This is a genomic window from Thermoclostridium caenicola (genome assembly GCF_900142095.1).
Classification (GTDB): Bacteria; Bacillota; Clostridia; order DSM-8532; family DSM-8532; genus Thermoclostridium_A; species Thermoclostridium_A caenicola.
Window position 1 is genome coordinate 1 of record NZ_FQZP01000008.1, and the last position, 87,194, is coordinate 87,194.

Genomic DNA, 87,194 nt, shown 5'->3' on the forward strand with positions numbered 1-87,194 from the left:
CATCCTCCTCGGTTTGGTATTTGTTTAGCAACTATATTTTACCGAGGTATGAGCTTTGGCTCAACTCCTTTTTACACCATTATATAGACTTAATCAATTTTGCGATAAGGCACATTACAGTATAGACACTTTTTTTGTTAAAAGTGAATCCAGTCCAATCATGCTATTGATGGGTAAATTAAGGGAAACCGATAAAAGCAAGCTTATGGATGTCATTAATAGAATTCGGATCAGGGAAAAGTATTATGCAATCAGCAAAAGGTGTGAAGGCTAATGATTATCGATACCGAATTGATAGAGAACTACTCTCAAAAGCGTTTTGATTTTAAAAGTGATTCGTTAGACAAAAATGATATTTTAAGAATAAAAAGTCTTGCTGAGGAGAAGCGAGCGGAGTACGGTATCGGGCCTATTGGCAGAGATATCTTTCGCTATATTCGAGAGAAAGAACCAAACATCTTTTTTGAGAAGGAACCATTCGATAATAAGGATTTAGATGCAGTACTTTTTCTTCCTGATCCTAATAAAAACAATGCCTATATTATATTGAACTCAAACCAACCTTTATTTAATCAAATTTTTGCTACTGCTCACGAGTATTATCATTATATTGAGGATTTAGAAACAGTAAAGCAGAATCCAAAGGTTTGCTCAATGTCTAGCTTGGGAGATAAGAGTGAACAGAAAGCAAGCAGATTTGCCGCAGAGTTTTTATTACCTGAGCAAGCTCTGAAAAAAGTAATAACCCGATATCTTTCCATTATGAATTTGGATAGCTTGGAACAGGATATCGCACATATTGCCGCTATTTGCTATGCGCTTACTATCCGCTACTGTATGCCTGTTAAAGCTATATTATTCAGACTTTGTGAAGAAGGATACATTAAGGATGAAGCCAGTTTAATTTCTAATTATGAGTTTGTTAAAAATTTGATGCGTGAAATAAAAACACAGTATTCCAGAGAATTGGAGGAATTGCTTAGCAATGAAAACCCATATATAGAAGAAGTCACGTACAAGTTAATACCAAAAGCATATAACTCTGGATTTGTTTCATTAGAACAAGTTATTGAGGATGCTGAAGCCTTAAAATTAAACATAGAGGATATAATGGAAACTCTTGACATTGAAACGGATATAGAAGATGATGAAGATATAAATGATGATATTCGTGAAAACTTGTTGAAAAAAATAAGAGAGATGGAACAATAGATGAATTTGCTTAATAATATTAAGTCAAACCCTATTGTTTTAGATGCGTGTATACTCATGGCTGGAGTGGTTAGCAGAATGATGACACCAATTACTGCTTTGAGAACATGAAATTATCGTATCTCGTTCCCATGCTTGAATATTTATCTAACATTAAAATTCATGAATATGTATTTGAGGAACTAGATGAAGAACGCAAAAACCTGATTAGCATATATATAGAGAAAAACGTAGAAATTGTTAGTGAAGACAATTTATACGGAAAAGATCCGCTTTATACTACGATATTCAATAAAATTGCAACACATGAGCTTTTTTAATTACCACCGGAGTGACAGAAAGAATCGAGGAGAAATCTTTTCACTTTCTTTTGCTGCCTTCCATAAATTGCCTTATTTTTCAACACGAGATGGGATAGCTGTTCAGGTGATGCATGAGATACCGGAACTTCATAATATTAAGCCGGTGGGCTTTGAATATATGTTGGCTATAGGTTATTTATTTAACAAAAACTGTGGGAAAGAGTTAAATAGAAGACTAAAATCACTTTACAAAGTGTATTGTGCACCGGCCATTAAAAAGGGACTAATACCCACTACATTTCTTGAGTTTTTAGTTAGTATCGGTAGTTAGTTAGGGGTTTTAAAATGGCTTGGAAATGCTATCTTATGGGCCTGATTGGACTCCTGCTCCTCTGATATGCTTACGCCTTATTAACTAGTCAGGTTGCAGCAAAGCAGCGTTTTTGCAACCTCCGGCGAAGCCTTATGCTTTCCTTCCCCGAAGGTCCAGCCGAACCCGTCGCCCTTGTATCTGGGAAAGACATGCAGGTGGTAATGTCCCACGTCGTTGAACAGCCCGCCGTTTTGCATGATGCTGTAACCCTCGGGGGAATAGCGTTCTTTCAATATCCTGACGATTCTCTTTGCCAGCAGCATGATGGCTGCCAGGGTTTCATCGGGGATTTCGTCGGCATCCAGGTAGTGCCTGTTGGGGACGATCAGGACATGGCCCTCATGGATGGGGTCATAGTCCAAAAAACAGGTCACCAGCTCATCCCTGTAAATGATATTTGCATCGGCTTCTCCGTTTGCTATTTGGCAGAATATGCAGCTCACCATGGTTCCTCCCCGACTAGCCTCTCTTTTCATAAAAATATACCCGTTTCCGCATGGAAGGAACAAGGCTGAATAACGGTGCAACATACTCCTGCCCCACGCGTTTCTTTACCTTTATCTTTAAAACAGGACAGGTTTAACCCAGCCTGCTCTCCACGATTTCCACGAACCTGGCCGAGGAAGGGGAGAGGGGAACGCTCTTCAAGGTGCAAAAGCCGATGGCGCGCTCCGGGATGGCCTCCTCAAGCTCGACCTTCCACAAAAGGCCCTTTTGCAGATAATCCTGTGAGAACTCTTCGATGACGCAGGCAATGCCGAAATTAAAACGGGCAAATTCCAGCAAAAGATCATGGGAACCCAGCTCGATTTCGGGCCGGAGCTTGATTCCCCTGGACAGCATGAACCGCTCCACGTATTGTCTGGAGTTGGATTTGGTCTCCAGTAGAATAAGGGGAAGCTCCACGAGCTGCTCAAAACGGCGGATCCTGCAACAGGCCTCCCGGTATTTTTCCCCGCAGACAAAAATATCATGGATGGTGCCGCAAACGCGGACCGAAAGGGACGGATCCCGGATAGGGAGGTTGCAGATGGCCAGATCCACTTCCCCTGCCTTTACCATGGCGCAAAGTTCGGGGGTTGTCCGGTTGATGACCCGCAGCTTGATATTGGGGTAGTTTCTGTGGAACTCCTCCAGGTGGGGAAGCAGAAAGTATTTGGACACCGTATCGCCCACACCGATCTTGAGCTCGCCCGACTCCAGGCCGCAGGACTCGGCAACCTTGGCCTCGCCCATCCGTACCAGGTTCATGGCAGAACTGATGTATTCATAGAGCAGTTTTCCTTCATTGGTCAGGGACACACCCCTGGGCGTCCGGATGAAAAGCCGGGTACCCAGCTCCTTTTCAAGGTTCATGATGGCCAGGCTTACAGCCGGCTGGGTCATGAACAGTGCCTTTGCGGCACCTGAAAAACTCCTGCACCGGGCTACCTCGGCGAAAACTCTGTATAAATCAAGCTTTCCAATCATATAAACACACCTTATGATTCCTATTAATGCTATCTATTTTACTTATAACATGAGAAACTATATAATACAAATGCCCAATTAATTGGTCCGGAGGAGAAGAGATATGGAGAGACTAGTTGGAACAGTTGTGCGCGGCCTGAGGACGCCCATCATCAACCGGGGAGACGATCTGGCTCAAATCGTCGTCGATACGGTTATCGGGGCATCGGAAGCGGAAGGGTTTGCCATCCAGGACCGCGATATCATCGGCATCACCGAGTCGGTTGTGGCGCGGGCCCAGGGCAATTATGCCTCTATCGATGCCATCGCGAAAGATATCGGTAAGAAATTCGGAAGAGGCACTCTTGGCGTGATCTTTCCTATTCTGAGCAGGAACCGCTTTGCGGTTTGCCTTCGCGGCATCGCCAAAGGTGTGGATAAGGTTGTGCTCATGCTCTCCTATCCGGCCGACGAGGTGGGTAACCACCTGGTGGACGAGGATCTCCTCGATGAAAAAGGCGTGAATCCGTGGAGCGACGTGCTCACCGAGAAGGAATTCCGCGAGCTCTTCGGGTATTACAAACACCCCTTTACCGGGATGGACTACATCGAATACTATAAGTCCATTGTTACCGAATGCGGTGCCCAGTGCGAGGTACTGTTTGCCAACAATCCCACGGCGATTCTGAAATATACCAAAAACGTCCTGGCTTGCGATATCCATACCCGCAAGCGGACCAAAAGGATCCTGAAAGCCGCCGGTGCGGAACGGGTATATGGGCTGGAAGACATCCTGTCGGAGCCTGTTGACGGCAGCGGCTACAATGAGCAATACGGGCTTCTGGGCTCCAACAAGGCCACCGAAGAGAGCGTCAAGCTGTTCCCGCGCGACTGCCAGGCGTTTGTTGAGAGAATTCAGGCCATCCTCAGGGAAAGGACCGGCAAAACCGTCGAGGTCATGGTTTACGGGGACGGAGCCTTCAAGGATCCGGTGGGCAAGATCTGGGAACTGGCCGATCCGGTCGTATCCCCCGGCTATACCAAGGGGCTGGAGGGAACCCCCAACGAGGTCAAGCTCAAGTACCTGGCAGACAATGAATTTGCCGGGCTGAAGGGTGAGGAGCAGAAAAAGGCCATCGAAGCGTATATCAAAAACAAGCAGGCCAACCTGGTAGGCGCCATGGCCGCTCAGGGCACCACTCCGAGAAGGCTGACCGATCTCATCGGCTCCCTGTGCGATCTCACCTCGGGAAGCGGCGACAAGGGAACGCCCGTCATTTATATCCAGGGCTACTTCGACAACTACACCAAATAAGCGCGTTGAAAAGCAATGCCCCGGCCGATGACATACCGGTCGGGGCTTATTTTATTCTGTCGGTGAAAACCGGCTTTTTGCAGAGACTTTCGTGCTGCACAGGAAGAAGCCTGCTTTTAGCCCTTCACCCGGGCATAAGCCAGAAGCACGCTGTTTGCAAGATGACGCCGGAAAATCAGGAACAGGGTAACGGGAACCATCAGGAGGATTGATACGACAACAACGAGAACCATGCTGATAAGGTTCAACTTCAGTGTGTTTACAAGGGCCACTCTAAAGTCCCTGTTCCCGAAGAGCGCGGAGAAATTGGCGAATACCGAGCTTTCTCCGTTCCAGGTGAAGTTTGCTTCCAGGGAATATACATCCGAAAAAGCGAGCATCACACCGTTGACCAGGGGAATTCCCATGAAGATGAGCAGCAAAAGCAGCATCAGGCCGCCGCCGGTCCTGACGGCAGTGGACCTTTCACGGTTATACATGGCCATGCACCTCATTGGCTCGTTCTGCCATCATTCTACTACATCATGAAAAGCAAGTAAATCATGTCAATCCGGCCCTGAAAGTGTGTTTGTCTGGCAGGGATCCGCACAGGTGGAGATGTTATCTGAAAAAAACAGGCCATTTGTCTTAAAAAATTTCATTCGGTTGGTGTGGAAACCTGATTTTGGATTGATACGGGAATTAATATTTGGTTAAATAAATAATAATCGTGTTATACATTTATGGGTTGAAAACAGGAGATCACTATGCCATACAAGGTAAAACGGGCTAGCCGCCTATTGAACAAAATCCTGAAAAAAACCCTGGGTCCATACCTGGTCAGGCGTTACCGCATTGAGTACATTGAGGAAAACATGCAGGGCCTTAAGCCACCCTTTGTGGTCATCGCCAACCACACCAACAACTGGGACCCGTTCATCATCTCCTACAAGATCAGCGAACCGATCCATTTCGTAACGTCGGTTGAACAGTTCAGGAGCCGGTTTATGCGCTTTTTGCTGGGGCTTGCGGGCTGCATCCCCAAAACCAAGGCCATGAGCGATGCCACCACGGTCAAGGGCCTTTTCCAGGTCAGGAACAGGGGAGATGTGGTGGGCGTTTTCCCTGAAGGGATGCGCTGTTGGGATGGCAGGACCGTCGAAATCCTGTATCCTACGGCCAAGGTACTGAAGAGTATGGGCGTGCCGGTTGTCTTTTTCAGGGTGAACGGTGCCTACCTGACCCATCCCCGCTGGGCCATAAAGTCCAGGAAAGGCAAGATCCAGGTAAGGTACGGCATCCTGTTCACGGCCGAGCAACTGAAAACCCTTTCGGTGGATGAGATCTACGAAAGGATGTGCGCGGCGCTTAAGACCGACGAGTACCGCTGGCAGGAGGAGCATATGATCCCCTTTGTGGGGCCGCGCCTGGCCGAAGCCCTGGAACGGGTTCTGTTCCTCTGCCCCAAATGCATGGCAATCGGCAGGCTTTTTTCAAAGGACGACACCCTGACCTGCCTGGCCTGCGGCGATACCGTGCGCTACAACCCCTATGGGTATTTTGAAAAGGACGGCGGTCAGCCACTGTTCAAATCTGTTCTGGAATGGAACCAGTGGCAGCTGAAAAAGCTGGAGGACATGGTCCGGGACAGGATGACAAATCCCCGGGAGCCCATTTTCGAGGACCAGGATGCCGCTCTCCTCAGAGGTGGTCGGTTTGAGGCCATCAGAAAAGAGAAAAAGGGAACTCTTCGCCTTTATGTGGACCACCTGGAATTCATCGGGCAGGATAATCAAAAATCAAGTTTTGATCTGTCCCGCATGAACGGGGTCAGCACCCATCTGACGGACTGGTTCGATTTTTACCATGAAGGGCATTTCCACAGGGTTGCCTTTAAGGATCACCATACATCCGCCAACAAGTATACCGAGGCTTACGAAGTGATTAAAAGACTGGTGCCCGGAAAAGGCCACCCAAAGGAGGAATGATTTTGAATACAGGACAAATCTGGGACTATATCTTGGATGTGTCGATGCTGTCCATCCTTTTGCTGGCTGCAACGCTGATGAAGCGTAAGGTGGCTTTTTTCAGGAAAAATCCCATTCCCGTACCCGTCATTGCGGGATTCCTGGGGTTGGTGCTTGGCAAGGACGTCCTGGGAATCATGGTTTTCAGCGGCGTACGGCTAGAAAACCTGGTATACCACCTGATGAATATCGGGTTCATCGCCCTGTCCCTCAAGGCCTCGCAGAAGGTCAAGAACAAGGAATATGTGCATTCGGGCATGTTTATCGTCAGCACCTATGTGGTGCAGGGACTTTTGGGCTTTGCCCTGTCGCTCCTGTTTTTCTATACCGTGTTCCCCAAGACCTTCCCGCTTTCGGGGCTGCTTCTTCCTTTGGGATTCGGTCAGGGGCCCGGACAGGCCTATTCCATGGGACACCAATGGGAGGCGCTGGGTTTTGCCCATGGCGGGAACCTGGGCCTGACAGTTGCAGCCATCGGCTATATCTGGGCCTGCGCGGGCGGTGTGGCCCTCATCGCCTGGCTGAAAAAGAAAAAGCGGCTGAAGACCTATGATGAAATCTATGGAGAGCCCCTGGACAGGCCCAATATCTATGATGAGGAAAAACCGGTGGAACTTCCCCTGAAGGAGTCCATCGACGGCCTCTCCCTCCAGATGATCCTTATCGGCGCCGTGTACCTGGTGACCTATCTGACCCTGAAAGGCCTGGAATCTGTGCTGACCGGCACGGGTGATTTCGGGAGAACCCTGGCACAGCTGCTTTGGGGCTTCAGCTTCATCATAGGTGCCGTATACGGCATGCTGGCCAGAAGAATCCTGGATTTCTGCCACCAGCGTAAATGGATGAAGCACAGCTACACCTGCAATTACCTTCTGGAACGTGTTTCAGGCGTTTCTTTCGACTTTATGATCACGGCTGCCATAGCGGCAGTTTCCATCTATATGCTCAAAGATCACCTGTTGCCCATCCTGATCATCACCACTGCGGGAGGGCTTGTGACCATCCTGTTCATCATGAAACTGGCTCAGCGCATCTACAAGACCGATACCCTGGAGAATGCGCTGGCCATGTACGGCATGCTCACCGGTACCATATCCACCGGCATTGCCCTGCTGCGCGAGGTTGATCCGCATTTTAAGACCCAGGCCGCCAGGAACCTTGTGTATGGGAGCGGAACCGGCCTGGCCTTCGGCGCGCCGCTGATGTTCCTTCTCAACATTCCCATCATGGGCTATGCCAACAAACAGCCCATCCTTTATCTTGTGACCCTCGTGGCTTTCGTGATTTATTTTGCCGTGCTGGTGTTTGCCATGCTGATGGGCACAAGGGATAAAAAGGGCACACAGGACGGTGTCTCATGACTTTCGGGCTTAACGCAAATACCATGGAACGGTCTCCCCGATGGGAGGCCAATTTGCTGACAACTCTATTGTGTCCGTTCCTTCAGCTTCATCAGGCTCAACAGGGTCAGGCCTCCCACGATGAGGGCTGCTCCCACGGCCTGAAGCCATGTCAGATCTTCCGACAGGACGATCCGTCCGGTGATGATGGTTATCACCGGGATGAGATTCAAAGCAGCCGAGGGCAGCACGGGTCCCAGTGCCTGGATGCTGTAAAGAAAAAAGACATAGGCCAGAGCCGAGCAAAACACACCCAGAAAAACCAGGTGGAGCAGCGCCGTCACAGAAGGTACCTTCCAGGCCGACACCTCGGGCACCGTGAACGGCACAAAGAGCGGGATGCTCAAAAGGGTTTGTACCGTGGTCAGCTTCAGGCTGCTATAACGTTCGCCCAGCCCGTTGCTGAGGAAGGTGTAAATGATCCATGACGCCATGGCGCCCAGGATCAGGAGGTTACCCAGGAAAGTGCTCCCTGAAAGGTCAATGGTTCCGTTCTCGGAGATGATGCAGTAGACGCCTGCCAGGGAGGCCAGGATGCATCCGAGGGCCGCCTTGCTGATGGGCTTCCGGGTAATGATGCTTTCGATGATCAGGGTAAAGACCGGAATGGCCGCAACCAACATGGAAGCGTTGGATGCGGTGGTCATGGTCAGGCCGGTGTTTTCAAACACGAAATAGAGGACGATCCCGAAGAAAGAGGCAAGCGCAAACAGCTTCAAATCGCCCTTCTCCAGCCTGAAACCCTCTTTTCGTATCCCCATGCACAAAAGCAGCGGCACAAGGGCCACAAATTGTCTGAAAAAGGCTATGGAGACGGGAGGAATCTCTTCCGCAAGAATCACCTTGGTGGATACAAAGGAAATCCCCCATACGAACACAGCCAGAAACAGGAAAAGCAGACCCAGGACTCTTCTTTTCATAACAGCTCCTCAACCCGGGATCATGGTTCCGGGTTTTTATCCAGCGTTTTTCCAGACAAGTATAGCACATTTGCGGCATGGGGGAACGATTCAATTTATGTAATTTTTCAATAGAAACCCGTCAGCGAAGCTGTCTTTCCACCTCCATCAGGGTGCTTTTCAGGGCATCAAGTGTTACGGTCAGGTCCTCAGCGTTGGGAAGATAGAACAGGATATCGTTGCCGGAGAATCTGATCTGGGCTGATGATCCGCCCGGTTCACGGGAAAGCCAGGTCCTCCTGAACAACCTGCTCCAGAACCGGGGCGGCTCGCTGTCCAGCTCCGCACGCAGGCAGAGCTTCATTCCTCCATGGGTTTCTTCATACCCCTTTATGGAGACGTGATTGATCTTCATGTCCGCCATCTCACCCCGATAAGTTTCTGATGCCGGCTTTATAAGGCACGGCACAGTTCAAATATTATGATGGATGGCAGTTCTTCATGACTTCATTGCTCCACGGATGGATTTCTGAACTTGCTGGTATCAGGCCTCAGAACAATGGTTGCGAGGGGTGGTATTTTTAAGACGATGGACCAGGATTTCCCATGCCAGGGAACGGGCTCGGCCTTCATGGGGCGGTCATTGACCACATGGCTCCCGCCGTATTGCTCCAGGTCCGAGTTGAACACCTCGGTGTAAACCGTGTCGAGGGGAGCGCCTATACGGTAGTTATCATGAGCGGCCGGCGTGAAATTGCAGACAAACACCAGCATATCCCGCCAGTCCTTGCCCTTCCTGATGAATGAGACGATGCTGTGTTCGGTGTCGGAGCAGTCGATCCATTCAAACCCGTCGTAATGGCTGTCGATCTGATAAAGCGCCGGCTCGTTCAGGTAGAAATGGTTGAGGTCGGCCACATAGTCGTGAAGCTTTTCGTGCATGGGATAGCCCAAAAGGTGCCAGTCCAGGCTCTCTTTGTATTTCCATTCGATGAACTGGCCGAATTCGCCGCCCATGAAGAGCAGCTTCTTGCCGGGATGGCCCATGAAATAGCCGAGGGCTCCGCGAAGGCCCGCGAATTTCTGCCAGTAGTCGCCCGGCATCTTGTCCAGCAGGGACTTCTTGCCGTGGACCACCTCGTCATGGGACAGGACCAGGATGAAGTTCTCGGACCAGGCGTACATGAGGGAGAAGGTGATCAGGTTCTGGTGGTATTTGCGGTAGACCGAATCCATGCTCACATACCGCAGGAAATCGTTCATCCAGCCCATGTTCCACTTGTGGGAAAAGCCCAGCCCGCCTTCATGAACGGGAGCGGTGACCTTGGGCCAGGCCGTGGATTCCTCGGCGATCATCATGACGTTGGGGTAATACCGGTAAACGGTGGTGTTCAGCTGCCTGAGGAATTCCACCGCCTCCAGGTTCTCTCGTCCGCCGTATTCATTGGGGATCCATTCCCCCGGCTTGCGGCAGTAATCCAGGTAGAGCATGGAGGCCACGGCGTCCACCCTCAGCCCGTCCACATGGTATTTGTCAAACCAGAACAGGGCGTTGGCCACAAGGAAATTCCTGACCTCGTGGCGACCATAGTTGAAGACATGGGTGCCCCATTCCAGGTGCTCGCCCTTGCGCTTGTCCTCGTGCTCGTAAAGGGCCGTCCCGTCGAACCGGGCCAGGCCGTGCCCGTCCTTGGGAAAATGGGCCGGCACCCAGTCCAGGATGACGCCCAGGCCGTTTTCGTGGCATTTGTCAACGAAATACTTGAAATCCGCCGGCGTGCCGTAGCGGGATGTTACCGCGTAATAGCCCGTCACCTGGTAGCCCCAGGAACCGTCGTAGGGATGCTCCATGACGGGAAGCAGTTCCAGGTGGGTATAACCCATCTTCTTGGCATAGGGTATCAGTCGCTCGGCCAGCTGCCGGTAGGACAGCGGTCTGAAGCCGGTTTCCGAATCGGGATCCGGATCAGGCTCCTGCTGCCAGGAACCCAGGTGTACCTCGTAGATGTTCACCGGCTTGTCGTAAACGGGCTCTTTTGCGCGCTTTGCCAGCCACTCCTCGTCGTGCCACTGGTAATCGTCCATGTCATAAACCCTGGATGCGGTCTGGGGAGGTTTTTCCGCATAAAAGGCGAAGGGATCGGCCTTGATATAGAGTTCCCCCGATGGGGTTTTTATCTCGTACTTATAGAGGTCGCCCGGCGCGAGCCCGGGGATGAACAGTTCCCAAACACCCGAGCTTCCCAGCATGCGCATCTGATGAATCCTTCCGTCCCACTGGTTGAAGCTGCCCACCACGCTGACCCTCTGGGCTGAAGGGGCCCATACAGCAAAGGAAGCCCCCTTCACACCGTTTACCTCGCGCAGGTGGCATCCCAGCTTTTCATAGATGCGATGGTGATTTCCCTGGTTGAAGAGGTACGTGTCGTAGTCTGACACCGTGGGAAGAAAGGCGTAAGGATCATATACGGTGTAGGAGGCACCGTCGGTTGTGGTGTGCACCAGCTGGTAGGCAAATAAATCGGGAGCTTCGATGACCGCTTCAAAAAAGCCCCTCTCATCTGTTTTTTCCATGGGATAACAACGGCCGCTATGTACATCCCTGACCGTAACCTTTTGGGAATGGGGGTTGAAAACCCGAACGACGACCGCGCCGTCCAGGGAATGCATGCCGAGGACCGCATGGGGATTTTTGTTCAGGCCTTGAATGGTTAATTCTATGAGACTGGCGGTTTCCGAACGCATAGGGCAATGTACCTCCATAAAGGACAAGTTGGATCTTACCGATCCATATTATTGTATTTTCCCCATTTAAACAACATCTATTGCATTCAAACAAAATATGATAAGCTATATACGGAGAATGGAAAATCGTCCCATTACCAGCCGGGTAAAGGAGATGATTAAAAGACTATGTACAGCAATGAGCCGATCAGGTACTACAAGAACAGAAGGACCAGGCCGGATCCCATCGTCCGGTGGCTGCAATTTTCGAGTATCATGGTCTGGTTTACTTTCCTGTTCAACGTCATTTTCATCCTGAATGCCAGACCGGTTCAGCAAGGGTTATTTGAGCGCTTTTTCAATGTTTCGGTACGGACCTACTGGGATGCGCAATCCTTACTGACAGCCCTGATTATTTCCCTGGTTCAGTTCCTGATAAGCATTGTTTCCATTTATCTCAACACCAAGCGCATGAAGCGCAAATATGATATCCGGTACATATCCCATCACGTTTCCGCAGGTCTGTCCCTGTTGATCATCATCATTCTCGCCGTTGTCCTCACCAGCTGGAACGCATAAAAAAACCCGGACCGGGCCTGGTTCAAAAGCCCTGTCCGGGTTTGATTATCGGTGGTATCGCATGGAGAACCGGTACAGGATGACCGCAGCTTCAGCCCGTGTGGCCGGCTGGCTCAGGTTCAGCGTGTAACCGTCTTGTGCGGGCATGATGCCGTATCCGGCAAGGGATGAGATGATCAGCTTCAGGTCTTCCGGTACCAGATGGCCATCCGTGAACTTGTCGAGATAGCCGACGTTGATGGTATACAGGGTCTGTCCCCTGGCCGTCAGGAACCTGTTCAGGAAGACTGCCATCTCGGCTTTTGTGACCGTGCTGAGCGGTCTCACATAACCGTTCTGGTCAGGAACGACAATACCCATTTTCACGGCTGTCATCATATAGGGATAATACCAATGGTTCGGCGCCGCATCCTTAAACGAAAACAGGAATTCGGACTCCGGCACAATGCCATAGGCTTTGAGAAGCAGGGTGATGAACTCTGCCCGGGTGATGTTGACTCCGGGATGGAACAGCCCGTCAGGGTTCCGGGCAATGACGCCTGATGCAGCCAGGGCGTTGACGGCATCCATGCACCAGGGGAATGCGTCCAGATCTTTGAAGGCCACTTTCTGCGGTATGGAAACCTGAATGGACTGTTTGGCGGATTCACCCCTGAGATTATAGGCGCATACCTCATAGCTGACCGTCGCCCCGGAAATGGCTGTGGTATCGGTAAAGCTTGTGGCATCCTTGCCGGTTGTACCGATCAGCGTCCGCTTTTGCTCATGAACCCTGTAAATCCGAAAGCCGTCCTCGGTCTTGCTGTTGTCATTCCAGGAGAGCAACACCTGGCTGTGGCCCATGGAAACGACCCGCAGTCCTGTCGGAGCATCCGGAGCGTACCCGGGAAGATGGTATACCGGACCGTAAACGATATTGCCCTTGTTTTCGGAGCGAACCCTGAAGTCATACTCTTTCCCGGGAGTCGGTAAGAAATAAACCAGCAGAGTGCTTCCTTTCTGGCCGAAGGTATAATCCATCCAGGGTTCGTTGATACCGTCTCGTATTTCAAGCGTATAAGTAACACCTTCGGGAGCCGGATCATCGCTGCCTATCAGCATATAGCTATCCAGGGGGAGGAAAAGTAGCTCGCCGGGCAGGAGCGGTTCGGCGTTATTCACCGGGTCGGTGACTGCAAAGCGGGAATAAACGCTCTCTCCGCGAACGGCACGGACGCGGTAGCGATAGATCTTGTTGGCATGGGCTGAGTAATCGGTCCAGTCGGTGGTATTCCTGGGGACCGTAGCGATCAGCTCCCAGGTCTTTCCGTCTTCCTTTCGCCATATCTCAAAACCCGACTCCACATCGAAAGGATACTCCCATATAAGGGAAATCCTTCCATGGGCGGCGGGCAAAGCCACAAGCTGTGACGGAGACGGTATGGTTTCAGTCTTGACGGTTATCACCCCGGAGTAGGCCAGAGATGACCCGGAGGATTTCTTGCGGATTAAAAGGCGGTAGGTATATTCCTCTCCCGGTTCGAGGCCGGTGTCATCGTCGTCACCGGAATCGATGTAGTAGTCGGCGGAAACCGAAGAGAATATGGTTTCGAATTCGCCGAAGCTGTTCAGTCTCTGGACATCCACCGTATAATCTTCAATTGGTTCCCGATCCCATTCCAGCCGGATCCTTGTTCCACTGATGGCAAAGCCGGTGAGGGACGTTTCAGAGGGGATGGTTGTTCGCCTGCTGATGCCGCTGGGCGAGGGTATGTAACGGGAATATGTGCCGTCGGGATACCTGGTGCGTATCCTGTAATGATAGACGGTATCGGGAGCCAGATCGTGATCCCTGTACTCCTGCTGATAGAAGGGCGCAGAGTAGATCTCCTTCCAGCCGCCGGCATCGCCGTCTTTCCGCTCTATGACTGTTTCGTACTGGAAACTGTCCGGAACCTTCAGATCGGGATAGCTCCATTCCAGGTTGATCTGGGTGCTGTATGACCCGGAGATGATGAGTTCGCTCGGATGAAGGTAGACCACCTCAACTTCATGGGTGTACGGGCTGGTATTATCCTTCAGATCATACCGGCGGGCGCGGTATTTATAGATATGGCCATTCTGAAGGTTAATGTCCTTGTAGCTGCTTTTTCCGGGATCCAGGGTGGCGATGACCTGGAATCTTTCCGAATCCCTGCTTCGTTCAATCTGGATGTACTGACCGTTTTTAGGCGCTTCCACATTGATCAGGACATAGGTTGATTCCAATTTGACGGAAAAGCCTTCCGGTGCAGGAAGGCTGTTGGCTGCAAAGGATATGGCCTGTAAAGCCGGCACCATGATCATCATTATCAAAAGGAAAACCAATCCGAACCTTTTCAAGACTATGCACTCCCGGTCTATTGTGTTATGCGGACAAAAGGGCATTTACCCAATGGATATATCGGCAAAAAAAGAGCCGGCGGTTAAGCCGGCAAGTAAAGGGGGTCAAAATGTATTGTGAGGTCATTTTCAAGTATGGGCAGGATTTGCACAATTTATACATGGATTCAGAAAAATCACGGCAACCTTGCCCGTGTTTTTCCCGAAACCGTCACCGGCCTGATTTGTGCCTGCTTTCCGGTATTCCCCATGGCGGTTTTCCTTGTTTGTTGCCCCCCGCTGCGGTATAATCAATGTGAATCCTTTAGCCTTACGGCGGAAAACCGATCACAGATTTTCCAGCCGGCGCAGGCGGCCAGGCCGCCCTGTTTGAGGGTTTGCCTGTATTTGAAAAGAAATGAAGGTTTGCTATGGATAAAGAAATTTGGCTCAGGCCCAAAAGGGTCAGCAATATCGGCGGAGAAGCCCTGATGGAAGGGGTCATGATGCGCGGCAAAAGCACCATGGCGTCCACCGTCAGGAAGGGCAATGGCGAGCTGGTAACCACCATTAAGCCCTATGTCCCCATCACCAAACGGCATAGGATCCTTGGCCTTCCTATCATCCGGGGAGCAATCAGCATGATCGAATCCATGGTTGTGGGCATTGGCGCCCTGATGGAATCAGCCGAGTATATCGAGTTCGAGGAAGCAGAGAGCAAGTTTGACAAGTGGATTGAAAAGAAGTTCGGCGATAAGTCCATGACCATCATCAAGTTTACCTCCGTCCTCTTTGCGCTGGTGATGGGCATTGGCCTTTTTATGCTCCTGCCCAATCTCGTTGCCGATCTCATCCCCTTTGACAAGGAAACGGCTTCAGGCGCTTTCCTGGCCAATATTATAGAGGGCGGTATCCGGATCGGGATATTTCTGCTCTATGTGTGGCTGGTTTCCAAAAGCAGGGATATGCGTCGCGTGTTCCAGTACCACGGCGCCGAGCATAAAACCATTTATGCCTATGAGAACATGGAGGAGCTGACGGTGGAGAATGTGAGAAAGCACACCCGGCTCCATCCCAGGTGCGGTACCACCTTTATTTTTGTGGTGGTGCTCATCAGTATCCTGATATTCGCGCTGACGGGCTGGCACAGCAAGCTGATCAACATGGTCATCCGGCTTGCCCTTCTGCCCGTTATCGCCGGAGTGTCCTATGAACTGTTCAAGCTGGCTGCCAGGTCAAACAGCAAGCTGGTGAAGCTTATCAGCGTTCCCGGCCTGCTCCTGCAGAAAATCACCACCCAGGAACCCGACGACAGCATGCTGGAGGTGGCCATTGCTTCCCTCAAGGCCGTGCTGGAAGCCGAGGAAGGGGAGGGCACAGAGAATGACAGTCTCAAGGCTGCTCAATGAAGCAGTCCAAAGGCTTAAAAAGGCGCAGATAGAAGACCCTGCCCTGGAAGCGGGTCTTCTTTTGTCATGGGCTTTGAAAAGGCCCAGGGCCTATATCTATGCCCATCCTGAGATGCAAGTGGATCCGGTAGAAGTCCGGCGAATCATGGAACTGGTGGAAAGGCGTAGCCTGGGTGAGCCGTTCCAGTACATCACCGGTGAATGCGAATTCATGTCGCTTACCTTCAAGGTCAATCCAAGCGTCCTGATTCCCAGGAGCGACACCGAGCTTCTGGCCGAAGCGGCGCTCTTTTCCCTGGGATGCCAGACACCTTTTGTCAGTCACGCCCTGTTTCGCGTGCCAAAACAGGGCGTAAGGCGGGTTCTGGATGTGGGGACGGGTTCGGGCTGCCTTGCGGTGACCATAGCCCGCTATGCCCGGGATGTTCGGGTGGATGCCCTGGATATTTCGGAAAAAGCTCTGGAAACCGCCAGGCAGAATGCGGAGCTCAATGGTGTTTCTTCGTTGATACACTTCATACGCGCCGATTTCCTCAAAGATGCCGGTTTTGCGGAGCAGCCCTACGACCTGATCGTGTCCAATCCGCCCTACATTTCCCGGGAAGACAGAACAGGCCTTATGGCTTCGGTGGAAAAATTTGAGCCGGAGCTGGCCCTGTTTGCGGATGACGGGGGCCTTAGCTTCTACAGGAGACTGGCCCACCTGTCCTCCGGGCTGCTTGCAGAGAACGGGGTCATCCTCGTGGAATGCGGCTTTAACCAGTCGCAGAGCGTGGCGGACATCTTCAAGGAGCGGGGGATGGAGATCCTGGTCTTGAAGGATCTGGCCGGAATCGGGCGCGTGGTTGCCGCTCGGTGCCGTGTATAAGGTGTAAAATTTTGCCCATACTCTATAACAGGAAAAAGAACGAAGAAATGGAGAGATAGAGTATGGCTGAACACATCCTGTCAGGTTCAGGAGCCGAGGTGCTGGGTTCCCTGAGCCAGGCTGTCAAAAAGCGCACAGGCCTGTTTGGAAGGACCTATGAGGATCCTGCCCTGGCCGAGCTTTACGAGACCATCCGCGAAGCCTGGCTGGAATGGCAGAATGCCCTTCTCAATTTTGAAGATGCCGACTGCAAGGAAATGGTGGACTATTACACCTATCGTATCAAGGCATCCCAAATCCGGTACGAATACCTGCTCAGAAAAGCGAAAGCGCTGCAGGCCCTTCAAGCTCAATGAATTTTTCCGGGCCATCCTGTATATAAATTAATGACGGCTGACACCAGGGTTCAACTTTTGGCATAAGTCTCAAACAAACCAAAGAAAACGGCTATTCCTGAACGATGGGACATCCATTCCGCGGGATAACCGTTTCTGTTTTTTGGAAGGGTGTTTGGTGTGGAAAGAGGACTGATAGTGCTTGCCTGGGTTGCGGGCGTCCTCATCGTTCTGGCCTTGGGTAAGGCGCTTATCCTGCCCATGAAGGTTGTATTCAGACTTCTCATCAACTGTCTTCTGGGAGGTCTTGTCATTTTGCTGATCAACCTCCTGGGGCAGCCCTTTGGCTTTTTTATCCCGCTCAATATTATTTCAGCCCTGGTTGCAGGGATTCTGGGCCTTCCTGGAATTATCCTGATGGTCATTCTCAAGTATCTGCTATAGCCGGCGCAGGATTTATCTGCATCTTTCGCCAGAAAGAGGGCTAATTCATATATTGTTTGTACAGCACATATAATGTTTTGCAGACCTGGAAGCAGCTCGGGGTTGCAAATAAGATTGGGACGTGATGACAAGATGCTGGAATCCAAAGAGCTAATCGAAAGCGCATATGGCCTCAGCATTTCCGCCATCAAATCCTGCCGGGCGGGATACATCCTGGAAACCGATACGGGACGGAAATACCTGAGACCATGCCAGTGCTCCGAGAACCGCATTCTTTATGTGCACGATGCGAAGCAATACCTTTACAGCCACGGGTTTACCAACCTGGATACATATTGCCTGACGGTGGACGGGCGCCCATATGCTGTTCTTGATGGACAACTGTATCTTCTCACCCCTTTTATAGACGGCCATGAGTGCGAGTTTGGGGATGACGGTGACTCAGTCCGGGCAGCCTATGCCTTATCGGCCATGCATAAAGCCGGCAAGGGCTTTCGCCATAAAAGCGACAGCTACGATTATACCCCCAATGATTTGGGCAAGATACGGGAAAGCCTGACCAAGCGTTATGAGGAGATTCTTCGGATGAGGCGCAAGGCTGAGCGGGAGAGGGGCGCCTTTGATTATCTCTACCTGGATTGCGTAGACAGATTCATCGACCTGGCCGAGGAAAGCCTGGAACTGCTCAGGGGGCCGGAATACGAGCGCCTTATCCGGAAGACGGCCGAAGAGGGCGGCATCTGCCACCATGACTATTCCTACCAGAACATCATCATCAAGGGGCAAACCACCACCATCACCGGATTCGAGTCCTGCGGCCAGGAAATACGGATTTACGACCTGGTCAATCTGATCCGGCGGAAAATGCGCAAGTGCAACTGGGATCCGTCCAAGGCTTCCATGCTGTTGGAGGCCTACTGTGAACTGGAGCCCTTAAGCAGGGACGAGATCGTGGTCATGAAGGCCATGCTCCTGTTCCCGCAGAAATTCTGGCGCGTGGCCAACCGTTATTATAACAGCAGGAGGAGCTGGGCCCAGAGGAATTTCTCAGGCATGCTGGAAGAGGTGATCGCCGAGTACGACCACCATGTGCGCTTCATGAAGCAGTATGATTCGCTGTTTTAGCCCCATTCGGTCAAATATGGGTGACAGCGCGGGAATAGCCCATTGTGTACGTCATTGCGAGAAAGGTCCGCCCTACCTGTCATTGCGAGGAGCAAAGCGACGAAGCAATCTCTGTGGCTTGCGCAGCCGCTTCCGGGTTAGGAGATTGCCGCGCACCGTCTGCGCGGTACTCGCAATGACAGTTTAGCAGTCAACATAAAAAAGAACGGCCGTAAGGCCGTTTCCCAATATCCAGCTTCCAACCTCCATTGTCACGAACGACTTCTAGAACAATCCGGTTATCCTTCCCTCGTTATCGATATCCATATGATTTGCGGCGGGATCCTTGGGAAGACCCGGCATGGTCATGATATCCCCCGTCAGGGCTACAATGAAACCGGCGCCGGCGGAGAGCCGCACCTCATTCACCGTAATGGTGAAGCCGCTCGGCGCTCCAAGCAGGGCGGGGTTGTCGGATAAGGAGAATTGGGTCTTTGCCATGCAGATGGGAAGCTTGCCCATCCCCATCTCCTCAATGGTCTTGATATCCTTCAGGGCACGGCTGCTGTATGCCACACCCCCTGCACCGTAAATCTCCGTGCAGATCCGTTCAATCTTGTCCTTCACAGGCAGATTCACATCATACACGGGCTTAAAGTCCGACTCTTCCCGGTCGATGAGATCGCACAGCTTCCGGGCAAGTTCAAGCCCGCCTTCTCCGCCTCTTGCAAACACATCGGCCACAGCCGACTCCACGCCCCAGCTCCGGCATTTTTCGCGGATCAGTTCAATCTCCTGCGGGGTATCGGTGGGGAAGCGATTGATGGCGACGATCACCGGAACGCCAAATTTTCTGATATTGTCCACATGCCGCTTGAGGTTGGGGATACCTGCCTCAAGGGCGGCCAGGTTTTCACATGCCAGCTGGTCTTTTTTGACGCCGCCATTGTATTTCAGTGCCTTGACGCTGGCCACGAGCACGGCGGCGGATGGTTTCAGGCCGCCGTAACGGCACTTGATATCGAAGAACTTCTCCGCGCCCAGATCGGCGCCGAAGCCTGCCTCGGTGATGGCATAATCGCCCAGCTTGAGAGCGGTCCTGGTGGCGATGAGGCTGTTGCAGCCGTGGGCGATATTGGCAAAGGGACCACCATGCATGAGGCAGGGCGTATTCTCAAGGGTCTGGACCAAATTGGGCTTGATGGCATCCTTCAGAAGCACTGCCATGGCGCCGTCCACCTTCAGGTCACCGGCCGTAACGGGCTCTCCTGCCATGTTATAGCCGATAATGATGCGCCCGAGCCGCCTTTTCAGATCGGTCAGATTCTCAGCCAGGCACAGGATGGCCATGACCTCGGATGCCACGCTGATGATGAAGCCGTCTTCCCTCGGGAATCCGTTGGCCTTGCCGCCAAGTCCCACTGTGATATGCCTCAGGGCCCGGTCGTTCATGTCCATGGCACGTTTCCAGAGAATCCGCCTGCAATCGATGCCAAGGGCATTACCATGGTGAATATGGTTATCAATGGCCGCCGCAAGCAGGTTGTTGGCAGCCGTAACGGCATGGAGATCGCCGGTAAAATGCAGGTTGATGTCTTCCATGGGTACCACCTGGGCGTATCCTCCGCCCGCGGCGCCTCCCTTGACCCCCATCACGGGCCCAAGGGAAGGTTCACGGAGGGCGATGACCGCCTTCTTGCCCAGCCTGCCCATGGCCTGGCCCAGGCCGACTGTAACGGTTGTTTTTCCCTCGCCGGCAGGGGTGGGGTTGATGGCCGTTACCAGCACCAGCTTTCCGTCAGGCCTGTCTTTGAGATGTTCCAGCAATCCGTCCCTGATCTTGGCCTTGTAATCACCGTAAAGCTGCAACCATTCACGGCCTATGCCCAGTTTCCCGGCGATTTCCTCTATGGGCAGCATTTTTGCGTTTTGTGCGATTTCTATATCTGTCAGCATAAATCCTCCTGTTTGTACATCCTTGAGACAGACACTGAACAGTCCATCCACCATTTTACCCCTGCCGGAGCCGATATACAACACGAATTTCCTCAATCAGGAAGACAGGTCTGTAAATATTTCCTGCCTGCAAGTCAGGTTGCCAGGCGCATAATTCCATTGCTTGCGGGGAACTATAACTAAAAAAATGTGTCAAAATGCGTATTTCCCACAATCGGCATGAGGTAGAAATGAAGTGCAGGAAGGCGAAATAAGCGCAAAAAGCGAGTTTATTTCAAAAACTGTATCTTGACAGGCTTTCGGATCAGTATGTATAATATCTGTTTCATTGACACCTCATGACAAATTGTGATATAATTCTGGAAGCAAATATGAGGTGATGGGTATGGATAAAAACAGTATATCTCGGATCAGAAAAGAGCTGGAGGGATGCGTCGGAAAGCGGATCCAGCTTAAGGCCAACAAAGGACGAAAGAAAACATTCGTAAGAGAAGGCATCATCGAAAACGCATATCCCAGTATCTTCACCGTGAAATTCGAAAATGACTACCATTCAGTTCGCAAGGCTTCCTACAGTTATACCGACATACTTACCCATACTGTTGAAATCAAGCTTTTGCCATCATCCTACGACAACGTAGCTTTATAGTCTGGTATCATTTTCATCGGTACATACCAAATGAGCTGTTTCGCATGTGAAACAGCTTTTTTGTTGCCATTTTGCAGATCTCCCGCATATCGCCTTCCGGTGGCAAAAAAGCCGGCCGCATAAAAGAATTCCGTTTTTTCCCTGCCAGAAACTTTCCGCCTTGAGAAAATAATTGACGCGCATTTGCCGGATGCCTGTCATACATCTTCCGGCGGCGGCATATCCTTAGGAAGAAGGGCATGGGTATAAGAGGAGGTCTGTGAAGGCAGATGGAATTGATAAAAAAACCAGTACGCACATACAGGACTGTCGAAATAAGGGAGGCCGAAGAGCTGTTTGAAAACAGCATCATCGTTCCGGACAGCAAGCCGGACGTGAAAACGCTTCTTTTGGCTGATGCCGAATGCTTCGTAGGCGGGGTGGAGAAGTCGGGCAGGATGCTGGAAGTAAGCGGTGAGATCAAGTATCGGATACTCTATGTGGCCGACACACCGGATAACCGCCTGGAATCCATCGTTGTCAAGTTCCCCTGGTCGGTATCCTGCCAGAAGCCCAAGACCGAGGCAGAAACCGGTGTTGTGGCCGGCTGCAGATGCCAGCACACCGAAGCCAATGCGGTCAACGGGCGCAAAATTGTCGCCCGGTCTGTGGCATCCCTGGTCTGCAGGTTCTTTGAGATCACCAACAGCGAGCTGAGCAGGGAGATCGAAGGGGATAACGTTTTTGTAAAAAGCATGCCCGTCAACGTGGTATCCCTCAAGGACAATACGGATACGGTCACCAGGGTCAGCCAGACGCTTGCCCTCCCCCATGGCAGTCCGGCCATCGGCGAGATACTGTATGCCAGGGTGAACCTGGGGAATCCCGAGGTGAGCTATAAGGAAAACGAAGCCTGCGTGGAATGCAAGGGCATCCTGAACCTGCTGTACAGGAGCGATATGGCCGAAGATACCGTGGAGTCGGTGGTGCTGGAATTCCCGGTGAAGGTAAACACAGGGCTTGATCCGGGGGATGAGAACATCGTTCTGGCATCCACAGCCCTTAAGAACTGGGAAGTCGCGCCCGAAGAGGACTCGGACGGCATCTTTACCCAGGTGTCCGTCTCGCTGGAGGTGGAGGTCAACGCCCAGGCCATCCGGCATGAGGAGCAGTCGGTGGTGGACGACGCCTACTCCCTTGATGCGGTTCTCAATCTTAACAAGGTACCCCTGGACATTGTGACCGACGAACGGGAGATTATGGACAATTACGATGCCAATGCCCATATCCGCCTTGAATCGGGCACCGGCAGCCTGGATGAGGTCTATATGGTCACGGCGGGAAAGAAGAGCGTGCTGGCTAATGTAGCCGATGGACGCATCAATGTCCAGGGCAATGTGGGCGTAGATGTGGTCTATCTGGCCGACAGAAAATCCAAAGACATCCGCAGCCAGAACGTGGAAATCCCCTTCAACCGAACACTTCCGCTTCCTGACGGCGGCAACTGGCAGGTGGTTGAATCGGATTGCTATATCGAGGATTCAAACTTTGAGATCATCAGCAGCGATTCGGTGGATGTCACCGTGAAGGTCCTTCTCAAGCTGAGGCTCTGCAAGCGCGACAGCTGTGAATGTATCGAATCCATCGAGGAGGTCAGGAAGGAGGCGCCCACCAGGAAAGCTCCCGTCATGCTGTATTTCGCCCAGCCCGGAGACACCCTGTGGAGCATCGCCAAGCGCTACAGGATACCCCTGGATAACCTGGCCAGGGATAACAATATGAACCCGAACGAGGCGCCGGAGGTCGGCAGAAAGATGTTCATCATGGCCGTGTGAACGACCGGCAGAATGGGTAGCCCAATGTATTTTTTCGTGGTCCATGTGTCCGGATCCAAGGGTTCGGACACATTCTGTTTTTTCGGCCGTTAATCCCGGAATCGCTTTCAGTTTCTGCCTATCAGTGGATAAACCATTTCTGTCCACACAGAATTTTGTTGCCCGCGTTATGTTTTTTGTATATAATATACGGTAACATATTTGAGGAATCCAGTCAGAAACTGCATCTGCAGGGTTCCGTCCGTATCCGGCTCGGGCTGCCATTGGGAGCGAGGCGTTAATGGCGCTGCGGATCGAGGGGTGCATATGAAAGAGGTTACGGTAGAAACACCCGCAAAAATCAACCTTTCGCTGGATGTTACCGGAAAGCGGCAAGACGGGTATCACAACCTGGAAATGATCATGCAGTCCATTTCCCTCGCCGACAGGGTTACTGTCGAGAAGCGCGGGAGCGGCCTGTCCATTCAATGTGAATTTCCCTATGTGCCCAACGATTCCAGGAATATAGCGTGGAAAGCGGCGGAAGCCTTTCTGGCCGCGTGCGGTGGAAAAGGCGGAGTCCGGATTGTATTGGAGAAGAAAATCCCGGTTGCCGCCGGACTGGCCGGGGGCAGCACCAACGCGGCGGGTGTCCTCAAGGCCATGAACAGACTCTTCGGGAAGCCATTCGGCCAGGAGCAACTGGCGCGCATTGCCCGCAGAATCGGGGCGGACGTTCCTTTCTGCCTGCAAGGCGGGACAGCGCTGGCCAGGGGGATTGGCGACGAGCTGACCTACCTTCCCGATTTTTCCGGGGTCCGCGTCGTGGTAGTGAAGCCGCCTTTTCCGGTTTCAACGCCCTGGGTGTACAAAAATCTTAACCTCCATGCGCTGGGGGAAAGGCCTGACACACCTGCACTTATTGCAGCCATTGAAAGACGGGATGTTCGGGCACTGGCCCGGGGAATGCGCAATGTGCTTGAAAGCGTGACCGCGAAGGCTCACAGCGAGATTGGCAGGATTATGGAAACATTTCTGGCTCTTGGCGCCCTGGGAAGCCGAATGAGCGGTAGCGGCTCTGCCGTGTTCGGACTGTTTGATGATGACGCGCTGGCGGAAAAAGCCTTCATGCGGTTCCGTGAAACATACAAGGATGTTTTTTACACTGAAACCATTGGAAGAGAGGTCGAGTAGCATGGTTAAGGTACCCAAGCTCAAATTGGACAGCTATCAACCTTTGCGTGACGTGATATTTGAGACCCTGAGAAAAGCGATTATCAGCGGGGATATCAAGCCGGGAGAGAGGCTGATGGAGGTTTCCCTGGCCGAACAGATGGGCGTCAGCCGTACCCCCGTGCGGGAGGCCATCCGGAGGCTGGAAGCCGAAGGCCTTGTCACCATGGTGCCGAGGAAAGGTACCCATGTTTCCGAACTCTCCTCGAAGGATATCATTGATGTGCTGGAAGTGAGAGGGGCCCTTGACAAGCTGGCTACAAGCCTTGCCGCAAAAAGGGTGCAGCCCCAGCAGATCCGTGCCCTTGAATCCATCCATAAGCAGTTTATATCCTGCGTCGAGAAGGGCAACATGGAGGGCGCAATCCGCAAGGATATCGAATTCCATGATGCGATTTATGCCGCTTCCGGAAATTCGCGTCTGATCGGCGTTTTATCCTCCCTTAAGGAGCATGTCTACCGGTTCCGTGTGATCTATCTGAGGGATTTGAATATCGCAGAGCATGTGGAACAGGAACACCAGCAGATACTGGAAGCCCTCAGGGAAGGCAATGCCGAGCGGGCTGCAGAGCTTTCCGAAAATCATATCCGAAACCAGATGGATGCCATTGTGGAAGCGCTGAACCAGAAAAAGCTCTGAGGTGGAAACGGTGCAGTCAAGCAAGCTGTCAAGAGGTATATACGCGTTCCTGGCCGTCGGTGTGACGGGCATATTTCTGCTCATCGGAGCCTTTGCGGTTAAAACCTATGCCGACATCTTCACAACCGGCAGGCTGTTCTTTCTCGCCGTTTCGCTTGTGCTGACTGCAGCCGTTCTCTTTGCGGGAAGCAGGCTTGACTGGGGAAACAGGCTGTCTTTCCGCGCTTTCGCCTTGCTGACCGCCATCCTGACCCTGGCTCCCCGGCTTTTTTGGGTCTATGCTGTAGGGACGGTACCTTTTTCCGATTTTCTCCATCTGCATAATTACGGGGTTGCCGTCGCACAGGGCGATTTTACGAATTATGTGGATTTTTACGCCTGCTTTCCTTTCAAGTTTGGATTCGGATTTCTGGTGGGCGGTCTCTATGCGCTGTTTGGCCCCCATTTCCTTGTGGTTGAACTCTTCAACGTGCTTTTATCCCTTGTTCAAGTCCTGTTGGTTTATCGCATTGCCTGGGAAATCAGGCCGGAATCGGCGCGTCCGGCGGCCCTGTTCTATGCCCTTTGGCCGGCGCAGATCATGTACTGCACGGTGGTTGCGGCGGAGAACAGCTTTCTTGTGCCCTTCCTTGCGGCAATCTATGTCCTGATTCGCTTTTTCAAATACCATACCCAAAGCAGCAGGGGATATGCCCTGCTGGTTCTGGCCGGTACCCTGACGGCCATTGCCCAGGCCCTGCGCCCCATGGCCATGGTTCTCGTTCCCGCGGCTGCCGTGTGCATCCTGTTTTTTATCACATACCACAAGTCCATGGGCAGGAACCTTGCCAGAAAGGCGCTCTGCATCCTGCTGGTTTCCCTGTCCTATTTCGTGGTGCTGAAATTCATCAGCCTTCCCATTAAGGAGCTTTCAGGCATCGATATCACCCGGTCGGGCACGGGCTACAATTTTCTGGTGGGCACCAATTACGAGGCCAACGGCATGTTCAACCAGGAGGATTTCAGCATCATCGCCAAATACGATTTCGATTTCGACAGGGTCCACAGCGAGGCCGGAAAGCTGGCCATGCAAAGGATAAAGGAGGACCCGGTACGTTTTCTGAAGCTGGCGGTGAAAAAGGTCCACTTCCAGTGGGGCAAGGAGAACTACGGGTATTACTGGAGCATCATCTCGGCTGGCAGCGGCACCGGTCCGGAAGGGTTCATCAAGGACCATCCCAGGGCTTTCTATGCCGTATCCCAGCTTCATTACCTGATGATCCTCCTGCTCGCGGTTTCAGGATGCTATGCCGCATACAGGAGAAAAATTCTGGCGCCCGCCCTGCTTTGGCTCGTCATCGGGGCCATGTTCCTGGCCTACAGCTTCCTGGAGGTTCAGCCCAGGTACCATATGCCGGCGGTACCGCTGTTCATCATTCTGGCCGGCCTCGGAGCGGCTGAAATAAAAGGGATGCTAACCAAGGAAAAGTAGGGTAAACTGTTTGGGAAAGATCATTTTCCCGGAGGAAGATATGACGGACAGAAAAAAGATGAAGCCTGCCCTGTGTGCTGTTTTGATCGGCATATTCCTGCTGGCCCTCGTTCTGAGGGGCATGGCCTTTCTGCGCTTTAAAGACAACATGAGCCTTTCAGGGGACGCCAGGAACTATTGGCTCATGTCCCATCAGCTTGCCGATACCGGCATCTATGGGTACTGGTATGACGGAAACCCCTACGGCGGATCCCCAGGGGTCTCCAATGCCCGGGTTATGCCGGGATATCCGCTCTTTTTGACCCTGGTTTATAAGGTGGTGGGCGACCCCTGGCGCCAGATCACGGCGGTTCGCCTGATCCAGGCATTCCTTGGGAGCCTGAGCGCCCTGTTGGCTTTCGCCGCTGTCCGGCGGATTTTCGGAAAGGATCTGCCTGCGGTTCTTACCGCTTTGCTTGTGGCCGTCTATCCTACCTATGTCCTGTCCTGTACCCTGCTTCTGACCGAGGGTCTTGGACTTTTCACCATGTTGCTTTATTTCTATGCAGCGGCTCTGGCCTTCGATACCGGTAACAAGTACCTGCACCTTCTGGCGGGCATGGCCTTCGGTCTGCATATCCTGGTACGGCCCACGCTGCTGCCCCTATTTATCGTCCCGTTCATTTACCTGCTTATCAGCGGCAGGAAAAAAAGCGGACCGATCGGTTTCAGGAATCCCGGCAGGGCGATTGGGATGTATACCACAGGAGAGATCGGAAAGCTGTTTTTCCTGCAGCTGGCCGGGCTGGTGGTGGTCATGGCCCCCTGGTGGATTCGGAACCTGGTCACCCTGGGGTCGCTCATCATTACGGCCAAGGGCGACGGCAACGCTTTGCTGGCCGGCACCTACCCCTACTGGCAGGACTATTTCCAGGATATCCCCGAGAGCATCAAGGGCGTCAATGATGCCCAGAGGGAGTGGGCCATCCGGCGGATCATCAACGGGCTGAAAACCGAGCCCTGGCTCTATATCAAATGGTTTACCTGGGGCAAGACCCAGCACACTTTCGGAACGCCCTACCTGGTCAATCTGGTTCCGGAGATAAAAAAGGTCCATGAATGGCTCCACAACCAGATTCTCTGGTTTGGAATCGGCGGTATGCTCCTGCATTCTGTGAGGCAGCTCAAAGGGTTTTACCTGTATTTGTACGGCCTGATCATCCTGGGACTTCAGCTTCTGTTCATCCCCGATCCGCGTTATGCGTACCAGCTGATGTTCTTCCTCATGGTTGGCGCGGCATTCCTGGTGGATCAGATCCTGGAACTGGCCAGGGCCTTGCTTGGCCTGAATAAGTCCGGCTGGACGCGATAACATACCCGAACCTGTCATTGCGAGCACCGTGCAGGCGGTGCGCGGCAATCTCACTAAACCCACGAAGCCACACCCCATCATGTCATTGCGAGTCACGCGAAACGAGGCGCGGCAATCTCATAATCCCGCATGACACACCCATAACGTCATTGGGAGCGGAGTGAAACGGAGCGTGGCAATCTCACATCACACGCGCCAGAAATTGCAATTCTCTTGTCAAAATCAATAGTAAAAACAGATGCCATATGGTAACCTAATACTATGGAGCAAATGGAGAAATACAACCTGAAAACACTTGTCATCATTCCTGCCTACAAGGAAGCAAAGAACCTGCCCAGGCTGTTCCGGGAGCTGAAGGAAGTCCCGCTGGATTTCGATATCGTGGTCATCAATGACTGTTCGCCCGACGATACCGAAGCGGTCTGCCGCCACCACGGCATTCCGGTGGTATCGCTCCCCGTCAACCTGGGCATTGGCGGCGCGGTGCAGACAGGATACAAATATGCCCTGGAACATGGCTATGACATAGCGGTGCAAATGGACGGGGACGGCCAGCATGATCCCCGGTTTCTCAAGCTGGTTTTATCCCGCATCTATGAAGGCTATCATATGAGCATAGGTTCCCGGTTTATCGAGGGCAAAGGCTACCAGTCCTCCCTCACAAGGCGTGCGGGGATCAAGTTCTTTTCCTGGCTGATAAAACTCCTTACAGGCCAGTATATATCCGATCCCACTTCGGGATTCCGGGCCTGCAGCCGTGAGCTGATCCGGCTCTTTGCCGGAAGCTATCCCAAGGACTACCCGGAGCCCGAGACCATTGTGACCGCCTTGCGCAATAAATACCGTATAGCCGAAGTGCCCGTGATCATGCGGCCGAGGCAGTCGGGGGAATCGTCCATTACCAAAAACCTGGCTGCCTATTACATGATCAAGGTCACCCTGGCCGTTATCATGGCGGCCATAGCCAGAAAGAACGAGGATGGTGCCAAATGAATGGAATGGGTGAAATGAGCAGTGTCCTGAGGATCATTCTGATAATCGGGTCCCTGATCTTCTTTGTCTTTATCATGAATATGGTCAGGACCAAGAAGCTGGAGCTCAAGTATGCGCTCACATGGATTCTCACCAGCTTCAGCTTTGTGCTCTTGTCCATTTTCCCCGAGATCCTGTTCTTTATCGCGGCGCTGATGCATATTGAGCTGCCGGTCAACGCCCTCTATCTCTGCGTGATCTCCCTGCTCCTGCTGATCGTGTTTACCCTTTCGGTGGCCGTGTCCCGGCAGGCCCTGCGGATCAAAACTTTGGTCCAGGAGATCGGGCTTATCAAGGAAACCCTGGAGCGGATGAAGAAGGAAGGCTGAAGAAAGGAAAGGCCTACCTTACTGTCATTCCGAGCACCACTCAAACAGTGCGCGGCAATCTCCTTATATATACATTATTATATTATATACTTATCCAATGCCCCCGTATGCCCGCAACCCTTGCCGCATCGTGTTTGTATACACCATCCTTTATGACAAAACACATGTGGGTTTACAGCCTGCCGCAGGTTGTGATATGATACTGTGTAGCCTGCAGTTGACGCCTTATTGGTCATGCAGGCAGCAATGCCGCATGTAAGCGGCAAATCCTTGCTCTGCACATGGGATGCAGGGCCAATAGTCCAGAAGGAGGTGACAGTAGCATGAGAAAGTATGAATGCATCTACGTCATTTCTCCTACCCTCGAGGAAGAACAGGTCAAGGCTCTTATCCAGAAGTTCAATGACCTGGTTGCCCAGAACGGTGAACTCGAGAGCACGGAGGAATGGGGCAAGAAGAAGTTTGCCTATGAAGTTCAGAAACACAAGGAAGGTTACTATGTGCTCATGAACTTCTCGGCCAATCCGGACTTTCCGGCAGAACTTGAGCGTAACTTCAAGATTACCGAAGGCGTACTCAAGTATTTGGTAGTCTTAAGGAAGTAATCCTTCCCGGAGGCTGCTGAAAGGCTCCGGGGCAATTGCCCCGTGTCAGGCAGGCCGGCCAGCCCGATGGCAAGCTGCGCCGGACCAATAATCACCCCAATCAGGTGGAACAGGTGGTGTTACGATGAACAAGGTTATTCTCATGGGAAGGCTTGTGGCAGATCCGGAAACGCGCTACACGCAGAACAACATCCCTGTGTGCCGGTTCAGGCTGGCTGTCAACCGTCCTTTCAGACAGCAGGAGGGTCAGCAGACGGCCGATTTCTTCGACATTGTGGCCTGGAGAAGTACCGCCGATTTTGTGAACAGGTATTTCAAGAAGGGCATGCAGGTACTGGTAGAGGGTACCCTGAGGAACAACAACTGGCAGGATCAACAGGGAAACAGGCATTTCCGGACTGAAATCCATTGCGAAAACGTTTATTTTGCGGACAGCAAGCGCGACCGCGAAAGCGCGCCTTCTTACCCTGTTCCGGGACCCGTGTCGCAGGACACTGGTAATTTCCCGCAGCCTGAGAGTGGGGATGGTTATTACCCGTTCAGCGGGGATGACGAGGATCTTCCCTTCTGAACAGTATTATCCGTCATAATGTACACGCATTACTGCCTTCTATCGTGGAAAAATGATAGAAGGTTTTTTTTACGATTTTCTGGTATAATGCGTATGGCGAATGAAGCCGTACATACCTAAATGCAACTGGAGGCAGAGTCATTGAAAATAGGGGACCTGAATCTTTCCGGCAATATCTTTCTGGCGCCCATGGCGGGCGTGACCGACCTTCCTTTCCGCCTGCTGTGCAAGGAAAAAGGGGCATCACTGGTCTATACCGAAATGATCAGCGCCAAGGCCATGCACTACAACGACAGGAAGACCCTTGAGCTGGCCCGGACCCACCCGGATGAGAAGCCCATCGGTGTCCAGATCTTCGGTCATGAACCTGAAATCATGGCTGAGGCGGCGGCCTATTTCTCAAACCTGCCCGATTTTGCGCTGATCGATATCAACATGGGCTGTCCGGCACCCAAAATCGTCAGGAACGGAGAGGGTTCGGCCCTGATGTGCAAACCCGAACTGGTCAGACAAATCGTTCGCCAGGTGGTGAAGGCTTCCCGGAAGCCCGTCACGGTAAAGATCCGCAAGGGATGGGACGATGCTTCCGCCAATGCTGTGGAAATTGCGGCCATCTGCGAGGAGGAAGGAGCGGCCGCCGTTACGGTCCATGGCAGAACCCGCGCTCAGCAATATTCAGGAACAGCCGATCTGGATAGTATTCGCCAGGTTAAACAGGCTGTGTCCATTCCCGTGATAGGCAACGGGGACATCCGGTCCGCCGAAGACGCGGTCCGCATGTTTGAGGTGACAGGATGCGACGCAATCATGGTGGGCAGGGGAGCTCTGGGGAATCCATGGATTTTTGAGCATATCCAATCCTACCTGAGGAACGGGACCTATAACCCAAACGTGTCGACCCGGGAAAAGCTCCGGATCATCCTGAGGCATTATGAGCTCATGGAAGCATACAAGGGAGAACGGATGGCCATGCTGGAAATGAGAAAGCATGTGGCCTGGTATCTCCATGGCCTACCGGGTTCATCAAAGGTGAAAACGGAGATCTTTAAAACCTGCGATATCAGCCATGCCAAGGAAATCATCCGGGAATATTTGACTTCGGAATAGGGGTTTTTTCTTGTGAAACATGCAATATGGCCCTGATAAGGTCTCGGCATGCAGGCTGCCGCAGGGAAAATACTGCAGGCGACCGTTCCGATATGTTTTATTATGGTATAATGTTAAGCAAAAATGATACGAGGGTATTCCATGGCTAATAAGAAAAAGCGGACAGAAAAAAAGACATCGGTTATAGACCTTTTACCCTACATTTTTATTGTGGCGGTTGTTCCCCTTATCGTTTACCTGCATATAGACGACCTGGATCCGGCTGAGGATGCCATCTGGAAGACCAGGGATTTCTATCCCGACCTCCTTTCCTATTGCAAGAGCCTATGGTTCAGGATTGCGTCAGCCTTCGGGCTGTGCCTTTTTGCTTTCCGAATCATCCAGGGGCGTGTACAGCTAAAGCAAAGGCTCAGCCTGTATGTACCCGCTGCCGTCTATATCATTTTCATTATCTTATCTACCGTAACTTCAAAGTACGCATCCATCGCCCTGTCCGGGTTCGTGGCCAGGTATGAGGGGATGCTTGTCCTGGTGTTCTATATCATCAACATGCTCATCCTCTTCAATGTGATCCGTGAGGAATGGCAGATTCAGTTCCTACTGAAATCCCTGCTGGTCTCCGCATGCGTGATATCCCTCATCGGTCTTACGCAGTTTGCTGGTCGGGATTTCTTCCAAACAGGCCTCGGGAAATCCCTGATTCTGCCGGCCGAATTTGTTGAAAGCGAGCTGAGCTTCAATTTCGGCACCATGGTCTATGGCACGCTGTCCAACCCGAACTATATGGGAAGCTATGTGGCGCTGGTATTTCCCATTGCCGTCATGATTGTCCTTATGTCAGAAAAAGTGGCATTAAGAAGTGGGGCGGCTGTCTTGTCCGTCCTGCTTTTGGTCAACCTGGTGGGGAGCGGTTCCGATGCAGGCCTTGTCGGATTGGGCGCAGGCGCCATTATTGCTGCCGTATATTTTCTCAGGAAATATCGGAAATATCTGTTCCGGAACAAGATCATCGTTATCCTGTCGGTTGCGATCGTTCTTGCGGCAGGCGGCTTTCTGACCAGGGAGATGGTCTCCAGGTTCGAAGCCGAAAGCGCCCAGACCTATTACCTGGAGGACATCACGTTCAATAAGGGAAGTGCCAGGATAATCAGCTCAACAGAGACACTGGAGATCCGGTTTACGGAGGAGCAGCTGACTTTCTACGATGCAGAGGGCAATAACCTGCATGTGAATGTAAAGGAAGGAGAAACGGGCATAAATATTACTTTCAAGGAATCAGCATATCAATGCTATCGCTTGAAGGTGACAGAAGATGTTCTCGAGATCCGGAATGGGGACGTTGGATTCTTTATCAGGCTGGATGGGGGAAGTTTGCGACTGGTGGGCATTAACGAAGATGAGACAAACCGGATTGTGAAGCCTGAGGCCATTGATGTAAAAGGCTATGAAAAGGTCGGTTCCGCGAGGGCGTATATATGGTCCAGGACAATACCGCTGCTAAAGAACACTGCTCTGGCAGGTTACGGGCCGGACACCTTCGCGATCGTGTTCCCGCAGAACGACTATATCGGCAAAATTAATGCCTATAATACGCCGCTCATGATTGTGGACAAACCCCACAACATGTACCTCCAGATTGCCATCAATACCGGCATCCTGTCCCTCGTTGCCTTCCTGGCTATTATAGTTGTTTATCTTGTCACGGGCATAAAAGCTTGCTTCCTGAATCATGCAGCTGGAAGGATATCCCAGTATGGTGCAGGTATCTTTATCGGCATATGCGCCTACCTGGTTGCAGGGTTCTTCAACGACAGCTCCATTGCGGTCGCGCCTGTCTTCTGGGTGCTGCTGGGCATTGGATTTGCCTGCAACATCATGGCAGCCAGTGATATGGACGGGCATAGAAAGTCGGCTGTATCCCATGAGCAACGTCAGTAGTCTTGAAAAAGTAAAATGCGTGTTAAGGGGAATCAAACGCCGCAGGAGATGAAAGAGGCTGGTCTGATATGACCGTGCAAGGGTTGGAAATATTGGTTATAGAATGGAATATGTAATATAATAAATCAGGACTAAATCATCAAAGCATAAAAATGCATTAGCTCAGCGCTTTAGCGGCAGGATTTTTATGCCGATATTCACATAGCATAAAATAATATGCATAACATTTTACAGTGAGCCAAACACGAGAAGGCCTTACGGATACTGTTTGGAACCCGAGGATTCATGACCCGCACATTAATGTATTATTACGAAGCAAAGGCTAAATTACAATTTGTTTACACTCTTACTGGTATTGTTGACCCGTTTTTTTGGCGGTGATATAATTCAAATGAATTCATGATAAGTCGCAAGACTTGTCTGAATCAATAAAAAAACAAAGTCGGATTACAGAACGGAGGCAGGCGTAATCCGGCTTTGTAAAAAGAAAGCCTGCTTCCAAAAAAACAAAAGGGAGGATTTTCATCATGAGAAACCTTAAGAAGATTCTCGCAGTGATTACCGTCATTGCAATGCTTGCATCCATGATGGTAGTTCCTGCACTTGCTGAGGGTTTCAAGTATGAGAACGAGGCTAAAGTTCTCAACGACTTGGGACTCATGGCAGGTTATGGCCTTGGCGATGAAGTGAACAGAGCCCAGGGTATCGTCTTCGCTCTTAAGGCAGCTGGTAAGGCGGCTGAGGTAGAAGCCATGACCGACGAAGAAGCTGCCCAGATTCTCGACGAACTGGTTGTTGACAAGGACCAGGTTCCCGCTTGGGCAGTGAAGTGGGTAGCATACGCTGTTAAGAACGGCTTCACCTCCGGTGTTGACGCTTCCGTTGCTCCGAAGGTTAAGTTTGCTCCCCTGCAGTCCATGACCGCAGCCGAACTCCTTGTATGGCTCATGAACATCGGTATGGGCTACAAGGTAGGTACAGATGTATCTGTATCCGAGGCTGTTAACGCCGGCATCATCACTCTGAGCCAGGCTATGGAGTTTGGTCCGAAGACCGCTCTCATCCGTGATGATGTAGCTGGTATTCTCTTTGGCGCTGCTAAGAATGGCGTAAACGCTGATGGCAAGAAGTTCATCGAGTCCCTCATCGAAGCTGGCTTTGTTTCTGAAGAGGCCGCTATCGCAGCTGGTCTTATTGAACCCAAGCCTGCTAAGCTCGAGGTTGTTGGTGTATCCGCTACCAACCTGAAGCAGCTGGTTGTTGAGTTCAACATGCCTATCAAGAAGGCTGGTGACAAGGACAACTATTCCATCGAGACTGAGGATGCTCAGGCTAAGATCGACGAGGAGACCAACTTCGAACTTCAGGATGACAAGAAGACTGTTGTCATCACTCTGACCAATGCTGCAGCCCAGCAGGAAGTTATCGATCTCAAGATCAAGGGCATTGAGTCTGAGAGCGGTCTGAAGCTTGATGAAACCGTTATTAAGGACATTGAGCTGAAGGATACCACCATTCCTCAGGCTATATCCGCTGAAGTAGTTGGTAAGTACACCATTAAGGTGAAGTTCAGCGAACCGATCGGTGAACCGCCTGCAGATGGCAAGGATGTTGACGATTTCTTCAGCGTTGATGATGGCGAGTACCTGATCGAGAAGATCGAGAAGTTCAACAATGATACCGAGCTCAACGTAACCCTGTACTCTGCTCTTGAAGAGGGTACCGTTACTATCGAGGCTAAGCCTGCAATCAAGGACTACGCCGGATTCGGTATCACCAAGAAGACCTTCACTCTCGATGTGGTTAAGGATGAAACCGCTCCTGTAGTAGTAGGCTACAAGGATGCCAAGCCCACCGAGGTTACCCTTATCTTTGATGAAGACATCGTTCTTCTCGAGGAACCCACCACCGAGGAAGAAGTTGACGGCAAGACCGTTATGACCTATAAGGGTATGGAATTCCTCGAAAACTTCTATCACACCAACAAGAACAACACGGCTTATGATCTGAAGGCCAGCGGAAAAGAACTGACCATCAAGTTCGAAGATGATTACAAGCTGCCTGAAGGTCGTGCATACATCTACATTGAGAAGGAAGTCCTGCAGGATCTGTGGGAAAACAAGAACGCCAAGATCTCTTACGTCGTAGAGGTAACCCTTGACACTGAGCCTCCTGTCATTGAGAAGATCGAGCAGGACGGCGAAAGCGCTATCAAGGTGACATTCAGCGAAGATCTCGACGCTGATACTGCCGAAAATGTAGAAAACTACACCATCCTCAAGGACGGTAAGGAAGTAGAGGATATTATCTCCGGCGCTTCCCTGATTGAGAGCAAGGTCGTTAAGATCACATTCAATGATGATCTTTCCGGCGACTACACCCTCGTAGCACAGAAGGTTGAGGACAAAGCCGGTAACGCAATGTCCAAGACAACCGTTGCCTTCACCATGAAGGATACCACTGCTCCTGTGGTTAAGGGTGCTAAGCTCTACTATGCAGACAATGCTAAGAAGCAGACGCTCAAGGTAACCTTCAGCGAAGCTATGGCAGTCAGCGGTGCATACTCTGTGCTTGATCTTGAAAAGTATGCTCTCTCATTCGGTAGCGAGAAGATCTTCCTTGACGACTGGAAGAATGCTTCCATCAAGGCGGTTGACAACAACAAGGCCGTGGAAATCAAGCTGCCGTATGATAATGCGGAAGCTGTAGAAGATGGTAAGCAGTTCGCACTTGATGTAGTAGGCTTGACCCTTGAAATCGCCAGGGTTGCTGACGCTGCCGGCAATAAGATGAAGGAATTCAAATTTGACGTTCTTTCAATCGATGAGGCTGGTAACGTATCGATTGACAAGGTTGAACTGACAGCAGAAGATACTGTTGTTGTCACCTTCAAGGATAAGCTGACCACGTTCAAGACCACCGACTTCTACAGAAAGAGCGGCAGCACGATTGAATCTGCGCTGAAGGATACTTCCGGTGATGCCATCGAGATTGCAAGGATCAGGCATTCTGTGAATAAGGACGGTAACAGTGAGGTAACGCTTGTTCTCGATGAAGGTTTCAAGACCACTGTAATGGCAGGCGGTGACTGGAAGTTCCGGATCCTCGTTAATGAGGAGGGTGAGGCTGAGTCCGCAAATGTCTACGGTGAAACCATCGAGATAGAAGAAAAGGACGTTGAGGATAAGGCTGCTCCTGTTGTCAAGGAAGTTTACTTCGTTGACCTCGACGATAGCAGTCTCGCCGATAGCCATACCTACAAGGGTAAGGACATGATCCTGGTTGTCTTCTCCGAAGCTATCGATGACTCTACAGTTCGTGGCGATAATAAGGTAAGCGGATTCAGCGTTTCCGGTAACAAGGCCGAGCTGAGCGAAGCCTACCTGCTGGACGAGGGAATCATCGTGACGGTTGGCACAGAGGACAAGACAATTGCTGCTAATACCGCAGTTGTTCTCATCGGTAAGAACTTCAACAAGTACGTTGATGTATCTTACAACGACTCCTTTGGTATGGCTGACGCCGCCTCCAATAAGGTGAAGTCCTTCGACAGGAAAGACACATTGAAGGTTGCTGACACAGATTATACACCCTGGTAATTAGCGGCACAGACTTTCGATGTGCTGAGACGGAGAGAGGTTGGTTGAAAACCAACCTCTCTTCTTTTAACAAAGTAAGGCTGTCAAAATGCTAAGTAGGAGGAATGGTATTGAGGAAAGTAATTACAGTAATTTTTTTAGTAGTCATTCTTCTTGTGATCGGTGCATGCACAGGTAAACTGGAAGGCAAAATTGAATTGTATGCCTGGTACAATGAAGATACGGGAGAATTGCTGACACCCATTGAGTATGTAAAAACAGGTCAAATCGCGTACGTTTTTTTTGATTACGGAAAGCCAATGAATTACGACAGCATCACCATGTCAGTTTTCAGAAACAGCGGAAACGGAAGGTCTAGCTACTATGATGATTTTATGATCATAGATCCGAATACCTCGAAGGTCATTTTTTCAATGGAGATTAATGAAGCTGCGGAATACGAGATCGTAATTTACTTTGAAGATCCTGATAATCCAATAGCAAAGAAAAAGTTGTATGTATTTGACTGAAAGTTTCGGTAATCGTGTGAATAATGCGATATAAAGAAGCAATTTTATTTGCCTTGACTAAATGATGACTGATATTTTACAAAGATATTAAGAATTCGGTATATGCCTTGAAGGTTGATTTCCGTTGGCTTATCATTAATATACAAGCTGGTTGTATTATCCACTCGGAGCACACGTTATCCGGCTCACAGTTAATGACATCTCAGAAGTATAATCCAAAAGAAAAATCCTGGAGGGGGATATCACGATGAAAAAACTAAAGAAGATCTTTGCTTTGGTTGCCGTCATTACCATGCTTGCATCCATGATGGCCGCTCCGGTGTTTGCCGAGAGCTACAAGTACGAGAAGGAAGCGGTCATACTCAATCAGCTTGGGCTTATGGCAGGCTATGGTCTTGGCGATCAGGTCAACAGGGTGCAGGGTATTATCTTTGCCCTCAAGGCAGCTGGTAAAGCAGACGAAGTGGAAGCCATGACCGACGTTGAAGCTGCCTATATTGTTTCGCAATACGTAGTGGACGCAGCCCAGGTTCCCGACTGGGGCAGAAAATGGGTGGCATATGCTGTGAAGTATGGCTATACCTCCGGTGTCGATGCTTCCGTTGCACCGAAAGTAAAATTTGCGCCAATGCAGAAGATGGCCGCATCAGAATTCCTGGTATGGCTTATGAACATCGGTATGGGCTATAAAGTCGGTACAAATAACTCAGTATCCGAGTCCAGAAATGCCGGTATCATTTCACTGGGCCAGGAAATCGATTTAAGAGTGAAGGACGCGCTCATCCGTGACGATATTGCCGGTATCCTCTATGGCGCCTGCAAGAACGGTGTATGCGCAGATGGCAGGACCTTTATACAGTCCTTGATTGATGCAGGCTTTATCACGGAAGTGGCTGCCATAGCTGCCGGATTTATTGAACCAGAAGCCGAACCGGAACCCGAGCCGGAGCCTGATGAGCTTGAAGTTGTCGAAGTAAGCACAACTAACCTGAAGCAGTTGTTTGTCGAGTTTAATCTGTCTCTCAAGGACGCAGGAGACGAGAGCAACTATATTATTGAGACCGATGATGCTCAGGCCGTTATTGACGAAGATTCAAACTTCGAACTCTCGGAAGACAAGAAGACTGTAATTATTACATTGACTGAAGCTGCTGCACAACAGGAAGTCATCGATCTTACCATCAGGGATATAGAGGCTGAAAATGGCTTGATGCTTGATGAAACCACCATCGAAGACATTGAGTTGAAGGATACGACTCTTCCTAAGGCTGTATCTGCATCAGTTGTAGGCCAATACACCATTAAGGTTGTCTTCAGTGAACCGATCATGATTCCCGAAGAGGGAGACGATCCGGATCTTTATTTTACAGTTGACAACGGTGATTACCTCATTGAAAAGATTGAAAAGGTCAACAACGATACAGAGCTCAATATTACCCTTTTCTCAGGTCTTGAGGAAGGGACCGTAAAGGTTGAGGCTAAACCAGCAATTAAGGACTATGCCGGTTTTGGTATCACAAAGAAGACCTTCGATCTCAAAGTGAAGGAAGACAAGGATGGCCCCGTTGTGGTAAGCTATAAAAATGCAAAACCCACGGAAGTGACTCTCATCTTCAACGAAGACATTGAACTTGTCGAAAAAGCCGATTTAGATGATGAGTATTCGGACGATTACCTGGAGATGTTCTATCACACCAACAGGAACAATCCTGCCTCCAGCCTGAAAGTAAGCGGCAAAGAGCTTACGATTGACTTTACGGACAGCAAACTTCCTCCTGGCCAGGCATACATTTATATTGCTGAAGATGCGGTGCAGGACCTGTGGGGTAACACGAACAAAAAAATCTCTTACGTTGTGGAAGTGTCCAAAGACAATGATCCGGTTACGTTATTAAAAGTTGAGCAAGAGGATGAAAGCACTATTATACTGACTTTCAATAAGGTGCTTGATGAAGCTACGGCTGAAGATATTGATAACTACACGATCCTTGACAAGAACGGCAAGACAGATAAGGACATCATAGACGACGCTGTACTTGGAAAGGATGGCAAGACCGTTACAATTAACTTTACCGAAGAACTTTACGGTAGTTATTCCATAGTGGTTCAGAATGTGGAGGACCTTGTAGGCAATGTCATTAAAAAGACTACAAAATCCTTCACCATGAAGGACATGACAATACCTGGGGACTTCGAGGCAAGGATTTATAATCCGGGTAAGAAAGGGCAGACGCTTAAGGTCAACTTCAATGACACCATGGCTACCGACGGCAGGTACTCAGTCCTGGACCTTGAAAAATATGCAATCATTCTCGCTTCGGGGAAGACCGTTAGCCTTGACGACATGAAGGGTGTATCCATCAAGAGCGTCGACAACAACAGGGCTGTTGAAATCAGGATACCTTCTTCAGAAGATGTGGAGAAGAAAAAGAACCCTGAAAGATATGTGGATTTTTACGACTTCTCCGATACGGCCGATTACGTTAAGGGCGGCGTGTCCTACATCAGCGAGGAGCTGATCATTACCAGGGTTGCGGATGCTTCCGGTAACAAGACGGCTTCCAACCTGAACTATGTTGCCATTGCGCTGTCCGGACAGTTTGGCCTGAAGAATAGCGAGGATGCCGTTGCTTTGACTGATAAGAATACTATCACCATCACGCTGAATGACAAGATTACAACATATAAGTCCGGAGATTTTGAAGACGCGGTTTACTACTATAATGAAAAGACCGGAAAAGATGTTCCTGTGCGTGTCACCAGGCCCAGGCATACGATCAACTCAGACGGCCTCAGCGTGATAACTCTCACCCTGAGCGGTTGGAACAGCACAGAGGTATCCTTTGACGGCAAGACCCTCATGGTGGAAGTCACCGGCGCCTCTTCAAAGAACGCCTACGGTGAAGCCGTCAAGATTCCTGAGACCGAGGTTGTTGACAGGGCTGCGCCGGAGGTTGTCGGCGTCTACTATGACGAAGACAGGAACGGTGAAGGATACATTATTGTGGAGTTCTCCGAGGAGCTGGATCCCAAGACCTACGCGCCCAACAGCAAGAACGGTTTCTCCGTTTCCGGCGGAAGCGCCAAACTGGAGAGTGTTGAACTGGATGGCAAATACATCTATCTGTATGGCGAGAACCTGAAGAGGACCACAGATGTATCCTACAACTCGGTATTTGGCCTGGCAGATCGCGAGCGTAATACGGTGAAATCTTTCACCTGGACTGACACGCTGAAAGATTTCTAAAGAAAAATTAAAGCCTGATGAAGAGGTTGGCTCGGTCCAGCCTCTTCGTTTTGTAATTTCATCTATTTTATAGAAATCCATATCCTATCTCCTGATATATGGCACAACATAATTACTGTATAATTAATAACCAGACTTGATGGGATCCCCTCACTGGTTTATTATTAATATAAATAACGTTTTAAAATTTTCGTTTTCTACTATTTACAAAGGGGCGCGTTATCTTGAAGATTGCAATTGCAGGAACAGGCTATGTGGGGCTGGTAACAGGTGTTGTCTTGGCTCATTTGGGGCATGAAATAATCTGTATGGACATTGACGCAGACAAGATTGAAAAGCTCAAGAAAGGTATTTGCCCAATATTTGAGCCTGGATTGCCGGAACTGATGGCTGAAAATGCATCCAGACTGACATTTACTACGGATTATTCGGCAGCCTATTCGGATGCTGACGCCATATTCATAGCTGTAGGGACACCTGAGAAGATGGACGGTTCCGCAAATTTATCTTATGTTTTTGCTGTAGCCGGCCAAATTGCTGAATCGGCAAAGCGGGACTGCATCGTTGTGGTTAAGTCCACTGTGCCTATTGGGACTAATGATAAGGTTGAACAGTACATAAAAAAACATTTGAAGCATGATGTTAACATAGAAGTTGTCTCAAATCCTGAATTTCTGTCCCAAGGAACAGCCGTAAGGGACATGCTCCATGGCAGCCGTATTGTTGTTGGTGCGGAAAGCGAAGAAGCTCGTAAAGCAATGGCTGAGATCTATAAAGGCATGAATCAGCCTATCGTTTTCACCAACCGGCGCAGCGCCGAAATGATCAAATATGCCTCCAACGATTTTCTGGCACTAAAAATATCCTTCATTAACGAAATTGCCAATTTGTGCGAAGTGCTTGGCGCCGATGTGGAAGATGTGGCGCGAGGCATGGGCATGGATCCGCGCATCGGCGATAAATTTCTGAAGGCCGGTATAGGATATGGTGGTTCCTGTTTTCCAAAGGATACAAAAGCATTGCATTGGCTGGGTAATTACCATGACCATGAACTAAAAACCATTAAGGCGGCAATAGAAGTAAACGAAAATCAAAAATTACGGCTGATCAAAAAAGCTAGAAAATATTACGATACCTTTGAAGGATTAGCAATCGCGGTTTTAGGACTCACGTTCAAACCCGGTACCGACGACCTACGTGAGGCACCTTCTTTAACAATTGTTCCAATCCTACTGGATGATGGTGCAATCGTAAAAGCTTATGATCCATGCGGTATGGAACGGTTTAAGCAAAAGGTTAACGGAAGTATTATGTACTGCGGGACACCGGAGGAAGCATTGAAGGATGCCGATATCTGTTTTATTCTTACTGAGTGGCCCCAGATAACATCGCTAAAGCCCGAAGTGTTTTTATCCATGAAACGGCCTATAATATTGGATGGGCGCAACTGCTACAAGCTTGAGGACATGGAAGGTCATGACTTGGTTTACGAATCCATAGGAAGAAGAGTCATTCAAAAATTAAAGCCTTGATATGTTAAAATAATATATGTCAACTATTTGGAGGTACCTATGAAGAGATTTAGGGAATTTTTAAAGCGAATTTTACCACCTCCTGTAAAATCCTTCATGCGTGAAGTCAAGAATATATTAAAAGCTATTGGTGACAGTAAAAAAGAGCTTAAGACCCAGATTGAAAAGCTCACAAATGAGACTGCCTCCATCAAAGCACATTTAAAAGCACAGAATGAAGAACTGAAACGTCTGTACGTATTATTTGAATCTGTCAATCGTGATTACCTAAGGATCTTCAATGAAAGTAAAGAAGAACGTGAACAGCTGCGTAAGGAATATCAAACCGAGCGGCAACAACTATTGACAGAGTATAAGGATAGAATAGAACGCTATACTAAAATACTTGAGGACTCCGAAAAGAAGTATGCTCAAATTACAGAGTTGCTAAGCAAGTCTGAAAACGTTTTGCGTGAATCAATTTTAGACAATCGTGATTTGCTGGAAAAAGCCCATAAAACATTGGATACTAAATTAAGCGAGCAAACTAACGAGTTGAGTGTTATTAAGCAAAAAGCTGAAAAGGCGATGCGTTCTGCATCTGAGGCTGTTTGGGCAGAAGTATTCAATAGCGCGATAAAAAACTGTTCATGGCTTAAGGATGTATCGCTGTCTCCTGGTCGTTGGGCGGTTGGTTATCCCTACCTTTATGTTATGTTCAGAATACTTAATGAGTTGCGTCCTAAATCCATATTAGAGTTCGGGCTTGGACAGAGCACACGAATGATTGCACAATATGCGGCAGCAAATAAGGATGTAAAACACTATGTTGTTGAACATGATAAAAACTGGATAGAGTTTTTCGGAAATGACTGCATTTTGCCCGAAAATACTGAAATCGTAGTACTTGATTATGATTTTGTATCATACAAAGAGGCGAAAAAAGTGCGTATATATAAAGGGGCATCAATGGTTTTTCAGAATATGAAATTTGATTATATTAGTATTGATGGTCCTTTAGGCGGTGATATGGATAGTTATTCCAGAATAGATATACTTAATCTTTTACCCGATTGCTTAAAGGATAGCTTTATTATAATGCTTGATGATTATAACCGTTTAGCGGAACAGAATACGGGCAGAGAGATAGAGAGAATACTAAAGGAAAACGGGATTGCATTCAAAGCGAGTACTTATTATGGAGATAAGGATATAAGAATTTGGTGTTCACAAGATTTAGCCTTCTACTGCTCGCTATAAACCGTAAGGATTATTATTGTGTGTGGATTACATCCTTAGTAATCTGCATATTATTCAGCCCTTTTAGCTAGGAAAGGATAAACAATGGAATCATATAACTATCTGGTTGTAGGTTCAGGCTTATTTGGTGCGGTTTTTGTCCATGAAGCCACAAAGCGGGGAAAGCGTTGTCTTGTTTTGGAACGGCGCAACCATGTTGGCGGTAATATCTATACCGAAAACATTAATGGAATAAACGTCCATAAGTATGGGGCGCATATTTTCCATACCTCAAATAAGGAAGTATGGGAATATATCAATCAGTTTGCCGAGTTCAACAATTACATTAACTCTCCAATTGCTATCTATGGGGATGAAGTGTATAATTTACCTTTCAATATGAACACTTTCAGCAGAATGTGGGGTATAAAAACTCCGGCAGAGGCAAAGGCAAAGATCGCCCAGCAAGTTGCGGAGGCAGGGATAAAGGAACCCAAGAACCTGGAGGAACAGGCCATATCTCTGGTTGGCTACGATATCTATGAAAAGCTTGTAAAGGGATATACCGAGAAACAATGGGGCCGTAGTTGCCGCGATCTGCCGGCATTTATCATAAAACGCCTGCCGTTGCGATTTACTTATGATAACAACTATTTCAATGATCGGTGGCAGGGCATCCCTATTGGCGGGTACACACCTATCATCGAAAAGCTGCTTGAAGGCAGTGAAGTGATGTTGAACACGGATTATTTTACGTTTATCAAGGAAAATCCGGGTATTGCTGAGAAGACCGTTTTCACCGGTATGCTGGATGAGTTCTTTGGTTACTCACTGGGGCACCTGGAATGGCGGAGCCTGCGTTTTGAAACCGAGGAACTGGATATCGACAATTTCCAGGGCAATGCGGTTGTCAATTATACCTCCCGGGAAGTTCCTTGGACACGAATCATCGAGCATAAGCATTTTGAGTTCGGAACCCAACCTACAACGGTGATCACCAGGGAATATCCTCTGGAATGGGAACCGGGTGCTGAGCCTTATTATCCTATAAACGATGAGAAGAATGAAATCCTTGCCAATAGGTACAGGGAGCTTGCAGATAAATGTGAGAACGTCATATTCGGCGGACGGCTTGCCCATTATAAGTATTACAATATGGATCAAGTGATTGCTGCCGCGCTTGAGGCCATAAGAAAAGAATTTAACAGTTAAGCCTTTTATTGGCTAAATGATTTGCGTAGTTTTATCCATCGGTTAAATAGCTCATATTTAGCTTTAAATAAAGTATATTTTAGACCGTTATTTATCAGACTCTTCAAGAAAGCTCCTATAATACTATATTTGGCTGGTTCATCGTTTCTGCTGTTGTCTGAAACGCATTCGTTTTTCATGATTTTCAGATATTGCTCGTATTCTCCTTTATTCCAGAAATAATTTCTGTCATGCCGGGTAATACCAAGTTCCTGGAAAAACTCTGTCCTCAAACTGTCATACAGTTTTTTATAGGCAGATCCAGTTATCGTATTGAGGTTCCAGAGCGAAAAATGTAAGGCATAGTTAATATAGCTTTGCTCGATTTCCTCATAAATACCTGCTTTTTTCAGTTCCTCCCGCAATGCGAGCAAAGCGTTATAAAAACAACGCCACGACTGTTCCCGTGTTCTTGATAAGGACGATTGAAGGCTTATCCGGTGATGGGCGAGTACTTCATCCATTACCATGATTCTTTTAGCTTTCACAAGAGCAGTGAAAGCAAAAAGGAGATCGTTTGTCGTCCTTTGCGCTTGAAAAAGGAGGTTGTTCGAAATAGCAAATTCACGTCTGTATAATTTATCCCAAACCCAGCCTACAAATATATTAAAAATGTCCTTTTTTATGTCTTTATAACTAAAGATTTTTTTTCTTGGAAGAAGATCCTTTCTTATAGTATCATATTGTGGAATAAAAGTATTGGTGTCATTATCGTAAAAGTCAGAACGGAATACCACAAAATCCAAATTATAAGTTGAGCAAGCTTCATATGCCTTCTCCAGCATATTCAATTCAAAGAAGTCATCTGAATCCAAGAATGATAAGTATTCTCCCCTTGCCACTTTTAAACCTGCGTTTCTTGCGGCACCTGCCCCCGAATTCTTTTGATTGATAATAATGATCCTGGAATCTTGAACAGCGTATTCTTGCAGTATGTTTAGTGAACAATCGGTTGATTCATCATTAACGCAAATGATTTCAATATCGTTCAATGTTTGATTAATGACACTATCCAAACATTTACGCAAATAGTTTTCGACGTTATAAACAGGTATTATAACGGATACCTTTGGGCGTTTCAGCTTCATAACCATTTTACACTGTACTATTTTATGATACCAAGTTTTTCTAACACCTTATTGTATGTATATTTAAGACCATTTTTTCGTAAACTGTAAATACCTTTATGTATCATTTTGATACATTCAATAAATAAATTACGTGTACGGGTTACATTAGGACTAGATATTTGCTTCTTTAGTTCATTTTTTTCATTTTGAACTCTTTTCCAGCATATTTTGTAATGGGCAATGATCGTTTCAAGCAAAATCTTATTATCGGTAACCTCGATCTCTTTTTTTGGCAATAATAACGAGTCGAAAACATTTTTCCAAGCAGTTCCATAATCAAAACCCAGATACTTCTTTATGCTCTCTTTTGCCTCCCGTCCAAGTTCGAGCCGTAACTCATCGTTACTGAACAATCTAATGATTTGCTCGGCAGCGCCTTTAATATCACCTGGCTTTACACTAATAATTCCTTTATTGTCTTTTGTCAGCTCTAAATAAGGCATTTCATACATAACAGTTGGTAATCCATGTGCTTTGCTTTCTGCCAAGGTCATTGAAAACCCTTCATATAAGGATAGCAATAAGTGTATTGATGAAGCTTGGTAAAGTTGGCTGACATCATGTCTGAAACCACAAAACTCTATATTATTAGAGAGCTTGAGTCTTTCGCATTCTTTGTAGTATTTGTCCATCGTTTCTGGAGGATGTGTTGTTCCAACCATATACAGTTTAGCGTCAGGATAACTCTTAACGACTATCTCCATGATGCGCAAAGCATCCATTGGCTGCTTTTCATTGGCAAAGCGGCCTATCCATATAAGATTATGACTTTTTAGATCACTAATTGGTACATCATTTAGTGTTCCATCTAAAGGATTAGGGATGAAATGTACATTATTGGCAAAATAACTCCAATATGTATAATCGACTGATGATAAAGAAACAATTGCGTCACTCAATGAATAAATAATGGGCATTTGGTAAAAAGAATTTTGGAATGTTATCATCGTCGCCGAAAAAATAGAATGTGTATTTATTATAAAAGGGACACCACAACTTTTTATTGTGATCATATCCCAAAAAAGCAATGGAGACATCCAGGCATGATAAACTAAAGCATCAATTTGATATTCATTAATAAACTCATGCCATTGATTCATTCGTATTTCAAAATTATTGCGGTCAGTTTTTAAAAATGATTGTAATACAATCCTTTGAACCCCTTCGGGCAGTTGATAATCATTATTGCTAGGTTCAGTATCCGTAAAGAGGATAACCTTATAACCCATTCGAATCCATATAGGAATTAGAATGGATAATACACGCTGAACACCGCCATTTTCAATATGATGATAATATGTAGCTATTGTTTTAATATGATTACGTTTAGGGGTAAGAGTCAATGCACCATTTATTCTATCAGCAAGTATATCGCGGTCGTACCATCTTTTCTTAGCAAGTGCTGCGATAACTTTTTTGGAGCCCCAATATTTTACGAGGATATCAAATCCTTTTGAGCTCTCTCCTTTCTTCATGCGTAACAACCAATTAGATAAGCATTCATCAAATAACTTCTCATCATATTTTTGACATATTTTTTCATACTCAGCAAAACATCCCTGTCCCTCTAAAAACAATTTTATTCCTTTAGCAACATATGATTGTGTGCAATAACGTTCCAATATGTTACTATCTATCCATTCATGCCCGGTAATACCTCTTCCAAAGCAATAGTGATAAAGAGCCTTTTGCCTTGACAAACCGTAATATGAATTTGCAAAAAAAGAAATGATAAAAAAGGCATATAAATCTTGAGCCTTAGGATATTTACCTTCAGGGATATATTGGAAAGCCTTTTTGCACAATGATGCTGAATAAATTTTATTCCATAGAGTAAAACCGTATTTCTCATATAAAAAACAATATTCAAAAACATCTTTTCCTTGCAACTTTGTGGGATAAGGCAATAATAATTTTTCAAGAGACTTGATGCGATTTTCTGGAATTCCGCCGCAATTTTCTATTGTCGTGTTGAAATGTAAGATATCAACATTTACGCGCTTGATTTCTGAATAGAGTATATCACAAGTATCTGGTTCAATATAATCATCAGCATCTAGGAAAAGAATATACTCGCCACTAGATATTGAAACACCATCTTTCCTTGCTTGTGAGGCACTCTTGTTTGTGTCGTATGAAACAGTTTTAATCCGGGAGTCAACGGAAGCGTATTTCTGTATTATTTCCAATGAGTTATCTGTAGAGCAATCATCGACACAAATAATTTCGATATCCGTAAGTGTTTGGTTAACTACGCTATCCAAGCATTGCTTTAAAAACTTTTCTGCATTATGAACAGGGATAATAATAGATATTTTCGGCATTATTTCCTCAATCCTTGTAAATATTAGTAATTGATATTATACCACCCACTCATCCTATTATATAAAATATCTGATCCTAATTAAATAGTTAAAAGTACTTTTGCCTTAAAAACTCTTCATACTGTTTACACATTTCAATCGGATCTCCAAATCCCATCTGCTTTCCTTTCTCCAACCAGAGGACCTTATTGCACAATTGCCGGATCTGCTGTGTGGAATGCGAAACCAAAATGGTCGTAACGCCTCTGCCTATTATCTCCATCATTTTTTCTTCGCTCTTTTTCCGGAATGCTCCATCGCCAACAGACAGAACTTCATCCAGTATTAGAATGTCTGGATTGACCAGGCTGGCAATGCTGAAAGCAAGTCGCGATTTCATACCTGAGGACAACTGCTTGAAGGGTCTGTCCTGAAACTCCTGAAGCTCGGCAAATTCAATGATCGAATCATACATTTCATCCATAAAGCGACGTGTATAACCGAGCATGGCGCCCCTTAGGTAGGTGTTTTCTTTTACGGTCAGTTCCCCGTCAAACCCGGAGGCGAGCTCCAGCAGGGCTGCCACATTACCGTTGATTTCGACTTTTCCTTTTGTAGGATTCATGATTCCGGCTATGACTTTCAGAAGCGTGGATTTACCGGCACCGTTGCTGCCGATAATGCCAAGCAAGTCACCCTTTTCAAGGGAAAAGCTGACCCCGTCAACAGCCCAGAATTCCTTCACATGGTAGTTGTGCGAAAGCTTACGCACAATAAATTCTTTCAAGCCTATATTTTTAAAATCGCCGATGATATATCTCACTGAAACGTCTTTTAGCACAACAGTCGGTTTTGTATTATCCATTGGTTTCCCCCATCACAAGTAGTATAAGAACTTCTGGTTATGCTTCTTATACATTCTAGCTCCAATAAGTAAGACCGCAAAGGCGTATCCGAATGCCAAAAGGTGTGTTACCAGGTCTGGAATAGCATTGTTGATTACAATCGTGCGGAAATAACTGATATACACATATATAGGATTCAACAAAAAGAGTTTCTGCACAGCTGGCTCATAGGCATCTATGTTATAAAAAATGGCGGACAGGTACATGAGCATCAATGTAAAGATGCTGTACAGATACTGGATGTCCTTAAAGAACACGTAGAGCGCGGAAAGTATGGAACCAACCCCGATATTGAAAAAGACCAGGCAGACTATCGGGTATACCAGCAATAGGAATTTCCAGTGGAATGCAATGCCATCCAGCAGACAGAATCCCAGGAAAATAAGGAATGTCAGCCCGAAGTTGATGAGCGAGGATACGTTTTTGGAAAGCAGGAACAGGTATTTCGGCACATTGACTTTGGTAAAAATACCGGCATTGTCAACCAACGAGGACATCCCCTGGTTGGTAGCGTCGCTGAAGTAGGAGAAAACGAGTGTCCCGGCAAATAAGTATGTTGTATAGTGGTTTGTTGTCCTGCCAAAAAACTCGGTAAAGACTATTCTCATGACGAGCAGGGTCAGCAATGGAGACAACAAGCTCCACAAAATTCCCAATACCGTTCTCTTGTATTTTTTCTTAAAATCCCTCTTAACCAGTTCTTCAAAGAGGAATTGATGCTTCTTTAATTTCCTAAGCATGTGAATGCTCCTTACTTTCTTAATTGTTCTCGCAGTTTACGGGCAAGACTTGTTCTTCGTGAGTTCGGCGGAACGATTAAATATTTCACTTTCCTCTTGAAGTATTTCATGCTGTCCAGCATGAAATCGATCCTTTGCAGTTCCAAGGCCTTTACCTTCCCGGTATCCTTCAGCCAAGTATAGTATACACCAAACAGGCGCTCCGCCAAATACCCGTTGACCCGCGCTTCCTCGCCGGTGTAATTGGCTGCGCCTTTTCTTTTGTCATATTCGGTTAATATGGCGAACAGCCAGGAGCAATATTCATGAAACAGTTCCCGTTTCATGATATAGATATTGCACGGGTGCATCATGGTTCCGTGAATATATTTGCGATAATAAGGCGTAAACTCAGGGAAAAGATCTCCCAGAATTTCTGCTGCCAGTTGCAAATCCTCTATATGATGGTAAGCCGACTGCTTGTAATATTCAAACAGGCTTGCGCCCATATCTTCCGCAATGGGAACCAGGATGTCATAACCTCCGATCAGGTCCTGTATGTGGAATGTATCATAGCCATATTTGTCAAGAACCCTTTCATCAGGATGGTTGGCCAAAACGTACGGCCGCATTTTTTTATTTATGTTGAACGAAAGGTATCTTCTGTAATGGAAAAAACCGTAATAGTCCGCATTGTCGTTTTTCCAGGCCCAATACTGAGCTGTCAGTTCACAATAGCTTCTGTTATGATGGGAAATGTTGTCACCGGTATCATCGTAGATCATACCGGTAAACCTGTCTTTGCATAAAGCGGCTCCCACTTGTATGGGGACAAGCAACGAATGCTTCGGTACATATATCGGTTTATGGCATGCCACATAGATCTTGACTACCAATTTACCATTCCAACCTCTATGTATGTAGTATGGGTTATGACAGTATTCTAACGTCGGCAGTTACACTTGACAATGTTTTTATTTGGTTCTCTCAAAAAGCTCGGAATAAAAGTTTTCCAGCCGCTTTACCTGCACCTTGATGTCAAATTCCGGAATGTAAATACTCTGCCGTTTTTCTGAACCATGTGAGGCGAAGATTTTTTCAGCCCAAGTGTAGGCAGGTTCCTTGATGCTTAAGAATACGGTATTATGGCTTAATGCCGCCTGAGGTATAATTGTATCGGACAAAAAGCATGGCAGTCCGGAAAGCTGCGCCTCAACGGCGGAAACCGGGAAGCCCTCGAATAGGGAAGGCAGGACGAAGGCATCCATCGCCTGCAAGTATTCATTCACACGGTCGCTGACACCCGTGAATATCACCTTGTTAGTTAAACCCAGCTGTCCAATCTTTTTTTCTATAACGTGCCGCAATTCGCCATCTCCGATCAAAAGGAGCCTACTGTCGGGCATGATGGTACATATTTCCTTAAAAATGTCAATGATATAGCTGTGGTTCTTTTGCAGGCAGAAACGGCCCACATGGCCGAGGACAAACTGTTTATCGTACAGGTTCAGTTCTTTCCTGACCCTGTTTCGTACCTCTTCGGAAAAAGTATATTTGGCTGTGTCAATAGCATTGGTCAGAATGAAGGCGTTTTCAGCCCTTTTCCCGAACAGGAACCTTGCGGAGTTTTCGGAGCATGCGGCATAACAGTTTGCAACCCAGGGGATTAGGCTGTTCAGGATGTTATTCCGCAGTCTTTTTACGGTGGAATCGGCGCTTCTGTCATTATGGCTGTGAACGATGCGCACCGGAACATTGAAGCGTTTAGCCGCACCCAGGTAAAAAACGGCCGCATTGGGCAAATGGCCGTGAACGATTTTGTATTCAGGATGCTCCCTGAAAAAGCGGTTCAGATCTCCCATATACCTCGGAATGTTGGATGGTCTCAATGCAGGCATCTCATATACCTTGGAGCCATTTTTCATGAACCTGTCCCTGGCCTCCTGAGAGATAGGCTCATGGACCAGGAAATCGAAGGCAAACCTATTTTTGTCAATATGATGGTAATAGTTCATGACAACCGAATTGACGCCGTTGTTCAGGCTAAGGTTTTCAATGACATGCAATATCCTAATCATCTTCAGCATGCTTCCTTTTCATGTTTTGTCAGTCTTTTCTCAGCGATTTGTATTTTCTGATGGCATTCAGTATATAGCAGGCCATATAGTAAATAGCTTTCGGCAAGGGAAGCTTTTGGGCTCTCCTGTAAATGATCCATCGGTTTTTGCCGGCTTTGAACTTATTCGCCGAACGGCCACCGTAGGAGTAGCCTGTCAGAACCTCGTCCAGACCGCACAGGGTTTTCCCGGCTTTGGCCAGTTCAAGCCATAGCACATAATCCTCGTGCGCGTAATCCCCGCAAAATGCATGCCCATTAAGGGCAGTTGCCTTTAACATGACCGTGGAGCATCCGATGACATTCTCTTTAAGCAGTTGTTCATAGGAAATGGATTCTGGTACCCTGTAAGCCCGTTTGTCTCTTGATGGCTGCTCATGGGGGTGTGCATAGGCATATGCCGTACAGGATAGATCGCATCCCTTGCGCAACATGAAACTGACCTGCTTTTCCAGCTTGTCTTCAAACCACATGTCGTCGCTATCCAAAAAAGCTAGATACTCACCTTGAGCCATCCTGCAGCCATGGTTCCTGGATGCGGCTACGCCAAGGTTCCGGGGGTTACGCAAAAGGACAATACGGGAATCGGTTTTCATATAGAAATTGACGATGTCAACCGTATTGTCCGTCGAACCGTCGTCAATCACCAGGAGTTCAAACTCGCTGTAGGTTTGATCCAAAACCGATTGTATGGCTCTACTGATAGTATTCCCGCTGTTATATGCCGGCATGATAATCGATACCAAAGGTTCCATAGATACCCTGGAAGATTTATTCTTTGTTATCTGCGACGAAAGGTCTTCCACACTTTTCGTATTTATATTGTAGGCCAAAGTACTATATTGTACAATAATATATTATTCATATCTCCTTTATGCTGGAGGAAAAATAATGAAGCATAATCATACGTTATATCTTTCGTTTGGCGAAAACTGCCTGCCTGATAATATCTTGAAAAGACATGGCTTAAAATCATTCACCACGCCATATTCCCATGGCCGTTCCAATATTGAATACATTCTTCAGATAGAAAAAGACAGATTTAAGCATTTTTTAAACCCCAAGTGTTTACGATATGAAGAGTCATGTGGTCATAGAGTACCAAGACTTAAGATATACAATGAGATACATAATACTTACGATAAATTGCACATGAATGGTTTTGAATTCACCCACCATAATGTAATAGGCAATCATGAGCATCGGGATGCGTTGAAGCGAAGGGCAAAAAGGATGCTCAAGATACGAAACTGCCATTTGATCATTTTTTATCATCATCGGTATTGTTTATCAACTGATTTCAGTCAACTGCTAGACGATCTTAATAAATTGCGCCTGATATATTTGAAGCGTTGCCGTGCTGTTGATGTTGTATTGTTTCACCAATCCCTTATAAAGGATCCATCTGATAGGAAACTAGAGTATAGCTTTGCTGGCGGCATACATGTTTTTACCTTTTATACAACAAAGGTGTGGAGTGGGAATGACCAGGATGTTTTTTGGGCCAGGGTCGATGATGATCTAATTCAGGGGATGCTCAATATGATAACAAATGGCCAGATACATCCGACCGATATAGTCCATACATCTTTAATAAGTCAATGGCTCAGGCACATATTTAAACGCACATGAAAAACTGGTATTGCTTGAAATAATCATACTTGCATACCATAAATAGGGGATACACAACTTCCTATGTTTATAATTCCGATCAGCGTCTTGTATATATTTACTGTTCTTCAAGTTTTGTGTACTATTTTTCAACACTTTTTCATGATATAATTCTTATGAACATACCTGTACAAGCCTCCCCCGAAAGAAGGGATAATGTGGGCAAGGCTTTCAGCAAGTCCTACAAGCTGATCATCATTGTCATAGACTTAATATTGATAAATCTTTCCTACATTACGGCCTTCTTCCTAAAATTTGGCTTTGATATTCCCATGTTCAATTTGCGGCCATACCTGAATGCCATGCCGTTCATTACGCTTGCCGCCCTGATCTATTTTGACATGTTCGGAATGATCAAATTCTACCGAAAAAGCGTCAATGAAACCCTGTCGAACCTGGGGAAACTTGTCGGTCTTTTGAGCATTACCACGGTGTCCATTACATACTTCCTGCAGGGCTTCTCATTCCCCAGGACCGTACTGCTCGGCTCCGCCTTTATCATGTTCATTTACCTGTCGGTATGGCGGGTGTTCCTGGTTTGGATAAGGCAGAAGCTGATGCGTGAAACGTTCGCCATGCTTGTCGGAAGCCATGATGAGCTGAAAACCATTGGCCGCAAGATCATTTCCGACAAGGCCCAGAAGATCGCCATCAAGTATGCGGTAGATGTCACGGATGCCAATACCGCCCTGAAGAAGCTTGAAGACGTAGACGAGGTCATCCTGTGCCCCAGTGTTCCGGACGACGTCAAGGCCCTGATGATCAAGGAGTGCATCGAGCGCAAGAAGGTCGTGTTCGCAATACCCCAGCTTTTTGAGATCGCCCTTGCGAAGACGCGGACGGTCCAGTTCGAGGACATGCCCGCCTTCATTATCGACAGGTTGGGCCTTACCCCTGAGCAGCGCTTCTTCAAGAGGGCCTTTGATATTGTACTGGCTGTTATCGGCCTGATTGTCAGCGCGCCTGTTATGCTCATCAGCGCCATACTGATCAAGGTCACATCGCCCGGCCCGGTCATCTTCAGTCAGGAGCGGGTAACCATCAATAACCGCGTGTTTAAGATTTATAAATTCCGGACCATGGTGGTGGATGCGGAGAAGAAGACCGGTCCCGTCATTTCTTCACAGCATGATCCCAGGGTGACGCCTGTGGGGGCTGTACTGAGGAAGCTCAAGATCGATGAACTCCCGCAGTTGTTCAACATCTTAAAGGGGGACATGAGCTTTGTGGGGCCAAGGCCGGAACGCCCGGTGTTCGCCGACAGATTCAGCGCCGAGATTCCTGCCTACAAGTACAGGACCCTTGTGAAAGCCGGGCTTACCGGGTATGCCCAGGTATACGGCAAGTACGACACATCGGCTGAGGACAAGCTTCGGTTTGATCTGCTCTATATCAGGAGCTATTCCCTCCTGCTGGATATCAAGCTTCTGCTGACTACGGTGTTCACCTTATTCAGGGGGAAAAACAACTACCAGCGAGTCAATGGGTTGGAAGGCGTGCACGGCACCAAGAGAAAAGCGGTGTAGGCAGTCAATTGGATGACGGCTTCGGGTGTGTAGCTAAGCTTTTGAACATGATGCGAAGATACCTGAGCCGTTATTGCACGAAGGATTGCCCTCTCACGAGTATGCCTCTTTTACCCCTTCCCTTAAGCAGGTCGTTCAGCACCAGGTTGGCAATTTCAAGTTCCAGTTTATCCCTGTCCTTTTTGGGAAGGGTTTCGATTTTTCTTGCGGAGTGGTCGTCATAATTTATCTTAAGTTGTGGGTATTTTCTTACAATTTGGGCTATACCGCTGATGATGCCGCTCTCAGGAAAAAAGGAAAACTCAATAGTATAGTCGGGATCGTTTCTTTCCAGGATCCTGCCTCTGAAATTCATTGCTATTCCTCCTTATAGAGCTACTGTTGAGGTTTCGCCATAAGCCAAAAAATCTGGCAAGCGGTATCCGGTGCTACATCATTTTCCAGGTTGTGTTGTGAGATCGATAGAGGATACTGCCGTCAAATTCCTGGAGCAAACGAATCACACTGCTTCGGTTCCCTTACAGGCCCAGCGCGTACCTTGAAGGCGGATGGCCTTTCCGGCTGGGCTTGATATCGGATGTCCTGTTGCCAATCAATGTCGCGTTAGAGAAAGCAAAAGAGCCCAGGCAAATTTCTACCATGGCTCCATGATGGTTGTTGCACCACAAAACCTATGGCAACCCGACTGTCATGGCCAAAACGGCTTCAGACTCGTAGCTTTGCGACCCTGTTTTTCAACAAGTTTGCTTTTTTCATAAGATATACAGTATCTAGCTCTTGGCATAAGCCGAGATGAAATTTTAGCTGATTGTTGCCATTATGTCAATCAGTTTTAGGGAGAGAACCGGTTATGTCGGATATGTTTTTCTAATAATGCAGCTTGATGTCTAACACGTCGCATACGGTCTGCTGGGTGGGCAGAATCTGACCGTTGACGATTTCTGTTATGGAGGCCCCGGATACTTTTATGGTTAGTAGGTCCACGCCTTTTATGTCTACGTCAAAGTATTCCGGTACAATGCCTTTATAATGCGTTATCTTCTTCAGGGTTACCCCGTCCCCGATGATCTCCAGTTCACCCGTGCATTTTGTGCCTGTGCTGGCATCATCAATTCCGAAATAACCGGTTATTCTGGCATATCGCCCACCCAAGGTATAGATGCCCCAGGTGGTGCTCAGTCCGTCGTTCAGGATCGTGCTCACCGACAGGTATTCCTTGCCGGCGATCCGCATGGTTCCGGCCTTGCTATAGCTTGTTCTGGCATGCTTATCATCATACACGGTCTTGACCCATCCGCCCATCATACCATACTGATTCCAGTTTTCTGACTTCAGCGCAGGGGTCAGCTCGGATAAAAAGATGGCGTTGATCTTCTGCTCATTTCCAAAATAAAGGGTGTTCCCGTCCCTTGTCATCTTCTTGTTCATCACGACGGTCAGGTACCGGATGGGAACATAGGTGGTTCCATCGATAATCAGGGGAGGCACGGGTCTGCCGTCCGCATCCCGGGGAAATAGTTTCACCCCGTCCAGCACAATATCCACGCCACCCACAATGGCTGTGACCTGGCGGACAAATCCACTGTCTGCAAAGGCGTATAGCCCGGTAATGAGGAAACAGGCGCATAAAAAGCCCGATACAAATGATTTGATTTTCATACGCAATTCTCCTGAATATCCTAATGACCTATAACTTTTCTCTGTTCCGCAGGAGCCGGGGAGCATCAGGCCGAACGAAAACGATCAGGCCTTGCAGAACTTTCCGAAAAAGGCGCCGAAGGCCCTGGACCAATCCTGCGGATGGATACGGATTATGACGCCTACATTATATTCCATGCTGCCCATGCATTCAATGAATTGGAAATATTGCCTGAAATTTATGCCTTTTGTGGACGTTTATTTATAATTGTATTAATCAGTAAAACAACCGTTTTCCCTGACGGATTCTCTCGGCCTGCAAGGGGGTAGGAGGAAATGCTGAAAGAGAGGTTTGCCATTTTGCGTCTGAAAAAAGCAGGAGACAGCCAGGATGTGGGTTGGGCCGGTTCAAAGATCCCATGGACCTTTGTCATGCTGGACAAGCAGGATGTCCGCCAGGATCTGTTTACCGCATACTGCCGAATCAATCATCCCGCGTTCCCGCGGATTTTGGATATTAAAGAAGGGGATACCTACTATTGCGTCCTGAAGGAAAATATTCACGGAGAGAATCTGGAAGCCCGGCTTAACCGGGAGGGAAGGCTTGATCACGGGCAGGCCTCCAGAATTATCGGCGAACTTTGCAAAACCCTGGAATTTTTGCGTATGCTGAGGCCGGGAATTGTCTGCTACAGGGACATTGCCCTGTCCGATATCGTGCTGGATCACCAGGGCACGGTTAAGCTTATCAATCTGGAGAAGCTTATTCTGACAAAGGGTGATGGAGCTGATGAACCTACAGGGGATTTGCAGCAGGTCCAGAGCGTGGCGCTTTTATACTACCACCTGCTAACGGGAGTCAACCCCTGTGAAATCGAGGGCCACATACCGTCCTTTTCACAGCTCGGACTGTACCTTCCGGGCGAGCTGTTTGACCTCATCACCAAAGCGCTCAAACCGGATTCACCCATGAAAACGCTGGGCCACTTCAGAAAGGAAATAGAGAAGCTGTTTCCGCGCCGCTGCGAGGAACACGGAGACCAAAAAACACCTGCCAGGCGGCGTATAACCGGAAGGCAGGCCCTTGTCATTGCGGCCGTTACCCTGGCTGTTTCGGCGGCGGCTGTACTGGCCTTCAAGCTGTGGGTGTTTGATGCCGCCAGCAGGGCTGAAAACAACGAAATAACGAGGCTTCTTGCATACCGGGAGACCGCTGCGGCAGCTGAAGAAGCAAAGCATACCGATTTTTCCGGGGAGGAAGCAAATATCCTGAACCGGACCGAAACTATGGTAGCAGAGCCGGAACAACCGGTTCAGAATGCGGAAGAAGTATCACAAAGCACAGACGCCCATGAAGCCGGGCAAACCGCTGATAAAACTGATAGTAACTCTCTGCCCAAAGACCGGAATGCACCGGCAAAAAGGCAAAAGGTGTATTTAAGCTCGCTGGAGCCCGCATCCTTCTCCGCGGGAAGCGACAGCTTCAGGCTTGCAGACCTGGATGCGTCCGACAGGGATATCCAGGGCAACAGGTTTCAGGCGGGAATTAAGCTGGAACTCGTCGACAGCTACCTGTCAGATTATAAGGACCAATGGATGACTGTGGAGTACAACCTGGACAAGGGTTATTCCAGGTTCAGCTGCGTTTTTTCGGTCAGTCAGGCCTTTCAGCATATTGATCCCTCTCAAAAGGCCTGGCTCAACATACTGGGCGACGGAAAACTCCTCCTGTCAACCGCATCCGTCGGATCCTCTTCCGGACCGGTGCGTATTGAAGCCGATATCAGGGGAGTGAAGAAGCTGACGCTACAGCTGAATCCCGCATCCCAATTTGTTGAAAATGCAGGCTATATTATCGGGGATCCTGTGCTGGAGCCATAAAGGACGGATTTTCCTCAGGCCTGGAACTCCCGTATCCCGGCGATGAATTTCCGGAACAATACCGGATCGAACTGATCCTGCATGTCTTTCATGATCTCCACCGCTTTTTCCGGGGTGTAGCCTTTCCGGTACGGCCTGTCCGATGTCAGGGCATCGTATACGTCGCAAATATGGATGATCCTGGCCAGTAAGGGAATTTCACCGGCAACAAGCCCCGAAGGATAGCCCCCGCCGTTGTACTTTTCGTGGTGGTAGCGGACGGCTTCCAATACCGTATCGGAAAGCCCGGTATCCTTGAGCATGCGATAGCCGAACTCGGGATGCATTTTCATGGCTTCAAACTCTTTTTCGTCAAGCTTTGACGGCTTGTTCAGGATCCCGTCATCAATGTGGTACTTTCCGATGTCGTGATACAGGCCCGCATAATACACGGTGGCCTGATCCAGGCCGCATCCTGATGATTCCGCAAACCGCACCGCGAGATTGGCTACGCTGAAAGAGTGCCTGTAAGTGACCGGATCAAGTTTTTTGAGTGTGCTGATGATGCACGTATCCTGCTTCAATTCCAAAATCCTTGTTTTCTCCAATTTCTGCTGCGTTCTTGTGTGCCGGACGGCACACAATTGTTGCGCCTCCTTTCGTATTTGAAAGTATACTGTATGCAAAAATAAAAGAGCCAGGACAAACCAATGCCATGGCTCTACTACGCCCTATAAAACCTATGGCAGCCCGACTGTCATGGCCAAAACGGCTTTAGACTCGTAGCTTTGCGTCCCTGCCTTTCGGCAGGTTTGCCCTTGTACATGAGGTATACAATATTCAACTATCGACACAAATCGATGTAATTTTATCCAATCGGTTCGGAAATGTCAATACATTAATTTCAGATTTTTCTAGTTTTATGGCCTGTATTCCACAAATGGTGCTGATAATAAGAATCTGCCCCATGAATAAGTTCCGTGGCTCACCGGGACAGGTCGGCCAAATGGTATTTCACAGCCGGAGAATGGTTATACTGCAAAACAGGTGATGGGGAAAATGTTTGGAAGGATCAGGAACAAAAGCAAATCGGGGAGAAATAACAGCGAGGAAATTGTGCAAACCGGTTCTTACGGCCCGATACCGCCGTCTGCAGATGCCGTGAAAGCCAGCCTGAATGAAATTTTCTCCAACTGCTGCGATTTCATCCTGCGGGAAATCGCATGCGGAAAAAACGGGGCAATCCGGATCCTGGTGGCCTATATCGACGGCTTTGTCAGCAAGAATGAACTGAATCAGGATGTGGTCCGCCCGATCCTGGATTTTCTGGCAAACGAAGAATCTCCCGGAGGCAGTAGCATCTACAACCGGCTGACGGATTGCATTGTGGTCAACAATGATATCCATGAAGCCGCAGATATGCACCAGGCGGTGGATGGCATCATATCCGGCGAAGCCGTACTCTTTATTGACGGTGAAACCAGGGCCCTGGTGGTTGGCGTCAAGGCGCCGCAGGGACGGCAGGTGCAGGAACCGGATACCGAGACCTCCATCAGGGGTGCCAGGGAAGGTTTCGTTGAGAACCTGCTTACCAATACGGCGCTTATCCGGAAGCGGATCAAGAATCCGAACCTTAAGCTGGAGATGATGCACCTTGGCGACAGGACAAAGACAAATGTCTGTATCTGTTATATCAAAGGGCTTGCCAACGAGGCAATCGTCAGGGAGGTGCGGGAAAGGCTCAAGAAAATAAAAACCGATGCCGTGCTGGACAGCGGCATCATCGAACAGTACATTTCCGATAACCGCCTGTCCCTCTTTCCTACGGTGGGAAGCAGCGAAAAATGTGACAAGCTGGCCGGAAAGCTTCTGGAAGGGCGCGTGGCCATTTTCTGCGACGGTTCACCCCATGTCCTGACCGTTCCATACCTGTTCGTGGAATCCATACAGGCCACGGATGACTATTTTGATCATGCCTTTTTCGCAACCTTTATGCGCCTGCTGCGCGTGATAGCCCTGACGACATCGACGCTCCTTCCCGCCATGTATGTGGCGCTGGTCGTATACCATCATACGGTCATCCCTTTTAAGCTCCTGTTGACCCTTGCCGCCTCCCAGCAGGGAATCCCGTTTTCTCCTTTTGTTGAAGCCATGTTAATGATAGTGGCCTTTGAGCTTTTGCGTGAGGCGGGTGTCCGCATGCCAAAGCCCATCGGTCAGGCACTGAGCATCGTGGGCGCCATCGTGCTGGGCGAGGCTTCGGTAGCGGCGGGCATCGCCAGCAACCTGATGGTGATCGTGGTGGCCATTACGGCTGTTTGCAGCTTTATCGTGCCCCCGCTGCTCCGGGCATCCATGCTGCTGCGCTTTATGTTCCTGATTGCAGCCAACTTTCTGGGGATCCTGGGCATTGCCTTTGTGGCTGTGGCCGTCTTTGTGCATCTCTGCAAGATGAGGTCCTTTGGTGTTCCCTATATGGCGCCTTTTGCACCGCTGACGGTAAATGATTTGAAAGACGCGTTCATCGTGGTTCCCATCTGGGCCATGATAACACGGCCCAAGATCCTTCGTCAGCAGGAAAACGTAAGGGGCGCGAAGGGCTCTCAGCGCCAGGAGGTGAACATACAGCAATGACGGCAGGATGGCGAAAAAAAGCAAAAGGTATGGTTTTACTGGCTTTTCTTCTTGCATGTCTTTTGCTTTTGTCCGGGTGCTGGAATTATAAGGAGCTGACGGATATCAATGTAGTGGTGGGCGTTGGGCTGGACAGGACGGAAGAGGGCAAGGTCCTTTTGACGGTACAGGTGGCGGAACCGGGATCGATTCAGTCCACTTCCGGCCACGGGAGCGGCGGAGAGGGACCAACAAAACCTGTGTTTGTCGTATCCCACGAAGGAGAAACCATATTTGGAGCCATAAGGGAAATGCTGGCCACCGTTGACAAGAAACTGTTTTTCAGCACAGTGCAGGTGCTTATCCTCAGCGAAAGGCTTGCGCGGGAGAGCCTGGAGGAGAGCCTGGACTTCTTTCAGAGGGATCATGAAGTGGATTATCTGATGAATGTCCTTGTGGCAAAGGACGTGTCCCCTGCTGAAATCCTTGCAATGGAAAGCGATATGGATACCATCCCCGCCGTGTATATCAGTGAAACAGTGGAGAATACCTCTTATCGCGGGACGGGAAAGAAAACCATGCTGATCGATGTCATCAAGGACATGGATTGCAAAGGCAAGCAGCCGGTCATCGGACAGATCACAAAAGCGGGCGAAAACATGGTCAGGACGGAAGGTCTTGCTGTTTTTAAGGAAGGCAAGCTGGTGGGCTGGCTGGATCCCTACGAAACCAGGGGGTACCAGTTTGCCATGAACGACATCGGCAGCGCCATCGTGAATATTCCTGCGGAAGAAGGAAAAATGTCCATGGAAGTTTTCAGGTCAAAAGCGAAGATCGGTGTTGAATTTGAAGACGGGGAGCCGGCCTGCCTCATGGTCAAAGTGAGGCTTGAGGCCAATGTGGGAGGCCACGAAGGCAAAGGGAAACTGGACGCGCCTGAGAAGATATCGGCACTGGAAGAAATCCTGGAAGAAACTATCAGGAAAGAGATCGCGATGGCGCTGGAAAAAGCACAGGACGAATATTCCAGCGATATTTTCGGTTTCGGTATGGAGGTACACAAATACCACCCACAGTACTGGAAGAAGGCGCAAGATGAATGGGATCGGATTTTCAGCCGACTGCCTGCGGATATTCAGGTGGATGCAAAAATAAGGCGAACGGGTATCATCATTAATCCCGTTATTAAGGAACATTAAGGAAGCATATTGGTATGGTCATCGTTATCATTGTGGTGTTTCTCATCATCATTGCCTATGATGTGCAGGGTTTCATACGGAAAAAGGAGCGGGCAAGCGCGGTTATTATCTATCTTGTCCTGATGGGGATCAGCCTGGTTGTCAGCGTGCTCCTGGCATCAGGGAAAAGACCGTCCAGCCCGGCCCAATGGATAGAAGCGGCGCTGAAGATGGTTGGGGTTGTGAAGTGATGGAAAAAACGCAGATATCAGGCATCCAGCTGTATCTGATATTATTGGGATTTCTTTTCGGCAGTTCTGTCATATTGACTCCCGCGTTAGGGGCGGGAAGGGACGCCTGGTTGGCCATGATCCTCGCCGGAGTTGCCGGGATTTTGCTGATGTGGGTTTATACAACCATAGCCTTGCTGAACCCGTCCAAAACGCTTGTGGAGATCTTGCGGGACAAGTTGGGCAAAGTCATTGGAACCATTCTTTCGGTTCTGTACATCTGGTATTTTGTTCACCTGGCCGCTCTGGTGTTCAGAAATTTCGGCGAGTTCATCTGCACGACGACCTTACCGGAAACCCCTGTTGCTGTGGTGATGGGGCTTTTTGCACTTGTGCTGCTGTATGTGGTCAACAGCGGCATAGAGGTTCTGGGAAGGCTGAGCGAACTTTTTGTGCTCATCCTGCCTACAGTGGTTTTAATTATCAGCATCGCACTCATTACGGAACACGATTTCACCGCATTCCTTCCCGTCCTGGAAGACGGTATGGCGCCTGTTATCCAGGCGGCCTTTGTCAACCTGACCTTCCCTTTTGGGGAAGCGGTGGCGTTCCTGATGGTTTTTCCGCACCTGAACAGGATGGATAACCTCAAGAAGGTTGTGATTTCTTCGACGGCGACCTCGTCGGCACTGGCTATTTTTGTATTTGCAAGGGATTTGATTGCCCTGGGCAGCGATTTGATAGCTCGGGCCACATTCATTCCCCACCTGACATCCCTGCTGATACCGGAGTTTAATGTGGTACCCCTTGTGGATATCAACCTGCTTGTCGGCGGGGGAGTCAAGATATCGGTATGCATATACGCGGCTGCAAAGGGGTTAAGTCAGGTTACGGGGACCCATGATTACAGAAGCTTTTCGCGGGCCGTCATCACTTTTTGTGTGGTGCTTTCGGTATGGGTCTATGAAAACCTGATTGAAATGTTCGCCTGGGCCGAGAAGTTGTGGCCGTACTACTCCATTCCCTTCCAGTTTGTCATACCCCTGCTGCTGCTTTTGCTGTCCTTAAGGGGAAAAAATAAGCCTTCACAGCCAAACACGGAAAACACTGAAACAGAAAGCTGTACGTCGGATGCTTAACCTGCTGCCGTTAAAGTAATGGGCCCTAAGCGGTGGCATATGCATGCAGCTTGAGGGATTTGCGGTATACCAGGACATGGGAAGGGCAGAAGACGCTTTCAGGATGATTGGAGTTGTTGATGATGGAGAAGACACAGATATCGTGGATACAGCTGTTTCTGCTGTTGTCGGGCTTCCATATCGGAAGCACCGTGTTATTGTCTCCTTCGGCAGGGGCAGGCAGGGATGCCTGGCTGGCCATGATTCTCGGGGGGGCCGGCGGGACCCTGCTGATGTGGTCATATGCCGTCCTGTCTATGCTGAACCCGTCGAAGACCCTGGTGGAGATTTTGCGGGACAGGCTGGGAAAGATCGCCGGAACCATCCTTTCGTTTCTGTATGTATGGTATTTCATCCATCTGGCTTCCCTGGTTTTCAGGGATTTCGGCGAGTTCCTCTGCACCACCACTTATCTGGAAACGCCCATGGTCGTGGTCATCGGGCTTTTTGCGGTTGTTCTCCTTTATACGGTCAACAGCGGTATAGAAGTTTTGGGACGGCTGAGTGAACTGCTGGTACCCGTGATTCCTGTTGCCATTTCCATCATCAGCTTTTCCCTCTTCACGATAAATGATTTCACCGCAGTCCTTCCCATCCTTGAAAACGGCCTGATGCCTGTACTCAAGGGAGCTTTTGGCGCGATAACCTTCCCATACGGGGAAACGGTTGCCTTCCTGATGCTTTTTCCGCATCTGAACAGGAAGGATAAGCTGAAAAAAACAGTCGTTATATCGGCGGTATTATCGACGCTGTTGGGACTTCTTGTGTTTTTCAGGGATCTGTTCGTCATTGGAGGGGATTTGATAGGCCGCTCCACGTTTATTCCCCACCTGACTTCCCTGCTGATACCCGAGTTTAATGTGGAACCCCTCCTGGATATCAATCTTCTGATTGGCGGCGGCATCAAGATCTCGGTATGCGTATACGCAGCTGCAAAGGCATTGTGCCAGATCACGGGCGTCCAGGACTACAGGGGTTTCACCAGGGCTGTCCTCACATTTGCCGTAGTGCTTGCCATATGGGCCTATGACAGTGTGCTTGAGCTGTTCGCCTGGACGCAAAAGGTGTACGGGTTTTATGTTATTCCCTTCCAGGTGCTCATACCGCTGTTGCTGCTTCTGCTTTCCCTGATCCGTAAGGGCAAGCCGCAGGGGGAAGTACCTGACAAAGAAGGCAATAATAATGCAGAAGCTGTTAATGCATGACATTAACAGCTTCCTTGTGGCGGAGGGTTAGGGATTCGAACCCTAGATACCTTGCGGTATACTGGTTTTCGAGACCAGCTCCTTAGACCACTCGGACAACCCTCCAGGTTATGGTCTTTTTTACCTCAGGATATCATTTGATGCGATTGGGCGGCAGAAGTTCCGCCTTTAGCTTCAAACTCCGGATATGGCTTTAATAATGCCGGGTTCCCGGCAAAATTGCTTCTTTATTATAAGGCATTTGCGACGTTTCCGCAACTGGGGAAATTCTGAGATTGCTACGTCGTTTCTCTCCTCGCAATGACATAGGAGATATTGCCTGCAGGGTCTATTTAAGGTGTCATCACAAACCAAGTGAAACGGAGCGTGGTAATCTCACCGCATCCGCAAAGCCGTACCCATGGTGTAAAGTGCAGCGCGGCAATCTTCTATTCCCGCATGACATACCCTAATCTGTCATTGCGAGCACCGTTGATCGGTGCGCGGCAATCTCGCAAAAAACTACCTCCTTGCCCTGAAAAACTCCGTGAGCAATTCTCTGCACTGGCTCTCCATGATGCCTTCATAAATCTCGGGAGTATGGTTGAAGGCCCGCATGCGCAACAGATCCACAACCGACCCCACCGCTCCGGCCTTCGGATCGGAAGCGCCGAAGTAGAGCCGCCGGATGCGCGCGTTGATGATGGCGCCTGCGCACATGGGGCAGGGCTCCAGCGTCACATAAAGGTCGCAGTCGTCCAGCCGCCATCGGCCAAGGATCCGGCAGGCTTCGTTGATGGCCAGGATCTCCGCATGGGCGGTAGCGTTTCCGGTAGTCTCCCTGAGGTTATGGGTGCGGCTGATGATAAGCCTGTCCTTTACGATGACGGCACCAACCGGGACCTCGCCCTTTTCTGCGGCCTTTCTGGCCTCCTGGATGGCTATTTCCATGTAGGGGTTGATCATGGATTCCCTCCCTTTCCAACATCCAACTTCCAACAACTTACTTCCGATTTCTGAGATTGCTTCGTCGGCTATCGCCTCCTCGCAAGGACAAGAAAGATACTGCCAGCATGATCGATTCCGGGGTGTCATTGCAAAAGGAGTGAAACGGAGCGTGGCAATCTCACTGTTCCCGCAAAGCCATGGCCTTGTTGTCAATGCGAGCGGAACGGAGTGTAGCGCGGCAATCTCATCCAGCACTATTATACAGTATTTCAGGTATGCCTCATCCATCTCCTACATAAACATTAGTATGGTTAAGAAGGGGTTGCGTCTTAAAGCTGAAGACATTGTCCTCCTGATCCTTCCGCTGGCTCTTCTGCTGCTCTTCCTTATAAGGCCCAAGGCGCCGGACACTGAAAAGCATCCGGACCTGCCGGAAACCGAGCGCAGAGGGCCGGAGATCACGCTTACGGTTTACAATCCCGGCAAGAGCCTCATCACAGAGGAAAAGCTGGAGGATTACCTGGTGGGCGTAGTGGCTGCCGAAATGCCTCCGTCCTTTGAGCTGGAGGCCTTGAAAGCCCAGGCGGTGGCGGCGCGCACCTATGCTTTGGGAAGGGTGGAAGGCTACTACGGTTCCACCGAGAGCCATTTCGGGGCCGACATCTGCACCGATCCGGGCCACTGCCAGGCCTGGATCTCCAGGGAGCGCTTCCTTGAGGTATACGGCAGCGAGGAGGACTGGGATAAGATAGAGCAGGCGGTGGAGGAAACCCGGAATGTGGTTGTGACATACGGGGGTATTCTGATCAACCCGCTTTACCATTCCAACAGCGGCGGTATTACCGAGGATGCCCAGGAGGTTTGGGCCATTTCCGAGAGCGTGCCCTACCTGCAAAGCGTCACAGGTCCCGATGAGAGCAGCTATCCGGACTATGAGAAAATTCAATTATATTCCTGGGATGAAATCGTGAAGAAAGTAAAAACTAGATATCCCCAGGCCAAATTTCCGGAGAAAGTCGATATGGCGATTGAGGCCTATACCGTCAGCGGGCGCGTGGACACCATCCGGATCGGGAGTGTCTCCATTCCGGGCACCGAATTCCGGGAACTGTTCGGCCTGCGCTCCACCAATATCAGCCTGAACTTTCCATCACCTGAATCTGTTGAAATCACAACGATTGGTTACGGCCACGGCGTGGGCATGAGCCAGTGCGGGGCCGACGCGCTGGCCAGGGAAGGTTACAGCTACGAGGACATTCTGAAACACTATTATTTGGGTGTGGAAGTGGAAGAAATCATGCAATAGAGTATAAATCCATCTCCACTGGCAATAATACATGGTGGAGGTGGATACTGTGAACAACAAGGGTAGTTTTAAGAACGAGGGGTCATTTGGCAAAAGGATCGTGAGTTTTTTTAAGGAAAGCGGCTTTTATGTAGCCATTGTGGTGGGGCTTTGCGCTCTGGCCGCAGGGGCTGTTTTCTTTTCGACGAACCAGATACTTACCGAGCCGGAGCCTGACCCGCAGCAGCAAAACCTGATTGACAATGGTCAAAACGAGTTTAGTCTGCTCGATGACTTTCCTGAGATACCGGAGTTTGATGAAAGCTCCATAAACGACAGCAATGGGGCTGAATATGCCGACGACGGTCCTGATGACAGCCTGATCGCACAGGAAAACACCAATCCGGGGGCGAATGAAATAACCCTGGAAAATGAGCCGGCTGACAGCGGCGAACAGACAACGGTACAGGAGGGTTCTCCCGAACAGACCGTCGAGCAGGAAGAGGACAGCGCCCAAACCACATCGGGAGGTATCATGGAAGACGGAACGGCGCCGGTGGACAACGTGGTGTTGGCAATCGTCAAACCCAATTTCACAGTGCCTGTTGAGGGCAAGATTCAAAACGGCTATTCCATGGACAAGCTGGTTTTCTCGCCCACTTTCAATGAATGGCGTACCCACAGCGGCGTAGACATTGCAGCTCCCCGGGGTGAAGTGGTTCGCGCCATCGGCAGCGGGGTCATCCATGAGATCAAGAACGATCCCAGGTATGGATTCACCATCGTGATCGACCATAAGAATGGCTATAAGTCCCTGTATGCCAACCTGGCCAGCGACAGCACCATCACGGTAGGCAAGGAAGTCAAGATGGGGGAAGCCATCGGATCTGTGGGAGCGACTGCGATCTTTGAAAGCGCAGAGCCGACACATCTCCACTTTGAGCTGTACAAAGAGGACAAACTGGTAGACCCCGAAGCCTATATTGATTTTCCCAAATAGGGATAATGGTCTTTGACACAAACTCTGCCGGAAAGCCCGTCATGAAAGTGGCGGGTTTTTCTTTTGCTTTCATTAAAACGATATCTTCTGAATTTCTACCTGCTCAGCGAGTCTCCATACCAAACCGGCATCCGGCGCCTGTGTGCCGTCGCTCATCACACTGGCGGCGCCCATGGCCATAGCTAAGCGGATGCGGGTTTCCCAGGGCAGTTGCTTTTCCAGGCCATAAGCCATCGCAGCCACCATGGCGTCACCTGCTCCAACAGTGCTCAGGGCAGGGACTTTCAAGGCATCGGCCGTAAACACCCCGTCGGACGACATGAAAATGGCGCCGGCTGCTCCCAGGGAAATGGCAATTTCTTCAATGCCTGTCTCCAGCAGCTTTTTGCCTGCCTGGATCAGTTCCTGCTGCGTAGACAAGTCTTTCCCTGCGATCCTGGACAGTTCCGCATCGTTAGGCTTGATGAAGTTGGGTCTGGCCTCAATCCCCAACCGCATGGCCTCGCCATCACTGTCCAGGAACACCATTGCGCCAAGCGAATGAAAGCAATTCGTCCATTCGTAATACAGCGAAGCATTCGCTCCCCTCGGAAGACTTCCGGAAAGGATAACAATATCGCCGGGAGAGATCTTCGCAGCAATACGGTTTCTCAGTTCCTCCAATACAGATTCGGAAACCTCCGGTCCCGGTTCATTGATTTCGGTGGTAACACCGCTGGACGGATCAATGATTTTCATATTTGTGCGTGATTGCTCCGAAATCATCACCGGTAATGTATCGATTCCCATTTGTGCCATCAAGGCCAGCAGATGCTCTCCGGTAGATCCACCCAGGATAGCTCCCGCCGTGCTATCGGTACCAAGTTTTTTTAAGCACTTTGAAACGTTAAAGCCTTTTCCGCCGGCATCGATGCGAAAAGACTGTATGCGATTCACACTGCCGACGGAGAAACCAGGAATGACCACCGTCTTATCAATTGCGGGATTCAGCGTAACAGTAAATATCAGTTTACTCACTCCTTTTCACTTCAATAGTAACCGGTGGTCGGTTCTCTGACAAGCTGCAGTTCTTTCGTCATAATTCCATGGCCTGGAGGAAACGGCCAACGGGTTCTGTTCATCATGTACATGTACATGATATTGGCAATTTGGTATAATATAATAATAAACTTCACAGGGGTAGAGGAAAGGAAAGCAGTATGGATAAGCCGATATTGATCTATAATTCGTTGACCAGAAAAAAGGAAGAATTTGTTCCTGTTGAAGAAGGACAGGTCAAAATGTATGCCTGCGGGATAACCGTATCTGGAGATGCCCATATCGGTCACGCATACCAGGCGGTTATATTTGATGTCATCAGAAAATACCTGGAATATTGCGGATACCGTGTTACCTATGTAAGGAATTATACGGATGTGGATGATAAAATCATCAATAAGGCCAGGGAACTGAATGTTCCGGCGATGGAATATGCCAACAAGATGGTGATAAAGACAGATGAGGAACTGAAGCGCCTGGGCATTGAAAATGCTACCATTGAGCCAAGGGCCACTGAAAATATTGAGGAAATGATTGAGTTTATATCGGAACTCATCAATAAGGGATATGCCTATGCGACGGAATATGGCGATGTCTTCTTTTCGGTGAAAAAGTTCCCCCAATACGGCAAGCTTTCAAACAGGCTGGTTGAGGAAGAAATCAGCGGCGTCAGGAAAGAGGTTGAACCAGGGAAGATTGACAGTCAGGATTTTGCCCTGTGGAAAAGCGCAAAAGAGGGTGAGATTTACTGGGAATCTCCATGGGGCAAAGGACGTCCTGGTTGGCATATTGAATGCTCAGCCATGAGCATGAAATACCTGGGTGAAACCATTGACATTCATGGTGGCGGAAAAGACTTGATTTTCCCTCATCACGAGAATGAGATTGCACAATCGGAATCGCGCACAGGAAAGCCATTTGCCAGGTATTGGATTCACAATGGCCTTGTAAAGATTAATGGCCAAAAAATGAGTAAATCCCTGGGGAATGGGATTTCGCTGAAAGAGTTGCTGGATAATTATCATCCTGACATTATACGTTTTACCTTGCTGCAAAACAACTACAAATCGGATTTGAATATTGTCGATGGCATTTTTGAGACCAATGAAAAGCATATTTACGGCTTTTATAAAATACTGAATGAAATTGATCAACTGACCGATGAAGAAGCCACCGGCGACAGCCAGCAAAATGATGACGCGAAATCGCAGATAGAGAATGAATTCCGGGATGCCATGAGCAATGATTTCAATACGGCCGTTGCCATTGCCAATCTGTTCGGCTACTTCTCAAAAATGAAGCAGATGCTTGAGAAGAAAAAAGATGTTGGCAGCCTGAAGGCAATGAAACAAGCCATCATTGATAATTACAGAGTGCTGGGGATTTTGCAGCATGATCCGCAAAAAGTGATTGAGTTGATACGGGATAAATATTTGACCAAACACGGTATCACTGTAGAGGAAATTCAATCCCGCATTAACCTGAGAAGTGATTACAAGGCAAAAAAGGACTATGCCAACGCGGATGCCATCAAGGAATATTTGGCCAATAAAGGTATAGTGGTTATCGATAAAAAAGGCGTGACTGAGTGGGATATTGCCTTCTGAAATAGAAGTGGCATAAAAAAGGATTATTCCGCATACACTATTGTTTCATATGAATAAATAAGATTAAACTCGCCGGTTTTTAGCACAACGGCGAGTTTTTTTCATAGAGAATCATACATATCAGAATAAGGACAACACAATCTTTGTGTTTGCGGGTATAGCGTACTAGCCTTCCTCATATAGATAGTATCGGGACATCAAGCCGTGGTATCGGCGCTGTGCGGGAGGCAGGCGCATGAGACATTACATAGAGGAGCGCGCCTTAGAGCTTGGGAACTTCATCATTGAAAACAGGACGACTGTCCGAGCAGCTGCACAGAATTTTGGTATCAGCAAAAGCACGGTGCACAAGGATGTTACAGAGAGGCTTGCAAAGCTTGATCCATTTATGGCAAAGCAGGTGAAAAGGATACTCGACGAAAACAAAGCGGAAAGGCATATCCGCGGAGGTGAAGCAACAAGGCTCAAATATGGAAGGGAAGGCAGAAAAGTCGGTTAAACACCGACTTTTTGCATATTTTATGACGGCTCAGGCATGTCCCGCTCCCGCAAGCCGCACATGCATATCCGGCGGAGCCCTTTCGCATTCTGAGCCATCATGTTTGAACGAGGCCGTTCAAGCAGCTACTTTTTAGGGTACCTGATATCCCACATTATGAATGACCAGGCAATCCCGGCGAGCAGGAAAAGCGGAATACCAATGAGCGATGCCAACGAAAAAAGATTTGATGGGCTGCCCGCCATCTGCACATGTCAACCGCGTCTGATTATTTCCTGGAAAGCATTTGACCAATAGGTTCCAAAATGATATAATATACTCATCATATTATGTCCCTGAAACTGAATATGGTTGAAGTGCTGAATTCCTGTCTGCTTTCTTGGACAGGATACGGGGGAACCAATTCATGGGGTGAATCCGGAAATTATTTCCGGTAGGGCTAATTCCTTTCGGCCCGAATCCGTCAGCTAACCTCGGAAGCTTTGAAGGGAAGGATGGTTATTTTCTGCCTTTGAAGCGATTCTCACTAGGGTTGGTGATAATCGCTTTTTTAGTCGTGACGTTGGTTCCCCGATTCCTGCCTTCAATGCGTTTGGTTGGCAGGACGGGGTTCTTCTTTTTTCTAAAACATTCGAAAGGGGGTCGGAGATATGGGTACAGTTTATGATGTGTACCGGGAGAACAATGGCAACCGGTTTGAGGAACTGAAGCGCAGCATAGAAACGTATGAACAGGTGAAAGGTACCATAAAGACCGGCCTTGAGGACCGGGAGAAGATTGCCCGGCAGAAGGCAAGGATTATGGAAAGGCTGGGAGCCACCGAAGAGCAGTGGAAGGATTACAGATGGCAGCTTAAGAATCGTTTCACACGGGCTGAAGATATCGCCGAAATGCTTGGGCTGTCGGCGGAAGAAACAGACAGGATCAAAGCGGTAGGGGAAAGGTACCGGTTTGCAATTTCTCCATATTATCTGTCGGTCATCGATCCCGACAATCCGTCCTGCGGGGTCAGACGACAGGCCATCCCCTCCTTCGATGAGCTGAATGATCAGGGCGAGCTTGATCCTATGGATGAAGCGGGCTGGACTCCGGAAGAGCTTATCACCCGGAGATATCCTGACAGGCTTATCATCAAGGTTACCAATATCTGCGGCATGTATTGCAGGTTCTGCCAGAGAAGGAGGATGATCGGCGAGCATGATGCCCATGCGGACCGGGAACAGATCGGAAAAGCCATAGACTATGTGCGGAAGAACAAGGAGATCCGGGATGTTCTGATCACCGGCGGTGACGCTTTTATGCATGACGATGCCACCATAGAATGGATGCTGGAGGAACTCCGAAGCATCCCCCATGTGGAGATCATCCGGTTTGGGACCAGGGCACCGGTTACGCTGCCCCAGCGGATCACCGACAGTTTGGTCAACATCCTGAAAAAATACCATCCGATATACGTTAACACCCATTTCAACAATCCCAGGGAGATCACCGAGGAGTCCAAGGCAGCCTGTGAGAAGCTGGCCAACGCGGGTATCCCCCTTGGCAACCAGATGGTGCTGCTCAATGGCGTCAACAATGACAAGTATGTGGTCTGCAAGCTGAACCAGGCGCTGCTTACCATCCGTGTAAAGCCCTATTACATCTTCCATCCCAAGACGGTCAAGGGCACGTCACACTTCTGGGTGAGGGTGGAAGAAGGCCTTGAGATCATGGACTATCTGAGGGGAAGAACGTCGGGCATGGCCGTTCCCACCTATATCGTCAACGGACCCAAAGGCCTCGGCAAAACGCCCATCCTTCCTAATTATCTGTGCTATATCGGTAAAGACAAAGCGGTGTTCAGAAGCTGGCAAGGAAAAGTGTTCACCATACAGAATGAAATCCGGTAAAGGGGGAGAATTTACGATGAACGTCAAGTTCAATAAGTACAGCAAGATGATGGAGATCGAATTCCAGTTCAGGGATGTTCAGGATCCGAACCTCTTTCGCAATATTTTCCCTTACAATGAGGTCCCGAGGCTGGTTTTCAACCACAGAGTCGTGCCCATGAACATTCCTGAAAAGCTTTACATTACCGACACCACCTTCAGGGACGGGCAGCAGTCACGCTCCCCCTATACGGTTGAGGAGATCAGCAAACTGTTTGATCTTTTGCATAAGCTGGACAACGGCAGCGGCATCATCAAACAGAGCGAGTTCTTCCTGTATTCCAAGGTGGACAGGGAGGCCGTTGTCAAGTGCATGGAGAAGGGCTACGACTATCCCCAGATCACCTCATGGATAAGAGCCAAGAAGGAAGATTTCCAGCTGGTAAAGGATATGGGGATCAAGGAGACGGGTATTCTGGTTTCCTGCTCGGACTACCATATCTTCAAGAAGCTGAAGATGACCCGAAGCCAGGCCATGGAACAGTACCTGGGCATCGTTTCTGCGGCGCTGGATGCGGGCATCGTGCCCAGATGCCACCTGGAGGATATCACCCGGGCGGACTTCTACGGCTTTGTGCTGCCCTTCGTCAACCGGCTCATGGAGCTGTCCAGGCAGGCCGGGCTGCCTGTGAAGATCCGGGCCTGCGATACCCTGGGCCTGGGGGTCAGCATCCCCGGCGTGGCACTGCCCAGAAGCGTTCCGCAGATCATTTATGGTCTGGTCAACTACGGGGAAGTGCCCTCCGAGTGGCTGGAATGGCATGGCCACAATGATTTCTACCGGGCGGTGACCAACTCCACCACTGCTTGGCTCTATGGTGCGGCCAATGTCAACACCTCCCTGCTGGGCATCGGTGAGAGAACCGGAAATACCCCGCTGGAGGCCATGGTCATGGAATATGTCCAGCTCAGGGGTGATACGGGCGGCATGGATCTTCGGGTGATCACCGAGATCGCCGAATACTTCGAGAACGAGCTGAACTATGAGATTCCGCCCAGAACCCCCTTTGTAGGCCGGGCCTTCAATGCCACGCGGGCCGGCATTCATGCGGATGGCCTTCTGAAAGATGAAGAGATCTACAACATCTTTGACACCACCAAAATCCTGGGAAGACCCCCTGTGGTGGTCATCGACGCCCATTCCGGTCTTGCCGGGGTGGCGGCCTGGATCAACAGCTATTTCCACCTTAAAGGGGATATGGCCATTGACAAGAAGGATGAAAGGGTGGCCAGGATCAAGGCGTGGATAGATAAGGAATATGAGAACGGACGAACGACCGTTATCGGGGATTCCGAAATGGAGCAGCTGGCCAAGGAATATTTCCCGGAACTGCTTTCTCTCAGGCAGAGCAGGGTGGAGTAAAAATTTTAACATATTCCTTAAGCTGACACAAAAAATGTAAGAAAAAGTGGAAAAGCCGGGAAAACCGGCTTTTCGCATACCATGGGTTTTCAGATCGATGTCGGATGCCCCGGAAGCCCCGGTATTGCTGAAATTCAGACTTGTAATCATACGGCGATATTGCTAAGATTGTTATGAGTACATGTTAAGAAATGTAAGCAAAGGGGTTGTATACTTTGGGCCTTGGAATGGACATCGGAATAGATTTGGGAACCGCTTCGGTACTGATATATGTCAAGGGGAAGGGCATTGTCCTCCGTGAACCTTCGGTCGTCGCCATCGACAAGAACACTGACAAGATACTGGCAGTCGGAGAGGAAGCGCGTCGAATGCTTGGCCGGACGCCGGGCAACATTGTGGCCTGCCGCCCGCTTCGGGAAGGGGTCATATCCGACTACCACGTGACCGAAAGAATGCTGAAATACTTCTTGAACAAGGTGACAGCATCCAGTTTTTTCAGGCTCTTTAAGCCCCGCGTCATGATCTGCGTGCCTTCCGGTGTCACAGAAGTGGAAAAGCGGGCTGTGGAGGACGCCGCTGTTCAGGCTGGCGCCCGAAAGACTTATCTGATAGAGGAACCCATTGCCGCAGCCATCGGCGCCGGAATTGACATTACCAAGGCCTGCGGAAGCATGGTCGTGGACGTTGGCGGCGGTACCACCGACATAGCCGTTATTTCCCTGGGTGGTACGGTTGTCAGCACTTCCATCAAGGTTGCCGGCGACAAGTTTGATGAAGCCATTGTGCGGTACATGCGCAAGAAGCACAACATCATGATCGGTGAGCGGACCGCCGAAGATCTGAAGGTCAACATCGGAACGGTATTCCCCAGACCCCAGGAGGTCTACATGGATATCCGCGGACGGAACCTGGTCTCCGGTCTTCCCAAAACCATCACGGTGTCGTCCTCCGAATTGATGGAGGCATTGGAAGAGCCGGTGTCCAGCGTGGTTGAGGCTGTCCATTCGGTACTGGAAAGGACACCGCCCGAACTGGCAGCCGATATCAGTGATCGGGGAATTGTTATGACCGGCGGCGGAAGTCTGGTATATGGTCTGGACAAGCTGCTGGAGCATAAGACGGGCATCAAGGTCATCATTGCCGACGATGCGGTTTCGGCAGTGGCCCTGGGAACCGGTAAGGTGCTTGAAAATCTGGACCTGCTTCGTGCCAATGAAATGGCCAGAAGTTCCGGATACATCTTCTGAGCCGGGCCCGCAGAGAAGGGTATATCTCTGGATTATAGCAGGCAAATGGATCACCATAAAGAAGCGGGGCAGTTCTGAAAACAGGGTTGCCCCTTTGTTTCACCCTTGTTCTTGACATGAATGGGGGATTTTATTATGGTTTTGAACCCAAAACCGCAAGGAGTCATGCCATGAAAACAGCAGGAATCTGTGTGGGTGCATCCACTATCACCATAGCGGAGATACGAACGGACGGCAATTCGGTTGAGGTTGAAAGAACGCAGGCCATTCCCCATGAGGGGAATCCGAGAAAAATACTGTCCGAGCTATTCTGCCAGGGTTTTGCTGATCGGCCGGACAGGGTGGTGATCACGGGACGCAAGCTCAGGCACCTGGTCAACGCCACCAGCATACCGGAGCCTGAAGCCCTGGAGGAGGCTTACCGCTGGTGGTCCAAAACCACCGGGAAAAAGGCCGGCACGTTGGTAAGCGCGGGCGGAGAGACCGTCATGGTGTACAAGCTGGACGGTAACGGCCGCGTGATCGGTGTGCGCAGCGGAAACAAATGCGCTTCCGGAACGGGCGAGTTCTTTCTCCAGCAGCTTAAGCGGATGGACCTTTCGGTGGAAGAGGCCATGGCTGTAGCCGATGCCCGGAACCCGTACAAGGTCGCCGGAAGATGCAGCGTTTTCTGCAAGAGCGACTGCACCCATGCCCTGAACAAGGGAGCGCCAAAATCCCGTGTGGTATCCGGCCTTTGCAGGATGATGGCCGGGAAGATAGCGGAGCTTCTGAAAAAAGAGGACCCGGGCACGGTCCTCCTGGTGGGCGGAAGCGCCTCAAACCGCATCATGGTAAGGTTTCTGGAAGAGGACGGGTTTGATGTGGCCATCCCTGAGCACAGCCGCTGTTTTGAAGCCCTGGGCGCGGCGCTGTGGGCTCTGACCCATGAAACCAAGCCCATCCCGCAGGTCGGCAACCTGTTTGCGTCAGGGGAGCGGAACTTCCCCAAGCATCCGCCACTGAGGGATGCCCTTTCCAGGGTCAGGTTTATGGAAACAGTGCGGGACAAGGCCAGGGCCGGGGATGACTGCGTGCTGGGGCTTGATGTGGGCTCCACCACCACCAAGGCCGTCCTGGTGCGGCGAAAGGACAAGGCCATCCTGGCAGGCGTCTACCTTCGCACCAACGGTGATCCGGTGGGCGCTTCCCGGAAATGCTATGCGGAGATTGCTTCCCAGGTTGATGTTCCCGTCACCATAACCGGTCTTGGGGTTACCGGATCGGGACGGCAGATTGCCGGACTCCATGCGCTGACGCCTGCGGTGATCAATGAAATCATCGCCCATGCCCGGGCAGCGGCCCATTTCGATCCGGAAGTGGATACCCTTTTCGAGATCGGCGGCCAGGACGCCAAGTACACCTATCTGACCAACGGTGTGGCATCGGATTATGCCATGAACGAGGCCTGCTCGGCGGGCACCGGGTCCTTCCTGGAGGAGTCTGCCCTGGAATCCCTGAATATCCGGACGGAAGAGATCGGCGATCTGGCCCTGGCAGGGGATGAACCGCCGAACTTCAGCGACCAGTGCGCGGCCTTTATTGGCAGTGATATCAAGACGGCTATCCAGAGCGGCATTTCCAAGGCCGATATCGCGGCCGGGCTGGTCTATTCCATCTGCATGAACTATCTCAACCGGGTTAAGGGAAACCGCCCGGTGGGCAAAAAAGTTTTCATGCAGGGCGGTGTTTGCTACAACAAGGCCGTGCCGGTGGCCATGGCGGCCCTTACCGGTCGGGAGATCGTGGTGCCGCCGGAACCCGGGCTGATGGGCGCCTACGGTGTGGCGCTGGAAACCCTGTCCCAGCAGGAAATGGGACAAATTCCCGTCAGGAGCTTTGACTTAAAGGAACTGGCCGGGCGTGAAGTGGCCTATGAAGAACCCTTCGTTTGTGCCGGAGGCAGGGAGAAATGCGACAGGAAATGCGTCATCAACCGCATCCGGCTGAACGGTAAGGTCTATCCTTTCGGAGGGGCCTGCAACAAGTATTACAACCTGCTGAACCACCGGCCGGATGTGGATGCGGCCTCCCTGGATCTGGTGTCCCTCAGGGAAAAGCTGCTTTTTGAAACGGCCGGAAGGTTTGTGCCCGAAACGGTGAAACCCAATGGCAAGCGGGTGGGCATAAACCGATCGCTGATGACCAATACCCTCCTGCCGTTGTATGAAGGCTTTTTCAGGACCCTTGGCTATGAGGTCATCCTGCCGGATACATGCGATCCGGAAGGATGCCTGATGGAGGGAGCCGCCTTCTGCTGGCCCATGGAACAGGCCCACGGTACCCTGAAGGCGCTCCTGGAAATGAAGCCCGATGTGGTCTTTTTACCCCATATTAAGGCCTTTCCGGTTCCCGGGGGCAGCGATGTCCGGGTGGCCTGTCCCTTCGTCCAGTCGGAGCCCTATACGCTGAAGGCTGCTTTTCCGGAATTGTCGGAAGTGGAGGTTTTGTGCCCGGTCCTGGATATGACAAAGGGTTATGAGGCGGCAGAAGCCGAGTTCATGGAGATGGGGCGCAGGCTTGGACACAGCGACCGGGAAACCAGGCTGGCCTTTGAAACCGGTCTTGCGGCGCAGAAAGCCTTCCACCAGGCCTGCAGGGAAACCGGGAAAAAAGCGCTGGAAGAGATTGAAGCCTCACCGGACAGCTTTGCGGTGGTGCTGTACGGACGACCCTACAATGCCTTCTCCAGCATGGGCAATATGGGCATCCCCAGGAAGTTCGCTTCCCGGGGCTATCGCATCATTCCCCAGGACTTCCTGCCGGTGGAACCCGAAGACTCCCAGGACAACATGTACTGGGCTTCCGGGCAGTGGATACTGAAAGCCGCACGCTTCGTCAAGCGCCATGACAGGCTTTTCGGAACCTATATCACCAATTTCAGCTGCGGTCCCGATTCCTTCCTCATTGGCTATTTCAGGGATATCATGGGACATAAGCCTTCCCTCACCCTTGAGCTGGATTCCCATACCGCCGATGCCGGGGTAGATACGCGCATAGAGGCCTTCATCGACGTGGCAAAGCGCTATGACGACATGATGCGCCGCGGCATGCACATCGGTGATGAAGGGGAGCCCTTCCGGACAGCCCGGCTGGAATCGGGGGCCGGAAAAATGGAAGTAGTCCTTCCCGACGGTTCCCGGTATCCCTTAACCCATCCGAAGGTGAAGGTGCTGGTGCCATCCATGGGAGAGATCGGTGCAAGGATGCTGGCTGCCACGCTGGAATATGTGGGGGTCAGAACCGTACCCCTGCCGCCTCCCGGCGAAAAGGAGCTGGCCCTGGGCAGGTCTGTGGCTTCCTGTAAGGAATGCCTGCCTCTGCTGCTGACGGCCGGAAGCCTGATGCGGTATCTGGAAGAGGAGTGGAACGGGGAGGACATCCTGGTGAATTTCATGCCCGAAACCTCGGGTCCCTGCCGGTTCGGCCAGTACAGCGTCATGATGCAGGAGCTTGTCAGAAAGCAGAAACATGACCGGATCACCATGCTTTCCCTCACCTCCGAGAATTCCTACGCAGGATTCGGCGTGAAATTCGCCCTGCGCGCCTGGCATTCCATTGTCCTGTCCGATGTGCTGGATGATATCTACAGTGCCATCCTGGCCATCGCCGAGGATCCGGAACATGGCGCGAAGGTTTTCCGGGAAATATCCGAGATCCTGATTGACAGCATTGCCCGCGATCCGTGGAAGGTCCTGAAACGAAAGATTTGTCAGGCAGCCGAAATGCTTGCGAAGCTGCCAAGAAAATGTGAGCTCGGCGATATCCCGTCCATTGCGCTCATCGGCGAGATCTATGTCCGGCGCGACAGCTTCTCCAGGCAGCGGCTGGTGGAGCGGCTCAGCAGGCGGGGGTTCTGGGTCAGAACAGCGCCTGTCGCCGAGTGGATCCGGTATTGCGACTATATCGTCCAACACAGGCTTGTTGCCAAGTCCCAATGGGTTGATCGGATAAAGAATCGGATCACCTGCATGGTCAAGAACCCCTTTGAGGACGAGATCAGGAACATGTTTGCCCATTGCGGCTTTTACAGGGTATTTGAAAACGATGTGGAGCACCTGATAGCGGCTGCCCGGGATCTGATTTCGCCCCGGCTGACCGGTGAAGCCATTCTGACCGTTGGGGCGGCCCTGGCGGAGATCGTGGAGAGTGTGGATGGGGTGTTGGCTCTGGGGCCCTTTGGGTGCATGCCCTCCCGCATTTCGGAGGCCATGGTGACCAACAGGCTCAACACCCACAAGCGCAAGATCGCCCGTGATGCCGAACTGGTAGCCAGGGTGATGGAGGTCTGGCCGTCGCTGCCCTTCCTTTCGGTGGAGACGGACGGAAACGCCTTCCCGCAGCTCATTGAGTCGCGCCTGGAAGCCTTCCTGCTGCAGGTTTCGCGCCTGTATGAGACAAAGAAGGAGATTTGCCGCGCAAAGTAAGGACGGCAGGGGGAGCACTCTTGCTGTCATTGCGAGCGGAACGAAGTGCAGCGCGGCAATCCCATCATCCAAGGGAGCCCGTAAAGCCGGCCGCTGTGCTGCACGGCTGCAAAACAGCAACTGTTCGAATGGGGGTCGGCTGAACTCGCTTCGCTCAAACAGCAGCCGTCCTTATCCCATTCTCACAGGCTGTTTTGGCGCCTTATCGCAATGCGGCCTTGACCTTTACGGGCTCCCTCACGGCAGATGCCATTGCAGGCAGCCACTGAAGCGATTGAGATTGCCCGTCGCTTTCGTTCCTCGCTATGACATTCTGTGGCATTATTTTTCTTAAGTATTTGGTGTTAATGATTTATTTCCTAAATACCGATATATATCTCAGAACTCGAATGTTCATTTGCGTGCTCAAAAATCGGTACAAGGGAAGGTATACATATGATAAGAGGGCTGTACACATCCGGTTACGGCATGATAACGCTGAACAGGAAGATGGATGTGGTTTCCAACAATCTGGCCAATGTGAACACCAACGGCTTTAAAAAGGACGGCGTTGTGTTCGAGGAATTCTCCGAGGTTCTGGCAAAACGCCTGTACGATAATACGAACCGTCCGCTGAACATGCCCCAGGATATTGGCGAGATGGCCTTGTTCAATGATATCGCCGAGGTGTATACCGATTACACCCAGGGCTCTCTTGAAAACACCAACCTCAATACCGATTTTGCCATCAACGGTGACGATGGCGCATTCTTTACGGTCGCGGTTCCCGATGGCGAAGGCAACTACAGGGAATTCTACACCCGTGACGGGTCCTTCAAACTGGATGACCAGGGTCGGCTTGTGACCAGAAGTGGATTTGTGGTCATGGGAGAAAACGGGGCCATATTCCTTGAAGGCACCGAGTTCAATGTCAATAGCAACGGGGAAATCTACCAGAACGGCGAACTGGTTGATACCCTCAGGATCAGGAAGTTCGAGAATCCCGAAACCCTCAGGAAATTCGGCATGAACCTTCTGGCGGTGACCGACGAAACCCAGGAAGGTGCGTTCAACGGTACCGTCCTCCAGGGATTTATTGAGCGCTCCAACGTGGATGCCGTAAAAGAAATGGTGGACATGATCACCATACTGAGATCCTATGAGGCCAACCAGAAGATGATCCAGTATCAGGACGCCACATTGGACCGGGCCGTCAATGATATCGGAAGGGTTTAAGCATGACTTGTCCGGCCGGATGGCGACAGGTCAATCCGGTCCGTTGTATGTCGAAATAAAGGTCTACAGGATGTAATTATCAGGATACGGATGTCCGAGAAGGAAAGGTGAAAGATTATGATGCGATCCCTCTGGACCGCTGCAACCGGCATGAAAGCCATGCAGTTCAGCGTGGACACAATCGCCAATAACCTCGCCAATGTTTCCACAACGGCCTATAAGAAGGAGAAGCCTGAATTCGAGGATTTGCTGTATGTGACCATGCAGCAGGCCTACTCCGACGGGGAAAACACCAGGCCCGTCAATCTGCAGGTTGGCCATGGCGTGGTTGCCCGGGCTAATGTCCGCGATTTCACCATGGGAGCCATCCAGCAGACTGGGAACAAGCTGGATATGGCCATCGAGGGCGATGCCTTTTTCCTGGTCAGAGGTCCGGACGGAAATCCGTACTACACCCGCGACGGCAGCTTCAAGGTGTCCATGACCGATATGGGCAAGATGCTGGCCACCTCCAAGGGCTACCCGGTTCTGGACAGGGACGGCCTGGAGATCTACCTGGATACCGATCTTGAGAATATTATCATAGAGCCCAGCGGTGAAATTCTCTACAGGGATCCGGAGACCGGTACCAGCATGTCCACCGGCCAGTTTATCGGACTGTTCCAGTTTGAGAATGTCCAGGGCCTTGAAGCGGTGGGCGGCAATATGTACAGAACCACTTCCGCATCGGGAGAGGCCATTCCTGATGAGGAGACAGAGAATCCCAGCACCATCCGGACAGGATTCCTGGAAGCTTCCAACGTCCAGGTCGTTGAAGAGATGGTCAAGCTGATAACAGCGCAGCGGGCTTATGAACTGAATTCGAAAGCCATAACCACCTCGGACGAAATGCTGCAGGTTGCAAACAACCTGAGACGCTGATGACGGATGCCCATGATGCGGATCGGATGATGCATGATGGGTTGGCCGCTTTTTGGGGAAGTGACGTTTTTCTATGAAAATAGAGGGTTTTGCCCAGCAATACATGCAGAATGTTCAGGATACCCGTAGGGTAACCGACAGTGCGGACTTTGAAGCCGCGCTGCGAAAGGCATATAATGAAAATGACAAGCAAAAACTAAAGGAAGCCTGCATCCAGTTTGAAAGCATCATGCTCCAGACCCTCTACAAGCAGATGAAGGCCACGGTGCCCAAGGGCGGGCTTTTTGAAGAAAGCAACGCCCGGAACATCTTTCAGGATATGCTGGATGAGGAGCTGATGAGCGCCTGCAGCAAAAGGGGTGTCGGCATTGCCGATATGATGTACCGGCAGCTGAGCGCCCAGATGGACAGGACCTATGTTGCATCCGGCACATCCCGTGATGAAGCAGACCTGACCGGGGATGCAGAAAGCGAGTCTTCGATCGGAGCTGAAATGGTTGAAAAACCGATGGATTAATTTTTTCGGCCTGATGATACTGACGATTGCCGTACTTTGGCTGTCATGCCCTTTCGGAGGTTCGGACAGGGAACCTTCGGACGGGCATTTTTTATCTCCCGCTCCTTCCCCGGCCCAGTCCGGTTCGCCTGTCCCTGCACAGGAAACCCCCGACCCCGGGGAGCCTTTCCGCTACGAAAAACAGGTGCTGGAAACCCCTGACGGGCCCATGACCATGCATTGGCTGGAGGTGGACCTGAAAAACGGCCAGGTGGGCGTCAAGCCGGTCACCTCTCACAGGACGCTTTTTGGATATGAGTACCTCAGCGTCATGGCGAAGAACACCAATGCCCTTGCGGCCGTAAACGGCGGCTTTTCTCATCCCAACGGACTTCCGGGCGGAATGATCTATGCCAATAAAACCCTGAAAACACCGGCGTCAGGAAGATTCCCGGTGTTGTTCATCCTTGACGACGGAGCGTTTCTTGCCGATGCCTCGCAGCGGATCTGGCTGGAATCCGGCGGAAAAACCCTGGAACCCGTGTTTTACAACCAATATTCCACCTATGGCGGTATCTATGTCTTCACCCCCATTTACGGTTCCACCGACAGGATTGAAAAACCCCACCTTTGCGCAATCGTGCGCGAAGGCAGGATCGCTGAACTCAGATCGGCCGAAGAACCCGTAGCCATACCTTCCGACGGCCTCCTCATCAGTGCGGTGGGGGCAGAGGCCGAAAAGCGGCTCCGGGATTTTGCGGCTGTGGGCCGGGAGGTTTCGCTCAACACCCATCTGGATACAACCCCACTCCTGGAGGGAGAGTATGTGTCGGCTTATGAATGCGGCAGCTGGCTGGTCAGGGACGGGGTGAATGTCTGTCCTGATTCCGATGCCTGGGTAGGCACCCTCCTCACACGCGCGCCAAGGACCGCAGTGGGCATCAAATCCGATGGCACGCTCCTGTTTGTGGTGGTGGACGGAAGAAACAGGGAGATCAGCATCGGGGCCACCGGTCCTGAGCTGGCAGATCTCTTGATCGACAGGGATGTTGTCCAGGCGGCCATGCTGGATGGCGGGGCTTCCAGCGAGTTGATCATCGGAGATACCATTGTCAACCAGCCGTCAGCGGGCCGGGAGCGGCTGATCGCATCGTGCTTCGTGGTTTTTCGGGCGGAATGACAGTTTGTCGGATTATGGCCGCTGCGACCGTGGTAGAATGTGAAAAAACAGCACGGCGCCGTGTCGGTGAATATGGCTGTGCGGCGTTCATGCCTTCACAGGAGGTTGGGATGGGGAAACGGTTTATCTGCCTTGATATCGGCGCAAGCAAGATATTGGGCGCAGTCATGAATGAGGACAATGAAATCCTCTGCAGGGTCAAGAAGAAAACCAGTCCGGAACTGGGACGGGAGTCTGTCGACAGGAAGATCATAAAAACAGTTCATGAGCTCATGTCCGCTTGCGGCATGGGTATAAAAGACCTGAAAGCCATTGGGGCCGGCGCGCCGGGCATTATCGACACAAAGCATGCCATGGTCCGTTATGCGCCCAACCTTCCCTGGCAGAATCACGCCCTCGGCAGGATGATGGAGGAGGAGTTCCAGGCGCCCTTCGTGGTGGGCAACGATGTGAATTTGGGCGTCCTGGGGGAATGGAAGTTCGGCGTGGCAAGAGGATGTGCCAATGTGGTCGGCCTTTTTGTAGGAACGGGCATCGGCGGAGGGATCATCATCGACGGCAAGCTGTTCATCGGTTCCGGATATGCCGGTGCCGAAATCGGGCATATGATCATCAACACCGACGGGCCCTTGTGCAAATGCGGACAAACAGGTTGCCTGGAGGCCCATGCCAGCAAGGTTGCCATTACCCGGGAATTAAAGGCCGGGTTAGCCGGGAATACGCCCACCGTGCTGAAGGATGTCCTTTCAGAGGGATCCGGCATCATAAAAAGCAGCGATCTGAAAAAAGCGATTCGCCAGGGTGATCCGCTGGCTATCTCCACATTCCGGCGGGCGGTATATTATCTGTCCGTCGGCATCGGCAACCTGATCAACCTTTTCAATCCCGAAATGGTCATCCTGGGCGGCGGCGTTGTAGAGGCGCTGGAGAAAGAGGTGTTGGAGCTTGTGTCGGAAAATATCGGCCGGTTTGCCTGGCCAGCCATGCTCAGCCAGACGCAGATAAAAGCCTCCCAGCTGAAGGATGACGCCGTGCTGTACGGGGCCCGGGCGCTGATTTCTGAAATCCTGGGTTATTGAATATAATATAGAGCATGATATAATTAATCCAGCGACTCAAAAGCAACCGGCGCTGGAACCGGGCCTTCTTTTCTGTTAAGGCCGATCCGGCATAAAGCGAAGAAATGACCGGATGCTGTTGGGTAAGGCCTTTTTTATTGATTTGGGATAAGGAGAGAAGTGCATATGGCAAAAAGAGGGTTTCCCATGGGCATGGGAGGCAATATAGGCAACCTGATGAAGCAGGCCCAGAAGATACAGCAGGACATGGCAAAGGCTCAGGAAGAACTGGCTGAGAAAACCGTTGAGGCCACCGTGGGCGGAGGCGCGGTCACTGTTGTGGCCACCGGCCATAAGGAGATCAGGGAAATCAGGATCTCAAAAGATGCCGTGGATCCGGATGATGTGGAAACGCTGGAAGATCTGGTACTGGCGGCTGTCAATGAAGCCCTCAGGCAGGCCGATGAGCTGGCCAAGAATGTTATGGGAGGCATAACCGGCGCTTTCGGCAACCTGCCGGGCCTGTTCTGATATGGACTACTATTTCTACGCTGCTCCCGTACAACATCTGATTGAAGAGTTCGAGAAACTGCCGGGTATAGGCCATAAAACCGCGCAGCGTTTGGCCTTTCATGTGCTGAACCTGCCCGAGGAGAAGGTGGTCTCTTTTGCCCGCGCCCTGGTTGACGCCAAGCGCAAGACCGGGTTCTGTTCGGTGTGTGGAAATATCACCGATGTGGATCCCTGCCGGCTCTGTTCCTCGGACAAAAGGGATCGGTCCGTCATCTGCGTGGTGCAGTCCCCAAGGGATGTGGCGGCCATGGAAAGGATCCGGGAATTCCGCGGGCAGTATCACGTCCTCAACGGGCTCATATCTCCCATGGAGGGCATCGGACCCGATGACATCAATATCAAATCGCTGATCAGGCGGATTGCCCAGGGCGGCGTGCAGGAGGTCATCCTGGCCACCAATCCCACTGTGGAAGGTGAGGCCACGGCCATGTATATTTCGAAGCTCGTAAAGCCCATGGGTGTCAGAACCACCCGCATTGCCCATGGCCTGCCCGTGGGCGGGGATCTGGAGTATGCCGACGAGGTGACTCTGGCCAAGTCCCTGGAAGGACGCAGGGAGATATAAGGTCGTCAGTCGTGTCTACATCAAATAAACTCCTTTCATTTTTCAAATGTTTGAGAAGGAGTAAATAAAGTTCTTTTAGGAAACATGGTTTATTAGGGAGAAGAAAAGCCCTGTAGGCCATGTTTTTTTATTAGGAATTTTAAGGTGAAAAGGAATAAGGGATAAGGTTTAAATTCAGTAAAATCAATGGATTGAGAGATTGAATGGAAGTAAAAATGGAGAGAAGAAATGGAAAGAATTCTCCTTAAACCTTCTTCCTTAACTCTCTATAAATCCTCAATTTTGCAACTACTTTATTTTCATTTTTTCGATAGTGTCTTGTCAAGTGGTGTAAAATGATTTCTACTTTATCATTTTTTCACCTCATTTATGTAATAAAGCTACTGGTGTCAATGTAAATTCATTTATCGATGTAATCTTTGACATTGATTCCAGACTGAAATAGCGCCGCCCTACTTTCCATTCATCATTTTGTTCCATGAGCATTGCTCCTACCAATCGGATTACCGCCTCACGATTTGGAAATATGCAAACAACATCCGTTCGACGGCGAATTTCCCGGTTAAGTCTCTCAAGAGGATTGGTGGAGTGTATCTGTGCCCAATGCTCACGGGGAAAAGCCATATATGCCAGGATTTCTTCTTCTGCTTCTTCAAGAATTTTCATTGCTTTTGGAAAACGATTTTTAAGCTCATCTACTACATGCCTTAACTGTTCCCTCGCAGATTCCTGATCATTCTGGGCAAATATTGTCCGTATTATCG

The 87,194-nt window shown here is 49.8% G+C and carries 72 protein-coding genes, 1 tRNA gene and 3 riboswitches; of the genes, 51 read left to right on the top strand and 22 right to left on the bottom strand.

All coding sequences use genetic code 11. The features are described from left to right. The first annotated feature begins 273 nt into the window (after positions 1-273). Positions 274-1,212 carry an ImmA/IrrE family metallo-endopeptidase gene (locus tag F3H12_RS03840; RefSeq protein ID WP_149678043.1) on the top strand — a complete coding sequence of 313 codons (939 nt, stop codon included), beginning with the start codon at positions 274-276 and terminating at the stop codon, positions 1,210-1,212. A 713-nt stretch (positions 1,213-1,925) separates the two neighbouring features. Here F3H12_RS03840 and F3H12_RS03845 read toward each other — a convergent pair. Next, positions 1,926-2,333 carry an HIT family protein gene (locus F3H12_RS03845; protein WP_243133182.1) on the bottom strand — a complete coding sequence of 136 codons (408 nt, stop codon included), beginning with the start codon at positions 2,331-2,333 and terminating at the stop codon, positions 1,926-1,928. Between the two features lie 133 nt (positions 2,334-2,466). Next, positions 2,467-3,357 carry a LysR family transcriptional regulator gene (locus F3H12_RS03850; protein ID WP_149678045.1) on the bottom strand — a complete coding sequence of 297 codons (891 nt, stop codon included), beginning with the start codon at positions 3,355-3,357 and terminating at the stop codon, positions 2,467-2,469. Between the two features lie 103 nt (positions 3,358-3,460). On the opposite strand from F3H12_RS03850, the gene F3H12_RS03855 reads away from it, so the two are divergent. Next, positions 3,461-4,651 carry a coenzyme F420-0:L-glutamate ligase gene (locus tag F3H12_RS03855; RefSeq protein ID WP_149678046.1) on the top strand — a complete coding sequence of 397 codons (1,191 nt, stop codon included), beginning with the start codon at positions 3,461-3,463 and terminating at the stop codon, positions 4,649-4,651. A gap of 116 nt (positions 4,652-4,767) precedes the next feature. Here the strand turns inward: F3H12_RS03855 and F3H12_RS03860 are convergent, their stop codons facing one another. After that, positions 4,768-5,130, bottom strand: coding sequence for a hypothetical protein (locus tag F3H12_RS03860; protein WP_149678047.1), 363 nt, complete (start codon positions 5,128-5,130; stop codon positions 4,768-4,770). Between the two features lie 267 nt (positions 5,131-5,397). Here F3H12_RS03860 and F3H12_RS03865 point away from each other — a divergent pair, with 267 nt between their 5' ends. Both F3H12_RS03865 and F3H12_RS03870 read left to right on the top strand, forming a co-directional pair. Continuing rightward, on the top strand, positions 5,398-6,618 hold the full coding sequence (locus tag F3H12_RS03865) for a lysophospholipid acyltransferase family protein (protein ID WP_149678048.1): 1,221 nt from the start codon (positions 5,398-5,400) through the stop codon (positions 6,616-6,618). A 2-nt stretch (positions 6,619-6,620) separates the two neighbouring features. Beyond that, on the top strand, positions 6,621-8,018 hold the full coding sequence (locus F3H12_RS03870) for a sodium/glutamate symporter family protein (RefSeq protein WP_243133183.1): 1,398 nt from the start codon (positions 6,621-6,623) through the stop codon (positions 8,016-8,018). Between the two features lie 65 nt (positions 8,019-8,083). Here the strand turns inward: F3H12_RS03870 and F3H12_RS03875 are convergent, their stop codons facing one another. From F3H12_RS03875 to glgB, 3 genes are all read right to left on the bottom strand, one after another. Next, entirely contained in the window at positions 8,084-8,977 is an 894-nt protein-coding gene (locus F3H12_RS03875) for a DMT family transporter (protein WP_149678050.1), read from the bottom strand. A gap of 121 nt (positions 8,978-9,098) precedes the next feature. After that, complete coding sequence (locus F3H12_RS03880) at positions 9,099-9,371, bottom strand: hypothetical protein (protein WP_149678051.1); 273 nt, start codon at positions 9,369-9,371, stop codon at positions 9,099-9,101. Positions 9,372-9,463: 92 nt separating this feature from the next. Beyond that, positions 9,464-11,701 carry a 1,4-alpha-glucan branching protein GlgB gene (gene glgB, locus F3H12_RS03885; protein ID WP_149678052.1) on the bottom strand — a complete coding sequence of 746 codons (2,238 nt, stop codon included), beginning with the start codon at positions 11,699-11,701 and terminating at the stop codon, positions 9,464-9,466. A gap of 168 nt (positions 11,702-11,869) precedes the next feature. On the opposite strand from glgB, the gene F3H12_RS03890 reads away from it, so the two are divergent. Continuing rightward, entirely contained in the window at positions 11,870-12,259 is a 390-nt protein-coding gene (locus F3H12_RS03890) for a hypothetical protein (protein WP_149678053.1), read from the top strand. Between the two features lie 45 nt (positions 12,260-12,304). Here the strand turns inward: F3H12_RS03890 and F3H12_RS03895 are convergent, their stop codons facing one another. Continuing rightward, a complete protein-coding gene (locus F3H12_RS03895) occupies positions 12,305-14,620 on the bottom strand; it encodes an S-layer homology domain-containing protein (RefSeq protein ID WP_188118354.1) in 2,316 nt (771 codons plus the stop codon). A 410-nt stretch (positions 14,621-15,030) separates the two neighbouring features. Between F3H12_RS03895 and F3H12_RS03900 the strand changes: the two genes are divergently transcribed. From F3H12_RS03900 to F3H12_RS03920, 5 genes are all read left to right on the top strand, one after another. Continuing rightward, positions 15,031-16,008, top strand: coding sequence for a DUF1385 domain-containing protein (locus F3H12_RS03900; protein ID WP_149678055.1), 978 nt, complete (start codon positions 15,031-15,033; stop codon positions 16,006-16,008). Next, positions 15,983-16,876: a peptide chain release factor N(5)-glutamine methyltransferase gene (prmC, locus tag F3H12_RS03905; protein WP_149678056.1), complete on the top strand. Its 894-nt coding sequence runs from the start codon at positions 15,983-15,985 to the stop codon at positions 16,874-16,876. The genes F3H12_RS03900 and prmC overlap by 26 nt, the downstream gene beginning before the upstream one ends. Positions 16,877-16,938: 62 nt before the next feature. After that, on the top strand, positions 16,939-17,232 hold the full coding sequence (locus tag F3H12_RS03910) for a DUF2508 family protein (RefSeq protein ID WP_149678057.1): 294 nt from the start codon (positions 16,939-16,941) through the stop codon (positions 17,230-17,232). Between the two features lie 159 nt (positions 17,233-17,391). Next, complete coding sequence (locus F3H12_RS03915; RefSeq protein ID WP_149678058.1) at positions 17,392-17,655, top strand: pro-sigmaK processing inhibitor BofA family protein; 264 nt, start codon at positions 17,392-17,394, stop codon at positions 17,653-17,655. Between the two features lie 114 nt (positions 17,656-17,769). Continuing rightward, positions 17,770-18,780, top strand: coding sequence for a CotS family spore coat protein (locus tag F3H12_RS03920; protein ID WP_243133184.1), 1,011 nt, complete (start codon positions 17,770-17,772; stop codon positions 18,778-18,780). Positions 18,781-19,044: 264 nt separating this feature from the next. Here F3H12_RS03920 and F3H12_RS03925 read toward each other — a convergent pair whose 3' ends face one another. Continuing rightward, entirely contained in the window at positions 19,045-20,715 is a 1,671-nt protein-coding gene (locus F3H12_RS03925; RefSeq protein ID WP_149678059.1) for a formate--tetrahydrofolate ligase, read from the bottom strand. 385 nt (positions 20,716-21,100) lie between these two features. Between F3H12_RS03925 and F3H12_RS03930 the strand changes: the two genes are divergently transcribed. The 18 genes from F3H12_RS03930 (at position 21,101) to glf (ending at position 44,751) form a co-directional block, all read left to right on the top strand. Beyond that, positions 21,101-21,364, top strand: coding sequence for a Veg family protein (locus tag F3H12_RS03930; RefSeq protein ID WP_149678060.1), 264 nt, complete (start codon positions 21,101-21,103; stop codon positions 21,362-21,364). Between the two features lie 269 nt (positions 21,365-21,633). Next, positions 21,634-23,178, top strand: a complete 1,545-nt coding sequence (locus tag F3H12_RS03935; protein WP_149678061.1) for a DUF3794 and LysM peptidoglycan-binding domain-containing protein — start codon at positions 21,634-21,636, stop codon at positions 23,176-23,178. A gap of 306 nt (positions 23,179-23,484) precedes the next feature. Further along, the gene (gene ispE / locus F3H12_RS03940) at positions 23,485-24,351 is read left to right on the top strand and encodes a 4-(cytidine 5'-diphospho)-2-C-methyl-D-erythritol kinase (RefSeq protein WP_149678062.1); all 867 of its coding nucleotides are present in this window, start codon (positions 23,485-23,487) and stop codon (positions 24,349-24,351) included. Between the two features lies 1 nt (position 24,352). Continuing rightward, the gene (locus F3H12_RS03945; protein WP_149678063.1) at positions 24,353-25,030 is read left to right on the top strand and encodes a GntR family transcriptional regulator; all 678 of its coding nucleotides are present in this window, start codon (positions 24,353-24,355) and stop codon (positions 25,028-25,030) included. A 10-nt stretch (positions 25,031-25,040) separates the two neighbouring features. Continuing rightward, complete coding sequence (locus F3H12_RS03950) at positions 25,041-26,501, top strand: glycosyltransferase family 39 protein (RefSeq protein ID WP_188118355.1); 1,461 nt, start codon at positions 25,041-25,043, stop codon at positions 26,499-26,501. 40 nt (positions 26,502-26,541) lie between these two features. Continuing rightward, a complete protein-coding gene (locus tag F3H12_RS03955) occupies positions 26,542-27,852 on the top strand; it encodes an ArnT family glycosyltransferase (protein WP_149678065.1) in 1,311 nt (436 codons plus the stop codon). 261 nt (positions 27,853-28,113) lie between these two features. Next, the gene (locus F3H12_RS03960) at positions 28,114-28,845 is read left to right on the top strand and encodes a glycosyltransferase family 2 protein (RefSeq protein WP_243133185.1); all 732 of its coding nucleotides are present in this window, start codon (positions 28,114-28,116) and stop codon (positions 28,843-28,845) included. Continuing rightward, positions 28,842-29,213 (top strand): DUF2304 domain-containing protein, encoded by a 372-nt coding sequence (locus tag F3H12_RS03965; protein ID WP_149678066.1) that lies wholly within the window; start codon positions 28,842-28,844, stop codon positions 29,211-29,213. Before F3H12_RS03960 ends, F3H12_RS03965 begins: the two co-directional genes overlap by 4 nt. A gap of 323 nt (positions 29,214-29,536) precedes the next feature. Continuing rightward, positions 29,537-29,818: a 30S ribosomal protein S6 gene (rpsF, locus tag F3H12_RS03970; RefSeq protein ID WP_149678067.1), complete on the top strand. Its 282-nt coding sequence runs from the start codon at positions 29,537-29,539 to the stop codon at positions 29,816-29,818. 124 nt (positions 29,819-29,942) lie between these two features. Then, positions 29,943-30,389, top strand: coding sequence for a single-stranded DNA-binding protein (locus tag F3H12_RS03975; protein ID WP_149678068.1), 447 nt, complete (start codon positions 29,943-29,945; stop codon positions 30,387-30,389). 141 nt (positions 30,390-30,530) lie between these two features. Next, entirely contained in the window at positions 30,531-31,496 is a 966-nt protein-coding gene (gene dusB / locus F3H12_RS03980) for a tRNA dihydrouridine synthase DusB (protein ID WP_149678069.1), read from the top strand. Between the two features lie 141 nt (positions 31,497-31,637). Beyond that, positions 31,638-33,434 carry an O-antigen ligase family protein gene (locus F3H12_RS03985; RefSeq protein ID WP_188118356.1) on the top strand — a complete coding sequence of 599 codons (1,797 nt, stop codon included), beginning with the start codon at positions 31,638-31,640 and terminating at the stop codon, positions 33,432-33,434. A 527-nt stretch (positions 33,435-33,961) separates the two neighbouring features. Further along, a complete protein-coding gene (locus tag F3H12_RS03990; protein ID WP_149678071.1) occupies positions 33,962-37,033 on the top strand; it encodes an Ig-like domain-containing domain in 3,072 nt (1,023 codons plus the stop codon). A 110-nt stretch (positions 37,034-37,143) separates the two neighbouring features. Further along, positions 37,144-37,542 carry a hypothetical protein gene (locus tag F3H12_RS03995; RefSeq protein ID WP_149678072.1) on the top strand — a complete coding sequence of 133 codons (399 nt, stop codon included), beginning with the start codon at positions 37,144-37,146 and terminating at the stop codon, positions 37,540-37,542. A gap of 247 nt (positions 37,543-37,789) precedes the next feature. After that, a complete protein-coding gene (locus F3H12_RS04000; protein WP_149678073.1) occupies positions 37,790-40,789 on the top strand; it encodes an Ig-like domain-containing domain in 3,000 nt (999 codons plus the stop codon). A gap of 224 nt (positions 40,790-41,013) precedes the next feature. Then, complete coding sequence (locus F3H12_RS04005; protein WP_149678074.1) at positions 41,014-42,321, top strand: UDP-glucose dehydrogenase family protein; 1,308 nt, start codon at positions 41,014-41,016, stop codon at positions 42,319-42,321. Between the two features lie 39 nt (positions 42,322-42,360). Further along, positions 42,361-43,560: a hypothetical protein gene (locus F3H12_RS04010; protein ID WP_149678075.1), complete on the top strand. Its 1,200-nt coding sequence runs from the start codon at positions 42,361-42,363 to the stop codon at positions 43,558-43,560. Positions 43,561-43,644: 84 nt separating this feature from the next. Then, entirely contained in the window at positions 43,645-44,751 is a 1,107-nt protein-coding gene (glf, locus tag F3H12_RS04015; protein WP_149678076.1) for a UDP-galactopyranose mutase, read from the top strand. A gap of 5 nt (positions 44,752-44,756) precedes the next feature. Here glf and F3H12_RS04020 read toward each other — a convergent pair whose 3' ends face one another. The 7 genes from F3H12_RS04020 to F3H12_RS04050 form a co-directional block, all read right to left on the bottom strand. Further along, positions 44,757-45,878: a glycosyltransferase family 2 protein gene (locus F3H12_RS04020; protein ID WP_149678077.1), complete on the bottom strand. Its 1,122-nt coding sequence runs from the start codon at positions 45,876-45,878 to the stop codon at positions 44,757-44,759. A 17-nt stretch (positions 45,879-45,895) separates the two neighbouring features. Next, positions 45,896-48,244, bottom strand: coding sequence for a glycosyltransferase (locus F3H12_RS04025; protein ID WP_149678078.1), 2,349 nt, complete (start codon positions 48,242-48,244; stop codon positions 45,896-45,898). An 88-nt stretch (positions 48,245-48,332) separates the two neighbouring features. Beyond that, positions 48,333-49,088, bottom strand: coding sequence for an ABC transporter ATP-binding protein (locus F3H12_RS04030; RefSeq protein WP_149678079.1), 756 nt, complete (start codon positions 49,086-49,088; stop codon positions 48,333-48,335). A gap of 12 nt (positions 49,089-49,100) precedes the next feature. Then, positions 49,101-49,868: an ABC transporter permease gene (locus F3H12_RS04035; protein WP_149678080.1), complete on the bottom strand. Its 768-nt coding sequence runs from the start codon at positions 49,866-49,868 to the stop codon at positions 49,101-49,103. Between the two features lie 11 nt (positions 49,869-49,879). Then, on the bottom strand, positions 49,880-50,725 hold the full coding sequence (locus F3H12_RS04040; RefSeq protein WP_243133186.1) for a DUF4422 domain-containing protein: 846 nt from the start codon (positions 50,723-50,725) through the stop codon (positions 49,880-49,882). Between the two features lie 96 nt (positions 50,726-50,821). Beyond that, positions 50,822-51,925, bottom strand: a complete 1,104-nt coding sequence (locus tag F3H12_RS04045) for a glycosyltransferase family 1 protein (RefSeq protein ID WP_188118358.1) — start codon at positions 51,923-51,925, stop codon at positions 50,822-50,824. A gap of 28 nt (positions 51,926-51,953) precedes the next feature. Beyond that, complete coding sequence (locus F3H12_RS04050) at positions 51,954-52,718, bottom strand: glycosyltransferase family 2 protein (protein WP_149678083.1); 765 nt, start codon at positions 52,716-52,718, stop codon at positions 51,954-51,956. A gap of 136 nt (positions 52,719-52,854) precedes the next feature. Between F3H12_RS04050 and F3H12_RS04055 the strand changes: the two genes are divergently transcribed. Next, positions 52,855-53,595 (top strand): DUF1796 family putative cysteine peptidase, encoded by a 741-nt coding sequence (locus F3H12_RS04055; RefSeq protein WP_149678084.1) that lies wholly within the window; start codon positions 52,855-52,857, stop codon positions 53,593-53,595. A gap of 197 nt (positions 53,596-53,792) precedes the next feature. Further along, complete coding sequence (locus tag F3H12_RS04060) at positions 53,793-55,160, top strand: sugar transferase (protein WP_188118360.1); 1,368 nt, start codon at positions 53,793-53,795, stop codon at positions 55,158-55,160. A gap of 70 nt (positions 55,161-55,230) precedes the next feature. Here F3H12_RS04060 and F3H12_RS04065 read toward each other — a convergent pair whose 3' ends face one another. Next, complete coding sequence (locus F3H12_RS04065; protein WP_149678086.1) at positions 55,231-55,515, bottom strand: hypothetical protein; 285 nt, start codon at positions 55,513-55,515, stop codon at positions 55,231-55,233. A gap of 317 nt (positions 55,516-55,832) precedes the next feature. Continuing rightward, a riboswitch (cyclic di-GMP riboswitch) is annotated at positions 55,833-55,918 on the bottom strand. Positions 55,919-56,027: 109 nt separating this feature from the next. Beyond that, positions 56,028-56,819 carry an NPCBM/NEW2 domain-containing protein gene (locus F3H12_RS04070; RefSeq protein ID WP_188118361.1) on the bottom strand — a complete coding sequence of 264 codons (792 nt, stop codon included), beginning with the start codon at positions 56,817-56,819 and terminating at the stop codon, positions 56,028-56,030. A 315-nt stretch (positions 56,820-57,134) separates the two neighbouring features. Here F3H12_RS04070 and F3H12_RS04075 point away from each other — a divergent pair, with 315 nt between their 5' ends. Beyond that, positions 57,135-58,679, top strand: a complete 1,545-nt coding sequence (locus F3H12_RS04075; protein WP_149678088.1) for an NPCBM/NEW2 domain-containing protein — start codon at positions 57,135-57,137, stop codon at positions 58,677-58,679. A 14-nt stretch (positions 58,680-58,693) separates the two neighbouring features. Here F3H12_RS04075 and F3H12_RS04080 read toward each other — a convergent pair whose 3' ends face one another. Continuing rightward, positions 58,694-59,242, bottom strand: coding sequence for an HD-GYP domain-containing protein (locus F3H12_RS04080; RefSeq protein WP_188118362.1), 549 nt, complete (start codon positions 59,240-59,242; stop codon positions 58,694-58,696). A gap of 157 nt (positions 59,243-59,399) precedes the next feature. Then, positions 59,400-59,485: riboswitch (cyclic di-GMP riboswitch) on the bottom strand. Between the two features lie 232 nt (positions 59,486-59,717). Between F3H12_RS04080 and F3H12_RS04085 the strand changes: the two genes are divergently transcribed. From F3H12_RS04085 to F3H12_RS04105, 5 genes are all read left to right on the top strand, one after another. Next, positions 59,718-61,292 carry a spore germination protein gene (locus F3H12_RS04085; protein WP_188118363.1) on the top strand — a complete coding sequence of 525 codons (1,575 nt, stop codon included), beginning with the start codon at positions 59,718-59,720 and terminating at the stop codon, positions 61,290-61,292. After that, complete coding sequence (locus F3H12_RS04090) at positions 61,289-62,470, top strand: Ger(x)C family spore germination protein (protein WP_149678091.1); 1,182 nt, start codon at positions 61,289-61,291, stop codon at positions 62,468-62,470. Before F3H12_RS04085 ends, F3H12_RS04090 begins: the two co-directional genes overlap by 4 nt. 14 nt (positions 62,471-62,484) lie before the next feature. Then, on the top strand, positions 62,485-62,700 hold the full coding sequence (locus tag F3H12_RS04095; RefSeq protein ID WP_149678092.1) for a hypothetical protein: 216 nt from the start codon (positions 62,485-62,487) through the stop codon (positions 62,698-62,700). Beyond that, a complete protein-coding gene (locus F3H12_RS04100) occupies positions 62,700-63,818 on the top strand; it encodes a GerAB/ArcD/ProY family transporter (protein ID WP_188118364.1) in 1,119 nt (372 codons plus the stop codon). The genes F3H12_RS04095 and F3H12_RS04100 overlap by 1 nt, the downstream gene beginning before the upstream one ends. Before the next feature lie 119 nt (positions 63,819-63,937). Next, the gene (locus F3H12_RS04105; protein ID WP_149678094.1) at positions 63,938-65,062 is read left to right on the top strand and encodes a GerAB/ArcD/ProY family transporter; all 1,125 of its coding nucleotides are present in this window, start codon (positions 63,938-63,940) and stop codon (positions 65,060-65,062) included. Positions 65,063-65,079: 17 nt separating this feature from the next. Here the strand turns inward: F3H12_RS04105 and F3H12_RS04110 are convergent. Together F3H12_RS04110 and tadA are read right to left on the bottom strand one after the other, a co-directional pair. Further along, positions 65,080-65,167, bottom strand: a tRNA-Ser gene (locus tag F3H12_RS04110). A gap of 396 nt (positions 65,168-65,563) precedes the next feature. Next, positions 65,564-66,007: a tRNA adenosine(34) deaminase TadA gene (tadA, locus tag F3H12_RS04115; RefSeq protein WP_149678095.1), complete on the bottom strand. Its 444-nt coding sequence runs from the start codon at positions 66,005-66,007 to the stop codon at positions 65,564-65,566. A gap of 151 nt (positions 66,008-66,158) precedes the next feature. On the opposite strand from tadA, the gene spoIID reads away from it, so the two are divergent. Further along, complete coding sequence (gene spoIID / locus F3H12_RS04120; protein WP_188118365.1) at positions 66,159-67,295, top strand: stage II sporulation protein D; 1,137 nt, start codon at positions 66,159-66,161, stop codon at positions 67,293-67,295. A 49-nt stretch (positions 67,296-67,344) separates the two neighbouring features. Beyond that, positions 67,345-68,274, top strand: a complete 930-nt coding sequence (locus tag F3H12_RS04125) for a M23 family metallopeptidase (RefSeq protein WP_188118366.1) — start codon at positions 67,345-67,347, stop codon at positions 68,272-68,274. A 72-nt stretch (positions 68,275-68,346) separates the two neighbouring features. On the opposite strand, the gene pfkB is transcribed toward F3H12_RS04125, so the two are convergent. After that, on the bottom strand, positions 68,347-69,291 hold the full coding sequence (gene pfkB, locus F3H12_RS04130) for a 1-phosphofructokinase (protein ID WP_149678098.1): 945 nt from the start codon (positions 69,289-69,291) through the stop codon (positions 68,347-68,349). 182 nt (positions 69,292-69,473) lie between these two features. Here pfkB and cysS point away from each other — a divergent pair, with 182 nt between their 5' ends. The 13 genes from cysS (at position 69,474) to recR (ending at position 86,430) form a co-directional block, all read left to right on the top strand. After that, positions 69,474-70,919: a cysteine--tRNA ligase gene (gene cysS / locus F3H12_RS04135; RefSeq protein ID WP_207706801.1), complete on the top strand. Its 1,446-nt coding sequence runs from the start codon at positions 69,474-69,476 to the stop codon at positions 70,917-70,919. Between the two features lie 235 nt (positions 70,920-71,154). Continuing rightward, positions 71,155-71,418, top strand: coding sequence for a sporulation transcriptional regulator SpoIIID (gene spoIIID / locus F3H12_RS04140; protein ID WP_149678099.1), 264 nt, complete (start codon positions 71,155-71,157; stop codon positions 71,416-71,418). A gap of 347 nt (positions 71,419-71,765) precedes the next feature. Further along, positions 71,766-71,915: riboswitch (cyclic di-AMP (ydaO/yuaA leader) on the top strand. 153 nt (positions 71,916-72,068) lie between these two features. Next, a complete protein-coding gene (locus F3H12_RS04145; protein WP_149678100.1) occupies positions 72,069-73,307 on the top strand; it encodes a KamA family radical SAM protein in 1,239 nt (412 codons plus the stop codon). Between the two features lie 16 nt (positions 73,308-73,323). After that, positions 73,324-74,709, top strand: a complete 1,386-nt coding sequence (locus F3H12_RS04150) for a beta/alpha barrel domain-containing protein (protein WP_149678101.1) — start codon at positions 73,324-73,326, stop codon at positions 74,707-74,709. 215 nt (positions 74,710-74,924) lie between these two features. Next, positions 74,925-75,956 (top strand): rod shape-determining protein, encoded by a 1,032-nt coding sequence (gene mreB / locus F3H12_RS04155; protein WP_149678102.1) that lies wholly within the window; start codon positions 74,925-74,927, stop codon positions 75,954-75,956. 170 nt (positions 75,957-76,126) lie between these two features. After that, positions 76,127-80,422, top strand: coding sequence for an acyl-CoA dehydratase activase (locus tag F3H12_RS04160; RefSeq protein WP_149678103.1), 4,296 nt, complete (start codon positions 76,127-76,129; stop codon positions 80,420-80,422). A gap of 435 nt (positions 80,423-80,857) precedes the next feature. Beyond that, entirely contained in the window at positions 80,858-81,637 is a 780-nt protein-coding gene (locus F3H12_RS04165) for a flagellar hook-basal body protein (protein WP_149678104.1), read from the top strand. A gap of 117 nt (positions 81,638-81,754) precedes the next feature. Then, positions 81,755-82,558, top strand: coding sequence for a flagellar basal-body rod protein FlgG (flgG, locus tag F3H12_RS04170; RefSeq protein WP_149678105.1), 804 nt, complete (start codon positions 81,755-81,757; stop codon positions 82,556-82,558). Positions 82,559-82,631: 73 nt separating this feature from the next. After that, the gene (locus F3H12_RS04175; protein WP_149678106.1) at positions 82,632-83,075 is read left to right on the top strand and encodes a rod-binding protein; all 444 of its coding nucleotides are present in this window, start codon (positions 82,632-82,634) and stop codon (positions 83,073-83,075) included. After that, positions 83,056-84,234, top strand: a complete 1,179-nt coding sequence (locus F3H12_RS04180; protein WP_188118367.1) for a phosphodiester glycosidase family protein — start codon at positions 83,056-83,058, stop codon at positions 84,232-84,234. The genes F3H12_RS04175 and F3H12_RS04180 overlap by 20 nt, the downstream gene beginning before the upstream one ends. 110 nt (positions 84,235-84,344) lie before the next feature. After that, the gene (locus tag F3H12_RS04185; protein WP_149678108.1) at positions 84,345-85,313 is read left to right on the top strand and encodes an ROK family protein; all 969 of its coding nucleotides are present in this window, start codon (positions 84,345-84,347) and stop codon (positions 85,311-85,313) included. 165 nt (positions 85,314-85,478) lie between these two features. Beyond that, positions 85,479-85,823: a YbaB/EbfC family nucleoid-associated protein gene (locus tag F3H12_RS04190; protein ID WP_149678109.1), complete on the top strand. Its 345-nt coding sequence runs from the start codon at positions 85,479-85,481 to the stop codon at positions 85,821-85,823. Position 85,824: 1 nt separating this feature from the next. Then, positions 85,825-86,430, top strand: a complete 606-nt coding sequence (gene recR / locus F3H12_RS04195) for a recombination mediator RecR (protein WP_149678110.1) — start codon at positions 85,825-85,827, stop codon at positions 86,428-86,430. 363 nt (positions 86,431-86,793) lie between these two features. On the opposite strand, the gene F3H12_RS04200 is transcribed toward recR, so the two are convergent. Then, on the bottom strand, positions 86,794-87,194 hold a 401-nt coding region (locus F3H12_RS04200), incomplete at its 5' end, for a transposase (RefSeq protein WP_188118368.1).

What these genes read in the sequence shown, in the direction of transcription:
- F3H12_RS03880 (WP_149678051.1), bottom strand. Translation starts at nt 9,371, where the DNA reads ATGAAGATCAATCACGTCTCCATAAAGGGGTATGAAGAAACCCATGGA.
- F3H12_RS04020 (WP_149678077.1), bottom strand. Translation starts at nt 45,878, where the DNA reads ATGAAGCTGAAACGCCCAAAGGTATCCGTTATAATACCTGTTTATAAC.
- glgB (WP_149678052.1), bottom strand. Translation starts at nt 11,701, where the DNA reads ATGCGTTCGGAAACCGCCAGTCTCATAGAATTAACCATTCAAGGCCTG.
- F3H12_RS03930 (WP_149678060.1), top strand. Translation starts at nt 21,101, where the DNA reads ATGGATAAAAACAGTATATCTCGGATCAGAAAAGAGCTGGAGGGATGC.
- ispE (WP_149678062.1), top strand. Translation starts at nt 23,485, where the DNA reads ATGAAAGAGGTTACGGTAGAAACACCCGCAAAAATCAACCTTTCGCTG.
- F3H12_RS03900 (WP_149678055.1), top strand. Translation starts at nt 15,031, where the DNA reads ATGGATAAAGAAATTTGGCTCAGGCCCAAAAGGGTCAGCAATATCGGC.
- F3H12_RS04190 (WP_149678109.1), top strand. Translation starts at nt 85,479, where the DNA reads ATGGCAAAAAGAGGGTTTCCCATGGGCATGGGAGGCAATATAGGCAAC.
- F3H12_RS03975 (WP_149678068.1), top strand. Translation starts at nt 29,943, where the DNA reads ATGAACAAGGTTATTCTCATGGGAAGGCTTGTGGCAGATCCGGAAACG.
- F3H12_RS03875 (WP_149678050.1), bottom strand. Translation starts at nt 8,977, where the DNA reads ATGAAAAGAAGAGTCCTGGGTCTGCTTTTCCTGTTTCTGGCTGTGTTC.
- F3H12_RS04050 (WP_149678083.1), bottom strand. Translation starts at nt 52,718, where the DNA reads ATGGAACCTTTGGTATCGATTATCATGCCGGCATATAACAGCGGGAAT.
- tadA (WP_149678095.1), bottom strand. Translation starts at nt 66,007, where the DNA reads ATGATCAACCCCTACATGGAAATAGCCATCCAGGAGGCCAGAAAGGCC.
- F3H12_RS04065 (WP_149678086.1), bottom strand. Translation starts at nt 55,515, where the DNA reads ATGAATTTCAGAGGCAGGATCCTGGAAAGAAACGATCCCGACTATACT.
- F3H12_RS03955 (WP_149678065.1), top strand. Translation starts at nt 26,542, where the DNA reads ATGACGGACAGAAAAAAGATGAAGCCTGCCCTGTGTGCTGTTTTGATC.
- prmC (WP_149678056.1), top strand. Translation starts at nt 15,983, where the DNA reads ATGACAGTCTCAAGGCTGCTCAATGAAGCAGTCCAAAGGCTTAAAAAG.
- F3H12_RS04000 (WP_149678073.1), top strand. Translation starts at nt 37,790, where the DNA reads ATGAAAAAACTAAAGAAGATCTTTGCTTTGGTTGCCGTCATTACCATG.
- F3H12_RS03845 (WP_243133182.1), bottom strand. Translation starts at nt 2,333, where the DNA reads ATGGTGAGCTGCATATTCTGCCAAATAGCAAACGGAGAAGCCGATGCA.
- F3H12_RS04105 (WP_149678094.1), top strand. Translation starts at nt 63,938, where the DNA reads ATGATGGAGAAGACACAGATATCGTGGATACAGCTGTTTCTGCTGTTG.
- F3H12_RS03890 (WP_149678053.1), top strand. Translation starts at nt 11,870, where the DNA reads ATGTACAGCAATGAGCCGATCAGGTACTACAAGAACAGAAGGACCAGG.
- glf (WP_149678076.1), top strand. Translation starts at nt 43,645, where the DNA reads ATGGAATCATATAACTATCTGGTTGTAGGTTCAGGCTTATTTGGTGCG.
- F3H12_RS04010 (WP_149678075.1), top strand. Translation starts at nt 42,361, where the DNA reads ATGAAGAGATTTAGGGAATTTTTAAAGCGAATTTTACCACCTCCTGTA.
- F3H12_RS03965 (WP_149678066.1), top strand. Translation starts at nt 28,842, where the DNA reads ATGAATGGAATGGGTGAAATGAGCAGTGTCCTGAGGATCATTCTGATA.
- spoIIID (WP_149678099.1), top strand. Translation starts at nt 71,155, where the DNA reads ATGAGACATTACATAGAGGAGCGCGCCTTAGAGCTTGGGAACTTCATC.
- F3H12_RS04035 (WP_149678080.1), bottom strand. Translation starts at nt 49,868, where the DNA reads ATGCTTAGGAAATTAAAGAAGCATCAATTCCTCTTTGAAGAACTGGTT.
- F3H12_RS03945 (WP_149678063.1), top strand. Translation starts at nt 24,353, where the DNA reads ATGGTTAAGGTACCCAAGCTCAAATTGGACAGCTATCAACCTTTGCGT.
- F3H12_RS03985 (WP_188118356.1), top strand. Translation starts at nt 31,638, where the DNA reads ATGGCTAATAAGAAAAAGCGGACAGAAAAAAAGACATCGGTTATAGAC.
- F3H12_RS04055 (WP_149678084.1), top strand. Translation starts at nt 52,855, where the DNA reads ATGAAGCATAATCATACGTTATATCTTTCGTTTGGCGAAAACTGCCTG.
- F3H12_RS03925 (WP_149678059.1), bottom strand. Translation starts at nt 20,715, where the DNA reads ATGCTGACAGATATAGAAATCGCACAAAACGCAAAAATGCTGCCCATA.
- F3H12_RS03850 (WP_149678045.1), bottom strand. Translation starts at nt 3,357, where the DNA reads ATGATTGGAAAGCTTGATTTATACAGAGTTTTCGCCGAGGTAGCCCGG.
- F3H12_RS03990 (WP_149678071.1), top strand. Translation starts at nt 33,962, where the DNA reads ATGAGAAACCTTAAGAAGATTCTCGCAGTGATTACCGTCATTGCAATG.
- F3H12_RS04145 (WP_149678100.1), top strand. Translation starts at nt 72,069, where the DNA reads ATGGGTACAGTTTATGATGTGTACCGGGAGAACAATGGCAACCGGTTT.
- F3H12_RS04185 (WP_149678108.1), top strand. Translation starts at nt 84,345, where the DNA reads ATGGGGAAACGGTTTATCTGCCTTGATATCGGCGCAAGCAAGATATTG.
- F3H12_RS04025 (WP_149678078.1), bottom strand. Translation starts at nt 48,244, where the DNA reads ATGCCGAAAATATCTATTATTATCCCTGTTCATAATGCAGAAAAGTTT.
- F3H12_RS04030 (WP_149678079.1), bottom strand. Translation starts at nt 49,088, where the DNA reads ATGGATAATACAAAACCGACTGTTGTGCTAAAAGACGTTTCAGTGAGA.
- F3H12_RS03910 (WP_149678057.1), top strand. Translation starts at nt 16,939, where the DNA reads ATGGCTGAACACATCCTGTCAGGTTCAGGAGCCGAGGTGCTGGGTTCC.
- F3H12_RS04085 (WP_188118363.1), top strand. Translation starts at nt 59,718, where the DNA reads ATGTTTGGAAGGATCAGGAACAAAAGCAAATCGGGGAGAAATAACAGC.
- F3H12_RS04045 (WP_188118358.1), bottom strand. Translation starts at nt 51,925, where the DNA reads ATGATTAGGATATTGCATGTCATTGAAAACCTTAGCCTGAACAACGGC.
- F3H12_RS04075 (WP_149678088.1), top strand. Translation starts at nt 57,135, where the DNA reads ATGCTGAAAGAGAGGTTTGCCATTTTGCGTCTGAAAAAAGCAGGAGAC.
- F3H12_RS04175 (WP_149678106.1), top strand. Translation starts at nt 82,632, where the DNA reads ATGAAAATAGAGGGTTTTGCCCAGCAATACATGCAGAATGTTCAGGAT.
- F3H12_RS03840 (WP_149678043.1), top strand. Translation starts at nt 274, where the DNA reads ATGATTATCGATACCGAATTGATAGAGAACTACTCTCAAAAGCGTTTT.
- F3H12_RS03960 (WP_243133185.1), top strand. Translation starts at nt 28,114, where the DNA reads ATGGAGCAAATGGAGAAATACAACCTGAAAACACTTGTCATCATTCCT.
- flgG (WP_149678105.1), top strand. Translation starts at nt 81,755, where the DNA reads ATGATGCGATCCCTCTGGACCGCTGCAACCGGCATGAAAGCCATGCAG.
- F3H12_RS03860 (WP_149678047.1), bottom strand. Translation starts at nt 5,130, where the DNA reads ATGTATAACCGTGAAAGGTCCACTGCCGTCAGGACCGGCGGCGGCCTG.
- F3H12_RS04095 (WP_149678092.1), top strand. Translation starts at nt 62,485, where the DNA reads ATGGTCATCGTTATCATTGTGGTGTTTCTCATCATCATTGCCTATGAT.
- F3H12_RS04100 (WP_188118364.1), top strand. Translation starts at nt 62,700, where the DNA reads ATGGAAAAAACGCAGATATCAGGCATCCAGCTGTATCTGATATTATTG.
- F3H12_RS04165 (WP_149678104.1), top strand. Translation starts at nt 80,858, where the DNA reads ATGATAAGAGGGCTGTACACATCCGGTTACGGCATGATAACGCTGAAC.
- rpsF (WP_149678067.1), top strand. Translation starts at nt 29,537, where the DNA reads ATGAGAAAGTATGAATGCATCTACGTCATTTCTCCTACCCTCGAGGAA.
- F3H12_RS04070 (WP_188118361.1), bottom strand. Translation starts at nt 56,819, where the DNA reads ATGAAAATCAAATCATTTGTATCGGGCTTTTTATGCGCCTGTTTCCTC.
- F3H12_RS04090 (WP_149678091.1), top strand. Translation starts at nt 61,289, where the DNA reads ATGACGGCAGGATGGCGAAAAAAAGCAAAAGGTATGGTTTTACTGGCT.
- F3H12_RS03935 (WP_149678061.1), top strand. Translation starts at nt 21,634, where the DNA reads ATGGAATTGATAAAAAAACCAGTACGCACATACAGGACTGTCGAAATA.
- F3H12_RS03865 (WP_149678048.1), top strand. Translation starts at nt 5,398, where the DNA reads ATGCCATACAAGGTAAAACGGGCTAGCCGCCTATTGAACAAAATCCTG.
- recR (WP_149678110.1), top strand. Translation starts at nt 85,825, where the DNA reads ATGGACTACTATTTCTACGCTGCTCCCGTACAACATCTGATTGAAGAG.
- F3H12_RS04160 (WP_149678103.1), top strand. Translation starts at nt 76,127, where the DNA reads ATGAAAACAGCAGGAATCTGTGTGGGTGCATCCACTATCACCATAGCG.
- cysS (WP_207706801.1), top strand. Translation starts at nt 69,474, where the DNA reads ATGGATAAGCCGATATTGATCTATAATTCGTTGACCAGAAAAAAGGAA.
- F3H12_RS03855 (WP_149678046.1), top strand. Translation starts at nt 3,461, where the DNA reads ATGGAGAGACTAGTTGGAACAGTTGTGCGCGGCCTGAGGACGCCCATC.
- F3H12_RS04150 (WP_149678101.1), top strand. Translation starts at nt 73,324, where the DNA reads ATGAACGTCAAGTTCAATAAGTACAGCAAGATGATGGAGATCGAATTC.